76 protein-coding genes, 2 tRNA genes and 1 pseudogene (1 of these 79 only partly in view) are annotated in these 88744 nt (G+C 64.5%); 37 read left to right on the plus strand and 42 right to left on the minus strand.

The window, feature by feature from the left end:
* Nucleotides 1-2999, plus strand: the 3' portion of a protein-coding gene (locus AC2FL1_RS06360) for a vitamin B12-dependent ribonucleotide reductase (protein WP_496876327.1). It extends 646 nt beyond the left edge of the window; the window shows 2999 of its 3645 coding nt (coding positions 647-3645); the start codon falls outside the window, past its left edge; the stop codon is at nucleotides 2997-2999.
* A gap of 381 nt (nucleotides 3000-3380) precedes the next feature.
* On the opposite strand, the gene AC2FL1_RS06365 is transcribed toward AC2FL1_RS06360, so the two are convergent.
* The 6 genes from AC2FL1_RS06365 to guaA all read right to left on the minus strand — a co-directional run bounded on the left by AC2FL1_RS06365 (nucleotide 3381) and on the right by guaA (nucleotide 9120).
* A tRNA-Asn gene (locus AC2FL1_RS06365) sits at nucleotides 3381-3455 on the minus strand.
* A gap of 78 nt (nucleotides 3456-3533) precedes the next feature.
* Complete coding sequence (locus tag AC2FL1_RS06370; protein ID WP_496823797.1) at nucleotides 3534-4400, minus strand: ATPase; 867 nt, start codon at nucleotides 4398-4400, stop codon at nucleotides 3534-3536.
* 53 nt (nucleotides 4401-4453) lie between these two features.
* Nucleotides 4454-5353, minus strand: coding sequence for a DMT family transporter (locus tag AC2FL1_RS06375; RefSeq protein WP_496876328.1), 900 nt, complete (start codon nucleotides 5351-5353; stop codon nucleotides 4454-4456).
* A 54-nt stretch (nucleotides 5354-5407) separates the two neighbouring features.
* Nucleotides 5408-6523, minus strand: coding sequence for an OmpP1/FadL family transporter (locus tag AC2FL1_RS06380; RefSeq protein WP_496876329.1), 1116 nt, complete (start codon nucleotides 6521-6523; stop codon nucleotides 5408-5410).
* 137 nt (nucleotides 6524-6660) lie between these two features.
* The gene (locus tag AC2FL1_RS06385; protein WP_496876330.1) at nucleotides 6661-7527 is read right to left on the minus strand and encodes a DMT family transporter; all 867 of its coding nucleotides are present in this window, start codon (nucleotides 7525-7527) and stop codon (nucleotides 6661-6663) included.
* Nucleotides 7528-7560: 33 nt separating this feature from the next.
* Nucleotides 7561-9120: a glutamine-hydrolyzing GMP synthase gene (guaA, locus tag AC2FL1_RS06390; protein WP_496876331.1), complete on the minus strand. Its 1560-nt coding sequence runs from the start codon at nucleotides 9118-9120 to the stop codon at nucleotides 7561-7563.
* A gap of 236 nt (nucleotides 9121-9356) precedes the next feature.
* Here guaA and AC2FL1_RS06395 point away from each other — a divergent pair, with 236 nt between their 5' ends.
* Nucleotides 9357-10901, plus strand: a complete 1545-nt coding sequence (locus AC2FL1_RS06395; RefSeq protein WP_496823789.1) for a trimethylamine methyltransferase family protein — start codon at nucleotides 9357-9359, stop codon at nucleotides 10899-10901.
* Between the two features lies 1 nt (nucleotide 10902).
* On the opposite strand, the gene AC2FL1_RS06400 is transcribed toward AC2FL1_RS06395, so the two are convergent.
* Nucleotides 10903-11202, minus strand: a complete 300-nt coding sequence (locus tag AC2FL1_RS06400; RefSeq protein ID WP_496823788.1) for a DUF6477 family protein — start codon at nucleotides 11200-11202, stop codon at nucleotides 10903-10905.
* A gap of 240 nt (nucleotides 11203-11442) precedes the next feature.
* Here AC2FL1_RS06400 and AC2FL1_RS06405 point away from each other — a divergent pair, with 240 nt between their 5' ends.
* Both AC2FL1_RS06405 and AC2FL1_RS06410 read left to right on the plus strand, forming a co-directional pair.
* Nucleotides 11443-12597 (plus strand): DUF6456 domain-containing protein, encoded by a 1155-nt coding sequence (locus AC2FL1_RS06405; RefSeq protein WP_496876332.1) that lies wholly within the window; start codon nucleotides 11443-11445, stop codon nucleotides 12595-12597.
* A 41-nt stretch (nucleotides 12598-12638) separates the two neighbouring features.
* Entirely contained in the window at nucleotides 12639-13601 is a 963-nt protein-coding gene (locus AC2FL1_RS06410) for a hydrogen peroxide-inducible genes activator (RefSeq protein WP_496876333.1), read from the plus strand.
* Here AC2FL1_RS06410 and AC2FL1_RS06415 read toward each other — a convergent pair.
* A complete protein-coding gene (locus tag AC2FL1_RS06415; protein WP_496823782.1) occupies nucleotides 13598-14233 on the minus strand; it encodes an aquaporin in 636 nt (211 codons plus the stop codon). The genes AC2FL1_RS06410 and AC2FL1_RS06415 overlap by 4 nt on opposite strands.
* A 155-nt stretch (nucleotides 14234-14388) precedes the next feature.
* Nucleotides 14389-14937: a peroxiredoxin gene (locus tag AC2FL1_RS06420; protein WP_496823781.1), complete on the minus strand. Its 549-nt coding sequence runs from the start codon at nucleotides 14935-14937 to the stop codon at nucleotides 14389-14391.
* A 197-nt stretch (nucleotides 14938-15134) separates the two neighbouring features.
* Here AC2FL1_RS06420 and lipA point away from each other — a divergent pair, with 197 nt between their 5' ends.
* Together lipA and AC2FL1_RS06430 are read left to right on the plus strand one after the other, a co-directional pair.
* Complete coding sequence (lipA, locus tag AC2FL1_RS06425) at nucleotides 15135-16085, plus strand: lipoyl synthase (RefSeq protein ID WP_496823780.1); 951 nt, start codon at nucleotides 15135-15137, stop codon at nucleotides 16083-16085.
* Complete coding sequence (locus AC2FL1_RS06430; RefSeq protein ID WP_496876334.1) at nucleotides 16082-17254, plus strand: amidohydrolase; 1173 nt, start codon at nucleotides 16082-16084, stop codon at nucleotides 17252-17254. Before lipA ends, AC2FL1_RS06430 begins: the two co-directional genes overlap by 4 nt.
* Here AC2FL1_RS06430 and AC2FL1_RS06435 read toward each other — a convergent pair.
* Complete coding sequence (locus tag AC2FL1_RS06435; protein ID WP_496876335.1) at nucleotides 17232-18116, minus strand: c-type cytochrome; 885 nt, start codon at nucleotides 18114-18116, stop codon at nucleotides 17232-17234. The genes AC2FL1_RS06430 and AC2FL1_RS06435 overlap by 23 nt on opposite strands.
* A 58-nt stretch (nucleotides 18117-18174) precedes the next feature.
* A complete protein-coding gene (locus AC2FL1_RS06440; RefSeq protein ID WP_011047825.1) occupies nucleotides 18175-18651 on the minus strand; it encodes a c-type cytochrome in 477 nt (158 codons plus the stop codon).
* A gap of 100 nt (nucleotides 18652-18751) precedes the next feature.
* On the opposite strand from AC2FL1_RS06440, the gene AC2FL1_RS06445 reads away from it, so the two are divergent.
* A complete protein-coding gene (locus AC2FL1_RS06445; protein ID WP_496876336.1) occupies nucleotides 18752-19612 on the plus strand; it encodes a LysR family transcriptional regulator in 861 nt (286 codons plus the stop codon).
* Between the two features lie 60 nt (nucleotides 19613-19672).
* Here AC2FL1_RS06445 and hpt read toward each other — a convergent pair whose 3' ends face one another.
* Nucleotides 19673-20215, minus strand: a complete 543-nt coding sequence (gene hpt, locus AC2FL1_RS06450) for a hypoxanthine phosphoribosyltransferase (RefSeq protein ID WP_496823774.1) — start codon at nucleotides 20213-20215, stop codon at nucleotides 19673-19675.
* 74 nt (nucleotides 20216-20289) lie between these two features.
* On the opposite strand from hpt, the gene AC2FL1_RS06455 reads away from it, so the two are divergent.
* Both AC2FL1_RS06455 and AC2FL1_RS06460 read left to right on the plus strand, forming a co-directional pair.
* The gene (locus AC2FL1_RS06455) at nucleotides 20290-20736 is read left to right on the plus strand and encodes a type II toxin-antitoxin system RatA family toxin (RefSeq protein WP_496876337.1); all 447 of its coding nucleotides are present in this window, start codon (nucleotides 20290-20292) and stop codon (nucleotides 20734-20736) included.
* 46 nt (nucleotides 20737-20782) lie between these two features.
* Nucleotides 20783-22078, plus strand: coding sequence for an MmgE/PrpD family protein (locus AC2FL1_RS06460; RefSeq protein WP_496876338.1), 1296 nt, complete (start codon nucleotides 20783-20785; stop codon nucleotides 22076-22078).
* Between the two features lie 164 nt (nucleotides 22079-22242).
* Here the strand turns inward: AC2FL1_RS06460 and AC2FL1_RS06465 are convergent, their stop codons facing one another.
* The 4 genes from AC2FL1_RS06465 to AC2FL1_RS06480 form a co-directional block, all read right to left on the minus strand.
* Nucleotides 22243-23424 carry an ammonium transporter gene (locus AC2FL1_RS06465; RefSeq protein ID WP_496876339.1) on the minus strand — a complete coding sequence of 394 codons (1182 nt, stop codon included), beginning with the start codon at nucleotides 23422-23424 and terminating at the stop codon, nucleotides 22243-22245.
* Between the two features lie 154 nt (nucleotides 23425-23578).
* Nucleotides 23579-24058, minus strand: coding sequence for a CinA family protein (locus tag AC2FL1_RS06470; RefSeq protein WP_496823767.1), 480 nt, complete (start codon nucleotides 24056-24058; stop codon nucleotides 23579-23581).
* Nucleotides 24055-24552 carry a phosphatidylglycerophosphatase A family protein gene (locus AC2FL1_RS06475; protein ID WP_496876340.1) on the minus strand — a complete coding sequence of 166 codons (498 nt, stop codon included), beginning with the start codon at nucleotides 24550-24552 and terminating at the stop codon, nucleotides 24055-24057. Before AC2FL1_RS06475 ends, AC2FL1_RS06470 begins: the two co-directional genes overlap by 4 nt.
* Nucleotides 24549-25682 (minus strand): bifunctional 2-C-methyl-D-erythritol 4-phosphate cytidylyltransferase/2-C-methyl-D-erythritol 2,4-cyclodiphosphate synthase, encoded by a 1134-nt coding sequence (locus tag AC2FL1_RS06480; RefSeq protein ID WP_496876341.1) that lies wholly within the window; start codon nucleotides 25680-25682, stop codon nucleotides 24549-24551. Before AC2FL1_RS06480 ends, AC2FL1_RS06475 begins: the two co-directional genes overlap by 4 nt.
* A gap of 194 nt (nucleotides 25683-25876) precedes the next feature.
* Between AC2FL1_RS06480 and dusB the strand changes: the two genes are divergently transcribed.
* The 5 genes from dusB to ntrX all read left to right on the plus strand — a co-directional run bounded on the left by dusB (nucleotide 25877) and on the right by ntrX (nucleotide 33103).
* A complete protein-coding gene (gene dusB, locus AC2FL1_RS06485) occupies nucleotides 25877-26860 on the plus strand; it encodes a tRNA dihydrouridine synthase DusB (protein ID WP_496876342.1) in 984 nt (327 codons plus the stop codon).
* Nucleotides 26857-27936, plus strand: a complete 1080-nt coding sequence (locus AC2FL1_RS06490) for a two-component system sensor histidine kinase NtrB (protein ID WP_496876343.1) — start codon at nucleotides 26857-26859, stop codon at nucleotides 27934-27936. The genes dusB and AC2FL1_RS06490 overlap by 4 nt, the downstream gene beginning before the upstream one ends.
* The gene (locus AC2FL1_RS06495; protein WP_496876344.1) at nucleotides 27936-29309 is read left to right on the plus strand and encodes a response regulator; all 1374 of its coding nucleotides are present in this window, start codon (nucleotides 27936-27938) and stop codon (nucleotides 29307-29309) included. The genes AC2FL1_RS06490 and AC2FL1_RS06495 overlap by 1 nt, the downstream gene beginning before the upstream one ends.
* A gap of 99 nt (nucleotides 29310-29408) precedes the next feature.
* Entirely contained in the window at nucleotides 29409-31694 is a 2286-nt protein-coding gene (locus tag AC2FL1_RS06500) for a sensor histidine kinase NtrY-like (RefSeq protein ID WP_496876345.1), read from the plus strand.
* Nucleotides 31691-33103 carry a nitrogen assimilation response regulator NtrX gene (gene ntrX / locus AC2FL1_RS06505; RefSeq protein WP_496876346.1) on the plus strand — a complete coding sequence of 471 codons (1413 nt, stop codon included), beginning with the start codon at nucleotides 31691-31693 and terminating at the stop codon, nucleotides 33101-33103. Before AC2FL1_RS06500 ends, ntrX begins: the two co-directional genes overlap by 4 nt.
* Before the next feature lie 17 nt (nucleotides 33104-33120).
* Here the strand turns inward: ntrX and AC2FL1_RS06510 are convergent, their stop codons facing one another.
* The gene (locus tag AC2FL1_RS06510; RefSeq protein WP_496876347.1) at nucleotides 33121-33600 is read right to left on the minus strand and encodes a hypothetical protein; all 480 of its coding nucleotides are present in this window, start codon (nucleotides 33598-33600) and stop codon (nucleotides 33121-33123) included.
* A 98-nt stretch (nucleotides 33601-33698) separates the two neighbouring features.
* Here AC2FL1_RS06510 and trkA point away from each other — a divergent pair, with 98 nt between their 5' ends.
* The 4 genes from trkA (at nucleotide 33699) to hflX (ending at nucleotide 38258) form a co-directional block, all read left to right on the plus strand.
* Nucleotides 33699-35075, plus strand: a complete 1377-nt coding sequence (trkA, locus tag AC2FL1_RS06515) for a Trk system potassium transporter TrkA (protein WP_496823753.1) — start codon at nucleotides 33699-33701, stop codon at nucleotides 35073-35075.
* Entirely contained in the window at nucleotides 35075-36610 is a 1536-nt protein-coding gene (locus tag AC2FL1_RS06520) for a TrkH family potassium uptake protein (RefSeq protein ID WP_496823751.1), read from the plus strand. Before trkA ends, AC2FL1_RS06520 begins: the two co-directional genes overlap by 1 nt.
* A 137-nt stretch (nucleotides 36611-36747) precedes the next feature.
* Nucleotides 36748-36987 carry an RNA chaperone Hfq gene (gene hfq / locus AC2FL1_RS06525; protein WP_011047807.1) on the plus strand — a complete coding sequence of 80 codons (240 nt, stop codon included), beginning with the start codon at nucleotides 36748-36750 and terminating at the stop codon, nucleotides 36985-36987.
* Nucleotides 36987-38258, plus strand: a complete 1272-nt coding sequence (hflX, locus tag AC2FL1_RS06530) for a GTPase HflX (RefSeq protein ID WP_496876348.1) — start codon at nucleotides 36987-36989, stop codon at nucleotides 38256-38258. The genes hfq and hflX overlap by 1 nt, the downstream gene beginning before the upstream one ends.
* On the opposite strand, the gene AC2FL1_RS06535 is transcribed toward hflX, so the two are convergent.
* The 4 genes from AC2FL1_RS06535 to hemB form a co-directional block, all read right to left on the minus strand.
* Nucleotides 38243-39433, minus strand: a complete 1191-nt coding sequence (locus AC2FL1_RS06535; protein ID WP_496876349.1) for a cation:proton antiporter — start codon at nucleotides 39431-39433, stop codon at nucleotides 38243-38245. The genes hflX and AC2FL1_RS06535 overlap by 16 nt on opposite strands.
* Complete coding sequence (locus tag AC2FL1_RS06540) at nucleotides 39430-41898, minus strand: penicillin acylase family protein (protein WP_496876350.1); 2469 nt, start codon at nucleotides 41896-41898, stop codon at nucleotides 39430-39432. Before AC2FL1_RS06540 ends, AC2FL1_RS06535 begins: the two co-directional genes overlap by 4 nt.
* Nucleotides 41899-42032: 134 nt before the next feature.
* Nucleotides 42033-42605 carry a lipid-binding SYLF domain-containing protein gene (locus AC2FL1_RS06545; protein ID WP_234145572.1) on the minus strand — a complete coding sequence of 191 codons (573 nt, stop codon included), beginning with the start codon at nucleotides 42603-42605 and terminating at the stop codon, nucleotides 42033-42035.
* A gap of 142 nt (nucleotides 42606-42747) precedes the next feature.
* Nucleotides 42748-43746 carry a porphobilinogen synthase gene (hemB, locus tag AC2FL1_RS06550; RefSeq protein WP_496823742.1) on the minus strand — a complete coding sequence of 333 codons (999 nt, stop codon included), beginning with the start codon at nucleotides 43744-43746 and terminating at the stop codon, nucleotides 42748-42750.
* 123 nt (nucleotides 43747-43869) lie between these two features.
* On the opposite strand from hemB, the gene AC2FL1_RS06555 reads away from it, so the two are divergent.
* Together AC2FL1_RS06555 and mfd are read left to right on the plus strand one after the other, a co-directional pair.
* Nucleotides 43870-44394 (plus strand): component of SufBCD complex, encoded by a 525-nt coding sequence (locus AC2FL1_RS06555; protein ID WP_496876351.1) that lies wholly within the window; start codon nucleotides 43870-43872, stop codon nucleotides 44392-44394.
* A gap of 30 nt (nucleotides 44395-44424) precedes the next feature.
* A complete protein-coding gene (mfd, locus tag AC2FL1_RS06560) occupies nucleotides 44425-47877 on the plus strand; it encodes a transcription-repair coupling factor (protein ID WP_496876352.1) in 3453 nt (1150 codons plus the stop codon).
* Between the two features lie 64 nt (nucleotides 47878-47941).
* Here the strand turns inward: mfd and AC2FL1_RS06565 are convergent, their stop codons facing one another.
* The 5 genes from AC2FL1_RS06565 to AC2FL1_RS06585 form a co-directional block, all read right to left on the minus strand.
* Nucleotides 47942-48598 carry an SH3 domain-containing protein gene (locus AC2FL1_RS06565; protein ID WP_496876353.1) on the minus strand — a complete coding sequence of 219 codons (657 nt, stop codon included), beginning with the start codon at nucleotides 48596-48598 and terminating at the stop codon, nucleotides 47942-47944.
* A 2-nt stretch (nucleotides 48599-48600) separates the two neighbouring features.
* Nucleotides 48601-50268: a tetratricopeptide repeat protein gene (locus AC2FL1_RS06570; RefSeq protein WP_496876354.1), complete on the minus strand. Its 1668-nt coding sequence runs from the start codon at nucleotides 50266-50268 to the stop codon at nucleotides 48601-48603.
* A 57-nt stretch (nucleotides 50269-50325) separates the two neighbouring features.
* Entirely contained in the window at nucleotides 50326-51534 is a 1209-nt protein-coding gene (locus AC2FL1_RS06575) for a multidrug effflux MFS transporter (RefSeq protein ID WP_496876355.1), read from the minus strand.
* A 78-nt stretch (nucleotides 51535-51612) separates the two neighbouring features.
* Nucleotides 51613-52269, minus strand: coding sequence for a DsbA family oxidoreductase (locus AC2FL1_RS06580; protein ID WP_011047796.1), 657 nt, complete (start codon nucleotides 52267-52269; stop codon nucleotides 51613-51615).
* Nucleotides 52266-53783 carry a class I adenylate-forming enzyme family protein gene (locus tag AC2FL1_RS06585; protein WP_496876356.1) on the minus strand — a complete coding sequence of 506 codons (1518 nt, stop codon included), beginning with the start codon at nucleotides 53781-53783 and terminating at the stop codon, nucleotides 52266-52268. Before AC2FL1_RS06585 ends, AC2FL1_RS06580 begins: the two co-directional genes overlap by 4 nt.
* Nucleotides 53784-53847: 64 nt before the next feature.
* Here AC2FL1_RS06585 and AC2FL1_RS06590 point away from each other — a divergent pair, with 64 nt between their 5' ends.
* On the plus strand, nucleotides 53848-54471 hold the full coding sequence (locus tag AC2FL1_RS06590) for a helix-turn-helix domain-containing protein (protein ID WP_496876357.1): 624 nt from the start codon (nucleotides 53848-53850) through the stop codon (nucleotides 54469-54471).
* Between the two features lie 8 nt (nucleotides 54472-54479).
* On the opposite strand, the gene AC2FL1_RS06595 is transcribed toward AC2FL1_RS06590, so the two are convergent.
* Nucleotides 54480-54704, minus strand: a complete 225-nt coding sequence (locus AC2FL1_RS06595; protein ID WP_496876358.1) for a hypothetical protein — start codon at nucleotides 54702-54704, stop codon at nucleotides 54480-54482.
* Nucleotides 54705-54854: 150 nt separating this feature from the next.
* Complete coding sequence (locus AC2FL1_RS06600) at nucleotides 54855-56669, minus strand: extracellular solute-binding protein (protein WP_496876359.1); 1815 nt, start codon at nucleotides 56667-56669, stop codon at nucleotides 54855-54857.
* A gap of 405 nt (nucleotides 56670-57074) precedes the next feature.
* Between AC2FL1_RS06600 and AC2FL1_RS06605 the strand changes: the two genes are divergently transcribed.
* Together AC2FL1_RS06605 and AC2FL1_RS06610 are read left to right on the plus strand one after the other, a co-directional pair.
* Nucleotides 57075-57848: a 3-hydroxybutyrate dehydrogenase gene (locus tag AC2FL1_RS06605; protein WP_496876360.1), complete on the plus strand. Its 774-nt coding sequence runs from the start codon at nucleotides 57075-57077 to the stop codon at nucleotides 57846-57848.
* Nucleotides 57849-57946: 98 nt separating this feature from the next.
* Nucleotides 57947-58972, plus strand: a complete 1026-nt coding sequence (locus tag AC2FL1_RS06610; RefSeq protein WP_496876361.1) for a patatin-like phospholipase family protein — start codon at nucleotides 57947-57949, stop codon at nucleotides 58970-58972.
* Here the strand turns inward: AC2FL1_RS06610 and AC2FL1_RS06615 are convergent.
* From AC2FL1_RS06615 to AC2FL1_RS06640, 6 genes are all read right to left on the minus strand, one after another.
* Nucleotides 58969-59475, minus strand: coding sequence for a GNAT family N-acetyltransferase (locus tag AC2FL1_RS06615; RefSeq protein WP_496876362.1), 507 nt, complete (start codon nucleotides 59473-59475; stop codon nucleotides 58969-58971). The genes AC2FL1_RS06610 and AC2FL1_RS06615 overlap by 4 nt on opposite strands.
* Nucleotides 59472-60146: a DUF502 domain-containing protein gene (locus tag AC2FL1_RS06620; RefSeq protein WP_496876363.1), complete on the minus strand. Its 675-nt coding sequence runs from the start codon at nucleotides 60144-60146 to the stop codon at nucleotides 59472-59474. Before AC2FL1_RS06620 ends, AC2FL1_RS06615 begins: the two co-directional genes overlap by 4 nt.
* Nucleotides 60147-60223: 77 nt before the next feature.
* Nucleotides 60224-61138 carry a pseudouridine-5'-phosphate glycosidase gene (locus tag AC2FL1_RS06625; RefSeq protein ID WP_496876364.1) on the minus strand — a complete coding sequence of 305 codons (915 nt, stop codon included), beginning with the start codon at nucleotides 61136-61138 and terminating at the stop codon, nucleotides 60224-60226.
* Nucleotides 61135-62028: a PfkB family carbohydrate kinase gene (locus tag AC2FL1_RS06630; RefSeq protein WP_496876365.1), complete on the minus strand. Its 894-nt coding sequence runs from the start codon at nucleotides 62026-62028 to the stop codon at nucleotides 61135-61137. The genes AC2FL1_RS06625 and AC2FL1_RS06630 overlap by 4 nt, the downstream gene beginning before the upstream one ends.
* A gap of 54 nt (nucleotides 62029-62082) precedes the next feature.
* Entirely contained in the window at nucleotides 62083-62886 is an 804-nt protein-coding gene (locus tag AC2FL1_RS06635; RefSeq protein WP_496876366.1) for a glutathione S-transferase family protein, read from the minus strand.
* A gap of 98 nt (nucleotides 62887-62984) precedes the next feature.
* Nucleotides 62985-63785, minus strand: a complete 801-nt coding sequence (locus tag AC2FL1_RS06640) for a DUF4198 domain-containing protein (protein WP_496876367.1) — start codon at nucleotides 63783-63785, stop codon at nucleotides 62985-62987.
* Between AC2FL1_RS06640 and AC2FL1_RS06645 the strand changes: the two genes are divergently transcribed.
* Nucleotides 63784-64923 (plus strand): HupE/UreJ family protein, encoded by a 1140-nt coding sequence (locus AC2FL1_RS06645; protein WP_496876368.1) that lies wholly within the window; start codon nucleotides 63784-63786, stop codon nucleotides 64921-64923. The two genes, AC2FL1_RS06640 and AC2FL1_RS06645, sit on opposite strands and share 2 nt — an antisense overlap.
* 9 nt (nucleotides 64924-64932) lie before the next feature.
* On the opposite strand, the gene AC2FL1_RS06650 is transcribed toward AC2FL1_RS06645, so the two are convergent.
* Nucleotides 64933-65553 (minus strand): thiamine phosphate synthase, encoded by a 621-nt coding sequence (locus tag AC2FL1_RS06650; RefSeq protein WP_234136846.1) that lies wholly within the window; start codon nucleotides 65551-65553, stop codon nucleotides 64933-64935.
* Nucleotides 65554-65788: 235 nt separating this feature from the next.
* Here AC2FL1_RS06650 and AC2FL1_RS06655 point away from each other — a divergent pair, with 235 nt between their 5' ends.
* From AC2FL1_RS06655 to AC2FL1_RS06670, 4 genes are all read left to right on the plus strand, one after another.
* Nucleotides 65789-66535 (plus strand): RNA methyltransferase, encoded by a 747-nt coding sequence (locus tag AC2FL1_RS06655; protein ID WP_496876369.1) that lies wholly within the window; start codon nucleotides 65789-65791, stop codon nucleotides 66533-66535.
* A gap of 67 nt (nucleotides 66536-66602) precedes the next feature.
* A complete protein-coding gene (ctaA, locus tag AC2FL1_RS06660) occupies nucleotides 66603-67745 on the plus strand; it encodes a heme A synthase (RefSeq protein ID WP_496876370.1) in 1143 nt (380 codons plus the stop codon).
* Nucleotides 67746-67751: 6 nt separating this feature from the next.
* Entirely contained in the window at nucleotides 67752-69221 is a 1470-nt protein-coding gene (locus tag AC2FL1_RS06665; RefSeq protein WP_234136843.1) for a carboxypeptidase M32, read from the plus strand.
* Nucleotides 69222-69302: 81 nt separating this feature from the next.
* A complete protein-coding gene (locus AC2FL1_RS06670) occupies nucleotides 69303-69767 on the plus strand; it encodes an MAPEG family protein (protein WP_496876371.1) in 465 nt (154 codons plus the stop codon).
* On the opposite strand, the gene AC2FL1_RS06675 is transcribed toward AC2FL1_RS06670, so the two are convergent.
* The gene (locus AC2FL1_RS06675; protein ID WP_496876372.1) at nucleotides 69764-70114 is read right to left on the minus strand and encodes a DUF6614 family protein; all 351 of its coding nucleotides are present in this window, start codon (nucleotides 70112-70114) and stop codon (nucleotides 69764-69766) included. The two genes, AC2FL1_RS06670 and AC2FL1_RS06675, sit on opposite strands and share 4 nt — an antisense overlap.
* A 119-nt stretch (nucleotides 70115-70233) precedes the next feature.
* On the minus strand, nucleotides 70234-72972 hold the full coding sequence (gene gyrA, locus AC2FL1_RS06680; RefSeq protein WP_496876373.1) for a DNA gyrase subunit A: 2739 nt from the start codon (nucleotides 72970-72972) through the stop codon (nucleotides 70234-70236).
* Between the two features lie 191 nt (nucleotides 72973-73163).
* Between gyrA and AC2FL1_RS06685 the strand changes: the two genes are divergently transcribed.
* Nucleotides 73164-73433 (plus strand): usg protein, encoded by a 270-nt coding sequence (locus AC2FL1_RS06685; protein WP_496823699.1) that lies wholly within the window; start codon nucleotides 73164-73166, stop codon nucleotides 73431-73433.
* Nucleotides 73434-73453: 20 nt separating this feature from the next.
* On the opposite strand, the gene AC2FL1_RS06690 is transcribed toward AC2FL1_RS06685, so the two are convergent.
* On the minus strand, nucleotides 73454-74407 hold the full coding sequence (locus AC2FL1_RS06690) for a radical SAM protein (RefSeq protein WP_496876374.1): 954 nt from the start codon (nucleotides 74405-74407) through the stop codon (nucleotides 73454-73456).
* Nucleotides 74408-74565: 158 nt separating this feature from the next.
* Here AC2FL1_RS06690 and zwf point away from each other — a divergent pair, with 158 nt between their 5' ends.
* From zwf to dmdB, 4 genes are all read left to right on the plus strand, one after another.
* A complete protein-coding gene (zwf, locus tag AC2FL1_RS06695; RefSeq protein WP_496876375.1) occupies nucleotides 74566-76023 on the plus strand; it encodes a glucose-6-phosphate dehydrogenase in 1458 nt (485 codons plus the stop codon).
* A complete protein-coding gene (gene pgl, locus AC2FL1_RS06700) occupies nucleotides 76020-76691 on the plus strand; it encodes a 6-phosphogluconolactonase (protein ID WP_496876376.1) in 672 nt (223 codons plus the stop codon). Before zwf ends, pgl begins: the two co-directional genes overlap by 4 nt.
* A 9-nt stretch (nucleotides 76692-76700) precedes the next feature.
* The gene (pgi, locus tag AC2FL1_RS06705; protein WP_496876377.1) at nucleotides 76701-78320 is read left to right on the plus strand and encodes a glucose-6-phosphate isomerase; all 1620 of its coding nucleotides are present in this window, start codon (nucleotides 76701-76703) and stop codon (nucleotides 78318-78320) included.
* Between the two features lie 162 nt (nucleotides 78321-78482).
* Nucleotides 78483-80102, plus strand: a complete 1620-nt coding sequence (dmdB, locus tag AC2FL1_RS06710) for a 3-methylmercaptopropionyl-CoA ligase (protein WP_496823689.1) — start codon at nucleotides 78483-78485, stop codon at nucleotides 80100-80102.
* A gap of 106 nt (nucleotides 80103-80208) precedes the next feature.
* Here the strand turns inward: dmdB and AC2FL1_RS06715 are convergent.
* From AC2FL1_RS06715 to AC2FL1_RS06730, 4 genes are all read right to left on the minus strand, one after another.
* A tRNA-Gly gene (locus tag AC2FL1_RS06715) sits at nucleotides 80209-80282 on the minus strand.
* A 37-nt stretch (nucleotides 80283-80319) separates the two neighbouring features.
* Nucleotides 80320-81177: a class I SAM-dependent methyltransferase gene (locus AC2FL1_RS06720; RefSeq protein WP_496876378.1), complete on the minus strand. Its 858-nt coding sequence runs from the start codon at nucleotides 81175-81177 to the stop codon at nucleotides 80320-80322.
* 22 nt (nucleotides 81178-81199) lie between these two features.
* A complete protein-coding gene (locus tag AC2FL1_RS06725; RefSeq protein WP_496876379.1) occupies nucleotides 81200-83242 on the minus strand; it encodes an ASKHA domain-containing protein in 2043 nt (680 codons plus the stop codon).
* Between the two features lie 129 nt (nucleotides 83243-83371).
* Nucleotides 83372-84529 (minus strand): CaiB/BaiF CoA transferase family protein, encoded by a 1158-nt coding sequence (locus AC2FL1_RS06730; RefSeq protein ID WP_496876380.1) that lies wholly within the window; start codon nucleotides 84527-84529, stop codon nucleotides 83372-83374.
* Between the two features lie 172 nt (nucleotides 84530-84701).
* On the opposite strand from AC2FL1_RS06730, the gene guaB reads away from it, so the two are divergent.
* From guaB to AC2FL1_RS06750, 4 genes and pseudogenes are all read left to right on the plus strand, one after another.
* A complete protein-coding gene (guaB, locus tag AC2FL1_RS06735) occupies nucleotides 84702-86150 on the plus strand; it encodes an IMP dehydrogenase (RefSeq protein ID WP_496876381.1) in 1449 nt (482 codons plus the stop codon).
* On the plus strand, nucleotides 86150-86935 hold the full coding sequence (locus AC2FL1_RS06740) for an MBL fold metallo-hydrolase (protein ID WP_496876382.1): 786 nt from the start codon (nucleotides 86150-86152) through the stop codon (nucleotides 86933-86935). Before guaB ends, AC2FL1_RS06740 begins: the two co-directional genes overlap by 1 nt.
* Nucleotides 86936-86938: 3 nt before the next feature.
* Nucleotides 86939-88114 carry an RsmB/NOP family class I SAM-dependent RNA methyltransferase gene (locus tag AC2FL1_RS06745; RefSeq protein ID WP_496876383.1) on the plus strand — a complete coding sequence of 392 codons (1176 nt, stop codon included), beginning with the start codon at nucleotides 86939-86941 and terminating at the stop codon, nucleotides 88112-88114.
* 104 nt (nucleotides 88115-88218) lie between these two features.
* Nucleotides 88219-88744: pseudogene (locus AC2FL1_RS06750) on the plus strand (hybrid sensor histidine kinase/response regulator); the annotation flags it as partial.

Raw genomic sequence — 88744 nt, forward strand, 5'->3', positions numbered from 1 at the left:
TGTTCAAATACGGCTCGGGCACCGGCACCAATTTCAGCCATCTGCGCGCGGAGGGTGAGAGCCTGTCGGGCGGTGGCAAATCCTCGGGCCTCATGGGCTTTCTCAAGATCGGCGACCGCGCGGCGGGCGCCATCAAATCGGGCGGGACAACCCGTCGGGCAGCCAAGATGGTGATCGTCGACGCCGATCACCCCGATATCGAGCAGTTCATCCAGTGGAAGGTGCTGGAAGAGCAAAAGGTCGCTAGCATCGTCGCCGGCTCGAAGATGCATGAAAAGATGCTCAATGGCATCTTTGCCGCCATCCGCGTTTGGGACGGTGCCGAGGTGGATGCCTATGACCCGACGGTGAACGAAGGGCTGAAGGCCGCGATCCGCGAGGCCAAGAAGGTCGCGATCCCGGAGACCTATGTCAAACGGGTGCTGGATTATGCCAAGCAAGGCCATACCAGCATCGAATTCCCCACCTATGACACCGATTGGGACAGCGAGGCCTATAACTCGGTCTCGGGCCAGAACTCGAACAACTCGATCCGGGTCACCAATGCCTTTCTGAAAGCGGTGGAAAAGGACGCCGATTGGGAGCTGATCAACCGCGTCAACGGCAAGGTCGCAAAGACCGTCAAGGCGCGCGATCTGTGGGAGAAGGTGGGTCATGCGGCCTGGGCCTGCGCCGATCCGGGCATCCAGTTCCATGACACGGTGAACGATTGGCACACCTGCCCGGCAGACGGCCCGATCCGTGGCTCGAACCCCTGTTCGGAATACATGTTCCTCGACGATACCGCGTGCAACCTGGCGTCGATGAACCTGCTGACCTTCCTCAAGGATGGCGAGTTCCAGGCCGAGGATTACATCCATGCCACCCGCCTGTGGACGCTGACGCTGGAAATCTCGGTGACCATGGCGCAGTTCCCGTCCAAGGAGATCGCGCAGCTCAGCTATGATTTCCGCACGCTGGGTCTGGGCTATGCCAATATCGGCGGCCTGCTGATGAACATGGGCTATGGCTATGACAGCGACGAGGGCCGCGCGCTCTGCGGTGCGCTGACCGCGATCATGACCGGTGTCGCCTATGCCACCTCGGCCGAGATCGCCGGAGAGCTGGGGCCCTTTGCCGGGTATGAGCGCAACGCCGCCAACATGCTGCGGGTTATCCGCAACCACCGCGCCGCAGCCCAGGGCAAGGCCAATGGCTATGAACAGCTGAGCGTCAAGCCGGTGCCGCTGGATCACGCCAATTGCCCCGACCCGCGTCTGGTCGAACTGGCCATGGCCTCGTGGGACGAGGCGCTGAGCCTGGGTGAGAAGAACGGCTATCGTAACGCGCAGACCAGCGTGATTGCGCCCACCGGCACCATCGGTCTGGTGATGGATTGCGACACCACCGGGATCGAACCCGATTTCGCGCTGGTCAAGTTCAAGAAGCTGGCGGGCGGCGGATATTTCAAGATCATCAACCGCTCGGTGCCCGCCGCGCTGGAGAATCTTGGCTACTCCAGCGCCCAGATCGAAGAGATCGTCTCTTATGCGGTGGGTCATGGCACCATCGGCAACGCGCCGGGGATCAACCACACCTCGCTGACCGGTCACGGCTTTGGCCCGAACGAGCTGCGCAAGGTCGACGCCGCGCTGGAAAGCGCCTTTGACATCCGCTTTGTGTTCAACCAGTGGACCTTGGGCGAGGATTTCTGCACCGGTGTGCTGGGTATCCCGGCAACCAAGCTGAACGATCCCACCTTTGACCTGCTGCGGCATCTGGGCTTTACCAAGAAGGATATCGACGCGGCCAACGACCATGTCTGCGGAACGATGACGCTGGAAGGGGCACCGCATCTGTCCGAGGAGCATTACGCGATCTTCGACTGTGCCAACCCCTGCGGCAAGAAGGGCAAGCGCTTCCTGTCGGTGGACAGCCACATCACCATGATGGCAGCGGCGCAGAGCTTCATCTCGGGGGCGATCAGCAAGACGATCAACATGCCCAACAATGCCACCATCGCGGATTGCCAGAAGGCCTATGAACTCAGCTGGTCGCTGGGGGTAAAGGCCAACGCGCTCTATCGGGATGGGTCCAAGCTGAGCCAGCCGCTGGCCGCCGCTCTGATCGAGGATGACGACGAGGCCGCCGAGGTGCTGGAAACCGGCACCCCCGCCGCAAAGGCCGCCGTGCTGGCCGAGAAGGTGATCGAAAAGGTGGTGGTCAAGGAGGTGATCCGCAGCCATCGCGAGAAGCTGCCCCATCGCCGCAAGGGCTATACCCAGAAGGCAATTGTGGGCGGTCACAAGGTCTATCTGCGGACCGGCGAATACCAGGACGGTTCGCTGGGCGAGATCTTCATCGACATGCACAAGGAAGGCGCCGGGTTCCGGGCGATGATGAACAACTTTGCCATCGCTGTTTCGGTCGGCCTGCAATACGGGGTGCCGCTGGAGGAGTTCGTTGACGCCTTCACCTTCACCAAGTTCGAACCGGCCGGCATGGTGCAGGGCAACGACTCGATCAAGAATGCGACCTCGATCCTGGACTATGTGTTCCGGGAACTGGCAGTCAGCTATCTCGACCGCACCGACTTGGCCCATGTGAAACCCGAAGGCGCAACATTCGACGATATCGGCAAGGGCGAGGACGAGGGCGTGTCGAATGTCACCACCGTCAGCGACAGCGCCGCGTCGAAATCGCTGGAGGTGCTGAAACAGATCAGCTCGACCGGTTATTTGCGCAAGCGTCTGCCGCAGGAACTGGTGGTGCTGAATGGTGGTGCCAGTGTTGGCGCGGTGGCGCTGGACACCGCCGGCGACCCCGTCGCGGCGCTGCAGACGCTGGTCCCCGAAACCGGACAGGCCGCCTTGGCCGCCACCGGCATGGATGCCCGCACCAAGGCGCGCATGCAGGGATACGAGGGCGAGGCCTGCGGCGAATGCGGCAACTACACGCTGGTGCGCAACGGCACCTGCATGAAGTGCAACACCTGTGGCGCGACGAGCGGCTGCTCGTAACCACGGGGCGACAAATCGCGCCCCCGCCGGGGCGCGTAGGGGCCGGGGGCTTCCCTCGGAAATCCGGCCCCGACGAGATCCGGAACCGGCGGCGCGGCCCATCCGCGCCCGGCGTTCCAGCCGACGGCCCCAGCTGCTGGGGCTGCCGGGTCCCGGGTGGGGCGGGGTGACCAGCCCCCTCACTCGAACACGGGGCGGGTGCGCTCGCCCCCGACGCGTCCAGGCCGCAGGCAGAAAATACCGGGCGGTCAACGATTGAGCCTGGCACGCGAGACTTTACAGGGGGCTTCGGCCCCCTTTTTCTTTGACCCTGACCAAAACGCGAAAAGCGACCCTGAAAGGATCGCTTTTTCACCATGTATCAACGCTATGCGAGGGTATTGGCTCCGGCGGTAGGGATCGAACCTACGACCAATTGATTAACAGTCAACTGCTCTACCGCTGAGCTACGCCGGAACGGTTCGCGTCGTATAGCAATCGAGATTCACATCGTCCAGAGGGGGGAGAGAAAATTCGCAGAATTTTCTCGGTCGTTTAGCGGGGGCGGTTCTCCAGGGCGGCTTCGATCAGCGTGTCGAAATCGGTGGCGTCGCGGATGCTGCCGATCTGTTCGGCGGTGACGGTAATTCCCCAGTTGTCGGCCATGGCGCGATAGCGGGGTTGACGATGCGCCAGCGCCTGCGCATAGGTCCAGCGAATAAATGCGTCGGGGTCGACTTCGTCTGGGGCGCAATCGTTTTCGACCAGATAGGTATCCCAAACTCGGGACAGGAATTCCGGCTGATAGGACATCGGTTTCGGCGCCTTGTCGAAACGGCGGATCAGCTCGGCGGTATGCGCCTCGGATCCTTCGATCCAGATCATCAGCGTCTGCTTGGACAATTCGTTCAGCACCTGGTCGCGCGGATCCTCGGGATTGACCCATTCGCAGATCGAACCGCCGGTGTCGCAGATGAAATGCGGATAGCCATACAACCGCTGCGCCCGGTCGATGAAATATTCGGTGTCGAGCAGGGCATAGATCTCGGCATGGCGGAACTGGTCCTGACGGCGGCGGTATTCGGCGATGGGCAGCCCGCCCTTTTCGGGCGCGCCGGGCTTGCCCAGGTAGGTCGAGACCGGGGTCAGGTTCTCGAATGAGATATTCGAGCCGATATAGATCGAATCCGACATCAGGAGATCGCGCAGGAAGGGCACCTTCATCGCCTCGGCCTTGGCATTGTCGGTGATGAACTCGCCCATGTAGCGGGTGCCGATGCGGTAATCGATCGAGTAGTGGAACCAGTCGCCATTGTCGCGCAACCGGTTCGACACATGGGTCTTGCCCAGGCCCGACATGCCGAAAAAGAGCACTTTCTTGCGACTGGCCTCGCGCCAGTCCCGAGCCGAGCCGTAGATCATCCCGCCCTCATCCTTGCTGTTCGCGCCCTTGCTAATGGGCGCGGCGGGCCGGGTCAATCGCGGCGGCGCGGGCGGCGGTTCAGCAGCATCAGGCCCAGGGCCAGCAGGGCGAGACCGCCAAAGGCATTGGTCGGCAGCGCCTCGGCGCGTATCCAGGCGCCAAGTCCGATGGCCACCGGCGGGATTACCAGTGTGACCAGCATCAGGTTTCCCGCACCCGCCATCGCCAGCACCCGGTAATAAAGCAGATAGGCCCCCGCCGTGGCGACCAGCGCGTAATATCCGATCGCCGCCCAGGTCTCCGGTTGCAGCGACAGGCTGACCGGCCCGTCGATCAGCAGCGCGGCAGGCAACAGGATCAGGCTCGACCCGGTCAGCATTCCGGCAGCGGCCAGTTGCGGTGGCAACCCGCTCAGCCGGGCGCGCGCCCAGGCCCCGGCCAGTGCATAGGAAAGCGTGCCCGCCAGCACGGCCAGCTGCGCGGTCGAGCGCGGGTCGAACCGGGTCAGATGCTCTGGCCCGATGGTCACCACCACGCCGGCGAAGCCGATGCTCACCCCCAGCAGGCGCCGGGGCGTCAGCCGCTCGTCGGCAAAGACCGCCGCCGCGACCAGCACGCCAAAGATCGCGGTGCTGGCATTCAGGATCGAGGTCAGCCCGGTCTCGATATGCAGCTGGCCCCAGGCCATCAGGCCAAAGGGGATCACGTTGTTCAGGAGCCCCATCACCAGAAAGGCGCCCCAAATGCGGGGATCGCGCGGTAGCGCGATGCGGCTGGCCCAGACCACCAGCCACAACAGCAGGGCGGCCCAGAAGGTCCGGTGCAGCACCGATGTTACCACCGGCACCTCGTCCAATGCGACGCGGATTGCCAGGAATGAGGCGCCCCAGATCAGGCCAAGCAGCAGCAGCTCGGCCCAGGCGCGGGGGGAAAGGGTTTTCTGATCGCTCATGCCCCCTTGTGCCCGATGGGGCGGCCCCCGCGCGACCCGATTCCTGCGCCTTGATCAGTTCAGCGCGTAGGTGATCTGAAGCCCAACGCTCCAGGCGCTGTTGCCGGTAAAGCGGGCACCGTTGTTGGTGGTGGCATCGCCCAGATCGGTATAGCGCACCCCGCCCGAGATCTTGGCCTTGTCCAGCGAATAGGTGCCGCCCAGCCCGACGCTCCAGAACCCGTCGGTGGGGCCAAGATCGGACAGGCTGTCGCCCGAGTGCCTCTCGTATCCCAAAGTCACCGCGCCCGAAAATGCCTCGGAGTATTTGCGCCCGATGCCCAGCGAATAGGTCACCGTATCGCTGTCGTAATCGACCAAATTGGTGAGCGGCGGATAATTGGGCGGGTTATAGACCAGCGCAGTCCAGTCGACCCAGCGCACACTGCCGAACAACAGCGTGTCGGCTGCAATACCGGTCTGGAAATCGAGGTTCACCGATTGCGGTGTGCTGATCGTACTGGTCGAGGGCAGGGTGGCCACGAAGCCTGGCGGTGCGGGCGGCGGAGGGTTCAGGCTCTCGCTTTGTTGCAGGGTATGGTCGATGGCCGAGTTATAGGTCAGCGCTACCCTTGCGGCGATATCGGGCCGCTCCCACGCGACGCCCACGACATAGCCGTAATCGACCGGGCTGTCGGTGGTCACGCTATATCCGGCCGCTGCGGGGACGGTCACGCTGGCCTCGGCCCGTTGGGCGCGCAGGCCGCCGATCACGCTCAGCCCCCGGTCAAAGCGATAGCGGAACACGGCGGTCAGCGCGTCGGTATCGGCCTTGGCCCTGAGCACATCGCGACGCCCGCCCGGCACGGGGTTTTGCGACAGCGGATAGGCGGCGTCATAGGTGATGTCGGCGCCAAAGGGCTGATCATAGATCAGCGCGAAATCCAGCCGGTCGGTCAGCGCTTTCTTATAGGCGAAATGCGGCAGGACAAAGCTGTTGGCCACATTGCCCGAAGGCACGCCGCCCAGGCTGCCGCTGACGCGGGGATCGGTCCAGCCCAGGCGGAACTGGACCGCATCGCCCTCTTCAAAGAGGATGTTGATGCCCTGGCCTGACCGGTCAAGGCCGCCCGCCTGTGCCGCCACCGTCAGGGTGCACAAAGCCAGCGCACCCGAAAGCGCGTATCTCATTGATCTCTCCCAGATATCTCCGTCCCGCGCAGGTGAGTGACTGCGGGGAGTTCCCATTGTGGTGAGATCAAATTATGAGGGTGTACAGATCGGTCAACTCTTGACGATGGGTCAGCTCGCGCCGGATTGAGAGGGCGTTACCGCGCCGTGTTCCGGGTCTCGGCAAGGATATTGACGTAGTTGCCGGCAAAGATCACCGCGGCGCCTACGAAAACCCAGATATCCAGCGCCTCACCATAGAGCAGCATGCCGATCACGGCGATGGTCGGCAGGCGGGCAAAGTCGATGGGGACGACCACGGTGGCGGGGGCAATGGACAGCGCGTTGGTGATGCAGAAATGCGCAAGCAGACCGGCCAGCCCCACCAACACCAGATAGGGTGCGGTGCCGAGCGTGGGCAGGGCGATCTGACCGTCATGGCCCGAGGCCACCAGCCCCAGCACCGCCTGCATGATCGTCAGCCAGAACATGATGCAGCCGATACTGGCAAGTCGAGTGAGCTTTTTCGTGGAAATCGTTGTCATGGCAAAGAAAATAGCCGACAAAGCCGCCGTGATGATGCCGATATTCAGGCTGCTGGCGCCGGGGCGGGCAACGATCAGGATCCCGATGAACCCGATCACTGCCGCGGCCAAGCGCACCCGTGTCATCCGCTCGCCCAAAAGCAGCGGTGACAGCAGGATGACCCAGAGCGGTTGGGTGAATTCCAGTGCAAAGACCTGCGCCAGCGGGATCACGGTGACGGCAAAGAACCACAGGTTCTGGCCGGTGAAATGCACCGCATTGCGCAGCGCGTGCAGACCCAGTGCTCGGGTGCTGACCTGATGCCATTTACCGCTGAAGGTGAGCGCAATTGACACCACCAGCACGCCGACAAAGCTGCGATACATCATGATTTCGAATGTATCGTGTACGGTGCTCAACTCGCGCCCGGCCACGGCCATCGCCGAGAACGAGGCGATGGCACCGGTCATCCACAGCGCGGCGCGGGCGATGGGGCTCATGCCGTTACCGAGCGACCCGGATATGGGGGCCGATCACTCCCACTCGATGGTTCCCGGAGGTTTCGAGGTGATGTCATAGGTGCAGCGGTTGATGCCCTTGACCTCGTTGATGATCCGGGTCGCCGTTTCGCCGAGGAATTCGTGGGTGAACGGGTAATAATCGGCGGTCATGCCGTCGACCGAGGTCACCGCGCGCAGGGCACAGGCGTAATCATAGGTGCGCCCGTCGCCCATCACGCCCACGGTGCGGACGGGGAGGATGGCGACAAAGGCCTGCCATATCTCGTCATAGAGCCCGTGCTTGCGAATCTGGTCGATATAGATCGCGTCGGCCTCGCGCAGGATTTCGAGTTTTTCGCGGGTGATCTCGCCGGGGCAGCGGATGGCCAGGCCCGGCCCGGGAAAGGGGTGGCGACCGATGAAGCTTTGCGGCAGGCCCAGCTCGCGGCCCAGCGCGCGGACCTCGTCCTTGAACAGCTCGCGCAGCGGCTCGACCAGTTTCAGGCCCATCTTTTCGGGCAGGCCGCCCACGTTGTGGTGCGATTTGATCGTCACCGAGGGGCCGCCCGAGAAGGAAACCGATTCGATCACGTCGGGGTAGAGCGTGCCCTGGGCCAGGAACTCGGCGCCCTCGATGGTGTCGGCATGTTTCTGGAACACGTCGATGAAGAGTTTGCCGATGATCTTCCGCTTGGTCTCGGGGTCGGACTGGCCGTCAAGCTCGCCCAGGAACAGATCGGATTCGTCGGCATGGATGAGCTGAATGTTGTAATTGTCGCGGAACATGCCGACGACCTCGGTCGCCTCGTTCTTGCGCAACAGCCCGTGGTCGACAAAGACGCAGGTGAGCTGGTCGCCGATCGCCTCGTGAATGAGGATCGCGGCGACGGAACTGTCGACGCCGCCGGAAAGGCCGCAGATCACCTTCTTGTCGCCCACCTGTTCGCGGATCTTGCGGATCATTTCCTCGCGATAGGCGCCCATGGTCCAGTCGCCCTTGAACCCGGCCAGACGCACGAAATTCTCGTAGAGCTTTGCGCCGTTGGGGGTGTGGTGCACCTCGGGGTGGAACTGGACCGCGTAGAAATGCCGGCTGGTGTCGGCGGTGATGGCAAAGGGGGCGCCGGGCGAAGTGCCGAACACTTCGAAACCGGGCGCGATTTCGGCCACGTGGTCACCGTGGCTCATCCAGACCTGTTCGCGGCCGTCCGTGAACCAGCCGTCGAGTATATCGAGCTTGCCCTTGGGCGTGACATAGGCGCGGCCGAATTCCGCGGTGCCGTGGCCGGATTCGACGCGCCCGCCCAGCTGGGTCATCATCGTCTGCTGGCCATAGCAGATCCCCAGGATCGGCACGCCATAGTCGAAGATTTCCTGCGGCGCGCGGGGGCTGCCCTCGCGCGTGACGCTGTCGGGCCCGCCTGAGAAGATCACCGCCCGTGGCGCCATTTCGCGCACGAAGTCCATGGTGACGTTCTGATAAGGGTGGATTTCGCAATAGACGTTCAGCTCGCGCAGGCGGCGGGCGATCAGCTGGGTCACCTGGCTGCCGAAGTCGATGATCAGAAGGCGGTCGTGGGATGTCTGGCTCATGTCAGGCTCTTAGGGTGCGGCCTGACTTTGCGCAAGAGGTGGCGCCGGAAAACGGCACGTTTTCCGGGCCGTTTTCCATGTGGAAAACGGTGCCGCGCCCGATGGGCGCGGCGTGCTTTCGTGCAAAGGCGCGTTACATGTCGCTTTTCCCCCCAGAGCGCCGCAATCCACGTTCGAAATCGGCAACCGCCTGATAAAAGACAGTCCACGCTAACCAATCACCCAGGGGATCAACCATGGAAGAGGCAATGACCCGGCGGCGCGCCCGGGGCGGCGGTGGTGCCGCCCGCCGTGCCGAACGCTCGGCGGTTGTGATCGAGACCGCCAAATATATCGAACGTAACATCCCCAATTTCGAGGTGCTCAACGAAGAGGCCCTCGAAATCATCGAGACCAATGCCGAGACGGTGCTGGCCGAGATCGGTGTCAACTTCGTCAACAATCCCGCAGCGCTGGATCGCTGGCGCGCGGCCGGGGCCGAGGTCGAGGACGAGCGGGTGCGGATTCCGCGCGGGCTGGCGCGCAAGCTTTGCTCCACCGCACCCAGCCAGTTCACCCAGCATGCCCGTAATCCCGAGAAATCGGTGGTTATCGGCGGTCGCAATCTGGTGCTGGCGCCGGTTTATGGCCCGCCCTTCGTGCGCGATGCACAGGGCGGGCGCCGCTATGCCACGATGGCCGATTTCGAGAAATTCGTGAAACTGGCCTATATGTCGAAATGGCTGCACCATTCCGGCGGCACCGTGTGCGAGCCCACCGACATTCCGGTCAACAAGCGTCACCTGGACATGCTGATGGCGCATATGACACTGAGCGACAAGCCCTTCATGGGGTCGGTTACCGCGCCGGAACGGGCGCAGGATTCGGTCGAGATGTGCGAGATCCTGTTCGGCAAGGAGTTCGTGCGCGACAACACGGTGATGACCTCGCTGGTCAACATCAACTCGCCGATGACCTTCGACGACATCATGATGGGCGCGCTCGAGGTCTATGCGGCCAGCAACCAGGCCTGCATCATCTCTCCGTTCATCGTCGGCGGCGCGATGGCACCGGTTTCGGTAGCCGGTACGCTGACCCAGGTTCTGGCCGAGGTTCTGGCCGGTGTCGCCTATAGCCAGTTGATCCGCCCCGGCGCGCCGGTGATCTTTGGTGCCTTCGTGTCGTCGATCGACATGAATTCGGGCGCCCCCACCTTTGGTACGCCCGAGGCAAGCCTCGTCACCTATGGTGCCGGTCAGTTGGCGCGGCGTCTTGGCCTTCCGTTCCGCTCGGCGGGGTCGTTCTGCGGCTCGAAACTGCCCGATGCACAGGCGGCTTACGAAACGGCTAACTCGCTCAACATGGGGCTGCTCTCGGGCGTGAACTTCATGCTGCATGCCTGTGGTTGGCTCGAAGGTGGCCTGGTGGCGGATTTCGAGAAGTTCGTCATGGACGCAGACCAGCTGGGCGCATTGCACGGGCTGGCCAAGGGCGTTCCCGTCGATGCCGAGCATCAGGCGATGGGCGCCATCCGCGAGGTGGGGCCGGGCGGCCACTACCTTGGCTGTGCCCATACCCAGGCCAATTTCAAATCCGCCTTCTGGAAATCCGAACTGCTCGACTACAAGCCGTTCGAAACTTGGGAGGAAGAGGGCGCGCGCGACACCTATGCGCTGGCCTCAAGCCGGGTGGACAAGCTGCTTGGCGCCTATCAGCAACCCACGCTCGACCCCGAGATCGCTGACGCGCTGGCGGCTTATGTGGCCGAAAAGAAGGCCTCGATGCCCGACGCCTTCATGTAAGTCACGGGTTATGCGGGGCGTGGCTGGTCTGTACCAGCTGCGCCTCGCCCATCATTGCGATCAGCAGGTCCACGTGCCGGGGCAGCGAATATCCCGCATCCTCTGCGCGCCGCTGCTCGTCCAGAACCCTTTCCAGCTCCAACAGCCGTATCAGCGCCGCCGCTGGGCGCGGCAGCTTGCCGTATCCAAGGATACGTTGCAGGTGGCGGTCGCGGTTGTATTCCGCCTGGCCAAAGCGTGCGGCGCGGATCAGCAGGCGCGGGCGGCGCAGTTGCGATACCATGTACATCAGGTCCTGCATGAAGGTTCCTTTCCCGATAACGTTCGCCACATTTTAGCCACAACCCTTGCGGGTGTTGCTTCGATGTGGAAACTACCGAGCGCTGACTTCAGAACTGTTTATCCTTTCGAAACAATCATCGGTTGACCAGCGGCTTTCTTAACGAACGAGTAACCAATGCAACCATAAGGTGTGTGCGCAACTCGGGGGATAACTGCTGGATAAAAGGGTCAGTCAATTTGCCTTTGAGGGTAGGACACGATGGGTAACTGGGCAGAAAACGCCGTCCCCGGCTGGGTTCCCGAAAGCGCGCAGCGCTATCTGGCTCATACCGAGGCGGGGTTCTCGATCCGGGATCTGGCGCGCGGGGCGGGGTGTCATGCCTCGACCGTGCTGCGCCAGATTCGGCGGGTCGAAATGCGGCGGGACGATCCCCTGGTGGACGCGGCGCTCGAGGCTTTGGCGGCCGCCCATTTCCCGCCGCTGAAGCTCAGCAGATCGCCGGTTTCGCGCGGTGGGTCCAAGCCAGAGGATACCGCCCCGATGATGAAGCCCGCCCAACAGACCGAGGAGACCCCCGACGCCGCCACCTTTGACCTTGAGGCCACGCGTATCCTGCGACGGCTGTGCGAAAGCGGCGCGGTACTGGCGGTGGCCGAAGATATGGACAAGGCCGTGGTGGTGCGCGACGACGGCAAGGGCGGCAACACCCGCACCGCCGTGGTCAGCTGCGCGATGGCGCAGGCGCTGGCGCTCAAGGACTGGATCGCCTGCGACAAGCCGGGTCGGATCAGCCGGTATTACCTGACCACCGCCGGGCGCGGCGCCCTTGGCCGACTGCTGGCTGAGACCGAGAATCGCGCCCGCGCCGCGCAGGACGGGTTCGCCGAGGCGCAAAGCCCCTTTGCCGCGCAACACCGGGTGATGGGCGACAAGACTGTCGATGGCGAGGCGGGCGAACGGCCGCGCCGGGTGCGCTACAACATGGCCGAAAGCCCGCTGATCGCGCTGGCCCGGCGCAAGGATCGCGATGGTCAGCCCTTTCTGGATGATACGTTGGTTCGGGCGGGCGAGCGGCTGCGCGAGGATTTCGAACTGGCGCAGATGGGTCCCAACATCTCGCAGAACTGGGACCGGTTCCTGACCGGCGGCGCGCGGGGAGGCTTTCAGCCCGACAGCGGCATCGGCCACGGCCCCGAGGCCGCCCGCGACCGGGTGGCGCGCGCGCTATCCGATCTGGGGCCGGGGCTGAGCGATGTGGCGCTGCGCTGCTGCTGCTACCTCGAAGGGCTGGAACTGGCAGAGAAACGCATGGGCTGGTCGGCGCGTTCGGGCAAGATCGTGCTGCGGATTGCTCTGCAACGGCTCAAGCGGCATTACGAGGAACAGAGCGGGCGCGATCGACTGATCGGATAAATCCGGGTTGTTGCCGGGGATGATTGCGATATGTTTCTCTTATGAGTTTCACCCTTCGGCAACTCCACTATTTCAAGGCCCTGGTCGAGCAGCGCAACTTTGGTCGCGCGGCCGAAGCCTGTCACGTCTCGCAACCCGCGCTGTCGGTGCAGATCCGCGCTTTGGAAGAGGTGTTGGGCGGACCGCTGGTCGAGCGGCGCGCTCGCGACGTGGTAATGACACCGCTGGGGCGCAGCGTGCTGCCGCTGGTCGATCAAGCTTTGGCCAGTGCCGACCGGCTGGACCGGTTCGCGCGGGATCAGGCAGGTGCGGCAAGCCTGTCTCTGGGCCTCATCCCCACCATGGCGCCCTATCTGCTGCCCGGCGTGCTGGCGGAACTGAGGGCGCAGAACCTGTCTTTGCGGGTGCATGTGCGCGAGGCGCGCACCGAACAACTCTTGCAGGCGCTTCACAAAGGGGAGCTGGATGCGGCGGTGCTGGCGCTGCCGGTGTCCCAGGCGGGGCTGACCTCGGTCGAGCTGTTTCGCGACCGTTTCCTGCTGGCCGGGTCCGAGGCCCGTCTGGCGCGCCTGGCTCAGGGGGCCGAGGCGCTGCGCCCCACCGATCTGCAACCCGCGCAACTGATGTTGCTGGAGGATGGCCATTGCCTGACCGATCAGGCGCTTGAGGTCTGCGGCCATGACCGGGCGGCGGCGGGGATCAACATGGGCGCCTCGTCGTTGGCCACACTATCGAGATTGGTGGCCGAGGGATTCGGTCTCACCCTGATGCCCGAACTGGCCGCGCGCTCGGAACTGGCCGCCGTGCCGGGGCTGCGGCTGCATCGGTTTCCAGCTCCGGAACCGTCCCGTACCGTGGGGCTGGTGCGGCGCAGTTCGACCTATCGGGCGCGCTGGTTCGACGATCTGGAGCGGATCATCCGACAGGTGGGTGAGGGGATCGTGACCGAAGCGCGCAAGGCCCCTCCGCCGCAACCGGCGGAAGGGCTGGGTGCCGTGGGCTAGGCGCGTGTCAACCCGTTCTTGTGCAGGATGCCTGCCAGGGCGCCGCCGGCCAGCGGGGCCACCAGGAACAGCCACAGCTGCGCCAACGCCGCGCCGTCGAACAGGTTGCTGGCGATGGACCGGGCCGGGTTGACCGAGACACCGGTGATGGCGATGCCCGCGATATGGATCAACGTCAGGGTCAGGCCGATGGCCAGCCCGGCCACTGGGGTTGCATGCCCGTCCTGGGTTGCGCCAAGGATCACGGTAACAAAGATGAAGGTCGCCACCACCTCGAAGATCAGCGCCGCCGCCAGCCCCTGCGGGCCGATCATGTTCTTGGCCATGGCGGGATCGCCGCTCATCGCGAGAATGACAAAGGCCGCCGCCAGCCCGCCCACGACCTGCGCCACCCAATAGCCGATCATCTCGGGCATCGACATCCGCCCGGCCATGAAGGCGCCGATGCTGACCGCCGGGTTCAGATGTGCGCCCGAGATCGGGCCGATGCCATAGGCCATGGCCACCACCGCCAGACCAAAGGACAGGCTGATGCCCAGCGCGCCCACCTGATCGGCCATAAAGGTAATGGTCGAAAAGCTCATAAAGACCAGCGTGAACGTGCCGATCACTTCTGCAATATTCTTTTTCATGTTCCCTCCCGTGGGGGTATTCCCCTGAATTGATATGCCGGCAGTTGCCGTGTCTTTTTGCCTTATGAAAAAAATCTAACTCACTGGACGGGAAAAAAGTCAAAAAAATACCCGCGCAAGTCGCGCGGGTATCGAAAAATGGTGGGGGCCAGGGGTCAGGCGGCGATTTCGCTATTCGCCGCGACCAGCCAATTCAGCACGGTTTCGGGCGACGAGACGCCATAGGGGTCCTCGGGGCAGTTGTCCATCAGGCCGGGTTCCTCGAACCAGGCCTCGATCTTGCCGTCATTGACGATGGCCGCATAGCGCCACGAGCGCATGCCAAAACCCAGATTGTCCTTGTCAACCAGCATGCCCATCTTGCGGGTGAACTCGCCCGAGCCATCGGGGATCACGGCGACGTTCTTCAGCCCCTGCGCCTCGGCCCATTTGTTCATGACAAAGCTGTCATTCACGGACATGCAATAGATCGCGTCGATGCCCTGAGCCTGGAAATCGCCAAAGCCGTTTTCGAAACCGGGCAGCTGATAGGTCGAGCAGGTGGGGGTGAAGGCGCCGGGCAGCGAAAAGAGCACCACGCGCTTGCCCGCGAAATAGTCGGCGGTGGTCATGTCCTGCCAGCGATAGGGGTTCGGGCCGCCGACGGCCTCGTCGCGCACGCGGGTGCGGAAGGTGACATTGGGAAGGGATGCTCCGGTCTTCATCAGACGATCTCCTTGGAATTTCAATAGGTCGGGCGAGGGTTAGAGCGATTCCAGATCGGCTTCAACCGGGGAAATGCTGCATGTGCAGCATCGCGCCACCCCGAGAATGCATGGCGGTCATGCAGCAGTGGCCTTACTTGTGACGCCGCGTTATGTTAGAGGGTGCCGCAACCGTTCCAGCCAAGGGAAACCGACCCGTGCGTGACCTGAAGATCCCCGAGCAGCGCCACCCTGAAAAGGCGCATCGCCCCGATCAGTCGCAACCCAAGAAACCGGACTGGATCCGGGTCAAGGCGCCGGGGGGCAAGGGTTATGCCGATACCCGCCGGATCATGCGCGACAACAACCTGGTGACTGTCTGTGAAGAAGCCGGATGCCCCAATGTCGGCGAATGCTGGAGCCAGGGCCACGCCACCATGATGATCATGGGCGAGATCTGTACCCGTGGCTGCACCTTCTGCAACATCGCCACCGGGCGGCCCGATGCGCTGGACGCGTTCGAGCCAGGCCGGGTGGCGCATGCGGTCGAGAAACTGGGTCTGAACCATGTGGTGATTACCAGCGTTGACCGCGACGACCTGGCCGATGGCGGTGCCGAGCATTTTGCCCAGACCATTCGTGCCATCCGGCATCGCAGCCCCTCGACCACGGTCGAGATTCTGACACCCGATTTCCTGAAATGCGCGCCCGAGGTGCTGGAAGTGGTGGTCGAGGCGAAACCCGACGTGTTCAACCATAATCTGGAAACCGTGCCGGGCCTGTACCCCGAGGTGCGCCCCGGCGCGCGCTATTTCCACTCGCTGCGCCTGCTCCAGCGGGTCAAGGAGCTGGACCCGTCGATCTTTACCAAATCCGGCATCATGGTCGGCCTGGGTGAGACCGAACAGCAGGTGCGCCAGGTGATGGACGACATGCGCGCCGCCGATATCGATTTCCTGACCATCGGCCAGTACCTGCAACCGACGCCGAAACACCACCGGGTCGACCGTTTCGTCACGCCCGAAGAATTCGCGTCTTATGAGAAAGCCGCCTATGGCAAGGGCTTCCTGATGGTCTCGGCAACGCCGCTGACGCGCTCGTCCTACCACGCGGGCGACGATTTTGCGCGCCTGCGGGACGCCCGGCAGAAGAAACTCGGCCTGGCATGACGCCCGACGATCTGGCGCGGCTCACCGCGTTGCGCCATGCGCTGCACCGTGCGCCCGAGATCTCGGGCGCTGAGGGGCGCACCGCTGCGATGGTTGCGGGTCAGTTGCGCGAGATGGGCGCCGACCGGGTGCTGACCGGTCTGGGCGGTCACGGGGTGGTGGCGGTCTTTGACAGCGGCGTCGCGGGGCCCAGCGTTGGCGTGCGTTGCGAGTTGGACGCGCTGCCCATTCCCGAAGAGACCGGCTTGGCCTATGCCAGCGAGACGCCGGGCCACGGGCATCTTTGCGGACATGACGGTCATATGGTCATCGTTCTGGCGGTGGCCGAGGCGCTGGCCATGCGGCGCCCGGCACGGGGCCGAGCGATCCTGATCTTTCAACCGGCCGAGGAAACCGGCAAGGGTGCCATGGCGCTGCGGGCCGATCCGCGCTTTGCCGAGGTGGAGCCCGACACGGTGCTGTCCTTGCACAACCTGCCGGGATTGCCGCTGGGCACGGTCGAGCTTTGCGCGCGTGCGGCCAACTGTGCCTCTCGCGGGATGGCGATCCGGCTTTTTGGCAAAACCTCACATGCGGCGGCGCCGCAGGATGGGCTGTCACCCGCGGGTGTGATGGCGGCGTTGATGCCACGGCTAGCGGCGCTGGGTCCGGGTGGGGCGCTGGACGATGGCTTTGCTTTGACCACGCTCACCCATGCCCGGCTGGGCGAGCCGACATTCGGCGTCGCGCCGGGCGAGGGCACGCTCTGGGTCACGTTGCGCACTGTCACCGATGCGCGCATGGCGGCGCTGGTGGGTGAGGCCGAGGCGCTGGTGTTCGCCCATGCCGACCCTGCGGGGCTGCGCGTCGAGATCGCTTATGACGACGTGTTCGAGGCCTGCACCAACCATCCCGTCGCCGTTGATCTGCTGGCCGAGGCCTGCCGAGCGGGCGATGTGCCGCTGCGCCTGACCGAAGTGCCGCAGAAATTCTCCGAGGATTTCGGGCAATTCGGCAAGGGGGCCGAGGCCGCAATGCTGTGGCTGGGGGCCGGGACCGGTCATCCGCAACTCCACAATCCCGACTATGATTTTCCCGATGCGCTGATCCCGGTGGGGGCCGGTATCTTTGAACGCGCTCTGCGTTCGGTGCTGGGGACCGGCCCGGTCAATTCGCAGGCAGCGCCTTGAGATAGGCGGCGATTGCGGCGCGATCCTCGGGCGGCAGTTGCGCGGTGTTCTGGATCACCTCGGCCATGGCGCCGCCCGCGCTGTCGTAATCGGGGGTGAAGCCGGTTTCCAGGTAATAGGCGATGTCCTCGGCGCTCCATTTCAGCGTTTTGGGCGTCAGGTCGGGAAAGCGGCCCTTGCTGCCGGGGATCGGCCCGCCGGACAACCACTTGTCACGCTGCAATCCACCCAGTGCATCGCGCGGGGTGTGGCATTCGCCGCAATGTCCCAGCGCCTCGACCAGATAGCGCCCGCGCGCGATCTGGTCGTCGGCGGGATCGGACATCACCCAGCCCTTGCCCGTGTTGAGCTGTTTCCACATCCCCAGGCCCCGCCGGATGTTGAAGGGAAAGCCCACATCGTGAGCGCGGCTGGGCGTATCCGAGACGGGCAGGGTGATCAGATAGGCATACAGATCGGCGATATCGCCCAGTTCCGCGTTGGCGTAGGAAACGAAGGGGAACGCGGGATAGTAATGCTGACCCTCGGGCGAGGTGCCGTATTTCATCGCATTGGCCAGGTCCAGCACGCTCCAGCCGCCGATCCCGTGTTCCGGAGAGGGCGAGATATTGGGGGCATAGAAGGTGCCGAAGGGGCTGGCAAAGCCCTCGCCCCCGGCCAGCACCAGCCGCGTTTCGCCCTCAGCCCCCGGCGCGGCGTGGCAGGAGGCGCAACCTGCAGCGGCAAAGACCAGCGCACCGCGCGCGGCATCACCCGCGACACCGTCCAAAGCGCTCTGAGCCAGGCGTTCGGGCCGGGTGAGCAGCCAGAACACCGCAAGGCCGGCAAGCGCCAGCACCGCACCGATGCGCAAGAGCTTCATCCGCGCCTCCGTCAGAAACAAGGAACCGGTCCCAGTCTAGCCGGGACCGGCGCGCGCGTCACTCTTCGGCGCGGAAGGGCTTGTGGCAGCCGCCGCAAGAGGCGCCAACCGGGCCGATGGCCCCACGCAGCGCTTCGAGATCGGTGCCGGCGGCGGCCTGCAGGGCCGCGACCGCCTCACCCATCGCCTGCGACTTGGCGCCGATATCCGAATCAGCGGCCCAGATGGCGGGCAGGGCGCGGGTGCCCTCGACCGAGGCATTGTCCGACCCGGCGGGCCAGGCGGTGGGCATCCAGATCGACTTGGCGGCGGCCAGGTTGTTGGCGGCCAGCGCGGCGGCTTCGGCGTCGTATTCTGCTTCGCCTTTGGCCATGGCGCCAAGAATGCCCAGGTTGAAGGCATAGAGCGTCATCTGCGCCTGGCGGGCCTTGATTTCACGCGCGAATTCGCCCTGTGCGTGGCTACCGGCCAGGGCCAGCCCCCCCACGGCACACAGCGTGGCGGCGGCGATGGCGGTCTTGGTCTTTGCAAACATGTCCCGTCTCCGTTGCGAAAAAGATAATGACAACATCCCCAAGTGTACTTGTGTTAATCTTAGCGGATAGTCTGCATTTCTGGTTAAAGGGTCTTAAATCTTGCACAGATTGAACTGGGACGACCTGCAATTTGTCTTGGCGGTGGTCGAGGCGGGTAGTGTGGCGGGGGCGTCCCGGCGGATGGGGGTCAATCACGCCACCGTTTTGCGCCGGATCGCCGCCTTTGAGGAGAGTGTCGGCACCCAGGTGTTCGACCGGACCCCGCGTGGCTATGTTCTGAGACCCGATCGGCTGCGTCTGATCGCGGCAGCGCGCGAGGTGGGGCAGGCCGTGCAGTCGGTACACCAGCTGGCGCAGGGGCTGGACGCGCCCCTGGCCGGCCACGTGCGGGTGACTTCCACCGATACGCTGTGCCAGAGCCTGCTGCCCGAGATCCTCGCCGATCTGCACCAGAGTGCGGGGGAATTGCGGCTATCGCTGATCTCGACCAACAGCCATCTGAACCTGTCGCGGCTCGAGGCCGAACTGACCCTGCGCCCGGCGCCGGTGCTGCCCGAGGGGCTGGTGGGCGAAAGCCCGGTCAGCATGGCATTTGCCGCCTATGCGGCACCGGGCTGCAACACCGCGGGCTGGCTCGGCTTCGACGGAGCGATGCGGAGGTCGCGACCCTGGGCCTGGTTGGAGCCGCAACTTGAGCCTGGGGCGGCAATCGGATCGGCCGACAGTTTCCTGGTGCTGCGCGAGATGGTGGCGCAGGGGCTGGGCCGGGCGTTGCTACCCTGTTTCATCGCCCGCAACGACCCCCGATTGGTACGGCTTGATGTCGGACTGCCACCCGAGACCGCAACCCCGATCTGGGTCGCCTGCCACGAGGAACTGGCCGATGTGCCGCGCCTGATCCGGGTTCGTGGCCTGCTCTGCCAGGCGCTTCGAGACCGGGCGGCGCAACTCGGCCCGTGAGCCGGGGCAAGAAAATTCGACGAATTTTCTTGGATTGCGCCGCGCAGGCAACGCGCCGTATCAGGCCTCGGTAAAGCGGACCTTGCCGATGAAGGGCAGGTTGCGGTTGCGTTGGGCAAAGTCGATGCCATAGCCCACCACAAACTCATCGGGGATCTCGAAGCCGATCCAGTCGGAGCGGAAATCCACTTCGCGCCGGCTGGGTTTGTCCAGCAGCGCAATGGATTTCAGCCGCTTGGGCATCCGGCTGAGCAAGAGATGAGTGACATGGTTCAGAGTATGGCCGGTATCGACGATATCCTCGACCACCAGCACGTCGCGCCCCTCGATCGGGCTGCGCAGATCCTTGAGGATGCGCACCTCGCGGCTCGATTCCATCGCGTCGCCATAAGAGGAGGCTTCGAGGAAATCGACCTCGATCGGCAGGTCGAGCTCGCGCACCAGATCGGCGATGAACACGAAACTGCCGCGCAACAGGCCCACCACGACCAGCTTGTCGGTATCGGCGAACTCGGTCTGGATCTCACGGCACAGCGCCTCGATCCGCGCCGCGATGGCCTTGGCCGAGATCATCTCGTCAATCACATAAGCGCGGTCAGTCATCGCAGCCCCCTTGATCTTTGGCGCGCAACATACGAAATCACGCGCCATTGTCACCAACAAATACCCAAGGACAGATGCCCACACATTCGGAAACACGTCGCCTGCCCTATACCGCCCAGCAGATGTACGATCTGGTTGCCGATGTGGCGAAGTATCCGCAGTTCCTGCCCTGGTGCGCGGCCGCCCGGATCCGCAGCATCACGCCGCAGGGCGCGGCGCAGGTGATGGAGGCCGATCTGGTGATCTCGTTCAAGGTTTTCCGCGAGCGGTTCGGCAGCCGGGTGACCCTGTTTCCAGCCGAGATGCGGATCGATACCGAATACCTGGACGGGCCGTTCAAATACCTGAAATCCGACTGGGCCTTTGCCGATGCGCCCGAGGGGGGCTGCGACGTCTCCTTTCACGTGGATTTCGAATTCAGGAACGCCATCCTGCAAGGGGTGATCGGCCTCGTCTTCAACGAGGCGATGCACCGGATCGTGCGCGCCTTCGAGGAACGCGCAAGGGCGCTTTACGGCTGAGCGATGCCCTCTTTACGCGGGTCCGTCCGACGCTAGACTGCGCGTCATGCCTGAGTTGACACGCACCCTTGCCGACTTCGCCACTGGTTCCATTTCCACGACGCCCGCCGCCCGGCTGGTCACGTCGCTGTCCGCGCTTGACTGGATCGCGGTCGGTCGGGCCGGGGTCGAGGAGCCGGTTTCGCGCATCCTGCGCGAGATGGTGTTGGAGGAGGGTGGCGCCGGGCGCGCGCATCTGTTCGGCGGCGGCGCGGCACCCCTGCGAGGGGCTGCGCTGGTCAATGGCACCGTGTCCCATGCACTGGATTACGACGACACTCATTTCGCCCATATCGGCCACCCATCTGTGGCGGTGTTTCCCGCCGTACTGGCCATGGCCGAGGCGCGCGATGCCGCGATTGTCGAACTGTTGGAGGCGGCGCTGGTTGGGATGGAACTGTCGGTGCGCGTCGGCCTCTGGCTGGGGCGCGGGCATTATCAGGCGGGGTTTCACCAGACCGCCACCGCTGGCGCCTTTGGCGCCGCCGCCGCTGCCGGGCGGCTGGCCGGATTGACGCCGCAGCGGATGGCGCAGGCGCTTGGCCTGACCGCCACGCGCGCCGCCGGGCTCAAGGCGCAGTTCGGCACCATGGGCAAACCCTATAACGCGGGTCTGGCCGCTGCCGCCGGGATCGAGGCGGTGGAGCTGGTGCGACGCGGTTTTGATGCCAATCCGCTGGCGCTGGAGGGCGACTACGGCTTTGGCGCCACCCATCACGGCGCGGGCGAGATGTCGGCGCTGGAGGGGCTGGGTGAAAGCTGGCTGTTCGAACAGGTGAGCCACAAGTTTCATGCTTGCTGTCACGGGCTGCATGCGGCGCTCGAGGTGGCGCGCAGCCTGGATATCGCCGCGCCCGAGGTGGCCACATTGACGGTTCGCACCCATCCGCGCTGGCTGAGCGTGTGTAACCAGCAGGCGCCCAGCACCGGGTTGGGGGCCAAGTTCTCCTATGGCACGGTTCTGGCGATGCGGGCGCTGGGGCATGATACCGCGCGGCTTGACAGCTATAGCGATGCCATTTGCGCAGATCCCCGGCTGATCCAGCTGCGCGACCGGGTGGAGGTCATCGGCGACGAGAGCCTGAGCGAGACCCAGGCGCATCTGTCGCTCTTGCGCCGTGACGGTCAGCGACAGGAGGTGCGCCATGACCTGATGGCGCCGCTGACGCTTGCCGAGCGCGAGGAACGCGTGCGTGCCAAGGCGGTCAAGCTGATCGGGGGCGGTGCCGCCGACGAGATCTGGGCCTTGCTGCGCACCGGCGGCGGGGCGGCTGATCTGGCGTCGCGTTTGACCGCTGGCTGAAGCGGTATCGCGCGTGCCGCGCGATGCCTCCGGCGGGGATATTTACAGCAAGAGGAAAGAGGGGGTCTTCATGGAGAGGCTGAGGTACCGACCAGAGAAAAGGCGGACCCCTGTTCAGAGATCCGCCTGAGCCCCTTGAGGGCATCGGAACAGCCGAGGTGGGCTCAGCTGCTCATGTCATAGGCCCGCTCGCCATGAACGGAGAGGTCAAGCCCGTTTGTTTCGGTCTCGGCATCTACGCGAAGCGGGGTGATGAGCGCAACCACCTTGACCAACACGATGGTGACAACGGCCGTGAAGACACCCACGATCACCAGCCCGCCCATTTGAGCGGCCCAGCTGCCGGCGCCGAGCACGGCGATCATGAGCGTGCCAAAGATGCCGCCGACCCCGTGCACGGCAAAGACGTCGAGCGTGTCGTCGATCTTCAGCCAGTTGCGCACCAGGTTCACCGCCTCCTGGCAGAGGATACCGGCGACGGCGCCAATGAGCAGTGCTGCGGTGGGGCCGACGAAGCCGCTGGCCGGGGTGATCGAGGCAAGACCTGCGATGGTTCCGGTGACGAGGCCGACCAGCGAGGCCTTGCCGTATTTGATCCGCTCCCACAACGCCCAGCTGAGCGAGGCGGTGGCGGCCGAGATATGGGTGACGGTCAGCGCCATGGCGGCGCCACCATCGGCGGCCAGCTGCGAGCCGCCATTGAAGCCGAACCAGCCCACCCACAGCATCGCCGCACCGATCATCACGAAACCGGGATTATGCGGCGGAGTGGTACGGTTGCGGCGCGGCCCCAGCACGACAGCGATGATCAGGGCCGCCAGACCCGCGGTTTCGTGCACCACGATGCCGCCCGCGAAGTCCTTGACACCAGTTTCGCCGAAGATCCCGCCATCGGCCAGCATGCCGCCACCCCAGATCCAGTGCACCACTGGCGCATAGCAAAGCAGCATCCAGAGACCCGAGAAGGTGAGAACAAAACCGAAGCCCACGCGCTCGACATAGGCGCCGACGATCAGGGTGGGGGTGATGATGGCGAATGTCATCTGGAAGGCAAAGAACAGGATCTCGGGCAGGGTGCCGCTGAGGCTGTCGGCGGTGACACCGGTCAGCATCACCTTGTCCAGCCCGCCCCAGAACCCCGATGAACCGCCGCCAAAGGCGATGGAGTAGCCCGCCACCAGCCAGAGCACGCTCATCAGGCAGGCAATGGCGAAACAGTGCATGAAGACGCTCAGCACGTTGCGGGCGCGCACGAGGCCGCCATAGAACAGGGCCAGCCCCGGCAATGTCATGAAGAGGACCAGGGCCGTGGCCACGATGATCCAGGCGGTATCGGCTCCGTTCATGGGCCGCTCTCCTTTGCTGCGAATGCGAGTGGTGAGAGCGGTTGTGCGGATTTAGGGCGCGGGAAAAAGAGGCGGCCTGCCGGAAACCTGCCTGTTTTTGCCGCTTTTTTTCAAGTGATGAAAAAAGTGGCGCTCCGGCCCGGGCTTTGCCGGTTCAGGCAGCGATCATGGAAAGGCCGCGACCCAGCAGCGCCAGGGCATGGTCGCGGGCGGCGGTGCGTACCTGTGCGCGGCCCAACGCGCCGAACTCGACTGTCTCGCTGCTGGTGGCGATGCCATCGCCCGCCAGCGCGAAACAGACCCGGCCTTCGGGCTTGAACTCGGATCCGCCTGGGCCGGCGATGCCGGTGATCGACACGGCCAGCATGGCGCGGGAATGATCCAGCGCGCCCTCGGCCATTTCACGCGCGACCTGTTCGGACACCGCGCCATACGAGTCGAGCGTGGCCTTGCGCACGCCCAGCATCTCTTGTTTGGCACTGTTGGAATAGGTGACGAACCCGCGTTCGACAACGTCGGAACTTCCGGGAATGTCGGTCAGGGCGGCGATCACCATGCCGCCCGTACAGCTTTCGGCGGTGGCGATCTTGGTGCCCTGTTTTCGGGCACGCTCCAGCAGGTCGGCAACAGTCATAGGCCCAGTACTCCATGAGAAAAGCCCGCCAGCAGGGCAGTGCACATGGCGGCAAAAAGACCGGCGATGATATCGTCCAGCATCACTCCCATCGGGTCGCCCCGGCGGTCGGCCCAGCCGACCGGGCCGGGCTTGGTGATGTCGAACAGGCGAAACAGGACAAAGGCCGCGATCCAGCCGGGCCAGAGCACCGAGATGTCGAGCCCGTGCAACCAGGCGGGCAGGGACAGCGCCCAGAGCGCCAGGAACTGGCCCGCCACCTCGTCGATGACGATTTCCGAGGGGTCGTGATCGGCCTTACCCTCGGTCATCACCCGCGTCGCCCAGAGTCCGGCGAAATAGGCGCCCGCAGTGGCCAGCGCCAGCAGGGGAAAGCCGCCCAGCTGATGCAGGACCCAGGCCAGCGGCAGCGCCGCCAGCGAACCCCATGTGCCCGGCGCGGGCCGCAGATAACCGACGCCGCCGACGGTGCCGATCAGCGTTGCGGCGTTCATGGTTTCACCAGACAGGCGGTGGCCAGCGCGGCGATCCCTTCGCCCCGGCCGGTGAAACCCAACCGCTCGGAGGTGGTGGCCTTGACCGATACACGGCCTGCATCCAGCTCCATGATCCGGGCCATTTCCTGTTGCATTGCAACGGCGTGCGGGCCGATCTTGGGGTATTCGCAAACCAGCGTGCAGTCGATGTTCGACACAATGAACCCACGCGCGCGCACCAGATCGACCGCATGGCGCAGGAAAATCTCGCTGGCCGCGCCCTTCCATTGTGGGTCCGAGGGGGGGAAATGGCGGCCGATATCGCCCTCGGCCAGGGCGCCATAAAGCGCGTCAGTGACCGCATGCATGCCCACATCGGCGTCGGAATGCCCTTGCAGGCCCCGGTCATGCGGCACCCTGATACCGCAGAGGATCACGTGATCGCCCGGTCCGAACCGGTGCACGTCATATCCGTTGCCAAGCCTTACATCCATATCCTGCCTCAATATCCGTTCGGCGCGGGCGAAATCCTCGGCCCGCGTGATTTTCAGGTTGTCCGGGTCGCCGGGTACGATGGCCACCCTCAGCCCGGCGGCGCGCGCCACCTCGACATCATCCGCCGCAGCGCCAGGATGGGCGGCATGGGCCGCGACGATGGCGCCATAGCGAAAGCCCTGCGGCGTCTGCGCAGCAAACAGCCCGTCACGGTCGCGGGTGCCGGTCACCAGACCCTCGGCCCCGGTCCAGAGCGCATCGGTCACCGCCAGTCCCGGCGCCGCGCCGGGATGGCCGTCGAGCGCGTCCAGTACGGCGCGAATGGTGTCCTTTGAAACGCAGGGCCGCGCCACGTCATGGATCAGGACCTTGGTGATGCCGAGATCCGCCAGCGCCGCCAGCCCGTTGCGGACCGAGCCCGCACGATCAGAGCCGCCCGGTGCGAGGATCAGCGAGGTCTGGGCGAATTCCTCCCACGCATCGTGGTCCTCGGGATGCAACACCAGAACCACATGACCGATTTGCGGAATCTCAAAGCGTTCCAGCGTCCAGTCGGCCACCCGGCGCCCGGCCAGCGGGCGCCATTGTTTCGGCACGCCACAACCCGCGCGGGTGCCGCGCCCGGCGGCTACGATGATGGCGGCTGTGGTCATGGCGGTCCTCGGGGCGCGGGCAGGCGGGTATTGCCCGATCTTTATGGGGTGACGCCTTCGCTGGCAATGACCCGTGGTGAAGCGATTAAAAATTAGGCATATGCGTAATTGATGACCCTTGATTGGGTGCGATTCATTGTGCAATGGCCGTGGCTTCATTACCAAGACCTCAATTGCACAAGGATTAGGCACAGGTGACGCTGCATCTCGGAGACAAGACCCTGACCCCGCCGGTGATCCTGGCGCCGATGGCCGGAATCACCGACCGGCCCTTTCGCGACCTGGTGATGGAGTTCGGTGCCGGCATGGTGGTGAGCGAGATGGTCGCCAGCCAGGAGATGGTGCAGGCCAAACCGGGCGTGCGCGAGCGGGCGGAACTGTCGGCGGATGTGGAAAACACCGCCGTGCAGCTGGCCGGGCGCGATACGCACTGGATCGCCGAGGCCGCCCGTCAGGTTGCCGACCGGGGCGCGCGGGTGATCGATATCAATATGGGTTGTCCGGCCAAGAAGGTGACCAACGGCTATTCCGGCTCGGCCCTGCTCAAGACCCCCGATCACGCATTGCGCCTGATCGAGGCGGTCGTGGGGGCCGTCGAGGTGCCGGTCACGCTCAAGACCCGGCTGGGCTGGGACGAGACGCTGATGAACGCACCCGATGTGGCGCGGCGCGCGGCTGATGCCGGCGTGCGGATGGTCACCATCCATGGCCGCACCCGTTGTCAGTTCTACAAGGGACGCGCCGATTGGGCGGCGATTGCGGCAGTGCGCGCGGCGGTCGATGTGCCGCTGATCGCCAATGGCGATATTACCTGCGCCGACACGGCCCGGCAGGCGCTGGAGCGGTCTGGCGCCGATGGCGTGATGGTGGGGCGCGGCGCACAGGGGCGACCCTGGCTGCTGGCGCAGATTTCCCATGCGCTCTATGGCACGCCCGCGCCAGAGGTGCCGCAGGGTGCGGCGCTGGCCGACATGGTGGCGCGCCACTATCAGGCGATGCTGGATTTCTATGGGCGCGACCTGGGCCTGCGCGTGGCGCGCAAGCATCTGGGATGGTACATGGACGAGGCCGGCACCCCGGTCGTGCTGCGCAAACAGGTGCTGACCACGCGCGACCCCGATGCCGTGTTGCGCCTGCTGCCCGAGGCGCTGAACGGCGCGGCGGAGGCGGCGGCATGAGCGCTGAGAACGCCATCTGGGCCTCGCTGCCGGTGCCCGCCTTCCTGATCGATGCGGGCAACCGGATCGTCGACGTGAACTCTGCCGCCGAAGGTTTCCTGAACCTGTCGCGCAAGGCGGTGCTGGGTCAACCGGTCTGGGATCAGCTGGCCATCGACGCGCCGATCGAACCGGCGTTCGAACGTGCCCGCACCCAGGGCACGCCCCTGTTTGTCAACGATATAGATGTCGGCTCGGGCAATCGCGCACCGCTGCAATGCGCCATCCAGATCGCCCCCCTGATCGGCAGTCCCGGCGTGATGATGATGCTGCTTAGCCCGCGCGAGTTGGCCGGGCGGATGACGCAAAGCCATTCGGTGAAATCGGCGGCGCAATCCGCCATCGGCATGGCCGAGATGCTGGCACACGAGATCAAGAACCCGCTGGCAGGCATCACCGGCGCCGCCCAGCTTCTGAGCATGAACCTTGCGGCCGAAGACCTTGAACTCACGGATCTTATCGTGGCCGAAAGCCGCCGCATCGTAAAGCTGCTGGAGCAGGTCGAACAGTTCGGCAATCTCAGCGTGCCCGATTTCAAGCCGGTCAATATTCACGACGTGCTGGACCGCGCCCGACGCTCGGCTCTGCTGGGCTTTGGCGCGCATATGAAGATCATCGAGGATTACGATCCCTCGCTGCCTCTGGCCTATGGCGATCCCGACCAGCTGTTGCAGGTGGTGTTGAACCTGCTGAAAAACGCCTCCGAGGCGGCGCCGGGTGGCGGCACCATCCGGCTGCATACCTATTTCGAACATTCCTTCCGTCTGCGCCGCAATGACGGCTCGGGCCATTCCCTGCCGCTTCAGGTCGAGGTGATCGATGACGGTCCGGGCCTGCCCGAAGAGATCCGCGCCGATATCTTCGATCCCTTTGTTTCGGGGCGCGAGAATGGCACCGGGCTGGGCCTGGCGCTGGTGAGTAAGATCATTTCCGACCATGACGGCTGGATCGCCGTCGATTCGGTCCCTGGCCGCACGGTGTTCCGCCTGTCGCTGCCCAGGGTGCCGAAGCAAAGCGGCGAAAAGGAGAGCAACTGATGGATGGCACGGTTCTGGTGGCCGACGATGACCGCACGATCCGCACGGTGCTGACCCAGGCGCTGACGCGGGCGGGGTGCAAGGTGCATGCGACCTCGTCCCTGACCACGCTGATGCGCTGGGTGGCCGAGGGCAAGGGCGATGTGGTGATCTCGGATGTGATCATGCCCGATGGCAACGGGCTGGAGATGCTGCCCAAGATCGCCCAGGACCGGCCCGGCCTGCCGGTGATCGTGATCTCGGCCCAGAACACCATCATGACCGCGATCCAGGCCGCCGAGGCCGAGGCCTATGATTACCTGCCCAAACCCTTTGACCTGCCTGACCTGATGAAACGCACCGCGCGTGCGCTGGAGCAGAAGCGGCGCACCGTGCCCTCAGAGCCGCGCGACGAGGTCGCCGAGCGGCCCGACGAGTTGCCGCTGGTCGGGCGCACCCCGGCGATGCAGTCGCTTTACCGACTGGTGGCCAAGGTGATGAACACCGATCTGCCGGTGATGATCTCGGGCGAGAGCGGCACCGGCAAGTCGCTTATCGCGCGCACAATCCACGATTTCTCGGACCGCCGCACCTTGCCCTTCATCTCGGTCACCGCCGCAGACCTGATGGAACTCGAAGGGCCGGCGCGGGTGCTGGCGCGGGTCAAGGGTGGCACGCTGCTGATCGACGAGATCGCCGATATCAGCGACGAGATTCAGGGCCGGATCGTGCGGATGATGGATGCGCCCGGCGATTACGTGCCGCGTTTCATGGCCACCAGCCAGGGTGATCCGGCCCGCGCTATGGAGACGGGCAAGCTGCGGCGCGACCTGTATTACAGGCTATGCGGGGCGCCCATCCATGTGCCCGCCCTGCGCGAGCGGGTGGACGATATACCGCTGTTGACCGAGTATTTCATGGCCAAGGCCGAACGCGAGGGGGCGCCAAAGCGCTGGTTGGGCACCGGCGCGGCCGAACTGTTCCGCCTCTATTCCTGGCCGGGCAATGTTCGGCAACTTGAAAACGCGGTGCGCCGGTTGTCGCTGATCAGCCGGGCCGAGGAGATTTCGCGAACCGAGGTCGAGCAGGTGCTGGGCAATCAGCCCGAACTGGAACCCGCGCTTGGAGGGCACGGCGATGCCGAAAAGCTTTCGGGCTCGGTTGCGCGGCATCTGAGGCGGTATTTCGACCTGCACGGCAATGTCCTGCCGCCGCCGGGCCTGTACCAGCGCATCCTGCGCGAAGTCGAGGCGCCGCTGATCGAAATCGCGCTCGAAGCATCGGGCGGCAATCAGGCAAAATGCGCCGATCTTCTGGGGATCAACCGGAATACGTTGCGCAAGAAAATCACCGATCTCGATATAGAGGTGACACGGCGGCGCAAACTGATGTAATATCGCCACACAAAGCGTGGCATCCGGGCCGCAACCCGGCAAAGACCACGAAATATGGCGGTAAGCCGCTTCGGCGGCACATCAGGATGAGGGCAGCAGGTGGCAACCCGGTCACAGAACGGGACGTTTCTTTCGCTCAGCGAATGGCGCAAGACGCGAAAAGCCCGCAATATCGGGACCTTGGGCCTGGTTGTTCTGGGGCCGATCCTGACCGTTGCGACCTATCTGGTGACCGGACCCTTCGATCTGGGGGCTGGCTCCACCACGTTGCGACTCATCCTGCTTGCAGACCTTGTCTATATTCTGGTTCTGGCGGCGCTGGTGCTGTCGCAGGTGGGGCGGCTGGTGGCCGCCCGGCGCGAGAAATCGGCGGGATCCCGCCTGCACCTGCGCCTGATCGGGGTGTTTACCCTGTTGGCGCTTATCCCGACGATCACGGTGGCCATCTTTGCCGGGCTCACGCTCAATATCGGGCTCGAAGGCTGGTTCTCGGACCGGGTGCGCAACGTGGTCGGCAGCTCGCTCGCGGCGGCCGAGGCCTATGAGCTGGAACACCGCGAGGGGCTGACCCAGGACGCCCGCGCATTGGCCCGCTATCTGGATCAGGCACGTTCGCTCAATTTCTTCATCTCTGATGCCGAGCTGCGCGGTGTGCTGGCCCAGGGTCAGGGCCAGATTCAGCGCGGCCTGCGCGAAGCTTACGTGGTGGACGGCGGCGGCGAGATCAGGGCGCGCGGCGACCGGTCCTATCAGTTCGATTACGAACAACCCGCGCCCGACCAGTTCCGCGCCGCCCAGACCAACGGTCATGTCATCATCCAGGATTGGGACAACAGCGAATTTCGCGCGCTGGTGATGCTTCAGGCCTATCCTGACCGTTATCTCTATGTCAGCCGAGAGGTGGATGGCGAGATCCTCAACCTGCTCGACGATACCAAGGAAACGGTGCACCTGTACCAGCAGCTCGAGAATGAACGGGGTCGGGTGCTGTTCGAATTCGGCCTGCTGTATCTGGGCTTTGCGGTGATCCTGATCCTGGCCGCGGTCTGGCTGGGCCTGTGGTTCGCCGAACGCCTGTCGCGCCCGGTGGGGCGGTTGACCACGGCGGCGCAGCGGGTCGGGGGCGGCGATCTGGGCGTACAGGTGCCCGAGGAACAGGGTGACGACGAGATCGCCATGCTGGGGCGGTACTTCAACCAGATGACACGCCAGTTGAAGGGACAACGCGACACGCTTTTGGAAAACACCCACCAGATCGAACGCCGCCGGCGGTTGTTCGATTCCGTGCTCAGCTCGGTCACTTCGGGCGTGGTCGGGCTGGACGCGCAGGGGCGGGTGACCTTCGTCAACCGCTCGGCCGAACGGCTGCTCGACTGGTCGGGCGATGAACAAAGCCTCGATCTGGCGGTGGCAGTGCCCGAGTTCGTGCCCTTGTTCGAGAGCCTTGTCGGGACCGCGCAGGAAACCGTGCAGGCCGAGATCAAGGTGACCCGCAAGGGGCAGCTGGAAAACCTGCTGGTCCGCATGTCCACCCGGCGCGGTGAGGATGACACGCTGGAGGGGTACGTGGTCGCCTTTGACGATGTCACCGACCTGGTCAGCGCCCAGCGGATGGCGGCTTGGGGCGATGTGGCCCGGCGCATCGCGCATGAGATCAAGAACCCGCTGACCCCCATCCAGCTGAGCGCCGAGCGCATCAAGCGCAAGTTCTCGCGCAAGCTGGACGAGGCCGATTGCGACAGCCTGGAATCGATGACCGATGTGATCGTGCGCCAGACCAACGACCTGCGCCGCATAGTTGACGAATTCTCGAAATTCGCCCGCATGCCCGAACCCGACCGGCACGAAGAGAATCTGACCCGGCTGGTGCGCGACGCGGTGCTGCTGCAACAGACCGGTCAGCCGGATGTGCGCGTCAGTGCCGATCTGCCCGATGCGCCCCTGATGGGCAATGTGGATGCTACCATGCTCAGCCAGGCGCTGACGAACCTGATCAAGAACGCGGGTGAAGCGATTGAAAGCCTGATCAAAAAGGGCGCGCCTGACAATCTGTCCCCCGAGATACGGGTGACCCTGTCGGGCGATGCCGATGGCAGCCAGATCACCATTGCCGACAACGGGATCGGCCTGCCCGAGGATCGGGCGCGCCTCTTTGAGCCCTATGTCACAACCCGCGACGAGGGCACCGGGCTGGGCTTGCCCATCGTCAAGAAGATCATCGAGGAACATGGCGGGACGCTGCATCTGGAGGATGCGCCCGTCTTTGACGGCCAGGACCATTTCGGCGCCATGGCCGTTATCCGACTGCCGGGCTACGACCCGGCCTCCAGATCCGCCATGCAGAGACAGGCGGCCAGAAACAAGGCGAAAGCAGGACCGACATGAGTGATATTCTGATCGTTGATGACGAACGCGACATTCGGGAATTGGTCTCGGATATTCTCGAGGACGAGGGCTATACCACCCGTTTGGCGGGCACGTCCGATGAATGCATGGCCGAAATAAACTCTGAACCACCGGGTCTGTTGATCCTCGACATCTGGCTGAAGGACAGCCGGATGGATGGAATCGACATCCTCAAGACCGTGAAACGTGACAACCCGGATGTCCCGGTAGTGATCATCTCGGGGCACGGCAATATCGAAATCGCGGTGGCCGCGATCAAGCAGGGCGCTTATGATTTCATCGAGAAACCGTTCAACATCGACCAGTTGATGGTGGTGATCCGCCGCGCGATGGAAACTTCACGCTTGCGCCGCGAGAATGCGCAACTGAAACGCCGCGAAGTGACCAGCGCCGAGATGATCGGCCAGTCGGCAGCGTTCCGCACCATGATCGGCCAGCTCGACAAGGTGACCAAATCCAATGGCCGGGTGATGTTGCGCGGGCCGGCGGGTGCGGGCAAGGAGATTGCGGCGCGCTATATCCATGCCCATTCCAACCGTGCCAATGCGCCCTTTGTCACCGTCAACTGCGCCGGGGTCGAGCCGGAGCGCATGGAAGAGATGCTGTTCGGCCGCGAAAGCCAGGAGCGTGGTGTCGAACCCGGTCTGCTGGAACAGGCCCATGGCGGCGTGGTGTTCTTTGACGAAGTGGCAGACATGCCGCCCGGAACCCAGTCGAAAATCCTGCGGGTGCTGGTGGATCAGCAATTCCAGCGCGTCGGCGGCACCGACAAGGTGCGGGTCGATCTGCGGGTGATCTCGTCCACCAACCGCGATCTCGAGGCCGAGATTCAGGCCGAACGCTTCCGCCAGGAGCTGTATCACCGTCTGAACGTGGTGCCGATCGCGGTGCCCTCTCTTGAGGACCGGCGCGAGGATATTCCGGTTCTGGCAGGCTATTTTATCGAACAATGCCACCAGAGCCAGGGCCTCCCACTGCGCGAGTTGAGTGACGAGGCGGTCGCGTTGATGCAGACCATGTCCTGGCCGGGCAATGTGCGCCAGCTCAAGAACCTGATCGAACGGGTGTTGATCTTGGGCGAGGGCACCGGTGCCATCGAGGCGCGCGAGTTGCCCAGCGACGAGGACAAGGCCGCCGAAGAGGGCCGGGTGGTGTTGTCGGGCGCGCTGGCGACGCTGCCGTTGCGCGAGGCGCGCGAGGCGTTCGAGCGCGAATACCTGCTGACCCAGATCAACCGGTTCGGCGGCAATATCAGCCGCACCGCCAGTTTCGTCGGGATGGAGCGCAGCGCGCTGCACCGCAAGCTGAAATCGTTGGGCGTGGTCACCTCCAGCAAGTCGGGCGCCCGCGTGGCACATATGGACGAAGAGGTGGAGGCCGCCGAGTAAGGGGAGCGGTCGCGCCCCTAGCCCGCGGGCCTGGGCGTGACCACCTGATACGAGCCGTCTTGATAGGTCACCACGCAGGAATTCGGACCCAGCGCCGGCAACTTGGCGCCGCGCACCGGCTGTACCTGGGCAGCCACCGCCTCGCTGCATCGGGGCAGTTCGACCGGAGCATAGCCCTTGGCGGCCATGCATTGCTGCTCGACACGAGCGCGCAAGCCGGAATTGGCGTCGACGGTATAGACATTGCCCGGCACCCAGTTGCCCGGCGTATTATAGCATTGGCCGGCAGAGTTGCAGACCGTCCTTCCGGGATAAAAGATCGGCGGGCTTTGCCGGACCTGATTGGCCACCGGCGCATCGCGCAGCGCCTTGACCTCGCAATCAAGCGTATCCGACTGTTGCCGTGTAACGCTGACGCCCTCGCGGTAATAGATCGAAAGCGGGCCGCAACCCGTTAGAATCACTGTGGCGGCAAGGGGCAGGGTCCAGAGTTTCATGCATGTCAGAGTGGCACTGAATTCGGCGTCTGACAATTGAATTGACCCTGTCCCGGCCTTCTGTCATTCAAAAACCCTCAGGCAAAAGGGGCCAGGGAATGAAGGTCATCATCTGTGGGGCCGGGCAGGTCGGATGGCAGATCGCACGGCATCTGTCGGGCGAACTGAACGACGTGACCGTGGTGGACAACAACCCCGATCTGGTGCGCCGTGCGACCGAGACGCTGGACGTGCAGGGAATTGCCGGTTTCGCCTCCTACCCCGATGTGCTGGAACGGGCGGGCGCGCGTGACGCGGACATGATCATCGCGGCTACTTATTCCGACGAGGTCAACATGGTCACCTGCCAGGTGGCCCATTCAGTATTCGGCATCCAACGCAAGATCGCGCGGCTGCGCTCAAAATCCTATCTCAACGCCATCTATTCCGATCTTTACCGGCGCGAACATCTGCCCATTGACGTGGTGATCAGCCCCGAACGTGAGGTGGCCGCCGCCGCCATGCGGCGCCTGTCGGCACCCTCAGCCTTTGATACCGAGACCTTCATGGACGGTCAGGCGCAACTGATCGGCCTGTCGGTGGACGAGGAAAGCCCGGTCATCAATACGCCGCTGCGCCAGCTGACCGACCTGTTTTCCACCCTGCGCGCCATCGTTGTCGGTATCCGGCGCGAAGGGACGCTGTTTGCCCCGGAACCTGGAGACCAGATCTTCGCAGGCGACGAATGCTATGTCTTCTGTCATGTGGATGACGTCAACAGAACCATGGAAGTCTTTGGCAAAACATATAAAAAGCAGGATCGTGTTGTGATTGTGGGCGGCGGGAACGTGGGCCTCGAAGTGGCCCGCGCGCTGGAAGAGCACAAGACCCGTATTCATGCCAAGGTGATCGAGCGCGACCGGGGCAATGCCGAACGCGCCGCCGAGGCGCTGGAACGCACGATCGTGCTGCATGGCGATGGTATGGATGCGGGCCTGCTGGCCGAGGCCGGTATCTCGCGTGCCGATGCGATGCTGGCGGTGACCGACGATGACCGCACCAACATGTTGGCTGCCGTGCGCGCCAAAGCCGAGGGCTGCCGGCTGGCGATTGCGCTGATCAACGACCCGACCCTGGTGGCGCTGATGCCGCCGCTGGGGATCGACGCCTATATCAACCCGCGCGCCACCACCGTCAGCTCGATCCTGCGTCATATCCGGCACGGGCGGGTGCGGCAGGTCTATTCCATCGGCGATGCCGAGGCCGAGGTGATCGAGGCCGAGGTGCTGTCGACCTCACCCATGGCGGGTCAGCGCCTGCGCGACATCGACTTTCCCGAGGGCGTTCTGGTGGGTGCGGTGCGCAAACAGGGCAAGGTGGTGCGCCCGACCGGAGAGATGCGAGTCGAGGAGGGGGACGTGATCGCCATATTCGCCATGGCCGACGACGTGCCCGAGGTCGAGCGGCTGATGCAGGTCTCGATCGACTTCTTCTGATGGCACGGCGCGGGCTCAAAGAGGATACCGGCCTGTTGCGGCAACTGCCGCTGGCCCTGCTGATCTGGGGCCTGTTCTCGGTCATGATGTGGGTGCCCGCGGCCTATGCCCTGACATTGAACGATCATCCCACCTCGCGCTCGTTCTTCTATTCCGGCATTCTGGGGCTGGTGACCGTCACCACCATCGCGCTGGCGCGGGCCGGACGCCCGTCGCGCCACGGGGTGCTGGGGCAGCTGGCGGCGCTGTTGTCCACCTTTGCGTTGTTGCCGCTGTTTCTGGCGGTGCCGTTTCACGACGCGCTGAAGACCACGAGTTTCCTGAACTCTTATTTCGAGATGGTCAGCGCCATCACCACCACTGGCGCCGAGATGTTTCCCGACCCCGGACGGTTGAGCGAGACGCTGCATCTGTGGCGGGCGCAGGTTGGCTGGCTGGGCGGGCTGGTGATGTGGATCGCCGCCTCGGCCATCCTGGCGCCGCTATCGCTGGGCGGGTTCGAGGTGACGGCCCAGGGACAGCCGGGCCGGGTGCTGGTCGGGCAGGGCGAAAGCGTCGATCCGCGCGGCAGGCTGATCCGAATCGCGGCGACGCTGGCGCCGGTCTATGCCGGTCTGACGCTGGTGGTGGCAATCCTGCTGCTGGCGGCGGGTGATCCCGGTCTGGTGGCGATCTGTCACGCGATGTCGGTCATGGCGACCTCGGGCATCTCGCCGGTAGGCGGGTTGTCGGGCAGTGCCTCGGGCCTGACGGGCGAGGCGATCCTGTTCTTGTTCATGTTCTTCGCCCTGTCGCGGCTCACCTTCTCGTCGGATACCGCCATGCGCGGCCATGCCCGGCTGGATCAGGACCCCGAGTTTCGCATCGGCCTGCTGATCCTGATCGGGGTGCCGGCGCTGTTGTTCCTGCGTCACTGGTCCGGTGCCTTCGAGATCGCGTCGAGCGAAAACCTCGCGCTGGCGCTCAGGGCGCTCTGGGGCAGCCTGTTCACGGTGATGTCCTTTCTGACGACCACCGGTTTCGAATCGACCGACTGGGCCGAAGCACGGCAGTGGTCCGGACTGGGCACGCCGGGGATGATCCTTCTGGGCCTGTCGGTGATCGGCGGCGGTGTTGCCACCACCGCTGGCGGGGTCAAGCTGTTGCGGGTTTACGCGCTCTATCTCAACGGCATGCGCGAGATGCAGCGGCTGGTGCATCCTTCGTCGGTCAGTTCCGCGACCGGACGCAATCGCCGCATCCAGCGTGACGGAGCCTTTATCGCATGGGTGTTCTTCATGCTGTTTGCCATTTCGCTGGCGGCGATCGCGATGGCACTGGCGGCGGCGGGGTCGGATTTCGAAACTGCCATGGTGCTCAGCATTGCCTCGCTCAGCACCACCGGCCCGCTGATCGAGATCGGCGCCGAAGCGCCGATCCGCCTGATCGAGATGCCAGCCGCGGCCAAGCTGATCCTGAGCGGCGCGATGATCATCGGACGGCTTGAAACGCTGGCCTTTATCGCGCTGATTACCCCAGCGCTGTGGCGGAACTGAGCGCCGGGCGCAGCCGGTGCTTTCGCAGATAACCTATATTTTCGGCTGGCATATCCCAAATTCGCGCGACATACTCCGCCTGAGGGAGCGCGTTGGTCCGCATCGCGTTGCAAGAACAAAGGCGAGATTGAACAAAAATGGCTTCGGACAGACAAAATCTGCAGGACGCATTCCTGAATCACGTCAGAAAGACCAAGGTTCCGGTCACGATTTTCCTGATCAACGGTGTGAAATTGCAGGGTGTGATCACCTGGTTCGACAATTTCTGCGTGTTGCTGCGCCGCGACGGACAGTCGCAGCTGGTTTACAAGCATGCGATCTCGACCATCATGCCTGCCCAGCCGATCAGCCTGTATGAGGGCGAAGACGCCAATTGATGGAACATGATCGGGCGCGCACCCGGGCCTGGGTGCTGCACCCCGAACTCAAATCCGACCTTGACCGCCGCGACCCGGTTCCGGCGCTGGAAGAAGCGGTGGCTTTGGCCGCGGCATTGCCGGATCTCGACGTCGCCGGATCGGGTATTGTGCGCCTGGCCAAACCGCATCCCGGCCACCTGTTCGGATCGGGCAAGGTTGAGGAACTGGCCACCCTGTTTCACGACAACGAGGTCGAGCTGGTTCTGATCGACGGGCCGCTTTCCCCGGTACAGCAGCGCAATCTGGAAAAGGCGTGGAAGGTCAAGATACTCGACCGGACCGGCCTGATCCTGGAAATCTTCAGCGACCGCGCACGTACCCGCGAAGGCGTTTTGCAGGTCGAGATGGCGGCACTCAGCTATCAGCGGACCCGGCTGGTGCGCGCTTGGACCCACCTGGAGCGTCAGCGGGGCGGTCTGGGCTTTGTAGGTGGTCCGGGGGAAACCCAGATCGAGGCCGACCGCCGCGCCATTGACGAACAGCTGGTGCGGCTCAAGCGGCAGCTCGACAAGGTGGTCAAGACCCGCGAGCTGCACCGCAAAGCGCGCGCCAAGGTGCCTTATCCGATCGTGGCGCTGGTGGGTTATACCAACGCGGGCAAATCGACTCTGTTCAACCGGCTGACCGGGGCCGAGGTGATGGCCAAGGACATGCTGTTCGCCACGCTCGACCCGACGATGCGGCGGGTGGTTCTGCCCGACGGGCCCGAAGTGATCCTGAGCGACACGGTGGGCTTCATCTCGGACCTGCCGACCGAGTTGGTGGCCGCCTTCCGCGCCACACTCGAAGAGGTGCTGGCGGCCGATCTCATCGTGCATGTGCGTGATATCCACCATGCCGCGACCGAGGAGCAGGCCCGCGATGTCGAGGCCATTCTGGCCTCGCTCGGGGTGGACGAGGGACGGCCGAAATTCGAGGTTTGGAACAAGGTCGATCTGCTTGACCCCGACAAGCGCGCGGCGCTGCGCGAGCGGACCGCGCGCGATGGGTCGCTGTTTGCAGTGTCGGCGGTGACGGGCGAGGGGTTGGAGCCTCTGTTGTCGGCCATCGCCGAAGCGTTGGCTGAAACCCGCAGCGAGGCGGTGCTGACCCTGGGCTTTGCCGAGGGCAAGCGGCGCGCGTGGCTGTTCGCGCAGGATGTTGTTCAGGCAGAAGAACAGACCGAGGACGGGTTCCGCCTGACGGTGCTGTGGACCCCGCAGCAGGCGGCGCGCTACGCTGCGCTCTGATCCCCGCTGCCGCTGACACGGCGCAAGGCATAGGCGGCGGCAAGCGGTCCGGCCAGTTCAAACACCACGGTGGCGCCGATGGCCAGCGCCGTGATCATATCCGCGTATTGGGGAAACAGATCACCCGCGATCAACGCCATGCCGATGGCAACCCCGGCCTGCGGCAGCAGGGCCGGGCCGTACCACGGGCGTTCGGCTTGCGCGGTTCCGGCCAGCTTGGCCCCGGCCCAGCCGCCCATTACCCGGCCCAGCACCCGAAGCGCCACATAGCCCATCAGCAGGGGACCCACCGCCCAGAGCGCGCCGAGGTCCAGCGTGGCACCTGCCAGGATGAAGAACACGATCATGAACGGCCATTCGAAATGCTCGATCTCGCGAAAGGCCCGCTTGTGGTGATGGGCCAGGTTGACGATCACCGCCCCCGCCGTCATCCCCGCGATCAGATAGGACAGATCCAGCCAGAGCGACAGGCCCGCGGTCAGGAACACCAGCCCCAGTGCCTCGATTCTGAGCGGCTCGCCACCCGATAGGCGCCCGGTCAGATAGGCGCCGGGCAGACCGACGGCCAGGCCCAGCGCGACCGAACCCACGATCTCGACCAGCGCGCCGCCCAGCAGGCCGGGGCCGGACCCGTTCCCTTCGACCGCTCCGGCCAGTACCGCCACCAGCGCAAAGAGCAACACGCCCCAGGCGTCGTCGATGGCAACAATGCCCTTGAGCCTGCGGGGGAAATCTCCGGTGGCTTGGCCCTGCCGGATTACGTCGAGCGTCGCCGCCGGATCGGTGGCGGTGGCCAGCGCCCCCACGATCAGCGCCGCCGCCAGCGGCATGCCGATCAGCGCCAGCCCGGCCGAAACGGTGAGCTGCGTCACCATCACCACCATCAGCGAGATCACCACGATGGCGCGGCCATGGGCGCTGAGCGTGCGCAGCGACAGTTCTCCCCCCAAGAGGAACGCCACCATGCTGAGTGCGATGACCGACACGATTGGATAGACGGCGGCGAGGCTCTCTGGGATCAGGTCAAACCCCGCCGAACCGGCCATCAGCCCGCAGAACAACAGCAGCGTCACCCGCGGCAACCGGCTGCGGGCGCCCAGCTGATCGGCAGCCAGACCGGCCAGGAACAACAGCCCCAGCGCGATCAGATCGGCGGCATAGCCCTCCATCCTCATTCGGGAGCGGGCAGCAGCCGGGTCACCCCCACCGCCGCCGCGCGTGCCAGATCAGCATCCAGCGACATCGGGATATATTCGCCGCGCCGCCACAACTGTGCCTGATCGTCATAATAGCGGGACAGGAAATGCCCCGATTGCCCGGTCGAGATGACAAAGACCGAACTGTCGGGATCGGCGAAATCGTAGACCCCGCGATAGCCTGCGCCATGCACATTGCGGAACGGGTCCGGATCCTCGCCCGAAGTGCGTCCGCGTTGCAGCGTGTGGTCGCCGCCACTGGTCGATTGCCGGATATTCACGAAATAGCGCAGCACCGGCACCTCGCCCAGGACCGGGTGGTCATGGGTGGCCTGGTGCGCGTCACCCCAGCGCAGGCTTTCCAGCGCGGTGCCATATCGCTCGCCGATCCAGACCAGCGCATCGTCCAGCGCCAGCCGGGCGATCTCGGTGCAGCTTTCCCTGGGCGCGCTCTGGCGGATATCGCACCAGACCGCGGCGCCGTCGATGTCGCGGAACACCCGTTCGATGAACAGCGGCTCGACATGTTTGAATTCAGCGGCCAGTGGCCCCAGCTCGTCGGTGATCAACCGCTTTTGCAGGGCGCGCAGCCAGGCGGCATAGATCAACGGCTCGGGCAGGTGTTCGTTCATCTCGCCGTTCCATTCGGCAAGAATGGTCAGGGCGATCTGGCGCTGGCGCTCGGGTGTGCCCTCGGGGGCGGCCTCGCCGGTAAACCACAGATCGGCGCCAATGAGCGGCAGCAGGGTGCGCGCCGCCGGGCTGACCGGGTCCTGTTGCGCCTCGATGAAACTGTCGCGGGTATGCACCTCGCGCGATTGCATGAGCCTCTGCCAGCGGGTCACCCGCTGGGTATCGCCCCACACAAACGAGATATGGTTGGGAAAGGGACGTTCCAGCAGCTTGTTGTTGGTATTGCCCAGAATGCCGCCCACGGGGCCGACGAATTCCGGGTTCGACGCATAGGGCATCCGGCCCTGCCAGCGGTTCTCGGCCCGCCAGCCCTGTGCGGGCAGGCGACCCTGGCTTTGATGGCGCGAGTCACGGCGGGGCACCGCGCCCACCATCTTCAGCGCCACGGTCTCGCGGTCGGCCAGCGTCAGGTTCTGCGAGGGACCGATATAGGTCTCGGTCGCGCGGATCGCCTCGTGCACCGTGCCGGCATTGACCAACGCCAGAGCCGCCGACATCGAGGTGTCGCGGGGGTTAAGCACGGTCCAGCCCAGCGACATCACATGGCCAGGCGGAGTGATGGTCTCCAGGTCATAGACGCTGCCGGGCAGGACCGGCCCGTTCTCTGTCCAGCGCAGGGTCAGCGTGATCGGGGCGGCGCCCTTGATCTCGATGATCGAGGGGCGGCTTTCAAAGGCTTTGTAGCCGTCCGGGGTCAGGTATTCCTCGGGGTTCTCGGGGTTCAGCTTTTCCACGAACAGGTCCTGATCGTCCATGTAGGACGAGGTCAGGCCCCAGCCCAGCCGCTCGCTGCGTCCCAGCAGAACCGCGGGCATGCCGGGAATGGTGCCGCCGATCACGCCGCCCTTGGCCAGTTCCAGCCGTGCCAGATACCATGTCGACGGCGCGGCAAAGCCCAGATGCGGATCATTGGCGAGCAGAGTGCCGCCGCTGGCCGAGCGCGAGGGCGCCGCTGCCCAGGCATTCGACGCTCCGGCCAGGCCCCGGCGCGGCAAGGGCGACAGCGGATCGCGTGGTGTTTCGCGCGCGGCGGCATAGCGGGGCAGGTCCGGGAACAGGTCCGCATATTCCGGCAGCGCGGCGGTGCCGGTACCTGGCGCGTCAGGCAGGATATCGGCCAGCCGCGCGGGATCGCTCAGCATCAGCGAAGTGCGGGCGCGCAGCACCTCCTCCTCCAGATGGCCCGACAGTTGCAGCCCCATCAGCTTGATGATGGCCAGGCTGTCGGCAGGTTGCCAGGGGGCGACGGGGGCGTTGAACAGGAACATCTCTGGCGCGCCGCGGCCCAGTGCCTCGTCGTTGATCTCGGCCAGGCGCGCGTTTACACCTGCCGCATAGGCCTTGAGGGCAGCGGTGGCATAGGCGTCCTGGGCGCCGACCGATTGTTGCGCCAGCCGATAAAGGTCAAGCCGCCGCAAGAGGCGGTCTATGCCGACGGTGCGCGGGCCGAAAACCTCGGAGAGGCGCCCCTGCACGGTGCGGCGCAGCATGGTCATTTGCCACAGCCTGTCCTGTGCATGGGCATAGCCGAGGCCAAAGAATACGTCCGGGTCGGAACTGCCAAAGATATGCGGCACGTTATGGGTGTCGCGCACAATCTCGACCGGCGCGGTCAGCCCGGCCACCTCTTGTGTCTGGTCGTATTCAGGCAGCGATTGACCGGCCAGATAATAGATCAGCACCACAGCCGCGACGGCAAGTGCGATCAGACCGGCGGCAAGGCGAAGTAGCCAGCGAAAGAGCAGACCCATGAGCGACCCGTGATTTCCCCGAACTCGGATTTCCCGAGCGACATTAGGGGATTGGCAGAGAAAACGAAAGGGCGGCTCGGCGGCCGCCCCTGCGATGGATCAGAACCCGGTCGGGACCACGTAGCGCACCTTGATCAGGGAATGATGCGGGTGTATTTGGTGCCTTCCAACGTCGCGCCCACGCGCAGGCCTGCGCGGCCAAACACTGCCGCCAGGATCGGCGAGCGGAGCGTATTGGTATCGGCGGCCAGAGAGTCGCCTTGATCGCTGACCACGTATTCCAGATCGGCCCCCGCCGCCCAGCCACTCGACCGGCGGAATTCGCTAAGCGCGGCCTGGGTCATGAAGAAAAGGACATGGGCATATTGCTGGGCACCCACCTGCAAGCCGGCACTGCCCTTGACGGCCGAGTAATAATCAACCGTCACCCCGTCGATGCGCAGGGCGCCACGCCCATAGCCGCCGCCAAAGACGAAACCGGCCTCGGTCAGGAGCGGCATCACCAGCATGCCTGCTGACTTTTGCGAGATCTCGACCGTGTTGGGAAACTGGGCATACATCTCGGTCAGGGTGGCGTTGACGCGTGCGTCGATCTGCGAGGCATTGGAATTGCCGACGCCATTGCCGCAGGCGGCGGTCACGGTCAAACCGGCCATGCCAAGGGCAAAGCCACGACGGGTCAGTCGGGGAGGGTGGATACTGCTCATATCTCTCGATCTCTGTATTGTTGCCTGACAAGCCGGATTTTCCCGGTCTTGGCCGCGACATTACGCCGAACGGGCCCGGCTGTCACCAAACAACTGCCCTGTTTGCGCGGGATATCGCCCGTCGGGCCGATTGCCCGCGCTGTCAGCCTTGCAGGATGCGGGCCACTTCGGGGGCAAAATAGGTCAGGATGCCGTCGCAACCGGCGCGCTTGAAGGCCAACAGGCTTTCCAGCATCACCTTTTCGCCGTCGATCCAGCCATTCTGCGCCGCCGCCCGGATCATCGCGTATTCACCCGAGACCTGATAGGCATAGGTGGGAGCGCCAAAGCTCTGCTTCACCCGGTGGCAGATATCCAGATAGGCCAGCCCGGGCTTGATCATCACCATATCGGCGCCTTCGCTCAAGTCGCGCTGGATCAGGCGCAGCGCCTCGTCGCTGTTGCCCGGATCCATCTGATAAGTCTTCTTGTCGCCGGTCAGCGCGCCCGAGGCACCGACCGCGTCGCGGAACGGCCCATAAAAAGCGCTGGCATATTTGGCGGCATAGCTGAGGATCAGGACGTTGCGATGCCCGGCCGCCTCAAGCGCCTGCCGCATGGCGCCGATACGCCCGTCCATCATGTCCGAGGGGCCGATGATATCGGCGCCTGCCTCGGCCTGGGCAAGCGTCATCTTCACCAGCGCCTCGACGGTTTCGTCATTGACGATCTCACCCTCTACCACATAACCGTCATGGCCGTTGATGTTATAGGGGTCGAGCGCCACATCGGTCATCACCGCGATCTCGGGGGCAGCAGCCTTGATGGCACGGATGGCGCGGTTGGACAGGTTGTCGGGGCTCCAGGCCTCGGCGCAATCCTCGGTCTTCAGCGCAGCATCGGTGTAGGGGAACAGGCAGATGGCGGGGATGCCGAGCGCCTGCGCCTCGACCGCAGCCTGCGCGATCTTGTCGACCGAGCGGCGCATCACGCCGGGCATCGAGGGCACCGGTTCCTCGATCCCTTCGCCGTCGCGCACGAAAACCGGCCAGATTAGATCGTCGACGCCAAGGGAATTCTCGCGCACCAGCGCGCGCAGCGCGGGCGATTTGCGGGCGCGCCGGAAACGGGCGGCGGGAAAGGCGGCGACGGTTGGGGTCATGCATGGCTCTCCTTGCACATTTGTGCATTGGGTGGCATGGAATTGATCCGGTCACAAGGGTACCAATGGCCGCGCAAGCGGGATAGAAGGCCGCGGTGACGGCCAGAGGGAAGGGCAGAGCGTTTGGATTGGTATTCCTCGATCTTCGAACTTATCGACATGCGCAGCTTCTCGAACCTGTGGTTCTGGATCGCGCTGGCGGTGGTCTGGTCCTCGGCCAGCCACTGGGTTCTGGGCGTGCCCTATGACATGGTGACCCGCGCCCGCCGGGTCGGCGGGCAGGCGGCGCAGGATCTGGACGATATCGCGCGGGTCAATGTGAACCGCATGCTATATATCGTCGACACCGCCGGACTGTGGATCTTTGCCTTTTGCTGTTTCACCCTTTCGGCGCTGGCGATGCTTGGGTTCTTTTACAGGATGGAATTCGCGCAGGCGGTGTTCCTGCTGGCCTTTCCGATGTCGCTGGTGGCGCTGTTGAACTTGTCGACGGCGCGACGGGTACGTGGGCAGGTTTTGACGGGAGAGGATCTGGCGCGGGCCATCGGGCGTTGTCGGATATACATCCAGGTCATCGGCATGGTGTCGATCTTCTTCACCTCGCTTTGGGGAATGTATCAGAACCTGTCTATCGGGGTTCTGGGCTAGACGAACGGAAACGGACAGGGGCAAGTCACGATGACGGCACCGAACCATGTGCTGGTAGGCGGCGCGCCCGAAGGCTTTGACGCGCGGCTGATCCTGAACGAGGTCGCCCGCGCGGGTGGCCCGGTGTTGCATGTGGCCCGCGACGACAAGCGGCTGGAGGCGATGCGGGCGGCGCTGACCTTCTTCGCGCCCGACCTGCCGGTTTTCGTGTTCCCAAGCTGGGATTGCCTGCCTTATGATCGGGTCTCGCCCAATGCCGATGTTTCGGCCGCGCGGATGGCGACGCTGGCGGCGCTGGTGCACCAGATGCCGGACCGTTTCGTGCTGTTGACCACGCTAAACGCGGCAACCCAGCGGGTGCCCGCGCGCGACCTGCTGCGCGAGGCGGCGTTCAGCGCCCAGGTCGGGCGGCGCGTGGATGAACAGGCGCTAAGGCAGTTCCTTGTCCGCATGGGGTTCAGCCAGAGCCCCACGGTGATGGAGCCCGGCGATTACGCGATCCGGGGCGGTATCATCGACATCTATCCGCCCGGTGACAGCGGGCCGGTGCGCCTCGACTTCTTTGGCGACGTGCTGGACGGCGCCCGCCGCTTCGACCCCGCCACCCAGCGTACCACCGAGAAACTCGACCTGATCGAACTGGCCCCGGTCAGCGAGGTCATTCTGGACGAGGCGGCCATCACCCGGTTCCGCCAGAACTATCGCATCGAGTTCGGCGCCGCCGGCAGCGACGATCCGCTCTACGAGGCGGTGAGTGCCGGGCGCAAGCATCAGGGTGTCGAACACTGGTTGCCCTTCTTTCACGAGCAGCTTGAAACCCTGTTCGACTATCTGCCCGGTGCCACGGTGACGCTGGACGATCAAGTGACGCCATCCCGCCTGGCGCGTTGGGACAGTATCCAGGATCAATACGAAACCCGCCGTCTGGCCATGACGGACCGGTCCCGGATGGACAGTGTCTATAAACCCTTGCCGCCGAGGTTGCTTTACCTTGACGACGCGGATTGGTCGGCGCTGCTGGCGGATCGGCGGGTGATGCAGTTCAACCCGTTGCCGCAGGCCAGCGGCCCCGGTGTGATCGACGCGGGCGGCCGGATCGGTCGCAATTTCTCGCCCGAGCGCGCACTGGAAAACGTCAGCCTGTTCGGGGCCTTGGCGGATCACCTTAAGGTCCGACTGGCGGATGGTCCGGTGCTGATCGCCTCGTATTCCGAAGGTGCGCGCGAACGTCTCACCGGCCTGATCGAGGATGAGGGCGTGGCCGAGGCGATCCCGGTGGCAAACGGCACCCGCATCGGCAAGCGCGGCCTGCACCTGGCCGTCTGGGCGCTGGAACACGGGTTCGAGGCGCCCGGCCTGACGGTGATCTCGGAACAGGATGTGCTGGGCGACCGGCTGATCCGCCAGCCCAAGAAGCGCCGCAAGGCCGAGAACTTCCTGACCGAAACGCAATCGCTGACCCCCGGCGATCTGGTGGTGCATGTGGATCACGGCATCGGGCGCTATCGCGGGCTTGAGGTGATCACCGCCGCCGGCGCGGCGCATGAATGTATCGCGCTCGACTATGCCGAGGAGGCGCGGCTGTACCTGCCGGTCGAGAACATCGAGCTCTTGTCGAAATACGGCCATGAAGAGGGGCTGCTCGACCGACTTGGTGGGGGCGCCTGGCAGGCCAAGAAGGCCAAGCTGAAAGAGCGTATTCGCGAGATGGCCGACCGGCTGATCCGGGTGGCCGCCGAGCGCGCCCTGCGCAAGGCGCCGGTGATGGACCCGCCGCCGCATGCCTGGGAGGATTTCAGCGCCCGCTTTCCCTATCAGGAAACCGACGACCAGCTGCGCGCCATCGCCGATGTGATGGACGATCTGCATTCGGGCATGCCGATGGACCGGCTGATCTGCGGCGATGTCGGTTTTGGCAAGACCGAGGTGGCCATGCGCGCGGCTTTTGTCGCGGCCATGTCCGGGCTGCAGGTGGCGGTGATCGCGCCCACCACACTGTTGGCTCGTCAGCATGCCGCCAGCTTCCGCGACCGGTTCCGGGGCTTTCCGCTGGAAGTGAAGCAGCTTAGCCGCTTTGTCTCGGCCAAGGAGGCGCAGCAGACCCGCGAGGGGTTGGCGCGCGGCACGGTGGATATCGTGATTGGCACCCACGCGCTCTTGGCCAAGGGGATCCGGTTCCAGAATCTCGGCCTGCTCATCATCGACGAGGAACAGCATTTCGGCGTCGGTCACAAGGAGCGGCTGAAACAATTGCGCTCGGACGTGCATGTGCTGACGCTGACGGCCACACCGATCCCGCGCACCCTGCAACTGAGTCTGACCGGCGTCCGGGATCTCTCGATCATCGGCACGCCGCCGATCGACCGGCTGGCCATCCGCACCTATGTCAGCGAATTCGACGCGGTCACCATCCGCGAGGCGCTGCTGCGCGAGCATTATCGGGGCGGGCAGAGTTTCTATGTGGTGCCGCGCATCACCGATCTGCCGGATATCGAGACCTTCCTGAAGGAACAGCTGCCCGAGCTCACCTATGTAGTGGCGCATGGCCAGATGGCGGCGGGTGAGCTCGACGACCGGATGAACGCGTTCTACGACGGCAAATACGATGTGCTACTGGCGACGACCATCGTCGAAAGCGGGCTGGACATCCCCACCGCCAACACGATGGTGGTGCATCGGGCCGATATGTTCGGACTGGCGCAGCTTTACCAGATCCGGGGCCGCGTGGGCCGGTCCAAGGCGCGCGCCTATGCCTATCTGACCACCAAACCGAGAGTGCGCCTGACCCCTGCAGCAGAAAAGCGGCTGCGGGTGCTGGCCTCGCTCGATACACTGGGGGCGGGGTTCTCGCTGGCGAGCCAGGATCTGGACATTCGCGGCGCGGGCAACCTCTTGGGCGAGGAACAGTCGGGCCAGATGCCCGATGTGGGCTACGAACTCTACCAGTCGATGCTGGAAGAGGCGATTGCCAAGATCCGCAGCGGCCAGATGGAGGGGCTGAGCGAGGCCGACGACCAATGGGCGCCGCAGATCAACCTGGGCGTACCGGTGCTGATCCCCGAAGACTATGTGCCCGATCTGGACGTGCGGCTGGGCCTTTATCGGCGGCTCTCGTCGCTGACGACCAAGGTCGAGCTGGAAGGGTTCGCGGCCGAGCTGATCGACCGCTTTGGCAAGCTGCCCAAAGAGGTGAACACGCTGCTTCTGGTGGTGCGGATCAAGGCCATGTGCAAACGCGCAGGCATCGCAAAACTGGATGGCGGGCCAAAAGGCGCGACCATCCAGTTCCACAACGACAAATTCGCCTCGCCAGCGGGGCTGGTCGAGTTCATTCAGGCACAAAAGGGGCTGGCCAAGATCAAGGACAACAAGATCGTGGTGCGGCGCGACTGGCGGTCGGATGCAGACAAGATCAAGGGCGCCTTTGCGGTGGCCCGGGATCTGGCCGAAAAGGTCGCGGCGGAGAAGAAGGGCAAGGCGTAGCGCGCAGATTTTCAAGTGAAAATCTGCATGCAAAATCTTCGTCGAAGATTTTGCCCCCGCGTGGTCAACGCCCGGTGGTGAATGTGCAAAGTTGCCAGATGCCCTCTGGCGACTGGACCAGAGCCGCGCGGGCTCCTGACATCGGTGTCAGGTAATCGCGATGCAGATAGCCGCGTGTGCTGTCTGACAGGATCACGGCGCGATACTCGGTCTCAGGGTCGAACCTGGCGGCAAGTACCACCTCGAAACTGACCCGTGTCAGGATATCTCCGCTCCGGTCCGGGGCCTGGCGCAGGTTCACATTCTCGCCATTGACGAAAAAGGCCTGTGTCGGATCGATCCTGGCGGGCAACTGGATGCGCCAGTGATAGGGCATCCAGAACTCGCCTTCGGCATCGAAATATCCCGGCGCGGCCAGTGTTTCGGCCAGCGCCTGCCACCGGTTGTCGACCGCGCTTTGAGGATTGGTGCCCGATGGGGTCAGCATCTGGCGCAATTCGTCCGGGCCGCCCGGGCCGTCGTCGCTGAGGCTGAGATCGGGGCAGGCTGCGGCGGCCAGCCCGTCAAGATCGCGCGCGGCGACTGTTGTGCGCAGACTGTCGCGCAGGGCAAGAACCTCGGTATTTGCCAAGGCCTCGTCCCGGGGGACAAAGCTCTGCCGCTGGGCCAGCGCGGGCTCGGCTAGAAACAGGAGCAGCGGCAGGATGATCAGTACTCTCATCGTCACTCGGCCGCCCGCATCGCCGCCTGGGCGCAGAAACACGAAGCGCCGACCGCGCGATCGGCCCGCGCCAGCGCCAAGTCAAGCCGCTGGCGGATCTGGACGATCTCGACCGTTTCGCCACGCGCTTTCAGACAATCGTGCAAACCTTTGAGACTCCATATATTATCTGGATGAACGGCGGCGCGGCTCAACTGGCCGCCCAGGCCCAGATCAGCGCGGTAGACTGCCTCGGCCTCGTCGGTATGGCCCTGTTCGAACAGCAGCGCGCCCAGTGCGTGGCGCGTGGGCTGCATCCAGCCCCAGGGCTCGTCATACGGCAGATTGTCGTCCAATTCGACCGAGCGTCGCAGATGGGTATAGGCCAGATCGTAGTTGCCCTTCCGGTATTCGATCTCGCCGCGCAACATTTCTTTTGCAATATCAAGAAGGTCGATGACGCGGTTGTTGTGCAGCAACCGGCTTTCGGGCACCCGGGCCGCAGCGGTCAGGAACACCTGTTCCTCGGCCTCTGCCTCGGTCACGCGGCCGGTGGCGGCAAAGGCGACGGCACGGGCGTAATGCACGGTAGCGGTAAGCGTGCGGTAGAGATCCGGATCGGCGGGCGGTTCCAGGGCGATGGCCTCGTCCCAGCGGCCGAACCGGATCAGGATATGCGGCCCCATCGCCATGTAGCTCTCGAAATAATCCGCCATCGGCGGGCTTTCCATGCGCAGCATCTCTTCGGGGACCGAGGCCCAGAGATCGCGATTGGCCTCCAGCGCCGGTTGCATCTGGCCCAGGAACAGGGCGCCATAGATGGCGAAATGGCAATTGTGGATGCGATAGCCGGTATAGATGTTGAACGCGCCCTCGCGGTCGAGATACTTGCGGTCGGCCAGCGTGGCGCGGCGGTTCCAGTGGACGACATCGTGATATTGGCCGCAAAGCACGTCGATATGGGTGGGCATATGCACCAGGTGGCCAGCATCGGGCACCAGTGTGCGCAGCACATCCGCTGCCTTCAGCGCCTTTTCGGGGGTGGGCGACATCTCCATCAGGTGCACATAGAGGTGCAGAAGCCCCGGATGGCTCATCGCGCCCGGGGCGTCACTCAGGGCGGTTTCCAGTACCTCCTGCGCCTCTCGCGTGGCGGCACCGGGGGCGGGCTGGCCGGTGGCCAGATCCCACATCTTCCATGGGGTCAGGTTCAGCAGGCTTTCGGCATAGATCGCGCGCAGGTCGAGGTGATCGGGATGCGCGGCAAAGGCGGTGCGCATGGCGTCGGCAAAATCGTGGTCCCAGCAGTGCATGTCCGCGTCCAGCTCTCGCTGAGGATAGCGTGCGGGCAGGGCGCGGATCAGCGCCTGTTCAACCGGTGTGCCGCCCGCGACCCGCGCCAGCGCGGCCTGGCTTGCGTCATAGGACGTGGCCAGCGCCTCGGCCCGGGTGGCGCTGTCCCAGCGTTCCCACGGCATGTTGTAATTTGGGCCGCTGGCATAGGCGAGGCCCCAATGGGCCATGGCGCAATCCGGGTCATGTTCCAGCGCGCGGCGGAAACAGGCTGCGGCCTCGGCATGGTTATAGCCATAGGTCCAGATCAGGCCCCGGTCGAACCACAGCTGCGCCTGGGGCGCGGTGGTGGTCACTGGGCAGCTGTAGTTGCCCAGATCATAGCCGTAATCGCTCATCCTCACCTCCCTTTGCTTTCAGCCTGAGACTAGAACAGGCCGCGCGGCAGGAAAAGGTCAGGCGATCGCCCGCTCCTCGATCCGGCCCATATGCAGCATCAGGGCAAAGCCTAGCGCGCACATGATCAGGATACCGGTGGTCAGCGGTGCCATCGAGCCGTCGAACAGCAGGCCCACAGGGGCGGCGATGGCGGCGGCGAGCACGGTGGCGACTGCTCCGATGACCGAGGCTGCCATGCCAGCGATATGGCCCATCGGCTCCATCGCGATGGCGTTCAGATTGCCCAGCGTGGTGCCGGCCATGAAGAACACCGCCGTCTGCCAGGCCACGAACAGGCCGAACCGCGCGTCGGGAGACATCTCGACCCAGCCGCTGACGATCATGGCGGTGGTGAATACGATCTGTGCGCCCAGCGACCAGGTTACCATTCGGCGCATGCCAAGCCGCACCACCAGCGCCGCGTTGAGCAGGCTGGCCGAGCCCGAGATCAGCGCCACCAACGCGAACCAGAAGGGAAAGCTGTCGGCGCGGTCGTGGATCACGTCATAGACCGGCTGCACCATGGTCAGCATGGTAAAGAGCGTGCCCATGCACAGCGTCTGCACCATGATCGACAGGCGCACCGTGGGATGGGCGAACATCTGGCGCACCGCATCGGCCAATAGCGGGCCGCGAAACGGGCGGCGGTTTTCGATCGGCAGCGATTCCGGCAGGCGCAGACCCAGCCACAAAACGGTAATGGTCGAGAACAGGATGAAGGAAACGAAGATGCCGCGCCAGCCGACCAGCGCGATCACCCCGGCCCCCAACAGCGGTGCCACCGCCGGCACCAGGGTAAAGATCAGCATTGCAATCGACACGATCCGCGCCATCTGCCGCCCAGCATAAAGGTCGCGCACGATCGCCATCGCCACCACACGTGGCCCGGCGGCGCCCAGGCCCTGGGCGACACGGGCAGCCAGCACCAGTTCGAGCGACGAACTGAACAACGCCACCGCGCTGGCTAGGATATAGAGCGCCGCACCGCCATAGATCACCGGTTTGCGGCCAAAGGTATCCGATAGCGGGCCGGTGAAGAACGTACCCACGCCCATGCCCAGCACGAAAGAGGTCAGGATCAGCTGCGCCCGGTTCACCGCATCGGGGCTCAGCTCCTGCCCGATTTCGGGGAGGGCGGGCAGCATCGAGTCGATGGAAAAGGCGATGGTTGCAAACATCATCGCGATCAGCGCGATGAATTCGGCCTTGGACATCCGGTCTGCCATTTGGGGGTCTCCTCTGGTCTGGCGCTAACATGGCCGGGCAGAGGGGACCAGTTCAGAACCGCACAGATATCTGTGCGTTCATGCGGAGGTGGTCTCGATCTGAGACATGATTTCGCGGATCACCTGTTCCCACAATTCCGGCGGCTGCGCGCCCGGAACCGCATGCTGGTTGGCGACGATGAAGGTCGGGACCGAGCTGACCCCCATCTCGCGCGAATGGCTGTCGCGCTTGGCGATGTCGTCGCGGTCGGCATCCGATTTCAGCAGTTTCAGCACCACGGCGGCATCCATGCCGATACTGTCGGCGATATCGGCCAGCACCTCGGCATCGCCGATATCGCGGCCCTCGGTGAAATAGGCGGCAAAGAGGGCATCGACGGCCTCTGTCTGCTTGCCCTCGACCCCGGCCCAGTGGATCAGCCTATGGGCGTCCAGCGTGTTTGGCGTGCGCTGCATCGCTTCGAAATCAATCGCCAGCCCGGCCTTTTCGGCATGTTCCACCACCGGCGCATAGGCGCGCACCGCGCCCTCCTTGCCGCCGAACTTGCGCTCCAGATACTCGCGCCGGTCCATGCCCTCGGGGGCCATGTCGGGGTTCAGCTGGAAAGGGTGCCATTCGATCACGAAAGGATGGTCCGGGATCGCCGCCAGCGCCTTGTCCAGCTGGGTCTTGCCGATATAGCACCAGGGACATATCGGATCGGACAGGATATCGAGCTTGACGGTCTGGGTCATGGTTGCGGGGCCTTGAAATAGGCCGGGAGCGCCCGGCGCAGGAGTTTGCCATTGCCGCCCGTGGGCAGCGCCGGAAGATGCACAAAGGCGCGCGGCTGCTTGTAGCGGGCCAGATTGGCCTCGACATAGGTGCTCAGCGCGCCCGCGTCCAGTTCGGCGGGGCCGGTATAGAAGGCGGCGATGATATAGGTGTCGGGTTTCACCTCGACGGCGGCGGCGCCGACCTGCTCGATGCCGGGAAAGCGGATCAGCGCGGCCTCGACCTCGACCGGCGAGACGCGATAGCCGCCCGCGTTCATCATGTCGTCGTCGCGGCCCAGATAGGTGATCTGCCCGTCGATGGCCATGGCGCCCTGATCGCCGGTCAGGAACCAGTCGCCCTGCATCCGGGCGGCGGCCTCGTCAGGCGCGTTCAGATAGCCCAGCATCAGGCCGGGGTCGCCGCGATGTACCGCGATGGTGCCGGGCTGGCCCTGCGGCACCGGTCCGTCGGGGCCGAGGATGGCGATGCGGCGGCCCACCTGCGGCTGTCCCAGCGCCTCGCCGCGCGCCGGATGGGCGGGGCTGGAAGAGATGAAAGTGGAGCATTCGGACATGCCGAAAGCCTCGTACAGCTCGGTCCCGGTGGCGCGGGTCCAACTTTCGTGCAAGGCGCGGGGCAGTTTCTCGCCCGCGCACAGGGCATGGCGCAAAGCGGGCAGGTCGAGTTTGCCCACCCCCTGTAGCATCTTGCGAAAGACGCCGGGCGCGGCGGCAAACAGCGTAGCCCCATGGGCGGCCAGCAGGCCGGGCAGGGCGGCGATATCGGTGCCGGGTTCGGGGATCAGCGCGGTTGCGCCGATGGCCCAGGGATCCATCAACCCGGTGCCCAGCGTGTAGGTCCAGTTGAAGGCGCCCGCGTGGCACAGCCGGTCCTCTGGCGTCAGCCCGTACCAGCCCTCGACCATCATCTGGCGCGCCCAGATGGCGCGATGGGCATGGGCGACGGCGCGTGGCTTGCCCGAGGTGCCCGAGGTATAGACCGCATAGGCCAGCCGGTCGGGGTCGCCCAGGGCATAGTCGGCGGGTGGCAGGGCATGCATGGCGTTCAGCGCCTCGATGCCGATCTGTTTAGGATGCGGGGCACAGGCCACATCGGGCGCGCGCAGGATGGCGGCGGGAGAGAGGTCGGCGATCATGCGCGCGGTCTCGGGCTCGGTCAGTTGCGACGAGGTTGGCACCGGCACAATCCCTGCCGCGATGGCGCCCAGATAGGCGATCGGAAATTCGACCGTGTTTCCCAGCCGCATCAGCACGATGTCACCGGGCGCCAGCCCCGCTTGCAACAGCCCCGTCGCGGTGCCCAGAATGGCATGCTCCAGTCGGGCATAACTCCAATCCTCGGCTCCACCGGGGCGCAGCACCGACAGCGCCACCTTGTCGGGCTGGCGGCGGGCATGGCGCATCACGTGGGCGGCCAGGTTGAACGGGGCGGGGCAGGGCTGCGGCGGCCCTTGGTCAAAGATCGACAGCATGGCCCTTGGCTAGCCCGACACCGCGCCCGTTGCAAGCGGGCGCGGCTGCGCCTATAGACCGGTCATGACCAAGCGCGACCCGTCATCCCTGATCCGTATCGCCCGTGAAAACGGCGCCGAGGCCGAGGCCGAACCGCTGGATCTGGGCGCGCGCGTGCGCGAGCTGCGCAAGGCCCGAGACTGGACGCTGGAACAGGCGGCCAGCCAGGCGGGGCTGGCCCGCTCGACGCTGAGCAAGATCGAGAACGGCCAGATGTCGCCCACCTATGAGGCGCTCAAGAAGCTGGCGGTGGGGCTGCAGATCTCGGTGCCCCAGCTGTTCACCCCGCCGCAAAAGGGACAGGTGAACGGGCGGATGACGGTGACCAAATCGGGTTCGGGCGCGGGCCATGCCACCGCCACCTATGAGCACGAACTGCTGGCCGACAGCCTGACCAAGAAACAGATGCTGCCTTATCGCGCCCGCGTTCGCGCCCGCGCGATGGAGGAATTCGACGGTTGGGTCCGCCATGACGGCGAAGAGTTCCTGTATGTGCTGACCGGGGTGATCCGGCTTTATACCGAATTCTACGAACCGATCGAGATGCGCCGGGGCGACAGCGCCTATTACGATGCCTCGATGGGCCATAACGTGGTGTCGGTCAGTGACGAGGACGCCACCATCCTGTGGGTCACATCGCTGACCTGAGGCAACGCCTAGTCATCAAGCTCGCGGCTGAGCGTTTCGACATAGAGAAAATCCTCCAGCTCCTCGCGCGCTTCTGACAGGGTCAGGTTGTGGCGGTCGGCCAGATAGGCTTCGAACCGGCCGCGGTCGAGCTTCAGGAACGGCATGTCACTATAATCCAGATTGGGAAACCGGCGCTTTGCCCGGGCAAAGGCGCTTGCCCAATCCTGTGTCAGGTCGGTCCAGGTCAACATCGCTGAGCATTCCTTCGTGGGTGGTTGACGGAAACGCTCCTCCCTTGTCTCAGCCTAGAAATGTAACAGCTTTGCAAGCACCGGGCAAAACGCCGCACGACATTTGGGCGAATATTTGCTGGAGTCACACCTTTGGCGAGTGCCGTCGGATCAGTCCTGATACCACCAGACATCCGGCATGTATTGCGGCCCGTCGCCATAGATCGGTGGATTGGGCGGAAAGCGCAGCTGCCTGATATGGGCGATGCGTCCCACATCGAAGCGCCAGATCGGGATCACATAGCGTCCAGCGGTTAAGACCCGATCCAGCGCGCGGGTTGCCTCGGTCATCTCCTCCTGCGTGGTGGCCGCGAGCATGGCGTCGATCATGGCGTCGATGGCGGGAGAAGCCGCGCCCATCAGGTTGCGGCTGCCCGGCTGACCCGCGCTTTGCGAGCCCCAATAGAGCCTTTGCTCGTTACCGGGCGACAGCGACAGGTCACGGCGGAAAGGGGTCAGGTCGAAATCCAGCTCGGCCACGCGGGCGGTATATTGGGCGTTGTCCACCTTTTCGATCTGGGCCGAGATGCCCAGCCGCTCCAGCGCGCGGGTATAGATCTCGAGCACCGTCTGCATGTCGCTGTCGCCCTGGCGCAGCAGAAACCGCAGCGCCAGCGGCGCATCGTCTGGCCCCAGCAGCTGACCCTGCTCGATGCGGAACCCGGCCTGTTCCAGCAATTGCGCGGCACGGCGCAGATTGGCGCGGTTGCGCGCGGTGCCATCGCCCTGGGGCAGGGCATAGCCTTCGAGCGTGCCGGGCGGCAGATCCGCGGCAAAGGGGGCCAGCAACTCGGCCTCGCGCCCGCTGGCGGGACCGGGCCGATAGGCCAGATCGGTGCCCGAGAAATACGAGGTGATGCGCGGCATCACCCCACCGGTCACCGTGTCGTTGATGAATTCGAAGTTGAAGGCCAACAGCAGCGCCTCGCGCAGGCGCCAGTCATCGAAGGGTGCGCGCCGGGTGTTGATCACGAAACCGGTCATCCCCGAAGGTTTGCCATGGGCGATCTCGGTCTTGATCACATCGCCACGCTGGGCGGCCGGGAAATCATAGGCGCTGTCCCATTTCTGGGCGTTGAACTCGCGAATGGCACTCAGTTCGCCGGCCTTGAATGCCTCCATCAGCACCGTGCCGTCGCCGAAGAAGTCGATCCGCATCTCGTCGAAATTCATCGTGCCGCGGCGAAAGCCGAGATCGGCGCCCCAATAGTCGGGATTGCGGGCAAAGCTCACGTAGCGCCCCGGCTCATAAGTCGAGACCACATAAGGGCCGGTGCCGATGGGGATGTCGTGGATGCTGCCCTCGGCCAGGCTGCGCCCCTGCCACTGGGCCTTTTGCAGGATCGGGCGCAGACCGGCCAGCATGGCCAGTTCGCGGTCGTCATCGGCGAAGGTGATCCGAACGCTGCGCGGCCCGGTGGCTTCGATATGGGCGATGCGCGACCAGAAACCGCGATAGCGCAGATGCCCCTCGGTGCCCAAAGTCCGGTAGGACCAGATCACATCCTCGACCGTGACCGGGCTGCCATCCGAGAATCGGGCCTCTTCTCGCAGGGTGAATTCGACCCATGCGCGGTCCGGCGGCACTTCGACCGATTCGGCCAAAAGACCGTAAAGCGTGAAGGGTTCGTCCCAAGACCGGCCCATCAGGCTCTCATACGACCAGAAGGGCATCTGCCAGGGAAAGGTGCCTTTCTGGGCAAAAGGATTGAGGCTGTCAAAGCCGCCGGTGTTGCCGAACACTACGCGCCCGCCCTTGGGCGCGTCCGGGTTGGCATAGGGCAGGGACACAAAATCCGGTGGCAAGGCAGGCTCACCATACATAGCTATGGCATGACGTGATTCTGCATTGGCTAAACTGGTGCCCAATAGAAAGGCGATTCCCGCCGTCAGCAGGCGGAACTGTCGGAAATAATCTGGTCGCACTTGCGCAACAATCCTGCTCGGGCCTTATTTTCTTGACCCTCACTCTAACGATGGTTTCACGTCTTTTCAAACTTTTAGCTTGGATGCGGGCGCGGAATTGCTTATAAAGGGGTCACTGCTCGATAGGTTTCTTGCCTGTATGAAACCTGCCTCAATAACTTAACGCCCGCCTTGTGCGGGCGTTTTTTTTGGGCAGCTCAGATAGCGCAGCAGCAAAAACCCGCACAGCCATGCGCACTTCACTTCGCCCGAAATACTTCGGGGGGAGGTGACAAAATTCTACGAATTTTGTGGCGGGGGGCTCCGCCCCCCTTTCTCTCACCGCCCCCGGAAATACCCGTTTTCTTTGCAGGTGCAGCATGGCAGGGTGTTGCGCGACAGAACCTGTTTCAGAGAGGGAAAGACATGTCGCTGAACGGCAAGACCGCTATCGTTACCGGATCGAATTCAGGCATCGGCCTGGGGATTGCCCGTGAACTGGCCCGGGCGGGAGCCGATGTGGTTCTGAACTCCTTCACCGACCGCGACGAGGATCACGCCTTGGCCGCAGGTCTCGCCGATGAATTCGGCGTGGCCGCCCGCTACGTCAAAGCCGACATGTCCAGGGGAGCGGAGTGCCGGGCGCTGATCGCGCAGGCCGGGCGCTGCGACATCCTGATCAATAATGCCGGTATCCAGCATGTGGCGCCGATCGACGAGTTCCCGCAGGAAAAATGGGATGCCATCATCGCGATCAACATGAATTCGGCCTTTCACACAATGGCCGCCGCACTGCCGATGATGCGCGAGGCGGGCTGGGGCCGGATCGTCAACATCGCCTCGGCCCATGGCCTGACCGCCTCGCCCTTCAAGGCGGCTTATGTGGCCGCCAAGCATGGGGTGGTTGGCATGACCAAGACCGTGGCGCTGGAAACCGCGCAGGAGCCGATCACCTGCAACGCCATCTGCCCCGGCTATGTGCTGACCCCGCTGGTCGAGGCGCAGATCCCCGACACGATGGAGAAATACGGGATGAGCCGCGAGGACGTGATCAAGAAGGTCATGCTGGAGCGGCAGCCGTCCAAGGAATTTGCCACTGTCGAACAATTGGGCGGCTCCGCCGTGTTCCTGTGTTCCGATGCGGCGGCCCAGATCACCGGCACCACGATCAGTGTCGATGGCGGCTGGACCGCACTTTGAGCCGAGGGCGGAGGGGGCCTCTGCCCCCCGGCACAAAATTCGCAGAATTTTGTTGCCTCCCCCCGGAGTATTTGTAGCGAAATGAAGAGGGGATCGCGGTGCGTCGGATCAATCTGGCCTTGCAGGGCGGCGGTGCACATGGCGCTTTCACCTGGGGCGTGCTCGACCGCTTGCTGGACGAGGCGGATGTCGAGGTGGCGGCGATCACCGGAACCTCGGCCGGGGCGCTGAACGGGGCCGCCTTCAAGGCCGGCATGGTGGCCGGAGGGCGAGAGGGCGCCCGCGCAGCACTTGACCGGGTCTGGCGACGCATGGGCGCGGTCAACGACGACCGGATCAGCGGCTGGCTGGGGGCCGGGGATCCGGCGCAGCTGGCCCGGATGCTGGAATATTCCGCCCCCTTTGCCCTGGCCGAAACATGGTCGCGGCTGGTGTCGCCCTATGCCTATGGGCCATTCTACGGCAACCCGCTGCGCCCGGTGGTCGAGGCGCTGGATTTCGCCAATGTCTGCGCTCATGAGGGGCCAAAGCTCTACATCTGCGCCACCCGTGTGCGCACCGGCAAGATCCGGGTTTTTGCCGAGGAAGAGATCAGCACCGACGCCATCCTCGCCTCGGCCTGCCTTCCGACCCTGTTTCAGGCGATCGAGATCGACGATCCCGAGACCGGGCGGCGCGAGGCCTATTGGGATGGCGGCTATACCGGCAATCCGGCGCTGTTTCCGCTCTTCAACCGCGACCTGCCCGACGATGTGGTGATCGTCAACATCAACCCGCTGGAGCGCGACGCGCTGCCGGTCACGCCGCAGCAGATCCAGAACCGGATCAACGAGATCAGCTTCAACTCGTCCCTGTTGCGCGAGTTGCGGGCGATCCACTTCGTGCAGCGCCTGCTGGAGGATGGCACGCTGGAGCGGGGCCGGATGAGCCGGGTCCTGGTTCACATGATCGCCGATGACGCGCTGATGAACAGCCTGTCGGTGGCAACCAAAGTGGTGCCGCTGCCCCAGATCCTGGATCGGCTGAAACAGGCGGGCCGGACGGCGGCGGATTCGTTTCTGGATGCCCATAAGGACGACTTGGGCCAGCGCTCGACTGTCGATATGGAGGCGATGTTCGGCTAGGCCCCGGCCTCGATCTGGAACACATGGTTCAGATAGGCGTTATCGTTCAGCCGGAAATGGGTGTCGCCCACATGGGCAAATCCACGTGCGCGGTAGAACCGCAACGCACGGTCATTGTCGGAGCTGGCCATCAGCCAGGCAAACGTGCCGGGAGGCAACCCCGCCAGCCCGGCCCGCAACAGCGCGGGGCCCAGCCCGGCGGCCTGATGGCGTGGTTGCACATAGAGCTTGTCGATCTCGACTTGGGCATTGCCCGCCGGGGCCGGGCTGTCATACCTGAGATGGAGGTAGCCGCCGATCCCCTCGGCGCAATCGGCCACCAGCACCGTGCTGTCGGAGGCGGCGATCAGCGCCTCCATGGCGGTGGGGGTGAAGGTGGTCAGGACATAGTCGGCATAATCCGCCCGCACACCGTGTTTGACATAGGTGGCCAGCCAGACCTCGATCGAGAGCGCCGCCAGCGGGGCGGCGTCTTCGGGCCGGGCGGCGCGAATGACGCTCACTCGTCGCTCTTTTGCTTGTCGTTGGGATAGACAAGGCCCGCCGAGATCACCAGCTTGGCCGCGTCCTCGACCGTCATGTCGAGGATGATCACGTCCTCTTCGGGGAAATAGAGCAGAAAGCCCGAGGTCGGGTTGGGCGTGGTGGGGACAAACACGCTCATCAACCGGCCGCCGGTCTCGGCCTTTTCGGCGATCTCGCCCTTGGCGGTGGTCGAGACGAAGCCGATGGCCCAGATGCCCCGGCGTGGATACTGGATCAGGCAGGCCTGTTCGAAACTGCGTTCGGTCTGGGCAAACACCGTCTCCGAGATTTGCTTGATCCCGGAATAGACCGAGCGCACCACGGGCATCCGGTCGACCAGCCCCTCGGCATACTGGATCAGCGAGCGGCCGATGATACCCTTGGCGATCCAGCCCACCAGAATGGTGAAGACCAGCAGGAAGATGACCCCGACACCGCGCAGGTTGATGCCGATATACTGTTCGGGGCGGAATTGATGCGGCACCAGCGGCAGAACGAAACTGTCGACCCAGCCGACCACGGACCAGAACAGCCAGATGGTCAGGCTGACCGGTGCGATCACCACGATGCCGGTCAGGAACGAGGCGCGCAGCCCGGCAAAGCGGCGCGGTTTCACGTGGTGAGGTTCTTCGTCAAAGGGTGTGTTCATCGGGTCCGTCCGCGCGTTTGTGGGCGAACGTAGTCATTCCGCCGCGCGCCCGCAATGGGGGGGTGAGGAAACCGCCCTCAGCCGCCCAGCGCGATCAGATCCCGGGCGATTTTCGCGGCCAGGCGCGCATTGTTGCGCACCAGCGCGATATTCGCCGTCAGCGAGCGGCCCCCGGTTGCCTCGAAGATCGCCTGCAGCAGGAAGGGGGTGACCGCCTTGCCGGAAATGCCCTGCGCATCGGCTTGGGCCTGCGCCTCGGCGATGACCGGGGCCAGATCCTCGGCAGCGATCTGGTCGACAGTCGGGATCGGATTGGCGACCAGTTGGCCGCCCGGCAGGCCCAGCGCGCGGCGGGTGGCATGGGCGCGGGCTATGCTGACGCTGTCATCCATCCTGAGCGGCGCGGGCAGGTCCGAGGTGGCCGACCAGAAGGCGGGAAAGCTGTCCTGCCCGAAGGCGATCACCGGCACGCCCAGGGTTTCCAGAACCTCAAGCGTCTTGGGCAGGTCGAGAATGGCCTTGGCCCCGGCGGCAACAACGGTGACCGGTGTCTGCGCCAGTTCATGCAAGTCTGCCGAGATGTCAAAGCTGTGCTCGGCCCCCTTGTGCACGCCACCGATGCCGCCGGTGGCAAACACCTCGATCCCGGCAAAGCGGGCGGCGATCATGGTGGCGGCCACGGTGGTGGCGCCGGTGCCGCCGGTGGCGATACAGGCGGCCATGTCGGCGCGCGAGAGTTTCGCCACCCCCTGCGCCTGACCCAGCGTATCTAGCTGATCGGGTTCCAGCCCCACATGCAGCCGCCCCTCGATCACCGCGATGGTGGCGGGCACCGCGCCGGCGTCGCGGATGTCCTGTTCGACTGCGCGGGCGGTCTCGACATTCTGCGGATAGGGCATGCCATGGGTGATGATGGTGCTTTCCAGCGCCACGATAGGGGTGCCCGCGACACGGGCGGCGTGAACCTCGGCGGACAGGTGCAGGTCGATCACAGGGGGGTCTCTCCGGATACATAGGTTGCGGCGGCATGCAGCGCGCGCGACAGAGCGCTGTCGCGGTCGGCGCCCTGCGCCTCGGCGGCGATATGGGCCGCCATGAACGTGTCGCCCGCGCCGGTCACGCGGGTGACCAGAACGGCGGGCGGGGTCTGGGTGATCAGGCGGTTGGCGTCGCCCTCGCTGGCCGAGCGTCCGCCATCGGTGACCAGAACCCGCTGGGCGCCGCGCTCAAGCAGGGTTTGGGCGGCGCTGGCGGAGTCGGTGAACTCGGTCTGGCAGAGCAGGCCCGCCTCCTCGAGATTGACATAGAGCGTGGCACGACCCTGACGCACAAAGGGCAGCAACCGCTCGGCCTTGCCGGGCGAAGCCGGGGCCACGCGCAGGTCGGCGCGGGCAAAGGCGGGGCTGTGTGCGATCTCTTCCAGCAGCGACAGGGTCAGGTTGCCATCCAGCGCCACCGGCCCGGCATGGGGTGCGGCGGCATTGCCCAGCGGCCCGTCCAGTATCGGGCGCAGGATCTTGGCACCCGCCGCCTCGAGAGAATGGGCATCGGCAATGGCGGCGATCAGCCCGTTGGCGCCCTCGACCGCCATGTAACGGTCGGTGGGCAGGTCCTCCGAGCGATAGACGTGATCGGTGTTCATGCCCATCTGGGTACAGGCACGGATCAGCTCGTCCCCCTCGGCATCGCGGCCGATGGCGGTGAGCAGGGTGGGGCGCATGCCGAAGCGCGCCAGCGTCATGGCGATGTTCATGGCGACGCCACCGGGCAGGCGGGTGATGCGGCCCGGCACGTCCGAGCCCTGCCGCATATGGCTGGCCGAGCGTCCGATCACGTCCCACAGGACCGAGCCGATGCAGAGGATATCCGAGGATTGGGTCATTCTGCCCTCATGCCGCAGGGCGCAGGCAGGTGCAAGCGGGCTTGCACATCCCGCTCAGGCGGATACGAGGCCAAGTGCCGCGTCCGAGGCGGTGCCATCATATTTGTCGCGCGGAGGCCATGGCCGTGACCGCCAGTCCGGTTCGAAGGCGAAACTCGACACCGTGCGCCCCTCGACCAACGCGCCGTTCCCGGCGCCAAGCGCGTAATCGTAGTAAAGCTTCACGATCTCTTCCTCGCTCACCTGATCGGTAGCGGGATGCGCCATGCAGGCCTCGCGCCAGACGCGCACCCGGTCATAGGCCGGATCGTCGGGCAGCGTGAAATCCTCGTAATAATCCAGGAACCAGAACCGTTTGAAGATCGGAGCGAAAACCGCCTCGGCCAGTCCGAACGCATCAAACAGCCATGTGCCTTTGGGATTGTGTTCGACAAGAAAATCATCGAGGCCGCGATAGAGGCCCAGCAGCCGGTCCAGATGCGCCGCGCGCTGTGATCGGTCCTGATTCATCACGTAGAGATATCCCGCGGTGACAAACGCGCCCTCCTTGGCGATCAGCATGGATTCGATCGCATGTTCCGCCGGATCGCGGCGCCGCAAGGGCGCGCCGGGCAGAACCTCGTCGAGATAGCGCAGAATGACGAGGCTTTCCTTGATGATCTTGCCGTCCGGCGTTTCCAGCACCGGCAGGGCAGTGGTTCCGCGGGTCTTCGTCAAAAGCTCGGGATCACGTGGTCGGGTGATGTCGACAACGCGGAACTCGACCGCATCGGTCAGACCTCGCAGGGCAAGAAGTATCTCGATCCGTTGTGAAAATGGGCAGACTGGAATGTGATGGATGATGAACTTGCTGGACAAGGTGGCCGCTCCTGAGGCTTGGGTGAATACCGGGTCAACGAAATCTCTCCGATCCAAGAATGCACAGGAGAAACGGCCGTTCAAGCGTAGCGCGCCTGTCAGCGTACGGGCACCGCAAAGCTGAGCCCGGCCCAGAGCGATTGCCAGACCGCGCGTTCCCCTTCGGGCGCGGGGCGCAGGACCACCGCATCGAGCAGATAGTTGTATCCGGGCAAGACGGGCAGGGTGGCGTGCCCCGTCGCATCGGTGCGGGCGAGATCCACGGTGACAGCGCCATCGGGCGCGCGTGCGAATATCTCGACCTGCGCATCCGGGCGTGGCTGACCCTGATAGAGCAGCAGCACCTGCATGCCGTCTGAAAGATCGTCGGTGTAGGGGTTGGTGAGCGCGACGAATTCGGTCTCCATCCCGGTTTCGCCATCTTTGCCCTCCGCGGCGCCAACCCCGACCAGCGCCTTGACGTGGCGGGTATAGGTCTCGAAGAAATCGACCGGCGGCAGGCCGCGCGCCTCGTGCCGGGCCTTGATGTCGGGGATGTCCTTATGGGCGGCGAAATCCGCGAATTTCTGCCATTCCTTGTATTTCACGCTGCTGGGGCTGGTCTCGTGCACCAGCACCCACAGGCCGGGCGTGTCGGCCACCAGCCCGATCGCCGGAACATCGCCCATTCTCCCTGCATAGGGTCTGATTTCGCCGCCGACCCGGATCTCGGATCGGGGGGCGCGGTCGGGAAAGAAAACTTGCGCGGCGCCCTCGAACCGCTCTCCCACGCGCAGGTCGGCCACCAGTTCAGCTCCGGTTTCCACTTGATATTCATGGGGTTCGATCCAAAACTCATGAGCAAGCCCGACCCGGGCAACAAACATGAGGCAGAGGAGAGGGACAAGGATGCGGAACATGGGCGGAGCCTTTTTGGCGGTGCTGTTCAAGCTGGCGCTTGTGGCGCTGCTGTCAAGCCCGCTTACAGAGGAGGCCAGCGCCCATGAGGTCACGCCCACGGTTGCCGATCTGCGGGTCGAAAATGAGACAGTCATCCTTGATCTGCGTCTGAATGTCGAAGCTTTTCTGGCCGGGATCGACCTGGATGGGCTGGGCGATACCGACGATTCTGATGGGTCGGACAGTTATGACCAGCTGCGTGCCATGGGCGCGGCCGAGTTGGAGCCGAAGGTGCGGGATTTCGCCGTCGCCTGGAAGGAGCGGTTGCGTATCAGCGCCGGTGGCGTGCCGCTGGAACTGTCCTATGAAGGTGCGCGCATTCCGGTAGTCGGCAATCCCGACCTGCCACGTGTCTCGCACCTGCTTCTCACCGCTTATCTGCCCGCTGGCGCGGCCAGCCTGACACTGACCTGGCCCAGTGGAGCGGGCGCGCTGGTGTTGCGCCAGCAGGGGGTCGACGATCCCTATACCGGCTACCTTCAAGGCGGTGAAAGCAGCCCGCCTATCCCGCTGGCGGGCGGTGCGGCGCTGGGGCCGCTCGAGACCTTTCAGGCCTACATTCCGGTGGGCTTCACCCATATCCTGCCCAAGGGGCTGGATCATATCCTGTTTGTCTTGGGCCTGTTTTTCCTGTCGCCGCGACTACGGCCGCTGCTGTGGCAGATCAGCGCCTTTACGCTGGCACATACGCTGACGCTGGCGCTGGGGGCGACGGGGACGATCCGGGTGGAACCGGCGATTGTCGAGCCGCTGATCGCCGCCTCAATCACATTTGTCGCGCTGGAAAACATCCTGGTGCGCCGCCTGCATGCCTGGCGTCCGGTGATGGTCTTTGGCTTCGGTCTGCTGCACGGGCTGGGTTTTGCCGGCGTGCTGGAGGAATTCGGCCTGCCCGCCGGTCAGTTCCTGCCGGCACTCTTGGGTTTCAACATCGGGGTCGAGCTGGGCCAGCTGGCGGTGATCGCCGCCGCGTTCCTGAGCGTCGGCCTGTGGTTTCGCAACCGGCGCTGGTACCGGGGCCGCATCGCGATCCCGGCCTCGATGCTGATCGCGATGATCGGCGCCTATTGGGTGGTGGAACGGACGCTGCTGGCCTGAGCCCGCATGTCAGCCCATCGCCGCCGTCAGTGTCTTGAGCGCGGCGAGCGGATCCTCAGCGCCCCAGATCTCGTCGCCGATACCAAAGAAATCGGTCTGCGCGGCCAGGCTGCGCACCATCTCGGGCGTCAGCCCGCCCTCGGCGACCACCGGAACCTCGATCACCGCCGACCACCATTCAAAGAGTTCGGGGTCGACCACACTGCCGTCATCGAGCCCATGCGCGCCCACCGGGCCAAAGGCCACGTAATCGGCCCCGGCCTCGCCCGCGTTCATCCCGTCATGCCGCGAGGTGCCGCAGAAACTGCCGACAATGGCATCTGCGCCCAGTTCCTTGCGGGCGCTGCGGACCGAGCGGGCGGCATCGGACAGATGCACCCCATCCAGCCCCAGCCGCTGGGCCAGCAGCACGTGATCGGCAATCACCAGCGCGATATCGCGCGCATGGGCAACCTCGCGGCAGGCATCCGCCGCGCGCGACAGCAGATCCTCGTCCCGGCTGGCCAGGGCCAGTCGGATGCAGGCGATCTCGGCCCCATCGAGGACACGCGCCAATTGGTCGGGAAAGAGGTCGAGGTCGATGCTGGGCGGGGTGATCAGGTAAAGCTGCGGCTGTTCGGGGGTTTCCATGGCGGGACCTCTGGTCTGGAGTTGCTGCCGTTTAGCCGATCGAACGGCGAATGGGAATATGGCGAAGGGGCTTCTGGTCAAGGGCTGGTTTCCGGGGGCTCTGCCCCCGGGGCGAACAAAATTCGTCGAATTTTGTTCTGTCCCCCGGAGTATTTGGTGCGGAATGAAGGGCAGGGGCGGGCTTGTCCATCAGGTCGCCGGGCGCTAGAGCGGGCACAACATTCGGAGGTGAGACATGCCCAGCGACAAGGCGCAGCCCGCAATCGTGCTTGTGCGGCCGCAGATGGGAGAGAATATCGGTGCCGCCGCGCGGGCGATGTGGAATTTCGGTCTGGACCGGATGCGCATCGTGGCGCCGCGCGATGGCTGGCCCAACAGCCGGGCGGTGGCCATGTCCTCGGGTGCGGGGCGGCTGCTGGACGAGGCGCAGCTTTATGACGATCTGCCGGGCGCGCTGGCGGATTGCACCTATGTCTTTGCCACCACCGCGCGTCCGCGCGAGATGACCAAGCCGGTGTTCAGCCCCGAGCGCGCCATGCAGCTGGCCGCCGAGAAACTGGCGGCGGGAGAGAAGGTGGCGGTGCTGTTCGGGCCGGAACGGGCCGGGCTGGAAAACGATGATATTTCGCGCGCCAATGCGATCATCACCGTGCCGGTGAACCCCGATTATGCCTCGTTGAACCTTGGCCAATGCGTTTTGCTGGTGGCCTATGAGTGGATGCGCCAGACCGGGGACGTGGTGCATCTGTCAGACGCGCCCGGCCCCAAGGGCGAGTGGGCCACCGGTCTGGAGATCGAGAAGCTGGCCGAGCATTACGAGCATCGGCTGGACGAGGCGGGCTTCTTCTTTCCTCCCGAAAAGGCCGAAGGCATGCAGCAGAACCTGCGCAACCTGTGGAGCCGGATGCGGCTGACCCGCGCGGATGTGCAGATGCTGCACGGGATCATGCGGCAGATGGTCCGCTGGAAGGAACGCGGCTGAGCCGGGTGCTGGACCTTGGCGCGCCCGAGGCCTAGCTTGCAGTCAAAGCGACAGGAATGAGGATGGCATGAGCGGCAAGCGCAGCATCTTTGAAGAGGTCTCGGACGGAACGCGGGCGGCGGCGGCGCAGCCCGGCATGATCGACCGGGGACGGGGCGGCGCGCGCGGCGCGATCCGGGCCTGGCTGGCGGTGCTCTTTGCACTGGTGGTGGCGATGATCGTGGTGGGCGGGCTGACCCGGCTGACTGATAGCGGGCTGTCGATCACCGAATGGCGCCCGGTCACGGGGGCTGTGCCGCCGCTGAGCGAGGCCGACTGGCAGGCGGAATTCGACAAGTACAAGCAGATCGACCAGTGGCGCTTGCAGAACCAGTGGATGGAACTGGCCGATTTCAAGTCGATCTACTGGTGGGAATGGGGGCACCGGCAGCTGGGCCGGGTGATCGGACTGGTCTGGGCGCTGGGGTTCTTCGGCTTTTTGATCGCGCGCAAGATCCCCACTGGCTGGACCGGACGGCTGGTCTTGCCCGGCGTGCTGGGCGGGGTGCAGGGCGCGGTCGGCTGGTGGATGGTCGCCTCGGGCGTGACCCAGGGCGAGGGCATGACCTCGGTCGCGTCCTACCGGCTGGCCACGCATCTGGGACTGGCCTTTGTCATTCTGGGCCTATTGACCTGGTACATCCTGCAACTGGGGCGCAGCGAGCGCGATCTGATGCAGGCCCGCCGTGCCAAGGAGGCGCGGCTGTTCGGTCTGGCCACGGGCTGGCTGCATCTTGCATTCCTGCAAATCCTGATCGGCGCGCTGGTGGCGGGCCTCGATGCCGGGCGCAACTATGTCGACTGGCCGCTGATGGCGGGGCAGGTGATCCCGCCCGACCCGTTGGAGCTGAGCCCAGTCTGGCGCAACTTCTTTGAAAACCCAGGTCTGGTGCAGTTCATCCACCGTATCGTCGGCTATCTGCTGCTGGCCTACGGGGTGATGGCCTGGCTGCGTGGGCGCCGCAGCGCGCATGCGCAAACCCGTTTTGCCTTCAACGCAGGCTTTGCAGCGTTGGGCCTGCAGGTGGTGCTGGGCATCGTCACCGTCCTATATGCCGCGCCCTGGCAGATCGCCATCCTGCACCAGTTGCTGGCGGTTGGGGTTTTTGTGCTGATCCTGCGGGCGCGGTTCCTCTGCGCCTATCCGATTGCAACCTCTATCCGGGGATAAGACATCATGAGCGCATTCGAACAGTTGATGGCGCATGCCCGCGAGACGGCGGCGCTGGACCAGATCGCCGGGCGGCTGGGCTGGGATCAGGAAACAATGATGCCGCGCGGTGCGGCGCCGCAACGGGCCGAGGAAAGCGCCGCCATCGCCGGTGTGCTGCATGCCCGTCGCACCGACCCGCAGGTGGGCGACTGGCTGGCGGCGGCCGCGGCGCCGGACGAGGCCGGCGCCGCGCAGCTGCGCGAGATCCGGCGCAGCTTTGATCGGACCGCGCGCGTGCCCGCCGATCTGGCCCGCGCGCTGGCCCGCACCACGGCGCGGGCGCAAGGCATCTGGGCCGAGGCGCGGGCGACCGAGGACGTGGCGGCGTTTCTGCCCGTGCTGAAGGAGGTCGTTGCGCTGCGCCGCGAAGAGGGGCAGGCGCTGGCCCAGGGCGGCGATCTCTATGACGCGCTGCTGGAGGAATATGAGCCCGCCACCAGTGCGGCCCAGATCGCCGAGACCTTTGACACCATGCGCCCGCGCCTGGTGGCGCTCCGTTCGGCGGTGCTGGACCGTCCGATGCCACAACGGCTGGAGGGGCAGTTCGACGAAAGCGCTCAGATGAAGCTCAGCCGGCAATTGGCGCGCAGCTTTGGCTATGACATGGCGCATGGCCGGGTCGACAAGGCGGTGCATCCGTTCAGTTCCGGTTCCGGTCTCGATGTGCGGATCACCACGCGGACCAATCCGGCCGATCCGTTCAACTGTTTCTACTCGACCATTCACGAGGTGGGCCACGCGGCCTATGAACAGAATATCGACCGCGCCTATCTGCTGACCCCGCTGGGGCGCGGCGTGTCGATGGGCGTGCATGAAAGCCAGAGCCGGATCTACGAGAACCAGCTGGGCCGCAGCCGCGCCTATACCGGTTGGCTGTTTGGCCAGATGCGCGAGGCGTTTGGCGATTTCGGGATTGCGGATCAGGACGCGTTCTATGCCGCCGTCAACACGGTGCATCGCGGCTATATCCGCACCGAGGCGGACGAGGTGCAGTATAACCTGCATATCATGTTGCGCTTCGATCTTGAGCGGGCGCTGATGGCGGGAGATCTGACGGTCGACGATCTGGAGGCCGCCTGGAACGACCGCTTTGCCGCCGATTTCGGCTATCAGGTGGACAAGCCCTCGAACGGGTGTTTGCAGGATGTGCACTGGTCGGTTGGCCTGTTCGGCTATTTTCCGACCTATGCGTTGGGCAATGTCTATGCCGGCTGTCTCTATCAGGCGCTGCGTCAGGCGGTTCCGGGGCTGGAGACGGACCTGGCACAGGGCGAGACGACGGCTGCGACCGGCTGGCTGGCAGATCGGGTGCAGCGTCATGGCGGGCTTTATGCACCGCGCGAGGTGATCGCGCGGGCCAGCGGTATGGAGCCGGGGCCCGAGCCTCTGCTCGACTATCTCGAGGCCAAGTTCAGCGCGCTTTACGGGCTTTGAGCCGTCACGAAATTCGGGTGACCCCAGCCAGGGTGAACACCATTCTGGTTCGTGATAGGATGTGGAAAAAGAGGTGCGATCTTGGACCATCTGACGTTGGAGAACCCGGTTTTCGTGACCTTTGCGATTGCGTCCGCTCTGATGGTGCTCAAGATCATGGGGCAGGGCTGGATGACCGTCTTTCGCATGATGCGAAAGGATGGCGGTTTCGTCAGTCCCGAAGATCTGCGCAAGACGCCGCTGAACCCGAACCCGCGTCCCGAGCAACTGGAGATTGACGACTATGTCGATCGGTCGCGCCGGATGCATCGCAACGATCTGGAGAATATTCCCGGTTTCTGGATGGCGGGCTTTCTGATGGTCATGGTGGAACCACCCTTGTGGCTGGCGCAGGTGCTTATGTACGGTTTCGTCGCGGCGCGTGCCGCGCATGCTGTGGCCTATGCGACGAAACAGACCCACGATATCCGGGCGACGTTTTACACCATCGGATCCCTGATCGTGATCTTCATGGCGCTATATGTTCTCGGGGCATTGCTTTTCTAAAGCAGCGCCATGCGCTCGGCCCGCTCGGGATCGGGGAAGGGGCGGTAGAGGCCGAAGTCGGACCGGGCGATCAGGGCCGTTACCGCGCCATAGAGACGCTCGACCTCTTCGTCATGCTCGCCCAGCACCCGAAAGGCACGATCGAGCTGGCTCATGTCGTCAAACTCGATCTCGAGCAGGAAATCGCGGCAGCTGTCGGCGGCCAGGTTCAGCTTGCGCCGCAACAGCCGCCAGTCGTGCACCACACCGCGTGCCTTGAGATACTGCATCCAATGGTCAAGTGCCGCGGCAAAGGCCAGGGCCTTGGCCTCGTGTTTCAGGTCGATTGCGCAATGGTAGAGGTTCATGGCCGGAACGTCCTGTGTGACCGTTCGGGCCAGATTGCCGCATAAGCACTTGCCAACAGGTTAAAACGCAAAAGAAAAGGCGCGGTTTCCCGCGCCCTTTTCCATCTCGCCCGGCGTGGTTACTCTGCGCCGTCCTCTTCTTCGTCGTCGCGCTCGGCGATCCAGGCGACGCTGACGACCTCTTCACCCTTGCCGGTGTTGAAGACCCGGACACCTCCGGCACCGCGCGAGCGGAAAGAGATGCCTTTGACCGGACAGCGGATCGACTGGCCCTTGGAGGTGGCCAGCATGATCTGGTCCTCAAGCTCGACCGGGAAGGTGGCGACAATGGCGCCGCCCCGCATCGCGCCGACCCCCTGGCCACCGCGCCCGCTGACGCGGTAATCATGGGCCGAGGTCAGATTGCCGATGCCCGCGCGGTTGATGGTCACCAGCAGATCGTTGGCGGCCAGCATCTCTTGATAGCGTTCCTCGGACAGGGTGCCTTCTGCGGCTTCGCCCTCGGCGTCATCGCTGGCGTCGTCCTCGGTCACATCGTTGCCCAGTTCGCCCCGGAACCGTTTGATGAAGGCATTGCGCTCCCACGGTTCGGCGCTGAAGTGGCGGATGACGGACATGGAAACGACCTCATCGCCTTCATTCACCAGCCTAATCCCGCGCACACCGGTGGATTCACGCGAGTTGAAAACGCGTACATCGGTGGACCGGAAGCGGATCGCCCGACCCGAGTTGGTCACCAGCAACACGTCATCGTCTTCGGAGCAGATGCGCGCATTGACCAGGCGAATGGACCCGTCTTCGGGCAATTTCATCGCGATCTTGCCATTGCGGCGCACATTGGTGAAATCCGACAGCCGGTTTCGGCGCACGTCTCCGCCAGTGGTTGCAAACACGATTTGCAGGTTTTCCCATTCCTCGTCCGGCACATCGACCGGCATGATCGCGGCGATTGAAACCCCGGTCGGGATCGGCAGGATGTTGACGATGGCCTTACCCTTGCCGGTGCGCCCCGATTGCGGCAGGCGCCAGGTCTTGAGCTTGTAGACCATGCCGTCGGTGGTAAAGAACAAGAGTTGCGTATGCGTGTTGGCCACGAAGAGGGTGGTGACCACGTCCTCTTCCTTGGTCTGCATGCCGCTCAGACCCTTGCCGCCGCGTTTCTGGGCGCGGAAATCGGCCAGCGGGGTACGCTTGATATAGCCGCCCGAGGTCACGGTCACCACCATGTCCTCGCGCTCGATCAGGTCCTCGTCGTCCATATCGCCGGCCCAGTCGACGATCTCGGTGCGGCGGGGCACCGCGAATTGCTCGCGCACTTCGCGCAGCTCGTCGGCGATGATCCCCATGATCCGCTCGCGCGACCCCAGAATCTCAAGGTATTCCTTGATCTTGCCAGCAAGAACCTCAAGCTCGTCGGTAACTTCCTTGACCCCCAGTTGGGTCAGGCGCTGCAAGCGCAGGTCAAGGATGGCGCGGGCCTGCACCTCGGTCAGGTTATAGGTGCCGTCCTCGTTCATCTTGGACAGAGGATCGTCGATCAATCGCAGGTATCCGGCGATCTCGGCGGCGGGCCAGCGCCGCGTCATCAGTTTCTCGCGCGCGTCCGCGGCATCGGCAGACGAACGGATGGTGGCGACCACCTCGTCGACATTCGACACCGCAACCGCCAGGCCGCACAGGATATGGCTGCGTTCGCGCGCCTTGCGCAGCTCATAGGCGGTACGGCGGGCGACCACTTCCTCGCGGAAGTCGATGAAACAGGTGAGAAAGCGGCGCAGGGTCAGCTGTTCGGGCCGGCCGCCATTAAGCGCCAGCATGTTGCAGCCAAACGAGGTCTGCATCGGTGAGAAGCGGTAGAGCTGGTTCAGAACCACCTCGGGCGTCGCGTCGCGTTTGAGTTCCACCACCACGCGCACGCCGTTGCGGTCGCTTTCGTCCTGTACATGGGCGACGCCTTCGATACGCTTCTCGCGCACCGCCTCGGCGATCTTTTCGATCATCGCGGCCTTGTTCACCTGATAGGGGATCTCGTCCACGATGATGGCATAGCGGTCCTTCCGCAGCTCTTCGACGCGGGTCTTGGCGCGGATGATGACGCTGCCGCGCCCCTCCAGATAGGCCTTGCGCGCACCCGAGCGGCCCAGCATCACGCCTCCGGTGGGGAAATCGGGGCCCGGTACATAGTCGATCAGCTGCTCGCTGGTCAGGTCCGGATCGTCGATCAGCGCCAGGGTGGCATCCACCACCTCGCCCAGGTTGTGGGGCGGGATGTTCGTTGCCATGCCGACGGCGATGCCGCCGGCGCCGTTGACCAGCATGTTGGGGAAGCGCGCCGGCAGCACCGTGGGTTCACGGTCCTTGCCATCGTAGTTGTCCTGGAAATCGACGGTTTCCTTGTCGATATCGCTCAGCAGAAAGGCGGCGGGCTTGTCCATCCGCACTTCGGTATAACGCATGGCGGCGGGGTTATCGCCGTCCATCGAGCCGAAGTTGCCCTGACCGTCCAGAAGCGGCAGCGACATCGAGAAATCCTGCGCCATCCGCACCAGCGCGTCATAGATCGCCGAGTCGCCATGCGGGTGGTATTTACCCATCACATCGCCCACCGGACGCGCCGATTTGCGATAGGGCTTGTCATGGCCGTTGCCGGTCTCGTGCATGGCATAGAGGATTCGCCGATGCACCGGTTTCAGCCCGTCGCGCAGATCGGGGATGGCACGGCTGACGATGACCGACATCGCATAGTCGAGATACGAGGTCCGCATCTCGGATTCGATGGAAACGGTCGGCCCCACATAGGCGCTGCGCGCGATGGGGGTTTCGTCTTCGTTTTCAGGGGTTTCTGGCGTATCGCTCACGTAAACTGCCCGTTTCTTGTGCAGGTTCTATATATTGTGGGCGCATCTTAACAGACCCCGTACATAAGGTGCAATGCATAGAGCGAAATTAGGCTGGTAGCCACGGCGCCACAGTGCCAACATACTGTTTTTATGGATTTATTATTAGAATCAGGCATCCTGACTGAACCGGGGGTAACTGGAGGTTCAAAATGAGCGCAACAGAAACCGAGCTGATGCTGAAGGGGTATGGGCTGACCACGGCGGAATTCTTCTATCACATGCCGGACCATATCCATGTGCTGAATACCTTTGTCTGGCAGGATTACGACCTTGCGCCGGACCATCCCAGGCTGTTCGGCTTCATCGAGTTCTGGCAGCGCGAAATCGACGGCCCGCTGCATTCGGTGCGTTTCACTCACCGCAAGATGATTTCGCCGGGCGAGTGGCGCAACGTGGTGGGCGAGTTCCGGCTGCACTGAACCGATACTCCGCCCGACCCTCAGGCCGAGCAGCTGGCTCCGCCCAGAACGCAAAACTTGGCGCAATGGGGGTGGTTCAGCTGCACCGGGCGTTCGGCCTCGGCCAGGGTCTCGCCCAGTTCGAATTCAGGGACATAGGGCAACAGGGTGCAGGCCAGCACCACAGGATGCGCCGCACCCTTGCGTTTCACCACCATGCGCGAACTGGCGCACATAACCGTTTCAGGCGATTTGCCAAGGATTTCCCAGCAGGCAGTGGTGATCTCAGGCACTTCGACCCGTTCGTCCATCTCGGGGAACAGCACGGTCTGGCCGGGATCGGCGGCGTCAATGGAAAACCCGTGTTCGGCATAGAGCGCGGCATATCCCGCACGCGCCTCTGCCTCGCTCTCTCCCCAGACGGTGCGCCCGGCCACGGTCATTCGCGCACCGGCATCGCGCAGCCAGACCATCCCGGCCAGCGTCCTTGCGAAGCTGCCCGGCCCGCGTTCGGCGTCGTGAAATTGTGCGCTGTAATGATCGACCGAGACCCGCAGGGTCAGCCTGTCACCGAAGTCGCGCACCAGCGCCGCCACCCCCTGCCGCATCGGCTTGCGCATCATGGGGCGCATCGCATTGGTCAGGATCAGCACCTCGAACTCGCGTTCCAGCGCCGCCCGCGCCATGCCGATGATCTGGGGATTCATGAAAGGTTCACCACCGGTGAACCCGATCTCTCGTATCGGCCAACCGCGCGCCTTGATCTGGTCCAGATAACCGGTGACCTCATCGGTGGTCATATAGACCAGCGCGTCGTTTTTCGGGCTCGACAGGATATAGCAATTGGCGCATTCGATATTGCACAGGGTGCCCGTGTTGAACCACAGCGTCTCGGGTCGGCTCAGGGCCACGCTGGCCCGTTGCTGGCCGTCCGCTGTCACGAAACTGTCCTGAAACTTGCCGATATTGGCGGTCTGTTGCGCGTGATCCTTCATCAATCCTGCCTGTGCCTGCATATTGGCTTGATCTAGCAGCAATGTAGCGGGAAAAGAAAGCGGGATCAGATGGTTTGACGGGCTTGTGATGCCGGGAGAGGTTCGAATTGTTTGCGCTAACAGTGGACAGAACCCCGGCAAAACGGTAAGGAGCAGCCATGGTATCGCGCATCATCCCGGTAGAACCTTTCGATCTGGTCGTTTTTGGCGGCACCGGTGATCTTGCCCGCCGCAAGATCCTGCCGGCGCTGTTCCGGCGCTCGGTTGCGGGGCAGATGCCCGAGGGCACCCGTATCATCGGCGTCGCGCGTCAGGACATGGACGCCGAGGCCTATCGCGCCCTGATCGCGCAGGGTCTGCGCGAGCTGTGGCCCGAGGCGGTGCAATCGCCCGATGCGCTCAACCGGTTTCTGGCCCGGCTCGACTACATGGCGCTGGATGCCACCCGACCGGAGGGCTGGGACGGGCTGGCCGCGGCATTGGGGCAGGGCGTTCGTGCCTTCTATTTCTCGGTCGGGCCGGGTCTTTTTGGTGCGCTGACTGAACGGCTGCATCAGCACGGACTGGTCAGCCAGGATACCCGCATCGTGGTCGAGAAACCCTTTGGTCACGATCTGGCCAGCGCCCGTGCGCTGAACGCCACGCTGGCCGCGCATTTCCATGAACGCCAGATCTATCGGATCGACCATTACCTGGGCAAGGAGACGGTACAGAACCTGATGGCAGTGCGCTTTGGCAACATGCTGTTCGAACCGCTCTGGAACAGCCAGTATGTCGACCATATCCAGATCACCGTGGCCGAGACCGTGGGCGTTGGCGGCCGGGCCGATTACTACGACCGGGCCGGCGCCATGCGCGACATGATGCAGAATCACCTGATGCAACTGTTGTGCCTGATCGCCATGGAACCGCCGGCCAAGTTCGACCCAGACGCGGTGCGCGATGAAAAGCTCAAGGTGATCCGGGCACTGGACCCGGTAAAGCCGCACCATATCGTGCGCGGTCAATATGCGGTGCCGGTGGGCGGTGCCGGGCAGGGCTATCGCGATGAAGTGGGCGATCCGCGCTCGATCACAGAAAGCTATATCGCGCTGCGCGCCCATATCAGCAACTGGCGATGGGCGGGGACGCCGTTCTACCTGCGTACGGGCAAACGGTTGGTGGCGCGGTCCTCGGTCATCAACGTGATGTTCAAGGACGCGCCCCATTCGATCTTTGGCGAAGAGGCTGGGCGACATGCCAATGTGTTGTCGATCCGGCTGCAACCCAACGAGGGCATCACGCTGAAGGTGACGATCAAAGAGCCTGGACCGGGCGGCATGCGGCTGGTCGAGGTGCCTCTGGACATGAGTTTCGCCAAGGCGCTGGGGCCCGAGAACCAGAACCCGCCCGATGCATATGAACGGCTGATCATGGATGTGATCCGGGGCAACCAGACCCTTTTCATGCGCGGCGACGAGGTCGAGGCCGCCTGGGCCTGGACCGACCCGATCATTGCGGGCTGGCAGGCCCGTGGCGATGTGCCCAAACCCTATGATTGCGGCAGCACCGGCCCCGGCGACGCCGAGCTGCTGATGAGACGCGACGGTCGCCGCTGGCAGGGGATAAACCCATGAATATCCAAGACTATCCCGACCGCGAAATGCTCGCTATCGACCTCGCCAACCACCTGGCCGGAGAGTTGGAGGCGACACTGCTGACCCATGACCGCGCCACGCTGGCAGTGGCGGGCGGCACCACGCCCGGCCCGGTCTTCGACGTGCTCTGCGCCGCCGATCTGGACTGGCACCGAGTCATGGTGCTGCCGACCGATGAGCGCTGCGTGCCGCAGGACCATCCGCGCGCCAATGCCCGGCTGATCGCGCAGCAGTTGCTGGTCAACCGCGCCGCCAGCGCCAGCTATCTGCCGCTTTACCTGCCCGGCGCCGAGCCCGAGGATTGTCTGGCCGAGATCGAGACGCTGCTGACCCCGGCGCTGCCGCTGTCGGTACTGGTGCTGGGCATGGGCGAGGACATGCACACTGCCTCGCTCTTTCCCGGTATGCCGGGGCTTGAGGCAGCGCTGGATGGGGACGCGCCGACTCTGGCTGTCGCCCGGCCTGAAACCCAGCCCGAGGCCCGGATCACGTTGACCGCCCCGGTGCTGAACGGGGCGCTGTCAAAGCACCTGATCATCTATGGCGCCGCCAAGCGCAACGCACTTGAGCGGGCCATGTCGATGCATCCCGAAGAGGCGCCGATCGCGGCGGTTTTGGACAGTATCACTGTCCATTGGGCGGAATAGGTTTCTTCCATGTTTCAAGAGTTGAACGCGCTTCACGCTGACCGGTCGGGCCGCCGCATCCTCGATCTTTTCGCCGCGGATCCCAGCCGGGCCGAACGGTTCAGCGCCGATCTGAACGAGATGCGACTGGATTACTCCAAGACCCTGATCGACGCGGATATCCGGGCCGCGCTGATCGCGCTCTGCGAGCGGGCCGGGTTGGCCGCGCGCCGCGAGGCGATGTTCTCGGGCAAACCGATCAACGAGACCGAAGGCCGCGCGGTGTTGCATACGGCACTGCGCAATCTGGATGGCGGGCCGGTCCTTGTGGATGGCAGCGACGTGATGCCTGAAGTGCGCGCGACCCTGGCGCGGATGAGGGCCTTTACCGATGCGGTGCGAAACGGAGGGTTGAGCGGAGCAGGGGGGGCTTTTACCGATGTGGTCAATATCGGTATCGGTGGTTCCGATCTGGGACCGGCGATGGCCACGCTGGCGCTGGCACCCTATCACGACGGGCCACGCTGCCATTTCGTCTCGAACGTGGATGGGGCTCATATCGCGGATACGCTGCGGGGGCTGGATCCGACGCGCACTCTGGTGATCGTCGCCTCCAAGACCTTCACCACCATCGAGACGATGACCAATGCCCGCACTGCCCGCGACTGGATGCAGCGCGGCGGCGGCGACCCGGCACGGCAATTCGCGGCGCTCTCCAGTGCGACGGACAGAACCGCCGATTTCGGCATCCCGGACGCGCATGTCTTTGGCTTCGCCGACTGGGTCGGCGGGCGCTACTCGATGTGGGGACCGATCGGGCTGAGCCTGATGATTGCGATCGGCCCAGACGATTTCGACGCCTTTCTGCGCGGTGGGCAGGCAATGGACGACCATTTCCGCAGCACGCCCTGGCACGAGAACATGCCTGTGATGCTGGCCTTGACCGGTATCTGGCATCATCAGGTCTGCGGTTATCCCAGTCGCGCGGTGCTGCCCTATGACCAGCGGCTTGCACGTCTACCGGCCTATTTCCAGCAACTCGAAATGGAATCGAACGGCAAATCGGTTGCGATGGACGGCACCGCGCTGGATCAGGCCGCCGGTCCCATCGTCTGGGGCGAGCCGGGCACCAATGGGCAGCACGCATTCTATCAACTGATCCATCAGGGGCGTCAGGTCGTTCCTTGTGAATTCATGGTGGCCGCCCGCGGACACGAGCCGGAGCTGGACCACCACCACCGCCTCCTGCTGGCCAATTGCCTGGCCCAGTCCGAAGCGCTGATGCGGGGCCGGTCCCTGTCCGAGGCACGCGCCATCGTCGCGGGCCGGGGCTATGACGATGCCGAGCTCGACCGCCAGGCCCGTCATCGGGTGTTCGAGGGAAACCGCCCTTCGACCACGCTGATCTATCCGCAACTGACGCCCGACATGCTGGGCAGGATCGTGGCGCTTTATGAACACCGGGTGTTTGTCGAAGGCGTGATCCTTGGCATCAACTCGTTCGATCAATGGGGGGTTGAGCTGGGCAAGGAACTGGCGACCTCTCTGGGCCCCATTGTCGAGGGAGCTGAACCTGCCACCGGCAAGGATGGGTCGACCGCCGCGCTGGTGGCCTATGCTCTGCGTCATCGTGACCCCGGGCTGACGTAGGGTTCCGGCCCGTCAAACGAACACAAAGTTATTGTCACCCGGTCCGCTGCTTGGCAGGGTTCGGCATTGGGCGGGGTCGCGTCGACGCGGCCACGATGAGGATGCTTGTGACGTCGCGCCGGGGTGCGGCCGTCACGCGAAGAACAGGGAAGGAACCCGATAATGCTGGGACAGATGATGTATCAGCCGCTGCTGATCTCGTCGCTGATCGACCATGCTGCGCGCTATCATGGCGAGGCGCCGATCTGGTCGGTCAATACCGAGGGTGGGGTCGAGGAGACCAATTGGGCCGGGGTCGCGGCCAATGCCCGTTGTCTCGGTTCGGCGTTGAGCGGGGCCGGGCTGGCGCCACAGTCACGGGTGGCAACGCTCGCCTGGAACAACCGGCGGCATCTGGAGCTGTATTACGGCGTGTCCGGCGCCGGATTCGTGCTGCACACGATCAACCCGCGCCTGTTCCCCGAACAGCTGGTCTATATCCTCAACCACGCCGAGGATCGTATCCTGTTTTTCGACGCCACCTTCCTGCCTCTGGTAGAGGGGATTCGCGGCGAACTTTCCACCGTCGAACGGCTGATTCTGATGGGGCCGCGCGACGAGGCGGCTGCGGCGCGGATCGAGGGGCTGGAATTCTACGACGAATTTATCGCTACCGGGGATGCGGGTTTTGAATGGCCCGATCTGGACGAGCGCACGGCATCGAGCCTGTGCTACACCTCGGGCACCACGGGCAACCCCAAGGGTGTGCTCTATTCTCACCGTTCGACGATGCTGCACAGTTTCGGGTCGAACACCCGCGATTGCATCGGCTTTTCTGCGCGCGACGTAGTGATGCCGGTGGTGCCGATGTTCCATGTCAACGCCTGGGGCACGCCCTATGCCTGTGCCATGTCAGGCTCGTGCATGGTGCTGCCGGGGCCGGATCTGCATGGCGAGGCGCTGGTGGGGCTGATCGACCAGTATGGCGTGACCATCGCGCTGGGGGTGCCGACCATCTGGCAGGGCCTGCTGACGACAGCACGGGCCAAGGGCAGCAAGCTGGAGAGCCTTGCCCGCACGGTGATCGGCGGCGCGGCCTGTCCGCCCTCGATGATCGCCGAATTCCGCGACCGCTACGGCGTCGATACGGTGCATGCCTGGGGCATGTCCGAGATGAGCCCGCTGGGCACCACCAACCAGCCATTGGCAAAACACGCGGAACTGCCGGTCGAGGCACAGCACAAGCTGCGCGAGAACCAGGGCCGTCCGCCCTATGGGGTCGAACTGAAGATCGTCGATGACGACGGTAACCAGTTGCCCAATGACGGCCAGACCCAGGGCGACCTGATGGTACGTGGTCATTGGGTGCTGGACAGTTATTTCCAGTTGCAGGACCAGCCGATCCTGTCGGATGGCTGGTTCGCCACCGGCGATGTGGCAACGCTGGACCGCGACGGATATATGACGATCCGGGACCGATCCAAGGATATCATCAAGTCGGGCGGCGAATGGATCAGCTCGGTCGAGCTGGAGAATATCGCCGTGGCGCATCCGAAACTGGCCACCGCCGCGGTGATCGGTGTTCCGCATCCGAAATGGGACGAACGCCCGCTTCTGGTGGCGGTGAGCGCCGAGGGAGAGACGCCCGACGAGGCGGAACTGCTGGCCTTCTTCGACGGCAAGATCGCCAAATGGCAGGTGCCCGACCGCGTCGTCTTTGTGGACGCGCTGCCACTGAACGCCACCGGCAAGGTGCTGAAACGGACGCTGCGGGATCAGTTCAAGGATGTCCTGACCGGCTGAGCCGGGCGGAACCGGAAATCGGGGATTTCCGGCCCGGAAAACACATGTTTTCCGGGCTGTTTTCCGTGCCGGAAAACAGCTGCATCGGGTTCTCTGCCAGAAAGATTGGAGCGGGTAGCGGGAATCGAACCCGCACTTCAGGCTTGGGAAGCCGGCGCGCTACCACTACACCATACCCGCGCTCACCGGGTTCGAATACGCAATGGCCGGAGCCGCGTCAAGCGGTTCCGGCGCGCCGGGCCTGGAACAGGTTGATGGTGGCGGGCATGAGGATCCGGCCGTCTTCGACGTAAGGTTCGAGCGCAGTGCTGACCGCGTCGCGGATCGCGGCTTCGTCCGCCTCGGTGCCGTTGAAATGCGCCAGGACCCGCGCGGCTGGTCCCAATCGGGTGCAGAGCGCCGAGGCCCCCTCCAACCCGCCGGGCGGGGTCAGCTTAACTTCAACGGCATGGGCCTCGATATCGGCAAGACCGGCTTCGGCCATGAGGCCTGTGATCCGATCAATGTCGTGGAAGGCCAGAGGCCCCGGCGCGTTGCGGTCTGCCTTGGGCATCTGGCCCAGCCGGTCGGTGGCCGCGCGGTGGGGAATGTAGAACCAGGGGTTTCCGGCCAGCGGCCCCCAGGCGGCAAAGGTCATGCGCCCGTCGGGTTTCAGAGCATGGGCGATATTGGCGAAGGCGGCAACGTTGTCGGAAAAGAACATCATACCGAAACGTGAAATCATGGCGTCGCGCGCTGCGGGCGGAAAGGCCTCGGTCTGGGCGTCGGCGAGGGCAAAGTCCACGTTGTTCATGCCGCTGGCCCGCTCCCGGGCCCGGTCGAGGAACGGCGGCGAGATATCGACACCCAGCACATGACCCGCCGGCCCGACCGCGCGCGACGCGGCCAGGGTGACGTCACCCAGACCGCAACCGATATCCAGAACGCGCTGGCCCGGCTTCAACTCCGCGCGATCAAGCAGAAGATCGACGACCGGCGCGAAGGAGGCCGCGATCTGCTCCTCGAAGGTCAGCCATTTCATGCCCGAGGCGGATTTGCCCCAATACTCGGCCTGATCCTGGTTTGTCTCTGTCATGATACCTCCCTTTGGGAAGGTATCATGCCCTGCGGCGGCGACGGCGGCCAGACCCCTCGTCGTCACCACCCCCGGTGTTGAACGAGACCTTGGGCAGGGTCAGGACCTTGGCCAGTTCCGGGAAGGGTTCCACCGAGTTCGGGATCGCCGAGGCATTTACGAAATGCTCCTGGAACCGGCGTTCGACCGCGGTCTCGATCTTCTCGATGGCGCGCACGGTGGCCTCGATCTCGGTCCGGGCGTCAGTGTTCAACAGAGCGATCCGCGCACCGGTGCCCGCCGCGTTGCCGGCGCTGGTGACCTTGTCCAGCGGGCAATCGGGGATCATGCCCAGCACCATCGCATGTTTGGCCGAGATATGGGCGCCGAACGCCCCGGCCAGCACCACCCGGTCCACCTTGTCGACCTCCAGCTTGTCCATCAGCAGGCGGGCGCCTGAATACAGCGCCGCCTTGGCCATCTGGATGGCGCGTACATCGGGGTTGGTGACGGTGATGGTCGGGCCGCCATCGGCTGAGCCGTCCCAAAGCAGGTAGGCATTGGTGCGTCCGTCCTGAATGCAGCGGGCCGAGCCGGTCTGTTCGGCCGAGCCAATCAGGCCCGAGGCGTCCAGAATACCCGCCATGCGCATCTCGGCCACCACCTCGATGATGCCCGAGCCGCAGATGCCGGTGATGCCGGTGGTTGCGATCGCTTCGGCAAAACCTTCCTGATCGGACCAGATCTCCGAACCGATCACGCGGAAACGCGGTTCCTTGGTGATCGGGTCGATCTCGACCCGTTCGATGGCGCCGGGGGCGGCGCGCTGGCCGCTGGAGATCTGTGCGCCTTCAAAGGCCGGGCCGGTGGGCGAGGAGCAGGCCAGCACCTTGTCCTTGTTGCCCAGCAGGATCTCGGCATTGGTGCCCACATCGACCACCAGCACCAGATCCTCGGACTTGTCGGGCGCCTCGGACAGGGCCACGGCGGCGGCATCGGCGCCCACATGGCCCGCGATACAGGGCAGGATATAGACCCGCGCGGCGGGGTGGATGTTCAGATCCAGTTCCCAGGCCCGCAGCGACAGCGCGTCCGAGGTGGCCAGCGCAAAGGGCGCCTGGCCCAGTTCGAACGGGTCTATCCCCAGGAACAGGTGATGCATGACCGGGTTGCAGACAAACACCGCATCCACGATCAGCGCCTTGTCGATCCCAGCCTCGGCGGCGATCTGGGTGAACAGCGCGTTCATCCCCTCGCGCACCGCACGGGTCATCTCCTGGTCGCCGCCCTTGTTCATCATCGAATAGCTGACCCGGCTCATCAGATCTTCGCCAAAGCGGATCTGCGGGTTCATGATGCCCGACGAGGCCACAACCTCGCCGCTGTGCAGGTCGCACAGATGCGCGGCGATGGTGGTCGATCCGAGATCGACCGCCAGCCCATAGACGGTGCCGTCGTAATAACCGGGCCAGATATGCATGATCTTGGGCGGGTGGCTGGCATCGCCCAGATGCACCGCCACGGTGACTTTCCAGCCGCCTTTGCGCAGCACCGGCTGCAACTGGTGCAGGATATGCAGGTCGGTCTGCACGCCGGTCAGCTGCCATTGCTCGGAAAGCGCCGCGATCAGGCGTTCCATGTCGCCGGTTGGCTTGTGCATGTCGGGTTCTTCGACCTCGACATAGAACAGCCGGGTCGAAGGGTTCATGGTGATCTTTCGCGCCTCGGCCCGCTTGCGCACCACCTGGCGGTGGACCTGGCTTTCAGGCGGCACGTCGATCACCACATCGCCCTGTACAGTGGCCTGACAACCCAGCCGGCGCCCGTCGATCAGCCCGCGCTTGTCCTTGTAGCGCTGCTCGACCGCGTTCCATTCGCTAAGTGCGCCGTCACGCACGGTGACGCCATGTTTGGGGAATTCACCATAGGACGGGGTGATCTGGCATTTAGAACAGATGCCGCGCCCGCCGCAGACCGAATCGAGATCGACCCCCAACTGCCGCGCCGCAGTCAGAATGGGAGTGCCGACGGGAAAGTGCCCGCGCTTGCCCGAGGGGGTGAATACGACGAGGGGATCGCTGCTCATGACTTTTGCCTTCCGGAGTACCGATTGTGCGCGACAATATTGTGTTTTGAGCGGACGGAAAGGCGACGGGCGGCATTTTCCTGTCCGGTGGCGGCATTTGCCGCAAAAAGATGTGGACTGGATGTGGGTTCAGTGGGCTGCGTCCCGGTCGAGCCAGTCCAGAATCGCGGCCCGATCCGCATCCAGATCCGGCGCCGGGGCGCGGGTGGTCGGGTCGGGCAAGTCGGTCATCTTGATCGGGTTGCCGGCGGCGGTATAGGCCGGGCTGCCGTCTGGTCCCAGCACATCCACCACCATGTTGCGGGCGCGGATCTGCGGGTCCTGCAACACCTCGGCCACATTCTGGATCGGGCCGGTGGGCACGCCTGCGCGGGTCAGCGTCTCGATCCAATACGCCTTGGGCTGGTCGAGGGTCACCGCCTCGATCAGACGTTTCAACAGGCGCGCGTTCTGACAGCGGGCCGGGTTGGTGGCAAAGCGCGGATCTTCCGTCAGCGGTAGCGCAAGCGCGTCGCAGAGGCGGGCAAAAAGGCCGTCATTGCCGGCGGCGATGACGAAAAGCCCGTCCTCGGCGTGAAAGGTTTCGAACGGGGTGATCGAGGGATGCCGCGCGCCCGAGGGTCGCGGCGGTTCGCCCGTGACGCTGGTAATCGCAATCGCATGTTCCAACAGCGCCAGCTGGCTGTCGAGCATCGCCACGTCGATCTTTTGTCCTGCGCCGCCGCGTTCCACCTGCAACAGGGCGGCCATCACCCCCTGCACCAGATACATGCCCGCCACGATATCGCCGATCGAGGCGCCGACGCGCACCGGTTCGCGGTCACGCTCGCCGGTGATCGACATCACGCCGCCGCGCGCCTGTACCACCATGTCATAGGCTGGGCGCTGCGCCTCGGGGCCGGTATGGCCAAAGCCCGAGACGGCGCCATATATCAGCTTTGGAAAGCGTTCATGCAGCGCCTCCCAGCCGTAACCCAGCCGCTCCATCACGCCGGGGCGGTAGTTTTCCAGAAGGATATCGGCCCGCGCCAGCAACCGGTCGAAAATGGCCCGGTCCTCGGGCGCCTTGAGGTCCAGCGCGATGCTTTCCTTGCCATGGTTGATGGTGGCGAAATAGGCGCTCTTGCCGTCTTTGAAGGGGGGAAAGGCGCGGGTGTCGTCGCCCTGTCCGGGGCGTTCGACCTTGATCACGCGGGCACCCAGATCGGCCAGTGTCATGCTGGCAAATGGCCCCGCCAGAACATGGGTCAGGTCCAGGACAAGGGTTCCGCTGAGGGGGCCGGACATGGGCGTTTCCTTTCTCAATTCGCGCGTGTTGCAGGGTTAGCGCGCCCGCGTGACGATGCCTTGACACAGATCAGGGTCGGGCGCGTCCGTTTTCTGCGCGCTGGCCCTTTTACCCGGTGGATAACTGTGCCATAGGGTCACCGCCAAACGGGATTATGCATGGGGACCGCAAATGCAGATTCGTGAGGCTCTCACCTTTGACGATGTTCTACTGGTTCCGGCGGCCTCGTCGGTGCTGCCGTCGACCGCCGACACCAGAACCCGCGTGACGCGCGAGATCAAGCTGAACATACCGCTTCTGAGTTCGGCCATGGACACGGTGACCGAGGCGCGCATGGCCATTGCCATGGCCCAGGCCGGTGGCATGGGCGTGATCCACAAGAACCTGAGCGTGGATGAGCAGGCACGCGAAGTGCGCCGGGTCAAACGGTTCGAGAGCGGCATTGTCTACAACCCCGTCACCCTGCGCCCGGATCAGACCATTGCTGATGCCAAGTCCTTGGTGGAGCGCTATAATTTCACCGGCTTCCCGGTCACGGACGACCGTGGCCATATCGTCGGCATCGTCACCAACCGTGACATGCGCTTTGCCACCAGCGATGACATGCCGGTCAGCGCGGTGATGACCACAAACGACCTAGCGATGCTGGCCGAACCTGCCGATCTGGACGAGGCCAAAAGCCTGATGCGCGCGCGCCGGATCGAGAAACTGCTGGTGCATGACGGGCAGGGGCGGCTGACCGGCCTGCTGACGCTGAAAGACACCGAACAGGCGGTGCTGAACCCGACCGCCTGCAAGGACCATCTGGGCCGTCTGCGGGTGGCGGCGGCCAGCTCGGTCGGCGACAGCGGCTTTGCCCGCTCCGAGGCGCTGATCGACGCGGGCGTCGATATCGTGGTGGTCGACACCGCGCATGGGCATTCGGCGGGTGTGATCGACGCGGTGCGCCGGATCAAGCAACAGTCGAACATGGTACAGGTGATCGCGGGCAACGTCGCCACGGCAGACGCCACCAAGGCGCTGATCGACGCCGGTGCGGATGCGGTCAAGGTGGGCATCGGGCCGGGCTCGATCTGTACCACTCGGATGGTGGCCGGTGTCGGCGTGCCGCAGCTGACCGCGATCATGGATTGCGCCCAGGCGGCGGGCGACGTGCCTGTGATCGCTGATGGCGGTATCAAGTTCTCGGGCGATTTCGCCAAGGCGATCGCGGCGGGCGCATCCTGTGCCATGGTCGGTTCGATGATCGCGGGCACCGATGAAAGCCCGGGAGAAGTCATTCTGTATCAAGGGCGTAGCTTCAAAAGCTATCGTGGCATGGGCAGCCTTGGCGCCATGGCGCGCGGCTCGGCCGACCGCTATTTCCAGAAGGACGCGGCCAGCGACAAGTTGGTGCCCGAAGGGATCGAGGGGCAGGTACCCTACAAGGGTTCGGCCAGTGCGGTGATCCACCAGCTGGTGGGCGGGTTGCGTGCCGCGATGGGCTATACCGGCTGCGCCACCGTGGGTGAGATGCGCCAGAACTGCCAGTTCGTGAAGATCACCGGCGCGGGGCTCAAGGAAAGCCATGTGCACGACGTGCAGATCACCCGCGAAAGCCCGAACTACCGGATCGGATGATGGATCCGGTGGACAGCGTCCGCAGCGGCCCCTGGCGGGTCGACTGTCTGGTCGATGGCGGCATGACCTTTAGCACAGATGTGTTTGCCAATGTCGCCCCCGCCCGGCAGGCCGAGTTGCTGGGCGCGGCGGGCCTGAGCGCGGCAGTGACCGAGTTCAACGCCTATCTGATGCGCCATGACGATGGTCGCATCTGGCTGGTCGATACCGGTTGCGGCACCATTTGCGGGCCCGAGGGTGGACAATTGCCCACGCTTCTGGCCCAGGCCGGACTCGCGCCGGGCGATATCAGCCGGTTGATCCTGACCCATCTGCATGCCGATCATTGCGGCGGGCTCCTGGGGCCGGGCGCGGCGCTGTTTTCCGATGCCGAGATCCTGCTGCATCCCGCTGAGGCTGCGCATTGGCGCGACACAGAGGCTCCCGGTGCCCAGGTGCTAACGGCCTGCGCCGACCGCCTCCGGCTGGTCGGCTCGGATGCGGATCTGGGTGCGGATGTCCGGGTCTGGGCCTTGCCGGGGCACACGCCCGGTCATTTCGGTCTGCGGATCGGCGACGATCTGGTGCTGGCCGGTGACATCGTGCATTCCGAGGCGCTGCAATTGCCCGATCCAGCAAACGCCACCCAATTCGACGTGGACCCGGCGCAGGCCCTCGCCAGCCGGAGCGCGGCACTGGCAGAGATTGCCGAGCGCAACCTCGTCTGGTCGGGCAGTCACCTGATCGGTGCCAAATTCGCTCGGTTAGATCGCGCTGGTGACGGCTTTGCGAAACTGGAGACCTGAGAGATGACCCCCGCCGCCCGGCTTCAGGCCGCGATCGAGGTTCTGGACGAGATCCTGGCCGGCAAGCCCGCCGAACAGGCGTTGACCGGCTGGGCGCGGCGCTCACGGTTTGCCGGGTCCAAGGATCGCGCGGCGCTGCGTGACCATGTGTTCGACGCGCTGCGCGCCCGACGCTCCTTCGCGGCGCGTGGCGGGGCCAAGACCGGGCGCGGCCTGATCCTGGGCCTGTGCCGGGCGCAGGGCTTGGCGGTTGCGGATCTGTTTACCGGTATAGGCCATGCACCCGCGCCGCTGACACCCGAGGAACAGGCCGGTGGACGCGACCCCGCGCCGGGGGCCGAAGCGGCGGATATACCCGACTGGCTCTGGCCCCGGTTCCAGGCCAGCCTGGGCGCACAGGCGCAACAGGCGGGCGAAGTCATGCAGAGCCGCGCTCCGGTGCATCTGCGGGTCAATACCGCCCGCACCGACCGCGCCAGCGCCATCGCGGCATTGGCAGGTGAGGGGATCATCGCCCAGCCGCATCCCGCCTGCGAAACCGCGCTGGAAGTGACCGAAGGCGCCCGTGGTATCGCCCGCTCGACCGCCTATCTGGACGGGTTGGTCGAGTTGCAGGATGCCGCCAGCCAGGCCATCGTGGCTACGCTGCCGCTGGCACCGGGCATGCGCGTGCTTGACTATTGCGCCGGGGGCGGGGGCAAGACGTTGGCGCTGGCGGCGGTTCCGGGGATCGAGGTGTTCGCCCATGACGCCGCCCCGCAGCGCATGCGCGACCTGCCGACGCGCGCGGCCCGGGCCGGTGCGACGGTGCGCCTGCTCGATACTGACGAGGCGACAAATGCGGCGCCTTTCGACCTGGTGCTGGCCGATGCGCCCTGTTCGGGCAGCGGCTCTTGGCGCAGGGCGCCTGCTGGCAAGTGGGACCTGACCGAAGAGAAATTCACCGCCTTACTGACGGTGCAGCGCGAGATCCTGCATCGCGCCGCTGCGCTGACCGCGCCGGGCGGGGTACTCGCCTATGCCACCTGCTCGATGCTGATCGAGGAAAACGAAGGAGCGGTCGATGCGTTCCTGCGAGCGGGGGGCTGGCAGGTGGTCAAAAGCCAGCGCTGGAACGTGTTGTCGGGGACGGATGGATTTTATCTTACACTCTTGACGAGATTGCAGTTCGAGCTTTAGCAACTATAGGTATAGTTGGGGCGTAAAGATTTTGGTCGTGTTAAAGCCGGCTTAACTCTTGATGGGTGACAAAGTCCTGACGACTCAGATGCCGGAGCCGGAATGTGACCGAATTCACCGCCTCGATCTCACCTGCGCAGAACAACCCGCGCAGTACCCGCGCGCGGGTGGCGGCGATGCTGCTGCTGGCGCTGGCGGCCTTTGGTGCGGCGGTGTTCTGGGACCTGTCTGGTTTCGTGCAAAAGGCGCTGTTCGCCGCGGGGGGCTCCTCGATCCTGGTTACCGGATTGCTGCTCTACCAAAGCAGCCATGCCCGTGGGGTCGAAGGACAGATGCGCCAGATGTTGGCGGGGTTTATCGATAAGGACGCAACTCCCAGCTTTGTCACCGATGAAGAGGGAGCCATTCAGGCGCGAAATGCCGCGGCCTCAATCCGGTTTTCGGGCGCCAGCGATGAAACGCTTGCTGCAACGCTGCGGTCGATCTTTGGCAACCCCTCGGCGGTGCTGTACCGGTTGCAGTGCAGGGCGCGGGTCGACGGCAACGCACGTGAGGACGTGGTGACCCGGCGCGGCCATATCCGCCTGTCGGTGCATGTGCTGGGCGACGTTGGATTTCTTTGGCGGGTCG

The organism is Ruegeria sp. YKSF070 (genome assembly GCF_059612725.1).

Coding starts and splice junctions, on each gene's coding strand:
- AC2FL1_RS06370 (WP_496823797.1), bottom strand. CDS start 4,400: ATGATCTACGGCTCGGCTCGGGACTGGCGCGAGGCCAGTCGCAAGAAA.
- AC2FL1_RS06375 (WP_496876328.1), bottom strand. CDS start 5,353: ATGAGCGATCAGAAAACCCTTTCCCCCCGCGCCTGGGCCGAGCTGCTG.
- AC2FL1_RS06380 (WP_496876329.1), bottom strand. CDS start 6,523: ATGAGATACGCGCTTTCGGGTGCGCTGGCTTTGTGCACCCTGACGGTG.
- AC2FL1_RS06385 (WP_496876330.1), bottom strand. CDS start 7,527: ATGAGCCCCATCGCCCGCGCCGCGCTGTGGATGACCGGTGCCATCGCC.
- guaA (WP_496876331.1), bottom strand. CDS start 9,120: ATGAGCCAGACATCCCACGACCGCCTTCTGATCATCGACTTCGGCAGC.
- AC2FL1_RS06395 (WP_496823789.1), top strand. CDS start 9,357: ATGGAAGAGGCAATGACCCGGCGGCGCGCCCGGGGCGGCGGTGGTGCC.
- AC2FL1_RS06400 (WP_496823788.1), bottom strand. CDS start 11,202: ATGCAGGACCTGATGTACATGGTATCGCAACTGCGCCGCCCGCGCCTG.
- AC2FL1_RS06405 (WP_496876332.1), top strand. CDS start 11,443: ATGGGTAACTGGGCAGAAAACGCCGTCCCCGGCTGGGTTCCCGAAAGC.
- AC2FL1_RS06410 (WP_496876333.1), top strand. CDS start 12,639: ATGAGTTTCACCCTTCGGCAACTCCACTATTTCAAGGCCCTGGTCGAG.
- AC2FL1_RS06415 (WP_496823782.1), bottom strand. CDS start 14,233: ATGAAAAAGAATATTGCAGAAGTGATCGGCACGTTCACGCTGGTCTTT.
- AC2FL1_RS06420 (WP_496823781.1), bottom strand. CDS start 14,937: ATGAAGACCGGAGCATCCCTTCCCAATGTCACCTTCCGCACCCGCGTG.
- AC2FL1_RS06430 (WP_496876334.1), top strand. CDS start 16,082: ATGACGCCCGACGATCTGGCGCGGCTCACCGCGTTGCGCCATGCGCTG.
- AC2FL1_RS06435 (WP_496876335.1), bottom strand. CDS start 18,116: ATGAAGCTCTTGCGCATCGGTGCGGTGCTGGCGCTTGCCGGCCTTGCG.
- AC2FL1_RS06440 (WP_011047825.1), bottom strand. CDS start 18,651: ATGTTTGCAAAGACCAAGACCGCCATCGCCGCCGCCACGCTGTGTGCC.
- hpt (WP_496823774.1), bottom strand. CDS start 20,215: ATGACTGACCGCGCTTATGTGATTGACGAGATGATCTCGGCCAAGGCC.
- AC2FL1_RS06455 (WP_496876337.1), top strand. CDS start 20,290: ATGCCCACACATTCGGAAACACGTCGCCTGCCCTATACCGCCCAGCAG.
- AC2FL1_RS06460 (WP_496876338.1), top strand. CDS start 20,783: ATGCCTGAGTTGACACGCACCCTTGCCGACTTCGCCACTGGTTCCATT.
- AC2FL1_RS06465 (WP_496876339.1), bottom strand. CDS start 23,424: ATGAACGGAGCCGATACCGCCTGGATCATCGTGGCCACGGCCCTGGTC.
- AC2FL1_RS06470 (WP_496823767.1), bottom strand. CDS start 24,058: ATGACTGTTGCCGACCTGCTGGAGCGTGCCCGAAAACAGGGCACCAAG.
- AC2FL1_RS06475 (WP_496876340.1), bottom strand. CDS start 24,552: ATGAACGCCGCAACGCTGATCGGCACCGTCGGCGGCGTCGGTTATCTG.
- AC2FL1_RS06480 (WP_496876341.1), bottom strand. CDS start 25,682: ATGACCACAGCCGCCATCATCGTAGCCGCCGGGCGCGGCACCCGCGCG.
- AC2FL1_RS06490 (WP_496876343.1), top strand. CDS start 26,857: ATGAGCGCTGAGAACGCCATCTGGGCCTCGCTGCCGGTGCCCGCCTTC.
- AC2FL1_RS06495 (WP_496876344.1), top strand. CDS start 27,936: ATGGATGGCACGGTTCTGGTGGCCGACGATGACCGCACGATCCGCACG.
- ntrX (WP_496876346.1), top strand. CDS start 31,691: ATGAGTGATATTCTGATCGTTGATGACGAACGCGACATTCGGGAATTG.
- AC2FL1_RS06510 (WP_496876347.1), bottom strand. CDS start 33,600: ATGAAACTCTGGACCCTGCCCCTTGCCGCCACAGTGATTCTAACGGGT.
- trkA (WP_496823753.1), top strand. CDS start 33,699: ATGAAGGTCATCATCTGTGGGGCCGGGCAGGTCGGATGGCAGATCGCA.
- AC2FL1_RS06520 (WP_496823751.1), top strand. CDS start 35,075: ATGGCACGGCGCGGGCTCAAAGAGGATACCGGCCTGTTGCGGCAACTG.
- hfq (WP_011047807.1), top strand. CDS start 36,748: ATGGCTTCGGACAGACAAAATCTGCAGGACGCATTCCTGAATCACGTC.
- hflX (WP_496876348.1), top strand. CDS start 36,987: ATGGAACATGATCGGGCGCGCACCCGGGCCTGGGTGCTGCACCCCGAA.
- AC2FL1_RS06535 (WP_496876349.1), bottom strand. CDS start 39,433: ATGAGGATGGAGGGCTATGCCGCCGATCTGATCGCGCTGGGGCTGTTG.
- AC2FL1_RS06540 (WP_496876350.1), bottom strand. CDS start 41,898: ATGGGTCTGCTCTTTCGCTGGCTACTTCGCCTTGCCGCCGGTCTGATC.
- AC2FL1_RS06545 (WP_234145572.1), bottom strand. CDS start 42,605: ATGAGCAGTATCCACCCTCCCCGACTGACCCGTCGTGGCTTTGCCCTT.
- hemB (WP_496823742.1), bottom strand. CDS start 43,746: ATGACCCCAACCGTCGCCGCCTTTCCCGCCGCCCGTTTCCGGCGCGCC.
- mfd (WP_496876352.1), top strand. CDS start 44,425: ATGACGGCACCGAACCATGTGCTGGTAGGCGGCGCGCCCGAAGGCTTT.
- AC2FL1_RS06565 (WP_496876353.1), bottom strand. CDS start 48,598: ATGAGAGTACTGATCATCCTGCCGCTGCTCCTGTTTCTAGCCGAGCCC.
- AC2FL1_RS06570 (WP_496876354.1), bottom strand. CDS start 50,268: ATGAGCGATTACGGCTATGATCTGGGCAACTACAGCTGCCCAGTGACC.
- AC2FL1_RS06575 (WP_496876355.1), bottom strand. CDS start 51,534: ATGGCAGACCGGATGTCCAAGGCCGAATTCATCGCGCTGATCGCGATG.
- AC2FL1_RS06580 (WP_011047796.1), bottom strand. CDS start 52,269: ATGACCCAGACCGTCAAGCTCGATATCCTGTCCGATCCGATATGTCCC.
- AC2FL1_RS06585 (WP_496876356.1), bottom strand. CDS start 53,783: ATGCTGTCGATCTTTGACCAAGGGCCGCCGCAGCCCTGCCCCGCCCCG.
- AC2FL1_RS06590 (WP_496876357.1), top strand. CDS start 53,848: ATGACCAAGCGCGACCCGTCATCCCTGATCCGTATCGCCCGTGAAAAC.
- AC2FL1_RS06595 (WP_496876358.1), bottom strand. CDS start 54,704: ATGTTGACCTGGACCGACCTGACACAGGATTGGGCAAGCGCCTTTGCC.
- AC2FL1_RS06605 (WP_496876360.1), top strand. CDS start 57,075: ATGTCGCTGAACGGCAAGACCGCTATCGTTACCGGATCGAATTCAGGC.
- AC2FL1_RS06620 (WP_496876363.1), bottom strand. CDS start 60,146: ATGAACACACCCTTTGACGAAGAACCTCACCACGTGAAACCGCGCCGC.
- AC2FL1_RS06630 (WP_496876365.1), bottom strand. CDS start 62,028: ATGACCCAATCCTCGGATATCCTCTGCATCGGCTCGGTCCTGTGGGAC.
- AC2FL1_RS06645 (WP_496876368.1), top strand. CDS start 63,784: ATGGGCGGAGCCTTTTTGGCGGTGCTGTTCAAGCTGGCGCTTGTGGCG.
- AC2FL1_RS06640 (WP_496876367.1), bottom strand. CDS start 63,785: ATGTTCCGCATCCTTGTCCCTCTCCTCTGCCTCATGTTTGTTGCCCGG.
- AC2FL1_RS06650 (WP_234136846.1), bottom strand. CDS start 65,553: ATGGAAACCCCCGAACAGCCGCAGCTTTACCTGATCACCCCGCCCAGC.
- AC2FL1_RS06655 (WP_496876369.1), top strand. CDS start 65,789: ATGCCCAGCGACAAGGCGCAGCCCGCAATCGTGCTTGTGCGGCCGCAG.
- ctaA (WP_496876370.1), top strand. CDS start 66,603: ATGAGCGGCAAGCGCAGCATCTTTGAAGAGGTCTCGGACGGAACGCGG.
- AC2FL1_RS06665 (WP_234136843.1), top strand. CDS start 67,752: ATGAGCGCATTCGAACAGTTGATGGCGCATGCCCGCGAGACGGCGGCG.
- AC2FL1_RS06675 (WP_496876372.1), bottom strand. CDS start 70,114: ATGAACCTCTACCATTGCGCAATCGACCTGAAACACGAGGCCAAGGCC.
- AC2FL1_RS06685 (WP_496823699.1), top strand. CDS start 73,164: ATGAGCGCAACAGAAACCGAGCTGATGCTGAAGGGGTATGGGCTGACC.
- AC2FL1_RS06690 (WP_496876374.1), bottom strand. CDS start 74,407: ATGAAGGATCACGCGCAACAGACCGCCAATATCGGCAAGTTTCAGGAC.
- zwf (WP_496876375.1), top strand. CDS start 74,566: ATGGTATCGCGCATCATCCCGGTAGAACCTTTCGATCTGGTCGTTTTT.
- pgl (WP_496876376.1), top strand. CDS start 76,020: ATGAATATCCAAGACTATCCCGACCGCGAAATGCTCGCTATCGACCTC.
- pgi (WP_496876377.1), top strand. CDS start 76,701: ATGTTTCAAGAGTTGAACGCGCTTCACGCTGACCGGTCGGGCCGCCGC.
- dmdB (WP_496823689.1), top strand. CDS start 78,483: ATGCTGGGACAGATGATGTATCAGCCGCTGCTGATCTCGTCGCTGATC.
- AC2FL1_RS06720 (WP_496876378.1), bottom strand. CDS start 81,177: ATGACAGAGACAAACCAGGATCAGGCCGAGTATTGGGGCAAATCCGCC.
- AC2FL1_RS06725 (WP_496876379.1), bottom strand. CDS start 83,242: ATGAGCAGCGATCCCCTCGTCGTATTCACCCCCTCGGGCAAGCGCGGG.
- AC2FL1_RS06730 (WP_496876380.1), bottom strand. CDS start 84,529: ATGTCCGGCCCCCTCAGCGGAACCCTTGTCCTGGACCTGACCCATGTT.
- guaB (WP_496876381.1), top strand. CDS start 84,702: ATGCAGATTCGTGAGGCTCTCACCTTTGACGATGTTCTACTGGTTCCG.
- AC2FL1_RS06740 (WP_496876382.1), top strand. CDS start 86,150: ATGGATCCGGTGGACAGCGTCCGCAGCGGCCCCTGGCGGGTCGACTGT.
- AC2FL1_RS06745 (WP_496876383.1), top strand. CDS start 86,939: ATGACCCCCGCCGCCCGGCTTCAGGCCGCGATCGAGGTTCTGGACGAG.